Here is a 115,343-nt window from a genome sequence, read left to right as displayed (position 1 = left end):
TTTATAAGTTTTCCAGTTCTTCAAGCCACAGGCGGCTCACAGCATCGCTTGGCATGCGCAAATCTCCTCTGGGGGAAACTGCAACGGAACCCACCTTGGGCCCGTCCGGCATGCAGGAACGCTTAAACTGCTGGCTGAAAAATCTGCGGTAAAATACCTTTAACCATTTTAAAATGACTTCTTTCTCATAATGTCCTGAAAAAGCATAAACCGCCATGCGGTAAACCTTTTCCGGCCTGCAGCCAAACCTTAAAATCTGGTAAAGGAAGAAATCATGAAGCTCATATGGCCCTACAAGATCCTCTGTTTTCTGGGCAATCTCCCCTCCCTTTGGCGGAAGAAGCTCCGGACTTACAGGCGTATCCAGAACATCAAACAGCACACTGCTTAAGGCCTCTTCCCCGCAGGTGTCCGCATAATAGCGGACTAAATGGCGGACCAGTGTCTTTGGTACCGAAGCATTGACTCCGTACATGGACATATGGTCCCCGTTATAGGTGGCCCAGCCAAGAGCCAGCTCAGACATGTCCCCTGTTCCAATGACCATTCCGTTTAACCGGTTTGCCATATCCATCAGTACCTGGGTTCTCTCTCTTGCCTGGGAATTTTCATAGGTTATATCGTGAACATCGCTGTCCTGTCCGATATCCCGGAAATGAAGAGTTACGGCTTCCCTGATGTTCACCTCTGTAAGCTCTGCTCCAAGGGTCTTAGTCAGGGTGCAGGCGTTCTGATACGTCCGGTCTGTTGTTCCAAAGCAGGGCATGGTCACCCCATGGATCTGCTCCCTTGGGATCTCCAGCATATCAAAGGCACGGACCGTCACAAGAAGGGCCAGCGTGGAATCAAGCCCCCCGGAAATTCCCACAACCGCATGCTTACAGCCGGTATGGGCAAGCCTCTTTTTTAATCCCATGGCCTGGATGGAGAGGATCTCCTCACACCTTCGGTTTCTTTCCTCCTCATTGTCCGGGACAAACGGCCTTGGATCAATGAATCGTTTTAACTCCAGTTCTTCTTTCTTCATTTGGAAGGGAATCACCATATAATCTTTGTGGTTGGCCGCAGGAAAGGTGGTCATCCGGCGTCTTTCATGAACCAGCCGTTCTAAGTCCATGTCCCCGTATACGGTTTCATTTCCAAAGCGTTTGGATTCCGCAAGGAGGGAACCGTTTTCCGTGATCAGATTCTGGCCTCCGAACACTAAATCCTGAGTAGATTCTCCCTCTCCTGCATTGGCATAGATGTAGCCGCATACCAGACTGGCGGAATGGCCCGTAATAAGACTTCTCCGGTAAATATCCTTTCCCGTGGTCTCATCACTGGCAGAGCAGTTTGCGATCACCGTGGCTCCTGCAATGGCATGGCGGATGGACGGCGGATCGGGAACCCACGCATCCTCACACACCTCAGCTGCCACAATAAGCTGGGGAATGGTCTCACATGCAAAAAGAAGATTGGCTCCCATGGGAATTTGAGTCTCCTCCCATTTTACCATCACCGGAATTTCGTTCCCCGGCTGGAAATACCGCAGCTCGTAAAATTCCGAATAATTGGGCAGACATGTCTTTGGCACGATCCCAAGGATTTTTCCGTTCTGAAGGGCCACAGCAGTATTATAAAGCTTTCCGCCCTGTTCCCAGGGCATGCCGATAAAACAGAGAAGATCATGGCCCCTTGTTGCTTTTAAGATCTCTTTCAGCTCTTTTTTTGCCTTTTTTAACAGGGCATCCTGTCCGAATAAATCGCCGCAGGTATAGGCGGTCAGGCAAAGCTCCGGAAACACCATGAGCTTTACATGATTTTCAATTCCTTCTTTTATCTGTTCACAGATCCGTTCCCTGTTAAATTCCGGGTCTGCTACTTTTACATCAGGGGTTGCCGCGGCAACCCGGATATATCCGTGTTTCATCTCTTTTATCTCCTATCTATTGATCGGTGTCCTTTGGTATCCACCTGGCTTTTAAGCTGTAAATGCAGTCCATGAGCATGGTAGTGATCCATGTTATAGGATAACACCACATGACTGCTCCAAAACTGGGGAAAAATGGTACCAGCAGATTGATGTAGATCATGCGCAGAATACACATGTTTCCCACACCGATGAGCATGGAAACCATAGTCCGCCCGCTGCCCCGTATACTGCCCATTAAAATCTGATGAATGGCTAAAGTCCAGTAAAACGGAAGGAGTATGAGCATGGTGGAATACCCATAGGAAATGACATCCTGATCCGGTGAAAAGATCTTAAGGATATGCTTTGCATTTAAATACAAAATGATTGATATGATTGCCGTATAAGCCATACTAATGGCAATACCCTGAAACATTCCCTGTTTTACCCGCTTCGGCTTCCTTGCCCCGATGTTCTGCCCTGTAAAGGTGGTAGCAGCCATACAGAAGCTTTGGAGGGGGAGCATGGCAAATCCATCGACTTTACTGTAAGCGCCGAAACCTGCCATCGCAGCGGCGCCATAGCTGTTGACGTTCGCCTGAACAATAACATTGGACAGGGAAATAATGGATTGCTGGATTCCGCTGGGAATGCCAAGCTTTAAAATGCGGACCATCATCCTCTTGTCTATCCGGATCTTTTGCGGAACCAGCTGGTAAATATCATCTGTTTTAATTAAGGCCCGGACAATCAGCACGGAAGATACTGCCTGTGCAATGACCGTCGCATATCCCACACCTTCTGTTCCCATGCCAAAGGCAACCACAAAAACAAGATCCAGGACAATGTTTACCACAGAGGACACTATTAGATAATAAAGAGGACGTTTGGCATCTCCTACCGCCCTTAAGATACCGGCTCCCATATTGTAAACGAGATTAAACAGGGATCCGCAGAAAAATATTCTTAAATACGCCACGGAACTGGGCATGACCCCTTCCGGCGTTCCCATCCAGGTTAAGATCAGAGGCGACATGATCAGTCCCACAACGATCAGAAGCACACCTCCAACCAGGCTCAATGCCATACTGGTGTGAACCGCCCAGTGTAACTTTCTCCCATCCCTTGCCCCATAATACTGGGATATAATGACTCCCGCTCCTGTACCGATTCCCATAAACATGCCAATGATCAGATTGATCAGGGAATTGCTTGAGCCTACGGCAGCCAGGGCGTCGCTTCCGATAAAATTGCCCACCACCACGGAATCCACCGTATTATAAAGCTGCTGAAACAGGTTTCCGGCCAGAAGAGGCAGGGAAAAAGCCAGGAGCTGCTTCCAGATTACCCCTTCAGTCATGATGATCTGGTTTGTACCTCGATTCTTTTTCACAAATATCCTCCCTTCTTTTTCCAATTCCCCAATGAATATTAGTATACATCCATTTTCAGAAATTGGGAAGCCGGATAATTTAAGGTTTACTTTTTATGAGAATTCATGTACAATATTTTTATATCCTACTAAACAGATAAGAATAATTAGGAAGGAGAGTTGCAGCCATGAAATTTTCTACCAAGGGACGCTACGCTCTTCGTATGATGCTTGAATTTGCACTTCATCCGGGTGAATGCACAAAGATCAATCAGGTGGCAGAACGTCAGGAAATATCTGATAAATACTTAGAGCAGATTGTCACCATCTTAAGCAGAGCCGGGTATGTAAAAAGCAGAAGAGGCGCCCAGGGTGGTTATTATCTTACAAAGGATCCTTCGGACTATACCGTTGGCATGATCCTGCGGCTTGCAGAAGGAAGCCTGGTTCCAGTATCATGTCTGGAAGATGAAGTCAATCCCTGCAGCCGGTCCCAGATCTGTGCCACTCTCATGGTGTGGAAAAAGCTGGATCAGGCTATCTCCGATGTGGTAGACAGCATTACCCTGGCAGATCTGGTGGAAGAACAAAAAAGGCTGGATGGTCAGGCCAGCTATTACGAAATTTAAACTATGGCAGAAAAAAGTTCGTGTTTCTTCCCCGGCATGGGAGAACCCGAACTTTTTTAATCCTCTCAACAGGTCTGGGGACCGATCAGGTGTACTCCTCTTCTGTTTCCCTGATCACTCCCTGCATTTTGAATTCCGGTCAAATATTTCACAAAAAGCACAATGGTTTTCCAGAAAAAGATCCACCAGAAAAGGGTCAAAGTGGCTGCCCCTGCCCTGGGTAATGATCTCTGAACTCTTTTCATGGGAGTAACCTTCTTTATACACACGTTTTGACCGCAGGGCATCATACACATCCGCAAGGGCCATGATCCGCGCAGATAATGGAATTTCTTCCCCTTTCAGCCCTTTTGGGTATCCGCTTCCATCCCATTTTTCATGATGGCAGAGAGTAATCTCTTTTCCTGTCTCAATGAATTCGCTTTCCGTATCCTTTTCTCCCACGCTGGCTAAGGTCTGGTATCCAATGGTGGCATGGGTTTTCATGATTTCAAATTCCTTTGCCGTTAATTTTCCTGGTTTTAACAGGATAGAATCCGGAATTCCCACCTTTCCAATGTCATGCAAAGGACTGGCCTGGGTAATGTTGTCAATAAAGGCCTGGTCCGCTTCCTTTCGGTACACGCCCTTTTCCCAAAGCTTTTCTGCCAGAAGCCGGCAGTACTTTGCCGTCCTGACAATATGTTCCCCCGTGTCATCATCCCTTGACTCCGAAAGCTTTACCAGTGCATGGATGGTCGCCATCTGGGAAGCGGATACCTCCTCCACCTTTTTCTGGACCAAATCTTCCAGATGGTGGTTATATTCCTCTAACTTCTCCTCAACGGCCTTAGCACCGGTGATGTCCTGGATCGTTCCATGAACTTTGAAAGGCCTTCCATAAGATTCCTTTGACGCCACAAACCGGATATGTACCCACTTGATCCGGTTCGCCTCCATGAGCAGCCTGTACCGGTACTCGGCAGGCACCATGCCGTTTTGCATGTCACGGAAAATCCGGTTTACCAGCTCCTTGTCATCAGGATGGACCTTTTGAAAATACAGCGCCAGATCCGGCTCTGCTGACCGGTCTATTTCCAATATCCGGTTCATGGTATCTGACCACCACAGCTGCTTTGTGGAAAGGTTCAGCTCCCAGTTCCCTATTAATGCAATTTCCTGGGCTTCCCGGCGGGAGGCATCGCTTATCTCCAATTCCCTGCTCTTTATTTCCAGCTGCTTTGATACGTCCACATACCGCTCCATGATCTCCGATACCAGGGCAGTATGAATCTGGTTATCCACCTGTTTTGCAAAATGATCCAGCATGGCCTTCACATATTCATCAGTATCTGACTCTTCCAATACAATTTTTTCTCCCAGTAGGATTGCATCTGTGCCCATCAATTTCCTTCCTCCTCTAGAAAATAGTCGATCCCAACGTTGTTCAGTTCCTTCAGCCGCTTGATTACGATTTTCTGTGCGGCAGGGGTATCAAGGATGCTTCCATGCTGGGGAGCGATCATGGAAACATCAAGATTCTCGATTCGTTCCAGGGCGTACCGGAGTGCTTTTTTTGACGGCATGATCCGCTGATGAAAATTTACCATTCCCTTGATCTGGCACACTTTTTTAGTAATGGGACAGACCTGTTGGGGCGTGCAGTCCATGCAGCTGCTGCCGATCAATGCAAATAAATTCCAGTTGTGATCATAGCTTCCGAAAATATCGCTGCTGAACAATATTTTAGTCTTAACATCATAAGTAATGAAGCTGCCCGGCGAATGGGAATAAGGCGTCCTGATAAATTCCAGGCGCCTGCCGCTTGTAAATTCATAGTGAAAGCCTAATTCTTCTATACATTGTTTGGGCGTGTTCATAGAATAATAATTGATGAAAATATTATTTTCATGATGGGAGATGATTTTTAAATCTTTACTGTTAATGAGAGTTTCAATATGGGGAATGTTGCCGCACAAGTCAGGATCATAATGCTGGTATATGAGACGCCTGATCTTACCGGGGCTTATTCCCGTGCGCATGACCTTCAGCATGACCGTGCTGAAATCATCCCTGCTTCCGCTGTCAATGAGAACTGCCTCATCCCCGTCCACGATCAAATAAGGATTGCAGTGAAGCCCTGCTCCTTCGTCAAAAAATCCCACCCAGTAGACTCCCTCGGCTATTTCTACATACTCTTTATAATTCAAATCCTGTTTATCCATCTGCAATGTCCTCCAATATGTGATCGGCGTTCTTTTCCATTCCTTCTTTGATCCTGCACAGCAAACGGATCCTGCCATGAAAATATTACATTATATGACATAATATACCATATTTGTCCTTTCAAGTCCATTTCTTCCACCCTGCCCTTTTAAAATAAGCGGATTTCAGTTCTGTTCCATTCGACGGCAGTACTGCCAACGTTGAAAAGCAAATGAGAAAACAGGGCAAAAAAGAAAAAACAGCAGCACAGAGGCCCGCAGGTCAAAACCTGCGGGCCTCTGCTTTAATGGTGATCACACGTAAATCTATAAAAACAGCTATCCCTTCCGTCTAGAAAAATTTAGCCGCATAGCCCTGGATAAAAATTGCAAGAACAATGACCGGAAGAACGTACGTCACGTAAGCCCTTGCCCATCGGGGAAATTTTATCCCCTTTCCCGCATTGGCTTCCTTCATGAATTTCTCAAATCCCCAGCCATATCTGCTGGTGCAGAAAGCCAGATAGATCAGGCTTCCTAAGGGAAGCAGGTTATTGCTGATAATAAAATCTTCTAAGTCCAGCACATTGCTTCCTTCCCCAAAGGGCATAAAGCCGCTCCATACATTAAAGCCCAGCACACAGGGCAGGGATAACAGGATAATGGCAGCCGCATTCAGCCACACAGCCTTTTTAATGGTGCAGCCGGTCAAATCCGTGGCAAAAGAAACGATATTCTGGAAAACCGCAATTATCGTGGAAATTGCCGCAAATGACATAAAAAGAAAGAACAGGCTTCCTATCAGCCTTCCTCCTGCCATGTTATTGAACACGTTGGGCAGTGTCACAAAAACCAGCTTTGGCCCCTGGCCCGGCTCAATCTGGAACGCAAAGCAGGCAGGAAAAATAATAAGTCCTGCCATAAAAGCCACAAAAGTGTCTAAGAATGCCACACTGATGGCTTCGCCGGCCAGCCTGTGTTCCTTGCCAATGTAGCTTCCAAAGATTGCAAGAGCTCCGATCCCAATGCTTAAGGTAAAAAAGGCCTGTCCCATTGCAGCAAATATGACTTCCCCGATCCCAGCCTCCATGATCTTTCCGAAATCAGGCTTTAAGTAAAATTCCAGCCCTGCCCTGCTGTTTTCCATGAATATGGAATGAACGGCCAGTATTGCCATTAAGCCCAAAAGGCATACCATCATCCATTTAGTGATCTTTTCCACACCGCCCTGAAGCCCTTTTGCACAAATAGAAAAGCAGCCCACCACCATGAGGATCATAAATATTCCCATGACAACAGGATTTGCCAGCATATTCCCAAACTCCCCGGCTACTCCTTCCGCGTCAAGGCCAACAAAATCCCCCTTTGCCATCTTGAAGAAATACAAAACCATCCACCCGGAAACCGTGGTATAAAACATCATCAGAATGTAATTTCCCGCCATTCCCAGGTACTTGGCATAATGCCATTTGCTTCCTTCAGGCTCCAGCACATCATAGGACAAGGCAACGCTTTTCTGGCTGGCCCGTCCCACAGCAAATTCCATTACCACAATGGGCAGTCCCAAAATAAGCAGAAACACAGCATAAATCAAAACAAATGCTGCTCCTCCATATTGTCCCACAATATAAGGAAAACGCCATACATTTCCAAGTCCAATAGCACATCCAGCCGAAATCAGGATAAATCCCAGGCGGGATGAAAACTTTTCTCTTCCCATCTCTTTAAACTCCTCATCAGTCCATTTTATCTGTCATCTTTTCAAAAAAGAGCCGTCATTTTTTATTCCGCACCCCTCTTTTATATGAAAAGGCAAAAGATTCCATGCCATTATAGCATAGAATCTTTTTGACGACTACCATATCTTAATGACGGACCGGGTAAAAGAGAGTTCTTTCAGCTGACCGTGTTTTCCGCAAACTTTCTGATTTCAGAGGCATTGGTCATTTTCTGAATCTGGCCGTTCTTTATAACCACCAGGGTAGGGGCCTGCATAATTCCAAACCTTGTGGCAAGCTCTGCATTTTCTTCTGCATCTACCACCTCATAATCCATATTCTGTAAAAACTGCTTTGCCATCCGGCAATTGGGGCAGGTTTTTGTTGTAAAAAGATAGGTTCCTGCCGATATCTCTGCCTTTTTCACCGTCATCTTATCCCTGATTTCCCCAACAGCTCCTTTTTTCAGCACAGAGCGGCCGGGATCGTAGACGGTACGGTTTTTGTATTCCTGGGTCTTTCCTTCATTCCAGTTTTGTACCGGACGGTAATAACCGGTGATCCGGCTGTATACCTCAGCTTTTTTTCCGCAGACCGGGCAAACCTTGTGCTCACCGGAAAGGTATCCGTGTTCTGCACAAATGGAGTAAGTGGGGGACAATGTATAGTAAGGAAGTTTAAAATTCTCAGCGATAGTGTGAACCAGCTTTGCGGCTGCTTCCCAGTCAGGAAGCTTTTCGCCAAGAAATGCATGGAACACGGTTCCTGAAGTGTAAAGGGTCTGCAGCTCATCCTGGATATCAAGAGCGTCAAACACATCCGTCGTATAGTCCACAGGCAAATGAGAACTGTTGGTATAATAAGGGGTATCTCCCGGTTTGCCTGCTGTTATAATCTGGGGGTAATGCTTTTTATCATGCTTTGCCAAACGGTATGTGGTGGATTCTGCCGGAGTCGCCTCCAGATTATAAAGGTCGCCATAGGCCTCCTGATAATCTGACAGCCTTTCCCTCATGTGATTTAGCACATTCTTTGTAAACTGCTGGGTCCTTTCACTTGTTAAATCTTCTCCCAGCCATCTGGCATTTAAGCCCACCTCGTTCATTCCGATTAAGCCGATGGTGGAAAAATGATTTTCAAAGCTGCCCAGATACCGTTTCGTATAAGGATACAGCCCCTGATTCAAAAGCTTTGTTATGACTTCTCTCTTGGTTTTTAAGGACCGGGCCGAAATATCCATCATATGATCCAGGCGGGTGTAAAAATCCGCTTCGTTCTTGGAAAGGTAAGCGATCCTTGGCATATTGATGGTCACAACGCCCACGGAACCGGTGCTTTCACCGGAGCCGAAGAATCCTCCGGTCTTTCTCCTGAGCTCTCTTAAATCCAGCCTCAGACGGCAGCACATGCTCCTCACATCGCTTGGTTCCATATCGCTGTTAATATAGTTTGAAAAGTAAGGAGTTCCGTATTTGGAGGTCATTTCAAACAGCAGCCGGTTATTCTCTGTATCAGACCAGTCAAAATCCCTGGTTATAGAGTAGGTGGGAATGGGATACTGGAAGCCCCGCCCATTGGCGTCTCCCTCTATCATGGTTTCAATAAAGGCCTTATTGATCATATCCATCTCAGACTTACAGTCCTTATACTTAAAGTCAGCTTCTTTTCCTCCAACAATGGCATTCAGCTCTGCCATATCGGCTGGTACGGTCCAGTCCAGGGTGATGTTGGAAAATGGAGCCTGGGTTCCCCAGCGGCTGGGTGTATTCACTCCAAAGATAAAGGATTCAATGCATTTCTTCACTTCCCGGTAGGACAAATGATCGGCCTTTACAAATGGAGCCAGATAGGTGTCAAAGGAAGAAAATGCCTGGGCACCTGCCCATTCATTCTGCATGATCCCCAGAAAATTGACCATCTGGTTGCAAAGCACGGATAAATGTTTTGCAGGAGAGGAAGTGATCTTTCCCGGTATTCCCCCAAGTCCTTCTAAAAGAAGCTGTTTTAAAGACCAGCCTGCGCAGTACCCGGTCAGCATGGATAAATCGTGAATATGTACGTCTGCATTCCTGTGGGCATTGGCAATCTCCTGGTCATAAATTTCAGACAGCCAGTAATTTGCCGTAACAGCTCCGGAGTTGCTTAATATCAGCCCTCCCACGGAATAGGTGACAGTGGAGTTTTCCTTGACCCGCCAGTCTTCCACCTTTACATAGCTGTTCACCACAGCCTTGTAATCCAGGATGGTATCCTTCATATTCCGTATTTTTTCTCTTTGTTTTCTATATAAAATATAGGCCTTTGCCACATCCGTATATCCCGCCTGCTCAAGGACGTGCTCCACACTGTCCTGGATCTGCTCTACCGTGACTTCTCCCCCCGACATCTTATCCTGGAAATCAGCGGTTACACGAAGAGACAGCAGTTCCAGTATTTCATTGTTATACTCCTTCTGGGTGGCCTTAAATGCTTTTTTAATCGCTTCCGTGATTTTATTCAGACTGAATTCAGCATTTTCCCCATTTCTCTTTACTACCTGGATCATAAAGACTAAACTCCTTTCCACTTTCCTGCCCTGTTTTTTGGCATAGTGCCTTTTATCAGAAATCTGATAAGCGGTCTTTGATAAATATCATTATAGCAGAACAAAAACAAAAACACAATATGTAGTTTGGTTTTTTAACACCAATCCACATATTGTGTTTTATTATTCATCAAAAACATCGGCATTGTTTGCCAGAGAGGCAAACAGCTCCGATGGCACATAGGCGTTCACCAGAATCCCGTCTTCCTGATATTCTTCCTTTAACAGCTGGCCGTATTTGCGGATCAGCTGGATCTTTCCTGCATCCTTATAGGGGTAAACCTTTTCCAGATACACTTTCTGATTTCTAAGAATGGTCTCCAAAAGATTTAAAAGCTCGTCAAGGCCTTCTCCGGTTTTTGCGGATATCCTCACCTGATGATCCGAAGATATATCCCTGAATATCACACCGTCTTCTGCTGCATCGATCTTATTAAACACCGTGATCATGACCTTATCACAAACTCCAAGCTCCCTTAAGGTTTCGTATACAACATACATCTGCATGTCCATCTGCGGATTGGAACAGTCCACCACATGAAGGATGATATCACTGTATTTGGCCTCTTCCAAAGTGCTTTTAAATGCTTCGATCAAATGATGGGGAAGCTTTCTGATAAATCCTACGGTATCCGTCAAAAGAATCTGCTGTCCGCCCGGTAAGTTCAAATTCCTGGTAGTTGGATCCAGGGTGGCAAACAGTTTATCCTCAGCCAGGATTCCGGCATCCGTAAGCCTGTTTAACAAGGTGGATTTCCCGGCGTTGGTATACCCGACAATAGCGGCAGCAGGCACATGGTTTTTATCCCTCTGCTGCCTGACCACCTCCCTGTGCCGCTTCACATCCTCTAATTCAGACTTTAACATCCCGATCCGGTCATGGATCAGACGGCGGTCCATCTCCAGTTTTTTCTCTCCCGGTCCCCGGGTGCCGATCCCGCCTCCAAGACGGGATAAGGAGCTTCTAAGCCCCACCAGACGGGCTGCCCGGTATCTGAGCTGGGCCAGCTCCACCTGTATCTTTCCTTCTCTGGTAATGGCTCTGGAAGCAAAGATATCCAGAATCACCATGGTGCGGTCCATGACCTTTGTGTCCAGGGCTCCTTCCAGATTCCGCAGCTGGGCCGGAGAAAGTTCATCGTCACAGACGATTCCGGTTGCGTCCAGCTCCCAGATCCGGTCCTTTATTTCCTCGATCTTACCTTTTCCCAGATAAGTCCCCGGATGGATCCTCTCCCGGTTCTGGATCATCTTATCCACGGTGACGGCACCCGCTGTTTTTACCAGCTCCTCCAGTTCATCGAGAGATCCTTTTGCATCATCCCCATCCCCGGTACTGACTGCCACCAGGATCACCCGTTCCTCTATTTCTTTTAACTCAATCAGTTCTGCCATCAATCACTCCAACCTATCTTGTCTTTAAAAATGTGATCTCCCGCTCGGCTTCCTCATCAGGACCATGAGCGGAAATATACTGCTGCATCAAATCCAGGGCTGTTTTAAATTCGCCTTTATGTTCCTCGGCAACAGCCTGGTTAAACAAAAGCTCCGGAACCTGGGCGCTGTCCGGCGCAGAAAGACCTTTCTTAAAATATTCCGCAGCTCCATCCCAGTCCTCTTCGGCCAGCTTGCATAAGCCCATCCGGTTGTAAAGCTCCGCGCTCTGTTCCCCGTCCTGAAGGGCCTCTTCATAGAGGCTCATGGCATCGGAAACCGTTCCTTCCTTCTCCATGGCAGCCCCTGCAGCCAAAAGTGCTTTCAGCCTGCCCGGTGCCTTTTTTTCCGTATCCAGCCCGGCGCTTTTCTTATAATCCTCAATAGCGCCCTTTAGATCTCCGGCTCCTGCCTTGGAAACAGAACGCATATTCAAATATTCCGGCAGTTCCCCATCCACCTTGATGAGTATGTCATAGGTGTCTGCTGAGGAGGTATAATCGCCTGCCAGGTATTCGGCTTCTGCCCGGTACTTTAACACATCCACATCAAACTTCCCCACCAGTCCTTTGGAGGAATCAATGGCTTTGTCAAAGGCTTCCACGGCACCGTCATAGTTGCCCTGGTTAAGTGCCTCGATCCCGGCAGCCCGGTAAGAATATTTATCTTCCTTTTTCCCGCAGCCGCCTGCCCCGATAGTAACCGCCAGAGCCAGTCCAAGGATGGCAGCCATATATCCTGTCTTTCTTCTCATGCTATTATCTCCTTTTAAGGAAATTCGATTCGCCTTCTGCTCACAATAGAAATGTTATTGTTTTCCCGTGCTTCCATGGCCGCCCCGGTCTTCATGTCCCAGGGTCTTCACTTCCTCAAAGCACAAGGCCGGCTGATGCTCCATAATGCGGAACTGGCAGATTCGGTCATTTATATGAATCACTGTATCCCGGAGGGCATAAGCCGGGAAAAACCACTGGTCATTGTCACCGCAATAAGTTTCATCGATCACACCCATGCTGTTGGTCTGGATCACGCCGTAATTTTTAAATGTGCTGCTTCTTGGAACCACATGGGCTTCAAACCCTGCAGGCAGCTCCATGGCAATTCCCAATGGAATCAGCTTAAAGTCCCCTGCTTTCATCTCCACTTCTTCCGCCGCGCGCAAATCAATCCAGTCAGATTTGCCCTCAATATAGCGTAAGCGTTCGATTTTATCAGTAAAATATTTTATTCTTATGTCTTTTGTCACCTTGTTTCCTCCTGAATGTTATCTTCTTTTTTATGGTCTGCCGGCATTAAATCCCCGCTTTCGGAAAGCTCTTCTTCCACTTCCATGCGTATCTCAGCCGCAACTACCGGATCGGCCACCGGAAGACTCTGGGTGGAGCCGATGCCGAATCTTCTTAAAAATTCCTCTGTGGTGGCAAACAATGCCGGCCGGCCGGGTGCATCAAGACGGCCCACTTCATATACCAGGTTGTATTCCACCAGCTTATTGACTGCATGATCCGACTTAACACCCCGGATCTTCTCTATTTCGAGCTTTGTCACAGGCTGCTTATATGCTATGATGGACAGAGTTTCCAGAACCACCTCCGTAAGAACCTGCTTTTTGGGCGCAGCTGCAACGCGGATTAAGTTTTCATAATACTCAGACCGTGTGCACATCTGGTAACTGTTCTCCAGCTCCAGGATCTGCATCCCTCTTTTTCCTGTATCATAGCGCTTCATCAAACGAAGGACAGCTTCCTTTGCTGCAGCTTCATCCTGGCCGATGGCCGCGGCCAAAGCCTTTAGTTCAACGGAATTTCCCATGGTAAAAAGAACCGCCTCAATTACGGCTTCCCAGGTTTTTTCTTCTTTTGTGCTCTTTTTCGGTCCAATGGTCTCAAGAGTTTCCTTATCCATCAATTTCCTCTTTCCTGCCAGTCTTCTCCGGGCATAACGGTATCCCTGGAAGGAGTTTCTTCTCCCAGATCTGACAAATCCAGTTCCCCGTCTTCTCCTTCCGGCTCCAGGGTTTCGATGAACATATCATCAAACAAATGCTCCTGGGTCAGCCTGATCTTGCCGATCTTCATGAGCTCCAGAAGCGCTAAAAATGTCACAACAACAAGGGTCCGGTCCGGCTGCTGCTCAAGCAGCCTGCGGAAGGAAAATTTCCGGTGCTCTCTGGCATAATCCATGACCGATTTTATCTTATCTTCCAGGCTTATGGATTCCTTCTGAATGTTGCCGAACCGGCTTCGGATAGGATCCACCCGGTCAGACTTGCGTTTCGTAACAGCCCGGAAAATCTCCTGGAGCTTTGCCAGAGTAAGGCCGTCAAGAAGCTTGTCCAAATCCACCGGCGGTTCGTACCTTGCCACCTCAGGGGGAACTGAAGGGGTCTTGTACAGCAGGCGGTCTGCCCCCAATTCCCGGTCCCTAAGTTCCTGAGACATATATTTATAATATTTGTATTCCAGAAGGCGCGCCACAAGCTCTGCCCTTGGGTCCTCCTCCTCGCCTTCCTCATTGGTTTCCCTGGGAAGCAGCATTCGTGCCTTTATATCAATGAGGGTCGCAGCCATGACCAGAAACTCGCTGACAATGTTTAAATCCTCTGTTTCCATGTGATTGACATAGTCCAGATACTGCTCCGTAATCTCAGCAATGGGAATATCATAGATATTCACCTTATTCTTGTCGATCAAATGAAGCAGCAAATCCAGCGGACCCTCGAAATTATCCAGTTTATAAGAGATTCCCATAAAATCCTCCAAGGCAGACTAACGCATGCCTTTGACCAGTATATCAAATCCTTCCTCATCTGTAAATATATGGCAGGCGCAAAATCATGATTTCGTTTTTAAATCCACCACTACCAGTTGCGGTTTATTGTTTAAACGAATGTTGATGGAATGGGTTCCAAGCCCCCTGCTCACGATCATATGCCTTTCGCCTTCCGTAAACTCTCCGGCGCAGTATGGGAGGAAAAACTGGTATTGAGGTGTCATAACCCCTCCTAAGTAAGGAATCCTTATGGTACCTCCGTGGTAATGGCCGGACAGAGTCAAATCAGCTCCCCAGCCTCTGCACTCACTGAAATAAAGAGGAGAATGACAAAGCAGAATCTGAAACCGCTCCCTGGATGCCTTTCCCGCCTTTTGTTCAATCTCCTCCTCAGTCAAACGCTCCGGCCGGAATTTCCGGTAAACTCCCGGTTCCAAATCGATCCCGGTAACAGCCAGATCTTCTCCATACCGTTCCGTCCGGTTTTCCAGCATTTTGACACCAAACCTTTTTAAGCTGCTCACATAGTCTTCATAAGCGCTGCCGTACACTTTAGGCTCCCAAAGCAGCCGGTTCTCATGATTGCCGTTGCCGCAAAATACGGGATACTTACCGGCCAGTTTTTCCATAAGCTCCAGCGCCGCATCCGTGCTTGCCCTGCTCTTACTGAAGATCATATCGCCCCCTACCAGCACAAGATCAGGCGCCGTCTCATCCACAGCAGCCAAAAGTCTTTCATTGCCGTCGCCAAACCGGTGTTCGTGCAAATCGGAAAGGAACACAAGGGTACGGTCCTTTCTTATCTTTTGACTTTTCAAAACAGTTCTTTCCACGGAAAGCTGTTCTTTTTCATACTCAGAACGCAAATACAAGCCTGCACCTATGGCGCAAAGGGCTCCGGCAGCAAACCACATCCGATTTTTCCTCTTCTTCCCTCATTTTTTCCTTATTTTCTCATCATACAATGAAGAGCCTGTCTGCGTCAAGACTAAGAGGTCCAGTTGCCCACCAGATATTCGATGATAAGATTGGGCACGACCACCATAAGCCCGATGCCAATGCTCATGACAATTGTGCCGCAAAAATATTCCTCATAGCCTGGCGTTCCCGGAGTCGGGGGCACCGTAAAGGCAAGGCGGTAGATGGCGCTGCAGAGAACAGAGAAGCAGATAAGATAAAAAATCACGTTAAAAATATTTTTTTTCATTTATGTATTCCTCCTTTCCCATAATATAAACCACTTATGGATAATATGCAATACTGGATAATCACGGTTTAATTAAGACCAGAGGTGATAAATCATGATCGTTTATGACAGACTTTGGGAAACTATGAAAAAGAAAAGCATCAGCCAGTACCATCTGATAAAGTACTGCAAGGTCAGTGCCGGACAAATCGGACGTCTTAAGAAAAATAACTTCGTTTCCACTCACACCATTGATATGCTCTGCAAGATCTTAGACTGCAGCGTGGAAGAGATCATGGAGTACCGGGCCGATATAAGCGAAGCCACCCAAAAGACAGAATGCCCGCCTGAAACAGAAGAAAGCAATTCTGCCCCATCAGAGGATTTGGCATAGAAAAAGAGCCCAAAGGCTCTTTTTCTATGCCAAAATATCCATGTTCCTACCGGATCCAGGCGCCTGAAGAATCAAGCCGGTATCCATCGGGAGTAACGGTGTCCTTAAGCATGGCTCCATCTGCGCCCAGATAAAACCATTTCCCGCTGCTTTCTACCCAGAAATTTTCTGCCATTACAGAATCTGAACCAAACCAGTAATAGACTCCGTTTATTTTTTGCCACTCATTGCAGGCCTTGTTTCCATCCTGCTTTTGGTAATACCATTTGGTCCCCTCCTGGATCCATCCCGCGGACGAAACTGCTGTCCCTGTTCCTGCCGCCTTCAATGCAAATCCATAATCCAAAAGAGACTTTGTATCCCCATAATGAGTTGATTTACTCTTCATGATGACCGCAATCAGCCGTACTCCGTTCTTTTCCACACAGGTAACCAGGGTGTTGCCGGCCAGTGAAGTATAACCGGTCTTTCCGCCGATGACTCCCGGATAATATCTGGCATCACCAGGGCTCAGCATCTTATGGCCCATGGTCACGGTCCTGGCCGAAGCCTTTTTTGTGGCCGGTATCTGATAGCTTAAGGTGGATGACACCTTTCTCACGATGTCATTCTGGAAAGCAGCCCTGGCAATGAGCGCCATGTCATGAGCCGTGGTATAATGGCTGGAGCTGTTCAGTCCATTGGGATTGACAAAGTTGGTTCCTGTGCAGCCAAGTTCTTTTGCCCTGGCATTCATCAGGACAGAAAAGGCGCTGACACTTCCTGAAACGTGTTCTGCTAGGCCATTGGCCACCTCATTTGCAGACTTTAACATCAGGCCGTAAAGGGATTGTTCCACCGTCAGCTTGTCCCCCTCCGTCAGTCCTAAAGTCACCGCACCTGATTCTAAGTTTGTGGTGGCTGTCTTTGAGAAAGTCACGGTATCCGGCAAGCTGCATTTTTCCGCAACAAGAAGCGCAGTCATGAGTTTTGTAATGCTGGCAGGATAATATCTGGTCTCCCCGTTTTTTGAATAAAGAAGGGTTCCAGTCGCTGCATCCATAAGGACCGCCCCTTCTGACTGGATCTCCGGCTGTGTTATTGCAGAAGGCAGCGTCACATCTCCGCCGGAGGCCGCTCCTGTCTGAGGGCTGCCCGTAACGGTCCCTGTGCCGGTCCCCGGCCCTGTTTCACTGACGCCGCCGGAAGGGCCGCTTACATTCTCTGTCTTCCCTCCTGCCTCCGGGAACGGCTGTATCAGGGGCATATCCCCGTATGATGTAAAGGCTGCGAAAATGCTGATACTGATTACCAGGCTCCATAGCCTGCATGTTTTTTTTGCCATATCCTGTCATCTCCTGTGTGTTTCTGCGTGCAAGTATCGTTTCTCACAACAGTATAGCATAAAATCCATAATTTTCCGATTAAAATTTTCTTACAAACTTCTATTATTAAAGAAAAAAGCACCGCCTTATCCAGGCGGTGCGCATCTGTTAAAAAATTTGCTCTCTGTATTCCTTTTCCAGCTCTTCCAGCCTGTCCATTGCCACATTTAAGATTTCAGCATGATCAAATGCAAGCTTTTCCTGATCCAGCACATCAATAGCCGGTAAAAGATCAATCTCCGTTTCCTTTTTCCACATCAAGCCCTGACGTTCATAGGTTTCGGTGATCCGATAGCTCATAAAAATATGTTCCTCTTCATTTTCAATGGTAAGCGCATAGGTCGCTCCATTTTCCAGTTCCGAAAGCTTCTTTTTCCTTATCTGGAACCAGCAGGCCTCTGCGGCATCATCGCCAGCCGTTGGAATCAGTTGGTCTTTTGGCACTGCGGCCATATAGGATACTGAGATCACTCTTGTTCTGGGATCACGCTTTACATTCCCCCATGTGTAGAGCTGTTCCAGGCAAATGCCTTTTAACCCTGTCTCTTCCTCAAGCTCCCTGGCTGCCGCTTCCTCCAGAGATTCATCGGGATTTACAAAACCTCCCGGGATCGCCCACTGTCCGATGCAGGGATGATTTTTCCGCTTAATGAGCAGGACCTCTGTTTCCGGCTCCTCCTCGTCCACTGCAAAAATCAGCATATCCACCGTCACCGACGGGCGTTCGTAATTCCCCGGCCGATACTGCAAAAGAAACTCTTTTTCTGTTAATCCCTCTTCATTCCTTCGTTCCATTCTGCCCTTCTTCCTACCAGAATCTTAGAATATCACGGATTGAAGCGCCCCTAAAAGTCCTGCACTGGCAAGTCCCATAATCACCCCTGCCACCAGGACGCCTCCCATAACGGCTAAAATACTGGATTTAAAATCAATATCAAGCAGGCTGGCTGCCAAAGTGCCTGTCCAGGCACCGGTTCCCGGAAGGGGAACTCCCACAAATAACAAAAGCGCAATAAACAACCCCTGTCCAGCTTTCGCCTGCAGTTTTTCGCCGCCCCGTCTTCCCTTTTCCAGGCACCAGGAAAAAAATCCGCCGATCACCGGTTTATCCGCTCCCCATTCAAGAACCTTTCTCGCAAACAGATAGATAATGGGTACTGGAAGCATGTTTCCGAGGATGGCAACGATATAAGACTGAAAAAGCGGAAGTCCCATTACCGTTGAATACGGAATCGCTCCCCGAAGCTCTATAAGCGGAACCATGGAGATAAAGAAAACAGTCATATATTTTTCTAACATATTCCATTCCTTTCGTGTATAAGTCTGCCTTTATACTATACACAAAGATTGACTGTCTATCAACCATTTTATAAAAAGATTATATTTTCCAAATATGTCCGGGACAAGGGTATTAAGGCAGGTTCAGCCATATATACCATTTATTATAGAGGTAAGGAGGCCTTAAGCTTAATCTTCTCTGAAATATATATTAACATTTGTGAAATACTATTGTACTGTCAAAATGAGTGTGATATAATCCTCCAAAGTTGATAAACATAATACCAACCACCAAAATGGAGAAGGATGACTTTTATGAAAAATCTGCTTCACAGGTACAGGCATGTCTGGATTCTCACCTATGCCTTTATCTATATTCCATGGTTTATATACCTGGAAAAAACAGTGACAAACAATTACCATATCATGCATGTTGCCATAGACGACCTGATTCCTTTTAATGAATATTTTATTATTCCTTATCTTTTATGGTTTGTTTATATCGCCGGCGCAGTTTTATATTTTTTCTTTACAAACGTAAAGGACTATTACAGGCTGTGTACCATGCTGTTTACAGGGATGACCATCAGTCTGGTGGTCTGCACCGTGTTCCCCAACGGCACGGATTTCCGTCCTGTGATCGACTCCGGAAAAAATATCTGGTCAGCCATTGTGGGGATCCTTTATTCCACGGATACTTGTACCAATGTATTCCCAAGCATCCATGTTTATAACTCCATTTGTGTGCACATTGCGGTCATCCGCAGCGAACAGTTAAAGAAATACCGGTTTCTCAAGACCGGCTCTCTGCTGTTAATGATCTCCATCTGTCTAGCTACTGTTTTCTTAAAACAGCATTCGGCATTTGACGGTCTTGGCGCCCTGGTTATGGCTTATGTCATGTACCACTTTGTATACTCTGATTCTTATGTACCCAGCAGAGAAAAGGTTTCCGAAAAAGCAATCAGTTAATAACTAATCCCCTGACACCTCTAGACAGGTGCAGGGGATTTTTGTTTTACGGTCAGACCGTCCTCTAATTAAAACCGAAAAATTTCTGGGTCATCTTATAGATGGCAATAGGAAATTTCCTTCCGCTCTCTCCCGGGAGATTAACCCCCTGTCCCATAAAGCCCCATCTGAGCCTTAAGTACAGCGGTAAATTCTGCTTACGGAGATGCTGCCACAGTTCTTTTTTCTTCTCCATATTTTCATCACTTTCCGATTTGATGGCAAGGATGGAGGATATGGTCATCATGATCTCCAGATAACGCACCATGTAACGGCGGAGCTTTCGCTGCTTGATTTTTGTCACATCGTAATAACCCAGCATCAGCTTTGTCACCATGATCTGCTGGTCAATGCGGCCGATCATGATCGCTTCATTGACTGACTGGTCTTCTCTTCCGATAAAGTACCTGTAAAAATTCACATTTAAATAGTAGATATTCTTTACGTGAGGCAGTGGCTGGTATACAAAAATATTATCCACATAAAAGGTATGCTTGGGAAGTTCCAGGCCGCACTGCTTTAAAAGCTCTGTCCGGTAAATCACCGAATGCATGAGAATGTAATGCCCCAGCAGAAACACCTTCACATCCTTCCAGGTAAACAGCTCATTCTCCGGAAGGGCGGTACGGTAATTCATGACTTTTTTTCGATTTGCCCCCTGCTTTTCATAGACAAAATTGCTCACCAGCATATCCAGGGTCTCTTCCCCATATACAAAGTGCCGCAGGGTGTCCAGGATTTCCATATAAGCGGATTCATCCACCCAGTCATCGCTGTCCACCACTTTAAAATAAATTCCGGTAGCATTTCTTAATCCCGCATTGACCGCCTCTCCGTGGCCGCCATTTTCCTGATGGATTGCCCGGCAGATTTCCGGATAGTTTCTTTCATATTCATCCGCAATTTCTGCCGTACGGTCCTTTGTGGATCCGTCATCCACAATGAGAATCTCTACTTCCTCTCCTCCCGGCAGCAGGGAATCAATGCAATGCCTCATATAGGCTTCAGAATTATAGCATGGAATTGCTACAGATAAAAGTTTCACACAATATCCTCCTTTAAGTTGTTTTTCCGATAAATCCGGATCGCACAAATAACAGACACTGCCGCAGATGCGGCTGCCAAAACCGGCCTTCGGTCTGTATGAAACAAAGAATTCAAACGTCCTGTATTCATCACGAAGAGCGACAGTAAGTTGGCTGATACGTGAAATAGGTAAGGAGCCGGCAAGGTCCCTGAAACCTCATACAGCCAGGCAAGAGCCAGGCCGATGAAAAAAGCATAAACTCCCTGAGGAAGATTTCCATGGTAAAGCCCGAACAGAGCCGCTGACAGAACTGCTGACAGCCAGAAAGGGAGTTTTTCCCGCAGCGAGGCAAACCCCAGCCCACGGAAAATGACCTCTTCCGCAAAAGGAATCACAAGGCCGGAAGCCAGAACCTGAACGGGAAAGGGCGGTGAATAGAGATAGCTCTCTGCCTCCTTATAGGACACGGACATCTCAGTCAGCCCCAGCGCTTCCACCATATAATTCCCAAGCACGGACAAAGCCATGCCGAATATTAAAATATAGGCCAGACAGCCATGAAGGGAAAATCCTGCTGCTGGAATGTATCCCCGCCGCTTCTGGTCTAAATAATAGAAATAATAAAGCACGGGAGATGCTAAAAGCGCAGATAAAGCGGTGGCCACCAGAGCGCCCAGGTTTAAGTACAAAAACAGGGCGGTCGTCACTGCAGTATAAAAAAACATGGGAAGGATCAGATGCAGGATGATCGATATCATAAACACGGTGTCCTTTCATTTTCTGTATCTTCCTAAACATTATACCATTTGATTGCAGGATATCTACCAAAATATTTTTAATTCTTTCTAAAGATCATTCCTCTCCCATTTCTCTGATACCCAAACCATGAAACCTGTTGATTTTTTTATTGTCTGATAATATAATATCTTTATACTTTTTGATCAAACTATACGGAACTGAGAGGTAATGAGATGGCAAAAAAACGTATTGTCCTGGCTTTGGGACATCATGCTTTGGGAACAAATCTTCCGGAACAGAAAAAAGCGGTTGCTGAAACAGCCAAGGTCATCGCAGATTTTATTGAAGCCGGCTGGCAAGTGGCTGTCACCCACAGCAATGCCCCGCAGGTGGGCATGATTCATACAGCTATGAATGAATTCGGGAAACTCCATGACGGTTATACTTCTGCGCCCATGTCCGTATGTTCTGCCATGAGTCAGGGCTACATTGGATATGATTTACAAAACGGCATCCGGGCGGAGCTGGTAAAACGCGGCATCTATAAATCAGCTGCCACCATTTTGACTCAGATGATGGTAAATCCTTATGACGAGGCTTTCTACACTCCCATGAAGCCTATCGGTCGTTTTATGTCTGCAGAAGACGCAAAAGAGGAAGAGGAAAAAGGAAATTATGTGGAGGAAGTGCCTGGGATGGGCTTTCGCAGAGTAGTGGCTTCTCCAAAGCCCGTTTCTATTGTGGAAATCGACATCATCAAGGCAGTTATGGATGCGGACCAGATCGTCATTGCCTGCGGCGGCGGCGGCATACCGGTTATGGAACAGGGATACCGCTTAAAAGGCGCCAGCGCAGTCATTGAAAAGGACCGGGCAGCCGGACTTCTGGCAAAGGAAATTGACGCTGATGTGCTTTTGATCCTTACAAACGTGGACAATGTCACCTTAAATTACGGAACCCTTAAGGAACGCCCCATCAGCCAGATGAACTTAGAAGAAGCAGAAGCTTCTATTAAAGAAGGGCAGTTTGAAACCGGCTCCATGCTTCCCAAAATTGAAGCTTCCGTGGATTTTATCCGCCACGGCAGGAACCGGAAGGCTATCATTACCTCCCTTGAAAATGCTAAAGCCAGCCTGGAAGGAAAAGCGGGCACTATTATAAAAGAAATATAAAACAATTGGGCAGGAAACTGCGGCAACCTTTTTGAATATGGACAGAGGGCAGCTTCATATATTGAAACAAACGTAATATAACGGAGCTTTATATATGAAACTTTTGCAAAAATTAAAGATTGCAGAAAGAATCAGAAAGCTTTCGGTTTCTTCCGAAACAGGAAAAAAGGCGGTCATGGTATTCCTGCTCTTTCTCTGCGCTTTTTTGGCCGGCCATCTTGGAGCCATGCTGGTAGAACATCACAAAGCGGTGGAAACTGCGGCAGATGGAAACTGGGGGTTAAGCTTCCAGCAGGAAGGGCAGCCGCCGGTGGCCAATGCCACCATGGACTATTTAAAAAAGTTCGATGCCTATTATGCCGAAAAGACCCCGGATAAAATCCTTTATCTGACCTTTGATGCCGGATATGAAAATGGAAATACTGCAGCCATACTGGATGCATTAAAGAAACACAATGCTCCCGCTACCTTTTTTGTGGTAGGAAATTACATAGAAACGTCTCCGGAGCTTGTAAAGCGAATGGTGGAGGAAGGCCATACCGTAGGCAACCACACCTATCATCATCCGGACATGTCCAAGATTTCTTCAAAGGAAGCGTTTGAAAAAGAACTTAAAGATCTGGAAGGCCTTTTTGAAAAGACTACGGGACAGCCCATGAAAAAATACTACCGCCCTCCTCAGGGAAAATACAGTGAGTCCAATTTACAGATGGCAAAGGATATGGGTTACAAAACCTTTTTCTGGAGCCTTGCCTATGTTGACTGGTATCAGGATAAGCAGCCCACAAAGGAAGAAGCCTTTAAAAAGCTTTTGGGCAGGATTCATCCCGGCGCCATTGTACTCTTACACAGCACCTCCAGCACAAACGGCCAGATCCTTGATGAATTGCTGACCAAATGGGAGGAAATGGGCTATCAGTTTAAATCCTTGGATCAGCTGGTGGCTGAGTAGCGGGCTGCTTCTCGTCCCGTCAGAAAAGCAGGAGGTGATGCACAGCAAAATGCAACAACTGCCTGATATGGTAAAATAGTTTATGACATAAAAATGAGTCCTGACATGGTTTTAAACCGTTTCAAGACTCATTTTTATATTCTGTTTTACGGTAAAACGATTCTGCAACAGCCCTCCTCTGCCTTACAGTCATAAAAGGGGCTTTCTGTCACTCCAGGAAAATATCCTCCAGCTGTCTGATGACGGTGTCCTCCAGCCATAAGGCCTTTCTGGCATACTCTCTGACAGAGCCGTAATCCTCAAGAATTTTATTGATGGAAGCTTCGATATACTCCGGTTTTGTGTCAAAGAGGGAGAAGAGGTAATCGGCCACCCGTTTATCCTTAGCCAGCTCCAGATATTTTTGGTAATAGCGGACATTTTTTTCCGCTCTTGCCCTTTTGGTGAGCATATAATCATAGATCATAGTCTCTTTCGGGACACCCAGGATCCCTTCCAAAAGCATGGCCCCGAATCCGGTCCTGTCTTTTCCTCCCCTGCAATGCTGTACGCTGGGATTGTTTGACTTCTGTGCCAGAAGCCTTAAGCTGGTTCCAAAGGCCTTCCGGCTTTCATCGCATATGACAAAGTTCAGCTGCTGCTGTATCATCCTCAAATCCCCTGCATTGGGATTTTCCTCTACCGCCAGCCTGGCCTGCTTTATGACGGCTTCTTCCTTTGCAATGTTTTCGTTATTGTGAAGAAGGCCTGCCATCATGGCCGTATGAGCGTTGGGATCGCAGGAATAGGTGGTCACGCCCTCTCCTAAGTCCCGGTTAGGGCTTTTTATAATCTCCATGTCGTTTCTGTAATCAATAATGGTTTTAATTCCCAGGCTTTTTACATACTCCAGTCCGTCATCTTCCAGAAAGGCGAAATAATCGGAGCGGAATCCTACGCCCCATTTCATTCTTCTTCCTGATCCGGTCATATATCCTCCCATATCCCGCAGGTTATACATTCCATCCACTGGAAGAATCCTGTATCCAAACACCATGGGGGCCTGGTTTTTCCATTCAATGATAAAATAAATCTGTTTTCTTTTTTCAGGCGCGGCATGGAAAATCAACCTTTTTTCTCTGGATGAGAGGAGAAAACTACGGTTCTTGGTAAAGGGGTCCTTTTCATAGGTCCAGTACAGCTGATATTCTTCCAGAGCCTCTGCATCCGAAACAATGTTTAATTCTGTTTTGCCGTTATCCAGAGGAAAGGCCTCGACGTATTTTATCTCCATGGCACTACCTCTTAAGCTGTTCTATTTTCTTTTTCATATCCACAGGGGCGTCATAGGCAGCGACCTGATACTCGATTTTGACGCCCATTTCCAGAAGCTTATGAAAGTCTTCCTCTTCCTTTGGGGAAAAGCAGATAATGTGGTCATAGGATATGGTTCTCTCCGGAGTCGTCCTCATCCCTCCGAAGTTAATGTGGTCAATGGGCACGCCCCCTTCTTTCAGCCTTAAAGCGTCGCTGAAGCTTCCCATGATCATAAATGTGTTCTTCTTAATGGGATTATTTGCATATACCCTGATAAACTTATCCACGCCGAATACGTGGACCGTATAGGCAGGTGCCGCCATTTTCAGTACTTGAACCTGTACTGGATTTTCCACTGCAGCATCACTGATGCAGATCACCTGTTCCGCCCCGATGTGACTTAACCAGGAAGTTGCTACCTGACCGTGAATCAACCGGTCATCAATACGAATCCATTTGATCGCCATCTTGTTCCCCCTCTTCTTTCAGCTTGTCGTTAATGCAGACCAGACCCATTTTATAGGCCCTTTCAATGATCGTGCCGGCTTCCTCCAGTGTCTCGGGCCGGGCTATAAACAGCTCCATGAGCACCGGCATGCTAAACCCGGAGTACACCAGAATGTCAGGCTCCGTCAGGGCTAAATAGGTGGCCGCCTTGGCCGGAGTCCCTCCATAAATATCCGTTAAGATCAAAACTCCTGATCCCTTGTCTTCATAGGAGGCATGTAAATCCAACAGCTCCTTCAGACACTGGTCATAGCTTTTGTCCGCGGTCACGGAAATAATATCAACGTAGTTTGCAATATCCCCGATAATCAGTCCGGCCGTATTTAATGCCTCCCGGGCATATAAACCATGGCTTGCAAGAATCATGCGAATTCCCATATCTATCTTCTCTCCCCTGTTTTTTATTTCTGCAGGCAATTCTGACTAAACCAGAATACCGGCCATTGCCAGCAAGGTTCCCACGATCAATATGCCGAAAATAAGCAGGATTAAATATTTTCTCGGCATCCGGCCGTGAAGCTTGTAAAGCCCGATGGTGAACAAAAGCGGAAGCAGCTTCGGTAATATCCCGTCTAAAAGAGCCTGAATATTTACAACGGTCTCATTGATGACAATTTCCGTGCCCACGTTGATCTTCACGTAATTTCCTATGAGGGCGCCCAGCACGATCACGCCCACCATGGTGGAAATATTTATGATTTTCTGGATCACCTTTGCCTGCTCCCCGCTCTGTACAAATTCGATCCCTTTTTCATATCCCATCACAGTACCGAAATACTTGACCCCAATGTTGATGCCGTTATAAATCAGGAACATCAGGATGGGGCCGATCAAATTTCCCTGCAGGGCATAAGCCGCGCCGATACTGCCTGCAATGGCCTGGATGGTGATCTTAAATACGCTGTCACCGATTCCGGCCAAAGGCCCCATCATGCCCGCTTTTACCGCAACTACGGCATCTTTTTCGTCCAATTCCGTAGTTTCCTCAATGGCAGCGGTGATCCCAAGGATCATGCCGGTGGCCGTGTTTTGAGAAAGGAAATAGGTCAAATGCCTCTGCATGGCCTCTACCCGGGCAGCTTTTCCAGCATCCTTATAAACCTTTTTTAACACCGGCGCCAATGCGGTAATAAATCCGATGGCCTGGGCATTGCTTGAGGTCACAGTGATCCCAAGGCCGAAAATCTGCAGACGCCAGTAGACCGCATTTAAATCCTTGCGGGTTATTTTTATGTAACTCCCTTTTGCCTTTGTATTGGGATTATCCAATCCGGCCGCATTTTCTTTCCCAGCACTCATAAGTCATACCCTCCATCCTCGTCATCTCCGCGGTTTGAAACGATCACAGGCACCTCATTCTGACGGTCCTTAATCTCCATCATAACGGAATACAGCATTGCAAATGCCAGAGAAATCAGGGTCACCGGCAAAATTCCCAGTCCCAGGTAAGTGGACAGCACAAAACCGAAAATCAGGAAAGGCCACATAAAGCCCTTCATCATCATTGTCATCAGGATGGACAAACCAATTGCCGGCAATATTCCTGAGGCAGTGCTTAAGCCCTTTAAAATATTGCTGGGAATGACATTTAAAATCTTATCCACCACCCCGGTTGAAAAATAGACCACCAGGAAGGTAGGAACCGCACGGAGAAGAAACTGGAATGCGATGGCAACATAATTTACCAGTAATATGCTGTCAAAATCTCCGGTCAGCGCCAGCCTGTCTGCCCATACTGCGAAGAACTGACGGACAAAGTCAAAGATCAGAAGCAGCTGCTGGGATAAAACCGCCACCGTCGTAGCCGCTGCCACGCCTGCTGCGATCCCCTCTGCCGTAGCTCCTGTGCTGGTAATGGAAATGGTCGTTCCCACGATGGTTCCGATAATCATGTCCGGCGTTTTGTAACCGGCCATGTTTCCAAGCCCCATCCACATCAGCTCCAGGGTCGCGGAAATGACCAGTCCTGTCTTAACATCTCCCAATATGATTCCCACCAGCGGACCTACCAGCAAAGGCCTTCGGAGCATTTGCGGGCCCTGATCGTCAAATGAACAATACCCGGCCCATACCGCTATAAGTAGTGCCTGCCAAACTGCCATAATTGTATACCCCCTTTATTTGATACAAAAAAAATATCACAAATCCGCCATTGCCTCAACGTCTACTTTCATCACTGAACGCGCATAAATTTAGCAGGAAAAATTTGCGCCTTATTGCGCAAAAAAATAGGGAAAGGCTGACCTGTAACAGGATCAGCCATCAATATAGTGCCGAAGCTCAGAATCTCCGTTCTTGACCTCCACCAGCCCTTTCCTTAAGTCCAGCAGGATGAAATGAATCTCTTTTACGGCTGCACCGTTTAACAGGATCTCCTGTGGAAGACAGAAGATATAATACTGCTGCTGCGGCCCGGTTCCAGTAAAAATATTGATATATTTTTTCTTTTCCTCAGCCACATAATCCGTATGGTAAATGACACTGTGCATTAATTTGTAAAACCCCAGCTTTGTATAGCCGGGAGCGATGTTTTGACGCCAGAAAAATTCTGCAATGGTTTCCGCCAGGTTTTCCTGCCCGCAGTCTAACTGTATCAAATCAGGGGATCCCATGTAATTTAAGATGGCCCCCACCTTTCTCTTCTTTGCAATCACCTTGGCCCAAAGGTCATAGGAAACCTTGCTGAAAAAATCGTAATAATAAATGGGGATCGGGAAATAATCCGGCTTGAATTTCATGCCTCCCGGCAAAAAGACGTAATCATACTTTGAATAATCCAGTCCCCTGGCTTCGTAGAAATAATGGGAATGAAAATGAATATTCAATTCATCCACATTTAACCCCAGCCGTCTTATGACCGTTGGATCAGCCGACTTCCCGATTTCATTGATCAGGATGACATTGGTGGGCTCATACTGGTTCCTGATCCGGTAAACAAGATTATAGATCAGAATGATCAGCTCGTAATACATCATGTCCTGTATCTCATCGGTTCTGTATCCCGGAAGCTCATTGTAGATATAATTTGCCAGGGCCTGAGAGGAAATCATCCGGTTGGCCCTGCATTTTATGGAATAGGGATATTCCAGCTCCACAATGCCCACCTGATTCCTCAGCTGCCATTTATAAAAGAACAGGAGAAGGGAATCACTGACCTCTTCATAAGGGGTTAAGTCCAGGAATATATTTTCTTTTAAAACTTTCATGACCTTTTTATAAGTTTCCACCGCCTCCGGCACTGCTTTCTCAAAGCTTTCACCTGCCCCGTCTTCAAACAATTCCCGGTTGCCTAATAGAAAAACCGCCATGTAATAGTACTCCTCAAGCTCTCTTCCCTTTCCCAGGATTTTTTGCCCCACAGAAAATTCTTTCAGATCTTCAAGATCAGGGCGGAAGTCCTGGATCATCTTCTGTCCGCAGCCTGTTCTTAAGGGTAAAATTGACAGATAAAGGACCAGCCTGTGAAACCCTGTATCAGGAATCCGGTACCCGGTTTCATCTAAAACCTGTTTCAGCCTTGCAGCATTCTGTCTGATGTCCTCCATGGCAATTCCGTATTCCTTTAAACAGTGGAAAACAAAGATATTCTGTTCCGAGTTATTGCAAATATCACAAAAATCTATCAGGCAGGAACGGATGGCAAGCTCTTCTCCCACCACCTTCATCCCGTGATAAGGGATGGAAACGATCTGTATCTGATACAGAAGCAGGTACTTTCTTACGGCTCTCATATCCTTATTCAGAGTGGCAATGCTGATATTAAGCATGTCAGCCAGTTCTTCCGCCTTTATGCCGTTTATGGAGGCCGCAAGGCGGCGGATGATGTGCTGCACCCTTTCCTTTCGTCCCAGAAGCCGGTTTAAGGAAAGATTTAAATAGCCGTAACAGGAGCGTCTCAGCTCATCGACCCAGAGCCCAGCCTCAGGAGGATACTCCAGAAAATATCCCTTTCCTCTCTTGTTGCGTATTCTGACATTTGATCTGCCATTTTGTTTCAGCTTGTCATTCAGGGATGCAATTTCTATTTGTACCGTGCGCAGGGAAATGTCGAACATTTCCATGATCTTCTCATTTTCCACATAACTGTTTTCCAAAAGCATATTTAAAACACTGATTTCTTTGAAATTACAATCAAGCATAAACCCACCTTAGAGGATGACCTTTGTGTTTGCGTCAAAACCTTTCCTTCCTGTATTTCTTTTTTTGCCGGCACTTTCTATGTACTCTGACTGCCCCATAAAATAAACAGGGCAGTTTTTGAGTTTATCGTATATTGTTAAGCGATGAAACCCAAACAATTACTTTAACCAAAACCTGCCTGAATATAATTCTATCATCCATTCCGGGAACTAACAATTATTACTTATTTTTTTACTTAATGATCTCGTTTCCCGGCGAATGTTAAGAGCAAAAAAATAAGCCAGATTTCCTTTTTTAAGGTGAGTATCCGGCTCATTCTGCTTTATTCTATTTTTAATCTACCGGAATCACCAAATCCTTGTATTGGTCAATGGTATTTTCACCGGTCCATTTCTCCGCAATTTTCCCTAAGGTTCCATCAGCAAACATAGACTTTAACGCCTCGTCAAATTTTTCTATGAATTCATCAGACACCGACTGGTTAAATACCTGATATACATCCTCTACGATAACCGGTTCATCAGAAAGAGTAAGATTTTCCAGATTTAAGTCCTTTTGCACCGTATCGTAAGAGCTTTTATAGATCAAAAGTACATTTCTTTGATTGGTGGCAATCTGCTGCAGGCTGTCAGCCGTAGTGATGTCGCCCGATGTATCCACAATATTAATTTCCTTTCCTGGGTTGGCTGCATTGTATGTATTTATGATTTCTTTCTCGTAGGAGGTGGAAGCAAATTCCAGTGTCTCGCCGGCGATGTCTGCCAGTTTCTGTAGATTGTCCTCTTTTCTGCCCACCAAATACATGGGGCTTAAAGCGTAATACTGAGCAGGAAATTTATAGGTTTCTTTTCGGGTGGCACTTGCCACATATTGACCTGAGCCGAAGTCAATGCTTCCCGCCTGCAACGCTGCAAACAGAGCTGGGGATGCGTCAAATCCCACAATTTCCACTTCATAACCGTCAATGCGGTTAAATGCCTCTGTGACCACGTCTTCCTCCAATCCGATCAGATTCCCTTTATCGTCTGTGTAGGAAAAAGGAAGGTGAGCCTGTTTTACCCCGCAGCGAAGTACGATAGGTTCCGCGTTCCCTTCCGCTTCCGTTTTTACTTCTGCTGCTTCGCTTTTTGCTTCTGTTTGGGCTGCTGTATTTGTATCTGCCTGCTTTGCCGTACTGCAGCCGTTTACCCCAAGGACTGCAGCCAACACTGTAATAATTAATGCACTTTGTTTTCTTTTCATAATCTTTCTCCTTTTCATATTTTACTTTTTATAACACTTTGTCAATAATGATTGTACATATCCTCCATAAGAGAAATACACCCCCGGATACCGACATGGGATTTGTTTAAAATCTCTTTATCCAGGCAGGGGGCGGAAACAGTCACAAAGAACGAGTCCAGTTTCTTTGCAATATTCTTTTCATAGGTGCTCCCGAGAAGAAGTGTGGCCCGTCCCTGATACTTTTCCGTTATCTGCTCCACTAAGTACACGTCATTTTCAAAGTATACATCTGCCTTTCTGTCGCAAGCCAAAGCTTTGATATGGGCTTCAATTTCCGGTTGAACTTTATCGGGTACACTATCCGTACAGATCACCGCCAACGGAATGTGCCCATGATCGTTCGTCAAAAATCTGGAGATTCCAAGCACAAAATTGCTCTCACCCACCAAAATATATCTGTGGCGTTCAAAATTGCCCATAAGAGAATCAAAGTATTCATACACATACTGTTGTTCTACAAAAATCACTTGATCAGCCAAAGCTTTCTCAATATTCAATTGCTCCGCGATCTGACGGATCAAGTCTGCCACAGCAGTGGGGCCGATGGGCATCCCAGGATAATTCAGAGTGGGGATGCCAAAAGTTTTTTCATAATAGGCATCCAGGTTTTTATTAAGCCAGGTGGAAATATTAATATTTAAAGCCGCATTTCCTGAATCGGTTATCTGCTGTATCCCGTCTCTGGCAATAAAAAAAGTATTCACCTTTAATCCCAGTTTTTGAAAGATACGGGAAAGCTCCTCTAAATCACCACGGAAGGTCATATCTTCACTTGGAACCTGACCATAGAGATTGACCAGCTTCGGATCAGTCTCTGTTTTTCGGGCCAGCTTTTTCACTACTGCAAGAAGTGTACTTTGATATCCATAGTAAGTATCTCCTTTAAACCCAGCCACATCAACTGAAATGATGGGATAAGGGCTGTCCTCGAACTCTCGCACCACCGCCTCCACATCATCTCCGTTGATTCCCATGCTGCAGCCAGTAAGGACAGCATAAAGCTCACCGTCCATTACCTCTAAGCTTCCGGCTATGGTCTCTCTAAGCCTACCCGCACCACCGAATACCACTTCCTTTTCGTAGGCGTTAGAACTGGGCATCCCGTGATAGCCTCCTAAATAATATAGGTTTGTTTGAACTGCCGCCTGCATACTGCATCCAGGACTGGCGTGTAAAATAGGGATTCCTTTATATAAATTTCCCACTACGTCTATGGCACCGTTTAAAGAACAAAGAATCCTTGGACGCTCCGTGCACTTTTTCATCTGACCTATCCTCCATTTTTTCATTTACTGCCTTGAAGCATTTTTTCAGCTCATAGCTTTTATTGTGCCGGAAAATCAAAGTATTTAAAGGCATCCTCTTTATACCAACTGTCCCTAAAAGGAGGATTTGAAAAATCCTTTAACTTTTTATTGAAATTATTATTGTCCAAAGCATCCTCGATTTTCCGCCCCAGATACAAAACGCCCCTGTATCCAAAGGTCGGCCGTTTTCCATCTAAAATATGGGTAGTGGGAATCCCCAGTCTGGATACCCAGTTTGCCATGCCGATAAATACATCCGGTTTCAATTTTTTAATTAAATTGATCTGCTCATATGGCTGCATATCTGCTACATTAATGAGGAATTCACTTCCGTGGTATTCCTCCAGACGCTCAAAATCTTCCACATACGCTTTTTCATAATAAGGTGCATGGATACACAAAAGCTGCATCCCATATTCTCCCATTAAGGTGGCGGCAGCTAAACCGCGCCCGGTACCTGCCGTAATACAGACCTTAAGCCCCTTCGTCTTTTTCCTGATATGGCCGATTTCCTCTTCTACCTCGCCCCGTTCTCTCTCTATAAATTCCTCCGCCTCTTTTTCTTTTCCCACCAGTTTGGCAATGGCTCTTAACCACCGGTCTGTGCTGTCTGAACCGATAGGCATACAAGTGACGGTATAGGGAGTTCCATATTCCTTATGTAAAAAGTCCATATACTCATCCCCAAAGATCTGACACACAGAAATGTTATACTCTGCCGCCGGAATTCGCATGATGTCCTCATAGGCAGCATTGTAAGGCATAATATTGGCTTCCAGACCAATGGCCCTAAGCATGCGCTTCATCTCCAGCTGATCCGCCAGGCTTAAAGAATGGGTGGCAAATAAATTAATGAGGCCTTTCTCCTTTTGGGGTCTGGCATTCCTGATGACAAAATTTTGCAGGGCGCTTAAAGCCAGATCATATCCGGTCGCATGGTTTCTGGATTTAAAGCCTTCACAGTGAATGGGGGCAAAAATCACATCCGGATATTCTTCCTGCAATCGTTCTGAAACAGCATCGATATCGTCTCCGATAATCGCAGATGCACAAGAAGACAAAATAAAAATCATTTTGGGATGGTGCCTTAAAATTGCTTCTCTTGCCGTTTCCTCCAGACGGCCCTCACCGCCTAATATCACTTCCTTTTCCCCTAAAGCAGTGGATATGATCCTGCTGTTTTCTCCATTGGTATCGCCCATATGATGCTTGTATATATTGATTCTTTCGATGGCTGCCAGACTGCCGCAGGCGGAACACCCATAGGGGGAATGTATAATCATAACAGAATCCTGAATACTGGCCAGCGCATTCACGCTGTTTACCTGAACACATTGGATTCCCTGTTCAAATTTCCTGTGGGCATTTTTCAAACAATTTTTCTTAACTCTGTCACGCATATGTCCTGCACTTCCTGCCTGTGCGTCGGTAAATCCCTCCCGCGTATCACGGATCTTATCCCTGATGATTCTTTCCATTTTACCAGATCCCCTTTCCTGACTTTTAGATATAATAAATACTGTCCTGCGAATTAATGCGGGTTAAAAACTGTTTGGTTCTTTCATTTTTAGGCTTGCCGAAAATTTCCTTTGGCGTCCCCGTTTCTACTACCAATCCCTCATCCATAAAGATTACCTGACTGGCAACTTCCTGGGCAAATGACATTTCATGAGTTACCACGATCATGGTAATACCTGTCTGGGCCACCTTTTTTATGAGTTCTAAAGTCTCTCCCACTAATTCCGGATCTAAAGCCGAGGTAGGTTCATCAAATAAGATCACCTTCGGAGAGAGAGCCACTGCTCTGGCAATCCCCACCCGCTGCTGCTGTCCGCCGGATAAGTTGACAGGATAATAATCCATGCGGTCAGACAGGCCAACCCATTCCAAAGTCTCCACAGCGATTTTTTTCGCCTCTTCTTTTGACTTTTTCTGAACCGCCACCAGCCCCTCCATAACGTTTTCCAAAGCGGTTTTATTTAGAAATAAACCGTAATTTTGAAATACAAAGGCACATTTTCTTCGAATATTTAACGTTTCTTTTTTGCTGCTTTTTTTCATATTCACGGTCAGATCATCGATCGTCAGTTTTCCTTCATCCGCTTTTTCCAAAAAATTGATACAGCGTAAAAGTGTGGTTTTTCCCGAGCCGCTGGGTCCAATGATAACCGTTACATCACCTTTCTTCACCCGAATGGAAATTCCTTTTAAAATTTGGGAGTTTCCAAAGCTTTTCTTTACATTTTCCATTTCAATCATAATGTCACTCCCTTCTCCTATAGGACAATTCCCTTTTTATATTTGCTCATCTTCTGCTCAAACCTACGAAACAGTTTTGAAAAGACAAAGCTTAATGTTTCATAAATCACCGCAATCAGAAAAAATGCTTCCAGAAATTGATAACTGGGACTGGCCAGGGTATAAGCCATGCCCGTAATTTCCACCACGCCCGAATAATAAGCCAGTGTGGAGTTTTTTATAAGGCCGATAAATAATCCTCCCATATTAGGCAGGGCGATAACAAACGCCTGCGGAAAGATAATGCGGAAACAGGCCTGTAAGGTGGTCATTCCTATGCTTTTCGCTGACTCTAACTGATCGTGGGGAATCGCAAGCAGACTGGAACGAAAGGTTTCTGAGGCAAAAGCAGCCTCTGAAATGCTCATAGCTATGATAGGGTAAATGATGCTTTTATTTCCCGCCACAGAGGCTACGGAAAGCCCGTGCTCAAAACGATAATAAGCGATAAACGTGGGTATGGCATAATAAATAAAAAACATGATAATTACCAGGGGCACACTTCTCATAAAAGATACATAAACAGCAAACAGCCGGGACAGGCCTTTTATTTTATTTATCCGAATTAACGCGATTACAATACCAAAAATCCAGCCAAAGAAGGCGGAGAAAAAGGTGATAATAAGCGTATTTTTTACTGCAGGTATCATTGCAGGCAGCATTGATGCGATAAATTCAAAATCCATGAATCTCCTCCTCTTTAATTCATCTGTATTTTTTTGCCTTTGGTATACACTCGTTCCGCCCATTTTGTGATCTGTTCTAAAAAGACACTCACCACCCAGAATATAATGGATACCCCCAAATAAAGCTCGGCACGGTTCAATCCATATAAATTAGAACTGATCAGCTTTGCTCTGCCGAACATATCCACGGCTCCGATGGAAAAGGCCAGCGACGTAGACTTGAAAATATAAATAATGTTATTCCCTAAAACCGGTATGGCGACCCCAAAGGCCTGGGGGAAAATAACCCGGCGAAAGGCAGTCAAATTCCCCATTCCCACGCTATAGGCTGCCTCCCATTGATACTTATCAACCGACAGATAAGCAGATCGCATCATCTCTGCCATATTGGCCGCCGAAGTAAGAGACAGTGTTGCAATAATAAAAGAATCCTTGTTCCAGGATGCCGTATTGATTCCGATCTTTTTTAAATACAGGGGCATGACAAAATACAAAATAAAAATAAGCACCAGGATTGGCATCCCCCTCATAAAAGCAATATAACCCTTTGCCATGGCGTTTAATAATTTACTTTTTGCTAAAGCCATGCAGGCAAATACAAAGCCGATGAGCAGTCCAAAGAGCAAGGAAAACAAAACCAGCTTTATCGTGACCGGAAAAGCGGTCATCACCTTTGCCATGAGCCCCGGTATTTTCATAAAGTTAAAATATTGATTCATATTAACTCACATTCCTTTCGCCTTGGTTTTCTATCTGTGCCGTTTTTTTATTTTATAAAGACAGCCATATGAGGACCCCCACGGTTCCGCTGGCTGCTACCGCACCGCTTGAGAGCCTTCCCAGCCAGAACATGCCGGCAAAGTTATAGGTCATCTGGATGAGCTGCACGCCCATGGTAGGAAGGGAAAGGCGCAGAAGCCCGGGCATTATTTTGCCGGCGGTAAGATCATATTTTGAAGCTCTGTCAGACATGAATCCCTCCTTTGGCTCAATATTCCCAGTTGACGAATCTGTTTTTTAACAGATTCACCACCTCGTTTAATCCTGTGACCACGATCCCGATAAATATGATCCCTGCAATCGCCTTGGTATAATTTGCGTAATTTAACGACACCCGGACATAAAATCCCATTCCGCTGTCAGCGCCGATCATCTCCGCCGCCGTCAGAGTCATCAGGGCGGTTGACAGATGGATGGGCAGACCGTTGATGATCCGCGGCATATTGAACGGAATAATGATCTTAAAGAGTATGGTAAATGTAGATACGTTCAGTACCTTGGCGGAATTTATGATCCGGTTTTCCACAAAAGCGGTATTATTGATCATGCCCATAAAGGTTCCCCAGAAGATGCTCAAGAAGATCACAAACAATGAGGCCGCCTTAAAGGTGGGCATCAAAAGCACCACATAGGGCGTATAGATCAGGGCCGGCACGGTTGAAATCGCTTTAGTAATCGGATAGATGGCATTCCGCAGCCTGGGGACCCAGCCCACCAGGGTTCCCAGGATCACTGCCGAAACAATGGCAGAGAGCAGGCCGATGACCAGCAGATACATGGAGCTGGCGAAGCCTTCCAGCATTACCTTTGCATCATCCAAAAACACATAAAAAACATTTTCCGGCGCCGGTATGAACACATAGGGCAGAAGGTTCAGCCTGGAAACCAGCAGCTCCCACACCAGAAAAACAGCGTATACGAAGCCGGTAATATCCTTTGTCGCCTGCATTTTCGCCTTATTATTTATTTTTATAAGATAAATGATCTCTAAAAGCACAAGCACCGCACCGAATGCGTACCAGTCCCTTAATCCGATCTTCATTTCGGCAGCGTAACGGCTTGGCAGAAGGAAACACAGCCATATGAAAACATACAGAAGGTTGGGAAGGTTCAGGATTTTTTTTGCGGTCATAGGATTACCTCGCTTCCCCCGATTTCTTTTGATACATGCTCCATATAGAACAAACGCACCAGTTCCCCATGGAGTCTCCGGTATTCATCATTGTCGAACAGCACCTCTTTGCTGCGGGGGCGGGGAATGGAAACCTCCAGAACGCTATGTATCCCTTTGGGCACCATGAAAACAATCCGGTCCGCCAGAAGCAGTGCCTCATCCAGATCATGGGTCACAAAAACAATGGTTTTTTTACTTTCATCCTCCACCCACAGCTTCAGCAGCAGCAGCTGAAGGTTTTCCCGGGTCTTGGCATCGATTGCGCCGAAGGGTTCATCCATGAGCAGTATTTCCGGCTTACATGCCAGTGCCCTTGCTATGGCGACTCTCTGCTGCATCCCTCCGGAAAGAGCCCCCGGCAGTTTGTCTTCGAATCCATGTAAATCTACCTTGTGCAGGAATTCCTCTGCGATTGCCAAAGAATCTTTTTTGCTTATTTCATTTGTTTTCTTTCTGGATTCCCTTACGGCAAATGCCACATTCTGCCGTGCCGTCATCCAGGGAAACAGGGAATAATTCTGAAATACCACCGCCCGCTCCGGCCCGGTTCCATGAACTGCTTTTCCATTGATCAGAACTTCACCTGACGTTGCCTGATTCAAACCCTCCATAACACTTAACAGTGTGCTTTTACCACATCCGCTGGGACCGATCAGACATACAAATTCCCCTTTTTGGATCGATAAGTTTATATGTTCCAGAGCCTGAAATGTTGTTTTCTCCGTTTCATACGTTAGACTCAAATCGCGAACTTCAATTACCGCATCTGCCATATCCTTTTTCCCATACTCCCTTCTGCTCAGCTTAAACCGCTTGAAAGCCGGTCTTTTCCGGGGATCATCTCCCCTTTGTGTCACAGGTCATCACAGGTAATTACCGTAAACCTTATCAAAATCAGGATATTCACTGTTATTTTTTTCAAAATATTTCCACATATCCGTAAAGAACGTATCATCCGGGTATTCTTCTATCACAGCCTTTAAGGCATCTGCATATACGGACAGATCATAAAACTGGGAAAGTACGGTTCCCTTTTCCACATAATCCCATTCCAGAAGGGTGTCATAAACCGCCAGCGTTCCATTATAATTGGGGTCCGGGTTATAGGTACGGTTTCCGTTGGTTTCCTTGTTGTAAATATAATTTTTAATATAGTCTTCCGTTTCACCGGTCGCCTGTGCAAGGGATGCCACCGTCCCGGCTTCATCCTTTACGTAGTCTTTATATGCACGGATCTGTCCTTTTAAATAAGCCACATATGCCTCCCTGTTGTCTTTGAAGGATTTGCTGTATGCGGTCTGGCGGCAGCATACGTAATCCTCCAGCAGATTGGTCAGCGGAAAGAGGTAAACCAGGCCTTCCGAAACCGCGCCTTCCACATACTCCGCGGAAATAAAACCGATGTCCACCGTGCCTTTGTTGACTGCAAGGGAAATGTTGGGATATCCGTCAATCAGCGTATACGTTAAATCTTCTCCGGCTTTATAGCCATAGTCCTTGCCCAGTACATACTTGGTAACCATTTCGGATGTGGACAGCTGGATAACGCCTATGTTTTTGCCTTTCCAGTTTTTTAAATCCTTTAATTCTTCTTCGTTCTCAGGCCTTACAACGACGCACATTCCGCCTGAAATAGTGCCTGCAAACAACGTGACATCCGAGCCCTGGGACCCGTAGCTCAAGGGCGGGATCAACTGTCCGTAGGTCGTATCAACCTTTCCGATGCTGAGGGCTTCAAAGGTGCCCGAGGTTTCAAGGGTGGTGTTTTTGAGTTCCAAACGGTAGCCGTCAAAATAGCCCTTCTCCTCTGCCAGCTGGATCAGCGGATTCGTCAGCGCGGAAGAACTGGTCTTTGCCACGTTGAGCGTATAACTTTTTTCACCTGTCTTTGCCGGATCCCCTCCGGCCTCCTTTGATTTTGTGCATCCGGAAACGCTTCCCGTTACCAGTATTGCGGCCGTCAATGCCCAAAACAGCTTATGATTTCCTGATTTCATTTAACTCTCCTCCTGTCTTTTTCTTTCCTGTGTGAATGATTCCAGCACCCGGATCACTTTTTTGTTTTCTTCAAAGGTTCCGACGGATACCCGGATCCAGCCGTCAAGGCCGAATTCCGATGCATTTCTTATAATAATTTCATTTTGCAGAAAAGCCTTCTCCACGGCTTCTCCGTCTGCTCCGGTCCTGATCAGAATAAAATTTCCGTTTGACCTCACATAATCAAGTCCCAGCCGTTTTAATTCCGAATAATACAGATCCAGGCTCTTTCTGTTATTGTCAAGCACAAGTCTTTTAAAATCCTCATCCTCCAGACTCACTTCAGCCGCCTTTTGCGCCGGAAAGCTTACGCTGAGAGGGCTTCTTACCTTATTTATTTTTTCTATCAGCTCCGGGTCTCCGATTCCGTATCCGATCCGGAAGGAGGCCAGGCCGTAGAGCTTGGAAAACGTCCGCAGAAGGATCACATTCTTATGCTGTTTTATGAGTTCTGTGGTGTCAAAATAAGGTTCTTCCACAAAATCGATGTATGCTTCATCCAGAACCACCAGAATGTGATCCGGCACCTTTTTTATAAAATCCCTCAACTGTTCTTCCTTTAAGACCGTTCCGGTGGGGTTATTGGGATTGCAGATCCATATGATTTTTGTCTGCCCGCTGATCAGGCGCAGGATTTCATCCGTATCAATGGCAAACTCCTTTAAGGGAATCATAACAGGCTTCCCGTTCATCTGCAGCGTCACATTCCGGTACCAGCCAAAGGAAGGATCCGGAATGACTGCTTCTTCCCCTGTTTCCAGATACGCATGGGCAATCAATGCGATCAGTTCAAAGGACCCGTTGCCGAACACCAGATGATCCGGTTCCACGTTATGGATAGAACTCAGCCGTTCTCTTAAGACCGTGCAGTTAGAATCCGGATAAAAGGAGAACTGGCTTTTCTGTTCTTCCAGAATACCGGCTACCCGGGAAGAGCAGCCCAGACGGTTTTCATTTCCCGCGAGCTTGATGATCTGGTCCAGGCCAAATTCCCGTTTCACTGACTCTAAGGATCTGGCCGCCTGATAAGGCGCGATTTTCTGCACCCCGCTTCTTTCTTTAACCATTGACATATTCCAATTCCTTTCTATATCTTCTGACGTAGTGATCCGCCTGATATGCCGCGTTTATAATCGCCCTTTCCTCGGAGTTTCCCTCCAATATGGAAATCCCTCCGAATACCTCCCGGATCCGGTCTGAAATGACTTGAAGCTTCTCCTCGGTCTGTCCGTCTATCCCGATCTCCTCCAGGGTGAAGGCCACTTCAAGCTCACCGAACTTCTTTACCACGGCAAGGATTTCCTCCCCGCTCTTCTTTTCCAGAACCGCCTGCATGAGAAGCCCGAATGCCACCAGTTCGCCGTGAAGCGTCTTTCTGGTTTCCTTCACGATCCTGGAAGAATGGTAAAAGGGATGGGCAAATCCGGAAAATGCCTTGTCTCCCACATAGCTTCCCACATTTCCTGCCAGGTAAAGAATGGCATCCACCGTTTTAACGGTATTTTCATCAATCTTCTTTTCCCTTGCATTTTGTATCACCTTTGCCGCCTGTTTATCCAGAAAATCATATGCCAGACGTGCGGTATTGACAGAACTTATATGGGAAAAGTCGCTGTCCGAGAGGTCAAAACCCACGGAAGTTTCATACCATTTTGCCAGGGTATCCACGATTCCGGCCCTTAAGTACCGAACCGGCGCATTTGCCAGGATTTCCGTATCCGCTACCACCGCTTTTGGGGAATGCCCGTTGCGCCGGAAATGATCAAAGTTTCCTTCTTTCGTATACATCACGGACAATGCAGCCCAGGCCGCGCAGGTGGCGGCTATGGTTGGAACGGATATAACCGGTATTTTTAAAATGTCTCCGGCTGCCTTTGTTGTGTCAATGACCCTTCCGCCGCCGATCCCGATCAGGATTTCGATTCCCTTTTCTTCTGACAGCTCCGCTATTTCATTTGCCTTATCCTCCGTAGGATATCCCTCCAGCAGATATTCCATATAGATGATCCTCTGTACTCCCAGAGCCTCGGCCACGGCTTCTTCCGTGACCTTTCTTGCCGTTGCCGACCAGACGATCAGCCCGCGCTTTCCGTACTTTTCAGCAACGGTCCCAAGTGATTTTATGGCGCCTGGTTCACTTATATAAATTTCCGGGGTCTTTACCTGTAACATTTCATTCTCCTCTCCTGCTAAACAATGCTTTTCTTTTCATACTTCCAGCATGCGATTTCATAGGAACCGATCCGCAAGACGGGTGGTTCCCGGGTTTTGCACAGCTCCGTACATTCCGGGAATGGACTTCAGCAGTCCCACGGTATAGGGGTGCAGCGGATTCAGAAACAATTGAGGGCCTGAGGAGACAGACATGGCTATCATCACTCTTTGCCTCATTCCCCCGCTCAGCTGGTGGGGATAATCCTTCATTCTTTCCTTTGCCGCCGGAATCCCAACCAGGTCTAAAAGCTCCGCTTAAGCTTCCTTTATCTTTATTTTCCCAGGCCCCACCCTTATATGAAATAATTGGGTTCCAGAGAAATGATCCTGGACAGAAACTGTCTGGTTCTCTCTTCCCTGGGATTTGAAAAAATCTTTTCCGGCTTCCCTTCTTCCACCACAACTCCGTCGTCCATAAAAATCACCTTATCCGCCACATCCTGGGCAAAGGACATTTCATGGGTCACCACGATCATGGTAATTCCTCTGCCTGCCACTTTTTTTATGATATCCAGTGTTTCTCCCACCAGCTCCGGATCCAGGGCTGAGGTGGGTTCGTCAAACAGAATCACTTCCGGATTTAAGACAAAGGCTCTGGCAATGCCCACCCGCTGCTGCTGCCCGCCGGAAAGCTGGGAAGGGTAGAAATGATATTTCTCCCCTAATCCCACCCAGTCCAGGGCTTCCTTCCCCTGCTTCATGGCTTCCTCCCTGGGAATACGCCTTGCCGTAACAAGGCCCTCTATGACATTTTCCAATGCCGTTTTATTGGCAAAAAGATTGTAATTCTGAAACACAAAGGCCGTTTTCCTTCTGATCTCCAGGATCTGCTTTTTAGTGGCTTTTTTTAAGTCCACACAAGTATCCCCAATGGCAAGCTGTCCGCTGTCCGCATTTTCCAGGAAATTAATGCACCGCAGCAATGTGGTTTTTCCTGATCCGCTGGGGCCAAGGACAACCACTACCTGGCCATCCTCCACCTCCACAGAAACATCCTTTAGGACCTGCTGCTTTCCAAAGGCTTTTTTTACATTTTTCACTTCAATCATATGGATTCCTCCTAAATTTACTCATATGGCGTCTTAAAGCCCTTGCCAGGTATTCGATCACAATGGTAAATGCCCAGTATATGACTGCGGCAGCAACATATCCTTCAAAAAAAGAATAGGTCCGGGAGCTAGGAATGGTGGCTCCTGCCACAATTTCAATAATGCCGATGGCCATGACAACAGAGGAGGCCTTGATCAAACCAACCACGTGATTGATCAGGGTGGGGATGGCTGCCGGGATCATCTGGGGGATGATGATCCGCCTGATGGTCTGGACCTTTGTAAGTCCTACGGAATACCCGGCTTCATCCTGGCCCTTGTCAATGGATAACAGAGCTCCCCGGATGCCCTCTGAAATGGAACAGACCGCAGTAAGGCTCAGAGCAAAAATTCCTACCCAGATATTATCCACGTCAGCGGCTTTTGTTTTAATATGTAAAAATCTGGCCAGGTCATTGAATTTGAGCATGAAAACCAGGTTGTATATCATCAGTGCCACCACAATGGGAACGCCCTGATATACGGTAACAAAAATCCCAAGAAGCTTATGTAGGACAGGTACTTTGTAGACCCTGACCAGCGCGGTCACCGTTCCCAGGGTCAGGCCTATTGCCAGTGGAATGAACACAAGCCTCAGGGTGTTGGGAAAATACCTGATACCATAAATAAAGCTTTCATAAAAATGAGCGGTATTAAAATTCATTCTAATCCTTCTCTCCCATACTCCAGTTTTGTATTCAGGTAATAAAAAAGAAGCCGGATCGTTAAACTGATAACAATATAAATTATCACCACAAACACATAGGCTTCCAATACATGTTTTGTGGCCGCGCCAATGGATTTGGCCCTCCCCATGATATCGGTAACGCCAATGAGAAATACAAGGGAGGAGTTTTGGAACAGCCCCACCAGATCAGAACCAAAGGGCGGAAGGGCGATCCTTACCATCTGGGGCAAAAGGATCCTTCGAAAGGTCTGAAGCTCTGTAAGCCCCACGCTTAACCCCGCCTCTGTCTGCCCATAAGGGACAGAGGTGATCGCGCCGTAAAATATGGCTGAAAGAAATGCTCCCTGATTTAAGATAAATGTGATATAAGCAAAGGTCACCGCACTCCAGCCCCGGTTGATATTGGTACCTAAAACTGGATCAATCAGAGCCGGTATCCCGTAATAAATGAGCATCAGCTGCACCAGCATGGGCGTCCCTCTCATAAACGAGACATACACCTTAAAAAACGGATACAGGACCGGAATCCTTTTAAGCTCTGTCAGAACAATGAAAACCGCAAGAAGCACTCCGAATACAGTGGCATAGATCACGATCAGAAAGGTCACTGATAAATATGGAAGAATTTTAGGGATATTTTCAAAGAACCGCTCCCAGCCAAACAGTTTATCCATACCATTACTCGCTTTCCGTATAATCCCCGCCGATTACATCCTTTGATATCTGTGCAAGCTTTCTGCTTTCTTTTAACTGCTTCACCGCTTCATCCACTGCCTCCTGCAGCTGGGTATTGTCCTTTGCAAAAATGAAATACGTGGATGAGGACTGGATGGGCTCCCCCGTCACCTTTATGACTTCCTTGCCGTTTCCGTAGTTTTTATTCAGCTTTTCCGTATCCCGCTTTGTTAAGATGGTGGCATCCCATACTCCGTTTAAAAGACCGGTAACAGTCTCTTCATCGGTTGAATTGTTCACGTAGTCAATTTTTATGGGATTATCTTCATGATCCTTATTATAATTTTCCAGGATGTACACGGAATTTGACCCGGTAGAGCTTTTTACCTTCCGTCCCTTAAGATCATCAAGAGACTGGATATCTGTCCTGTCATTTGCTACGGCCAGATAGGTTACATAGGTGGTATAAGGTTCTTTTCCAAACAGATACTTTTCATCTCTTTCCTCATTCCATTCATACTGATGAGCTGCAATATCAATCTTACCTGCATCAAGAGAAATCAGCACATTGGCAAAATCAGAGGTCTGATAATCAAATTCATACTGAGGGAGCAGCTCATCCACTGCTTTTAAAACCTGGTATTCATACCCGGCAAGCTCTCCCTTTTCATCTAAGTAGCAATATGGTTCATAGGCGTTGCCGGTCCCAACCACCACTTTTGTGATGCCGCTGTCCGCTGCTGCCGCCTTTTTCCCGCAGCCGGACAGCACTGCCGCCCCCAATGCTGTCAATACTGCTGCCAGAGCAAACTTCTTTATCCCTCTTCTCATCACTTTTTTCCATCCTTTCTATTTGACGTTTCATTTGCCATCCCGCGAAGTGTCTGATGGTGGTCCACCCGGTGAAAATACCAGGTGATTTTCTCCAATGTGTCCTCGATTTTCCCTTCCACATCAAAGGCGCTGACCGCCTTTTTTTCAAGCTGCTTTTGAATGTGGAAGCCGATCTTTTTACAGATGACACAACGGCAGTCTGCTATGGAATCCACCCAGGGATGGCTCTCTTTAGAACTCTGGCAGCCCCCGCCTTTACACCCGTCATTACAGAAAGAAGGCTCCCCGGCTTCTTTTACGGCTTCCCTGATTTCCAAAAGAGCGTACTCACCGCTTTCCCCCACCTCATAGATGAGAAATTTATGGGCTGCCCCAAAATTCACATCAATGTTCACTCCGTCAGAAGATGCAACCGCAATTTTATATGGCATAATATTTCCTCCATGAAACGGATCTGTTAATTGAATCTTGTTCTGGCAACAGAATAAATGTCCTCGATCAGCTTTAAGCCCCCGTCATATCCTGCATAATAGCTGTTCATCACCAATCTTTCGTTCACCGGCCAGGATACATTAAGGAAATGGGCATCGGTCTGCTTTGCGATCTCTTTCTCCCAATGGCCTCCAAGAATCAGGGGATATCCATGATAGTCATGGGCTTTGATCTCGTTGTGGATCTTGTAGCCATCTGTCTCAAAACTCACCTCTGCTTCTATGCCAAAATTCAGTTCCTTAAAATAGGAAAAGACCTTTTCCCTGAATTCTCTTGGGGTGTCATCCGTCACGAACTGCTTTGCGGGAAATAAACCCAGATCATTGACCAGGAACTTCGTAATGCCAAGGGCATATTGGGCGTCGGATACAACCGTAAACTGTTTTGACATGACTCTGGTCTCCAGGAATAAATCCGCATAGCGTTCGATGTAGTAGTAATAATAAGCTTCTTTCTCTGCAATCAGGCTTTCAATCTTCTCCTCTGGCACTCTTGCAAACCCGCCCACTTCCCGAAGGAATTTACTGGTTTCAAAGGCCCCTATGGGGAGCGTCGGATAGTGGAGGTAAGGAATTCCAAGCTTCTTCTCCATGTTCTTCATATTATTAAGCCCGACCCAAGGAGACACCAGCAGGTTAAATTCGGCTTGCGGTATCCTCTTTATGTTACTTAATCCCCTTTGATAGCCAAATATCGTATTCGGCGTAAGACCAAGCTCCTCAACCAGTTTTTCAAGCTCTCTTAAATTTCCCAGCCAGAACTCATCCTGATAAGGCACATCTGCCCATATATTCACCAGATTTTTTACCCGGATATCTGACCGCTCCAAAAGCTGGTCAATGATTGCATCCACCACCTGCTCGTGGCCCTTGTAGTTGTTGCCCTTAAATCCTGCGGTGGAGGCATAGATCACCGGTTTTTTGGCATCCTGAAACCCTTCCACCACTTCTTCGGTGTTGTCACCCACGATCTCCGGGATACAGCCGGTTAATACCACATATAAATCTGCATCAATGACATCCAGGGAATGCTTGATGGTTGACTCAAGCTTTTTAACACCTCCGAATACAACATCCCTTTCGTTGATGCTGGTACAGGGATAGATGTTGGGTGAAAAATAGCCGGAGCTTCCCGAGGAATTGGAAAGCTTCTGGGCACAACCCGGACCGGAATGAAGGACAGGAATCGCCCGTTCGATTGCCTGAACGGTCTGCATGGCGCTCATCGCGCATTTATACCTCTGTTTATCTAAGATCTTCGCCATCAGCCAATCGCCTCCTCTAAGAAGCTTCCCACATCCTGCTTATACCACCAGTCCGTGTAAGGCAGCTTCACTCTTTTTGCCAGATTCTGTTCAAAGCTCCGGTTCCGTATGGTATCTAAAACCGTATGAGCGAACTCCAGGGTATGCTTATATCCGAATATCATGTATTCGTCCGCCACATAGACTGCCGGGGTTCCCTGTTTAATGGCCCATACCGTGGAGCCGGGATGGCGGGAAAGGTATAAATCAGGGCGGTACTTATTTAAGATGTTCATTACCTCAAAGTTCTGCTGGTCCGCCACACTGGCTTCAAAATTGATATTATTGTCAAGAAGATAACTCATGGCAGGGGGAACATCCCCGTTTTCATATTTCTTGTCATAATGCCATGCCAGCGCCCAAACCACTTCAATTCCCAGCTCGTTTAACACTCTCGTTACCTCAAAGGTGTAGCCCGGTCCCATTCCAAGAACCGCTTTTAATCCCTTTAATTCTTTCTTCACCGCTTCTATCTGGGGAATATAAATTTTTCTCTGTTCTTCTATGTAATGTTCCACTTGAAGCTGCTTGCCGGCAACTCTTCCGATTTCCCTAAGCCATGTCTCAAATCCGACGATCCCTAAGGGATTGACGGTCCGGATATAGGGAACGCCGTACAGCTCTTCTAAGCCGTTGCCCAGATAATTTCCAAGAACTCCGCAGATGCATGTCGTAGCAACGGACTCAGATAAATGTTCCAGTTCTTCCACCGTTGCATTGGCATATAAAAAAATGGGCTCTAAATCAAAATTCTTAAACATTTCAATGACTTCATTTCTTGCGCTTTCGAAAAAGTTTTTAAAATTAACGGTGTTTCTTTTCTGCTCTGGCGGCTTTACGATTCCGCTTAACACCGCATGATCGGATATATCAAACCCAGTCGCCCAAATCCGTGATTTAAAGCCCTCACAGTGAACAGCTATGACAGGCACCGGAATCTGGTCCTTCACATCATCCACCACGCTGTCAATATCCTCTCCGATGATCCCCGTGGCACAGGAGCTGCTGACAAAAATTGCCTTTGGCTGGTAACGCCGGTTGACCTCCACAATGATATCCGCCAGCGCTTCTGTGGAGCCGAAAATGGTATCATTCTCATTCATATCTGTACCAATATAGACGGATTTGTTTACGACACCTCTTTTAGCAGCCACCTGATTGGTAATGATGTACTGAGAACTTGCCGTGGCCGAGCACCCGGAAGGGCCGTGGTGAATGACCGCCACATCCCGGATCCCTCCAAGCTGGCTGAGGGCACAGCCGGATAAGCAGGTACTTGACTGGGAAAAACAGCGTCCGCAGCCCTTTAAGCTGCCGCATTTGCTCTGGCTGGCAAGATCATGCAAGTCTCCGACATATCCGGTTATGGAGCCTAGCCGGGTCTCCCTGGTGGCCAGATTTGAATTTGATAAATTAATTGCCATATTTAACCTCCAAACTTTCACTATGCTTCTTCAAAAAGTTTCGTGGACAGGTACCTAAGACCGGTATCCGCCAAAATAACCACAAGATTCTTTCCTTTGTTTTCCGTTCTTTTTGCCACCTTGGTTGCTGCGAAAATGGCGGCCCCGGATGAGGTTCCCACTAAAATCCCGTCCGTCCTTGCAACTTCCTTTGCAGCTTCATATGCCTGATAGGTTTCCACCTCATATTTTTCATCGTAAATGCTTCCACCAGAATATCCACCTTTCCCTCTGTATCCGCCCATATCTCGGGCCCTGTGGCCGCTTCATGAACGGAAGGATTTGCCAGATTTTCGATCTGATTGACAAAGAAGATGTTTTTTTCTTTTGACAGCACTTTCTTCTTTAATGTTCTGACAGCCGCTACAAAATCCCCGCCTGTTTCATCTAACACTGCCTGGACCTCGGGCACCTGGGAAAATCTGGTTGTTTCTCCGCCAAAAGCTTTGATGTTTTTAAACCGCTCCTCACTGACATTATCCTGGACATATACCCTGAAGGAATATCCCCTGGCTGCCGCAATTGCCGCCATGCCGATCCCCGTATTTCCACTGGTGGTCTCCACAATGGTATACCCCAGCTTTAAGAGTCCCTTTTTTTCTGCATCGTCGATCATTGCAAGTGCAATCCTGTCTTTTACGCTCTGGTTGGGATTGAAATACTCAGGCTTTGCTATGATCTTCGCTTCCAGACCGTGTTTTCTTTCATAATTCTCCAGCTCCAAAAGAGGCGTTCTTCCTATGAGTTCGGTGATTGATTTATGAATATTACTCATTGATTCCCTCCTTGATCCAGCACCTTTGTGCTTAGATCTTATAATCGTCATTGATATTCATGAGTCCGAATTCAAAAAGGATCTCCTCCAGCCGTTCCTGGTCCATGGGCGTGGGAATGGTGAAATCCTGATTGTCGATGATTGCCTGAGCAAGATTCCGGTATTCATTTGCCTGGCTGGAATCGGGTTTGTATTGAATGACTGTTTTGCGGTTGATCTCCGCATGCTGCACAATGTTATCTCTTGGAACGAAGTAGAGAAGCTTGGTCCCAAGCTCTTTTGAAAAGGCGCGGAGCAGATCCAGTTCCCGGTCTACGTTCCGGCTGTTGCAGATGATTCCCCCAAGCCTCACCCCTCCGGACTTTGCATACCGCTTAACGCCTTTTGCAATATTATTTGCCGCATACAGGGCCATCATCTCCCCGCTTGCCACAATGTAGATTTCTTTGGCCTTTCCTTCCCGGATCGGCATGGCAAATCCTCCGCAGACCACATCGCCCAATACGTCATAAAACACATAATCAAGATCATCGGTATAAGCACCCAGATTTTCAAGAAGTCCTATGGAAGTGATAATGCCTCTTCCCGCACAGCCTACCCCCGGCTCCGGGCCTCCTGATTCCACACACCTGGTCCCTTTATAACCTTCCTTCAGGATGCGTTCCAGTTTTACGCCGTCTCCCTCTTCCCGCAACGTATCAAGAACCGTTTTCTGTGCCAGGCCGCCTAAGAGCAGCCTGGTGGAATCCGCCTTTGGATCACACCCCACTACCATGACCTTTTTCCCAAGCTCCACCAGCCCCGCCGTAAGGTTTTGGGTTGTAGTGGATTTTCCGATTCCTCCCTTCCCATAAATGGCTATCTGTCTGATTTGTCCCATTGATAAAATCCTCTCTTTCTGATTCGCATTATAAATTGTCGTATAAGTCTTCAATCAAAGTCAGGCTTCCTCTATAGCCCGCGTAAGCCCTGTTGAAAATCAGCCGGTCCTTTATGGGAAATGCCGCTGCGATGCACTGCACCTCTTTAAGGGAACTGATTTCCTCCTCATTGCTGCTTCCTATGATAAGGGTAATATCCTCCTCATCCAAAAGAGCTATATTTATTTCATGCTGGTCCGGACTGAAAACCACCTTAGGCGGCCTTGCATATTCCAGATCAGTAAGCTCACTTAAGATCCTGTCTTTGTCTTCCTGCCGGAATACCGGTTCTGATATGACCACAAGCACAGGAGTAAAACTGTAATCGTTGGCAAGATACCGGGTGATTCCCACGGCAATTGACGCATCCCCGACCACGGCGAATTTTTTCCAGCTCAGGGCACCGATGGCCTGTGCCAGATAGTGGTACACATAATCCTCCTCTTCCTCTATCACCCTATTAACCAACCTGTCATCCAGCTTTAAGGCATGAGCCACTTCAAGGATAAACCGTCTGGTATCACTGGCACCGATGGGAAGACCGGGATAGCGGAGAAAGGGAACCCCGAATTTTTCTTCAAACCTTCCGGCCGGCCCTTTCAATATCCAGGGGTGAATGATAAGGTTTAAAACCGCTCCGGAAGATTTCCTGATGGTTTCAATTCCCTGGTGTTCCGTAAAAAAAGTATTAACCTTTAATCCAAGCTTTCTTAACAGCCTTGCGATCTCCTCTAAGTTCCCGCTCCAAAAGGGATCGTGGTAGGGAATGATCCCAAATACGTTTATAAGGCCTTCTTCCTTTGGGACTCCTTCTTCTATCACCTGATCGATCATGGCGTTCCAGACCACCTCATACCCTAAGTTGCTGTCTCCGGCAAATCCAGGAGTATCTATGGGGTAGACCGGGTATCCTTTTTCCTTAAACCCTTCCCCAATGCTTTTAATGTCATCCCCGATGATTCCTGCCGTACAGCCCGTAAGGACGAAATATGCATCCGCATCAATGATGTCCAAGGCTCCCTGAATGGTTGACTGCAGCTTTTTTGTTCCTCCGAATACCACTTCCCGCTCCAGCATGTTGGTGGAGGGGATGGAAACGCTGCTTACAAAGCTGGAATTCTTATTGCCTGACTGCCCCTGATCGGAAGCAGTTGACTGCATACAGCATCCAGGCCCTGCATGATAAATAGGGCATACCCGGTCTATAGCCCCAAGTACGGAATTTATTCCGGCCAGAACACAGCCTCCTCTGGGGTTTTCAATTATTTCCGACATTTCAATCACCTCCGATTATGTATTTAAATGCATCCTCTTCGTACCAGCTGTCCCTGTAAGGAAGCCTGATATGCTTTGACAGCTTCACATTAAAACCGGGATTTTCCAGCTGTTCGGCAATTTTATTTCCCAAAAATAAAAGTCCGTCATATCCCATGGTAGGCCGTTTCATATCCAGAACATGTGTGGTTGGGATTCCAAGCTTTGCCGCCCACTCGGGAACTCCGATGAACACATCCGGTTTCAGCCTTTTCACCAGATTCACCTGCTCAAAGGGCTGCATGTTGGCAATGTCAAGGACATAGTTGGGGTGAATGGCATTGAGATATTCAATGTCCGCCTGGGCGTCTTCATCATAAGTCGGCGTCTCAAGCCCCACCAGCTCCATTCCGAAATCATCGATCAGTGCGGCCGCTGCAAAGGAACGGCCGGTTCCGCCGCAGATAAATACCCGTTTTCCCTTCAGCCGGTCCTTAATGGATTCCACCAGAGGAAGGATCCGTTCATGCTCACTTTTTATGATCTCTTCTCCTTCCTTTTCCTTACCCACAATCCCTGCGATCCCACGGAACCAGATATCCGTATTACGGACCCCGATGGGCATAACCGTATGGGAATATGGGATGTCATAATCCTCTTTCAGGGTTTTCATGAATTCATCTGCAAATACTTTACAGATGGAAGTGGAAGCCTGGGCTGCGGGGATCTGCTTAATCTTATCTAAGGAGCTGTAAAAAGGAATATAGTTTACAGAAAGCCCAAGCAATGACAGCATCCGCTCCATTTCCTTCTGATCTGCGTAGCTTATGGAAACAGGAGCAAATAAGTTTATCAGGCCTTTTATCTTTTCTAGTTTCTGCTTTTTTAATATGTATTTGTTTATGGAAATAAAGGCCGCGTCAAAGCCGGAAGCACAGATTTTCGATTGAAAGCCCTCGCAGTGAATCGGAATGATGAGTTCCTGCCTATCCTTCTGCAGTTCTTTTACTATGGCATCAATATCGTCCCCAATAATGCCTGAGGCGCAGGAGGCAAATACAAAGATAAGTTTCGGATGATACCTTGATACTGCATCTTCAATGGCTTTTCTAAGCTTGCTTTCCCCTCCGAAGATCACATTATTCTGATCTAAGTTTGTCACAATGATCCTTGGATTTTTAATATGCTTCACTCCCCGGTGTGCCTGCCCCACCCGGTATTGATCCACTGCCAGGGAGGTACAGCCCACGCAGCCCTGGGGAGAATGGGCGATAAAAACGGAATCTTCCAGGGACATTAAGGCCGCCATGCTGTTGATCTGCTGGCACTGCAGGCCCTGGGCAAAGCTCCGGTCCGCTTTCTTTAAACAGCCGTTCTTAAAATCCTCCTCCGCCCGGCTGCCGGTAGAACCCAGATCATTGTACCTGTTTGGATGGCTTTCTCTGATTCCTGAATATATTTCACTCATGGTCATGCCTCCTTTCTAAATATCAATCAATAATTTCCGGACCTCTGTGTAAGAAAGAAGCCTTCGGACAGAATCCTCAATATATCCCGGCAGTTCAAAGACCTCTGTCTGATTCTGTTCCAGGGCGGCCCTTGCACCGGCTCCGATCCGGCTGACCAGGACATAATCACAATCTTCCACCATTGCTGCCAAAAGCTCCAGCTGACTGTCATCATGCTCCTGTCCCCTGCATATGGGAGCTGCTTTACGGCTTTCCACGTATGTGAATGTCATATCCCCGCTGTCAGCCTCCACGATATAAAAGACTTCGGCTCTTCCAAAATGCTGGTTGACTACCTTTCCGTCTGTTGATGCCACTGCAATCTTATACTTCACGGTGTTTCACCTCCCCTTTCTTCAACCGTGGGAAAAGGTATCGCTTCCTGCGATCCTTCTCTGGTATATCATGTCTCCGAAATCCTTTCCCCCAAGCATGCCCACTGCATCGGCACGGCAGTGCTGGCAATGGCGGAAGACATCAATGTGCTTTCCAGCCAAGGTTCTGGCCTCATCGATCTCCTGGCATACAGGTGCGGTTTCATGGGAAAGTTCTGATTGAGGGATCAGGGGGATAATGTTGTAGATGCATGCGCCTGCCTCTTTTACGGCCTTTGCAATAACCTCAATGTGTTCTCCGTTTATGCTGGGCACCAGCACGGTGTTCACCTTTACCGTGATTCCTGCATCCGCTATTTTTCTGATGCCCTTTAACTGGTTTTCTATGAGGATCTCGGCTGCCTGGACTCCCTCATAAATATGTCCATGGTACAGGATCCACCGGTTCAGCCTTGCTTCGATCTCAGGATCCACCGCATTTACCGTAACGGTCACGGATTCCACTCCGATTTCAATGATCTCCTCCGCCCGTTCATAGAGAAGAAGGCCGTTGGTGCTCATGCATTTGATCAGCTCCGGATGGTGTTCCTTTACCAGACGGAAGGTTTCCAGGGCATAATCCGTAGCCAGGGTATCACCCGGCCCTGCAATACCTGCCACCGTAATCTCCGGGCAAAGGGCAAGAGCTTTGTCAAGGACCTCCAAGGCCTGTGAAGGAGTGAGCACCTTAGAGGTCACTCCCGGCCTTTCCTCCTGGTCATTGATCCTTCTGTCGCAGAACTTACAGGAAATATTGCAGCCGGGGCTCACCGGAAGATGGATCCGGCCCACATTGTTTTTATTTCCTCCAAAGCATGGATGTGACTTTTGCAGGTTTTGATATGTATTTGCCATATTAATCTCTCTTTCTCAGCTTTCTTATATTTGGATACAAAAAAGACAACCTTCTCCTGATACGCATTTTGCTTATCAGAACCTCCGGTTGTCCAGTCAGTCCTTTAATCCGATATTTTCTTTTTTTATCTGCACTATTTTTCCATCCTGAATTATGATGGCAATGGAACCATACTTTACACGTCCGGCCATTTCATGGATCAGCCTATGGATTCTTTTTCAGACGGTTCCTCTTTATATGTACCTGACGTTCCCTTGGTATTTCCTGCATCGTTTTGTTCCTGTGAAATGGACCAACGGTATAGTTGATGAATTTTATCATCAATTTCTGCTTATAAAAAAACAGGTACTATTATAGTACCTGTCAAGCCTCTGCTGCGGATCCAGGTATTCTAATACATACAAAAATAAGCTGTATTCATATACATGCACACAGTTTTACAACAACAGCAATCCATCTTTTCAATATTTGAAAAATGATTCGTCCTGGCAGTAACCATTGTTTTTTTCATATGAATAGCATCCTTTCCCGATATATCCTATTATTCTCATAGGTTTTATATGCATTGATTATAATCTTATCTTTTTGGGATGTCAACATCTTTTTCACATTTTTATTTAATTAGTAAATCACTTTATAAAATGTCTTTATAGATTTTCCCATCCTTCATGATCAATTTCATATTGTTCCTGTCCGCCAGTATATCCAGATTCTCAACAGGATTCCCTTCCACAATGCACAAGTCTGCAAAGGCTCCTTTTTCCAATACTCCTATTTTTCCTTCCGGATAGGGATTTTGATAGGTCATAAGCTTTGTCAGCTGGTAAATATTCCCTGTTGCTGCCGCAAGGCCTTTGAAACTGCCAAATCTCTTTTTAAAAAAGGTAAAATCCTCTAATTGATATTTATCTACCCGCTCCGGGTCTCCAAAAGAATCTGTTCCAAATAGTATAGGAAGATCATATTTATGGATCAGTTCTGTAGTAAGCTCTTCTCCCTGCCTTACCATGGCTGATTTTCTCTTTATATATTCCGGTGTAGACTCATTATGCCAGTTTCTGCCGCACTGGGGGCCGGCTGTTACCCATATTCCATTGGCAGCTATGATCTTAGCCGTTTCTTCATCCATCATCGTCGCATGCTCAAAGCTTTTAACCCCGGCTCTTGCGGCCCTTTGCATGGACTGTGGCGTATAAAGATGTGCCATGACATAAGTTCCGTAGTCCGATGCCGCTGAAACTGCCGCCTTCATTTCCTCCAGGGTAAACTGTACGGTCTGAACCGGGTCATAAGCAGAAGAAATCCCGCCTCCTGCCATGATCTTTATTTGGGAAGCTCCAAGAAAAAGCTGTTCCCGCACGGCTCTCAGCACTTCTGCCACTCCGTCTGCCAATACGGTGCCCTTACTCTGCAAGGCAGCAGAGGTATAGATTCCGTCGGTCAGCCGGTATTCTGCCCGGCTTGCTCTTGTATCACCATGACCGCTTGTTTGGGAAATAAAAGCATTTGATGGGAATATCCTTGGCCCTTCCAGATATCCGTTATCAATATTTTTCTTTAACCCAAAAGTCACGCCTCCTGCATCACGAACCGTTGTAAACCCGCGAAGAAGCATATCCCGGGCAAACCGGACGGAACGGACTGCATTTTCATCCTGCCTCATAGCATCAGATATACCTGCTCCGTTGAAAAACAAGTGAACATGGGCATCTGTAAGCCCTGGTATCACGGTTTTATTTTTTGCGTCAATAATCCTGTCAAAGCATTCCTCTGAAAACTCTCCTTTCAAGATCTCTTTTACCAGGTTGTTTTCAATTACAACCGACGCATTTTCCTTTAATTCTATATGCCTTCCATCAAATACACCGGCATTTTTTATTAATATTTTCATATGCTTACAGTTCCTTTCTGTATCTTCCAAGACGCTGTTCCAGGGCATTGCCGCCCCATTGAATGATCAGGCTGAACAGCCAGTAGATCAAAGCTGCCGCCAGATAAGCTTCAAAGAAGCAGTAAGCCGCGTTGGCATATTTTAAAGCACCGTTTAATATGTCCATCACTCCGATCAAAATTACCAGGGAAGTGGCTTTGATAATAGAAATAATGCTTCCTGCCAGGACAGGAACCAGAACCAGTAAAAGCTGGGGAAAAACAATTCGGCAAAATGTCTGATTAGGGGTCAGGCCAACGGAATATCCCGCCTCATATTGTCCCTTTGGAATAGAAGCAAGGGCTCCCCTTATATTTTCAGAAAGCTGGGTGGTACAGGTGAAAGACAGTGCAAAAACTCCTACATACAGCATATGGATATCATTTACCCGGACTGCCAGACCAAGCGCCTTTGCAAAATCATTAAACTTCATGGCAAATACAAGTCCTGATGCAACGATTAAAAGATTAACGGGAACCGCCTTAAATATAACAACATAAAGATCAAGGAAAAAAGATAGTCCTTTGATCCGATATGTTCTTCCAAGGGCGATCAGCGTCCCGAATATAATCCCGATAATCAGGACCAGTGCTGCAATATACAGGGTGCCTGGGATATATCTGACCGCGTTCCAGAAACATTCCACAATATAATTTAATTTTATATTCATATTCCTTACGCCTCTTTTATTTTCTTTTCATAATTTAACTGTTCTGAAAGACAGACACAAAAGCGTTCAAGTATAAAGCTCGCCACTACAAAGATAACTGCCGCACAAAAGTATCCCTCTAACGTATGAAATGTAACGGTTCCAATTGCCTTGACCTTTCCCATCATATCCGTGACACCCAGCATATAGGCTAAGGAAGTGGCAGGAAGAAGTCCCACCAGCATGGTGCTGAAACCGGGAAGCAAAACGCGGAAGGCCTGAGGCATGACGATCCGATAAAAAGTCTGGGTTCCGCTTAATCCGACGGAGTATCCTGCTTCTGCCTGGCCAGCAGGCACTGATAATATCGCTGCCCGTATATGCTCTGACAAAAAACCGGCTTCATTTAATCCGTAGGCTATGTATACAAAAATCAGTTTATTCCATTCTGATGTGATATTGTTTCCCACAAGGGCCGTAATGAAAAGGGGCATTCCATAATACACCAGAAACATTTGTACCAGAATGGGGGTCCCTCTTACAAAGGATACATATACGGCTGACAATTGGTTTAATACAGGCAGTCTTTTGATACGGATCATTGCGATAGCAGTTGCCAGTACAATGGCAATTGCAATGGAAACCAATACAATGTTTAAGGTAACCGGTAATTTTGAGAGTACCTTTGGAAAATATTCCATTACCCGCTGAAAGGAAAAAAAATCACCTGCCATGATTATCTGCTCCTTTCTATTTATTTACTTAGATCTACGGTATAATCGGCGCCCAGAACTTTTTCGGAAAGTTCCTTTTGCCAGCCGGAATCCAGCAATTCCTGCTGTATTGCATCAATATCCTGCTTAAGCTGTTCATCGCCGTAATTATAGATAAAATAGCAGCCGTTCAGCTTATCAGGGCTATAAAACAGCTTGGAACCGGCAACATCAAAAATATCTCCATATGCCGCTTTATCCAGGGCATCTACAAATGGTATACTGAGGAGCCCGTCGTAAATACCGCTGTTTAAGCCTGCCAGATGCTGTTCCGTTGTTCCGTCATCATAAATAACGGTAATCGGGTTATCCGGATGCTCCGTGTTATATTTTTCTGCCAAGTAAGCCACATTGGAAGATGTCTGTACCGCAATTTTAAGTCCGCCTAAATCTTCTTCACTTTTCACTGATATTCCTGAGCCTTTTGCAACCCTGAAATTATATCCGGTATCAAAAAAATTCCCTACGGTTCCATATAAGTATTTTTTTGCCCGTTCTTCATTCCAGCCGTAATGATGCACAGCAATATCATAATTATCTGTATCAAGACCTACTAAAATATTTTTAAATTCCGTAGGCTCATACTTAAATTCATATTGGGGAAGCTGTTCATCTATCTTTTTTAATGTCTCATAATCATAGCCCTGCAAATCTCCATTCTCATCCACATAGCACATGGGATTAAAGCTGTTGCCAATCCCGATTTTAATGGTTTTTACAGACGCTGATGATTCTCCCTTTGCTGTGCTTTCTGCCGATCCGCCGCCAGCAGGCACATCACCTTTTAAACTGCATCCTCCTGCTGCAGCTGCCATAACGGCCATTAATAAAACTGCCAAAGCCTTCCTGCATCTTTTTACACATTTTTTCATTTTCCATTCCCCTTTCTTGTATTTCTTATTAAATAAACAGTCATATTTCTGTTCATCAGCGATGCCGGTTGGATTTGAACCAACAATCTAAGTTTTGCAGACTCTTGTCTTTTCCCCCTGACTACGGCACCTTATCCTCTGTTATCTAAGTCATGGAACGGACAGACTTCCCTATGGTCATACATTCACATACTTCCAGCATGATACTTCATGAGTCCCTTCTTCCACCGGCGGAGGTTCCTGCGTCTTGCACCGTTCCATGCAATCGGGGCACCTGCCGGAAAATCTGCATCCCTTTGGCATATCACCAAGAGGCGGAACCGTTCCTTCAATGGAATAAAGGTCCTTTATTTCTCCGTCCAGCCTTGGTATGGATCTTAGCAGTCCTCTCGTATATGGATGAAGAGGATTGGTAAACAGTTCCTTTACTGGGGCATATTCAATGATCCTTCCAGCGTACATGACAGCCACATGATCGGCAATCTCCCATATGACTCCCATATCATGGGTGATCAGGAGAATGGACGTTTTCAAATTCTGATTTAATTCTTTCATCAGCTCCAGTATTTGTGCCTGTATGGTCACATCAAGAGCCGTCGTCGGTTCATCGGCGATCAAAATCCTGGGGCCGGAAGAAACAGCCATGGCTATCATCACCCTCTGTCTCATCCCACCGCTCAGCTGATGAGGAAATGCCTTCATCCGCTCTGCTGCTGCCGGGATCCCTACCATGCCAAGGAGCTCCAGCCCTTTCTCATAAGCTTGTTTTCTGGTGATCCTGCTATGGGCCCTCAGCATCTCGGTCAGCTGTTTTTCTATGGTATATACGGGATTTAAAGAGGTCATGGGTTCCTGAAAGATCATTGAAATGTGCTTTCCCCTGATTTCTCTCATCTGCCTGCTGCCAAGTCCTGCCAGATCCACCCCGTCATATAGGATCTGTCCCCCGCTTATTCTTCCTGTTCCCTGGGGCAGAAGGCCCAGTATAGAAGAAACCGTCAAACTTTTTCCGCAGCCGGATTCTCCAACTATTCCAAGTGTCTGACCTGCGTTCAGGGTAAAGCTCACCCGATCCACAGCTTTCACCGTTCCTTTGTTTGATATTTTAAGTTGGATCTCCAAATTTTTTACTTCCAGTAATGGCCTGCTCATAGGAAGACCTCCTTATCAGGACAATTTCATCTTAGGATCCAGGGCATCCCGTACCCCTTCACCTATAAAATTAAAGCTTATTACAGTAAATATGATCAGGAAGCCGGGCGGTATCCACATCCATGGCCTGAGCATAAGATTGCTTAAATTCTGAGCGGCATTAATTAAGTTCCCCCAAGAAGCTTTGGGCGCCTGAACTCCTACTCCAAGGAAGCTGAGTCCTGATTCCGTTAAGATCGCGCCTCCCACCCGAAAGGAAAGGATCACCCATACAGGTCCTGCAGCATTAGGAAGTATTTCAGTAAAAATAAGGGACCAATTATTTTTCCCTGCCGCTCTGCCTGCCTCTATGTACTCTTTCTTACTGATGGATAACACATTTCCGTAAATCAGCTTTGCAATTGCGGTCCAGCCCATCACACCTATTATTAGAATCACGGTAAGAAGAGAGGGTCCTGCTACGGAAACAAGAACCAGTATGAGGATCATACTGGGAAAGGACATAAACACATCCGCAGTCCGCATGACTCCTGTTTCCCATATTCCTCTATAATATCCGGCGAGAAGCCCCAGCGGCAGACCGATGGACACACTGATGAGAGTGGATATAATGCCAACCAGCAGCGATACCCTGCCCCCATATATGGTGCGGGCAAACAAATCTCTGCCAGCAGCATCCGTGCCCAGCCAATGCTTTAGAGTAGGGCCTGACAAAAAGCCAGCCTCCCCGTCGCTGATGTACGGATCCATGCGAAAGATCAGAGGAAAAAGTACAACCACCCCAATCTCTGCCAGAATATAGCACAGCCCGAGCATCGCCCTTTTATTTTTTTTAAAGCTTTGAAAAAGAGCCGTCTGCCTGCCATTTTTTCTAAATGCCATAATTAACACCCTTTCCTGTTTAACCATAAGTAATCCTGGGGTCCAGTAAACCGTACAAAATATCCAGAATTATGTTGGTTATTAAAACAGCCGTTGCAATCAGAACGGCGATCCCCATAACGACCGGATAATCTCTGTTGCTGATGGAGGCAATCATCAGGCTCCCGATCCCCGGCCAGCCAAAGATCTGTTCCGTTATGGTTGAGCCTCCTATGATATGTGGGATCTCAAGAAGCACGGCAGTCACCACAGGAATCAGTGCGTTGCGCAGCCCATGCCTTATAATTACGTTCCATTCACTGATTCCTTTTGACCTGGCTGTTTTCATATATTCCTCATTGAATACTTCCAGGCAGGCCCCTCTTGTCTGCTTGATCAGGCCTCCTATTGAACCAAGGCAGATCACGGAAGCAGGCATTATCAAATGAATCGCATAATCAGGAATACTTCTATCGGAAACCTGATACATGCCTTTTGAAGGAAGCATTCCAAGCTTCATGCTGAAAATATAAATTCCTAAAATACTGATAAAAAAACCAGGCAGCGTAGCTCCTGCCAGCGCCAGAAAAGAAGAAACAGAATCCCACTTGGTATAAGGTTTATATGCGGCCATGATCCCAATGGGAATCCCCAGCAGGACCGCGAAAAAAACTCCTGTCCCCGTAAGCAGCAGGGAGGGAAATATTCTTTGGGATATGATCAGGGATACTTCCTGATTGCTCCGGTAAGACACACCCAGATCTCCTTTCAGAAAATCTCCCAGCCAGATAAGGTATCGTACAGCCACCGGCTTATCAAGCCCTAAGGAAGCCTTTAAATCATTATACTGTTCTGCACTCAGCTTGGTATCACTGTCTGTCAGAATGTCCAGCGCACTTCCCGGAGCCAGGCTCATCAGTATGTAAACAACTGCTGTAATTCCAATAAATATGGGAATGCCAGTTAATATCCTTTTGACAATGTACCTCCACATGGTCTGCTCCTTACTATTTTTTCACCCATTCCCATACATTATCATTGCACATGCCGGCAGCTTCGTAATCCACATTCTCAATGGTCTGGGACTGGACAAAAATGGTTCCGGAGTGCCAGAGAGGGATAAATGGTGCATTTTCAAATACAAAAACCTGATAATCGTTTAACAGCTGCTTTCTTTTTGCGTTGTCGGTCTCATCGTATATCTTCTGCCGCCACTCATCATAAGCAGGATCTGTAATGGAAAAATCGTTTTTCACACTGCTGCTGAAATTATTGGCAAACCACAGCGGATAGGAAGTTCCCTGATGACCGGAAATACCGATATCATATTTTCCTTCTTTTAAGCCGGTAAACATGGTTGCCACATCGACCGTAATAATTTCCACCTGTATCCCCGCTTCTGCCCACTGCTGCTGCATTAAGGCAGCAAGACTGGAACGTGATTCCCCGATTGCCATTTTGTATACCTTCCCCGGATCATAACCTGCTTCCGCAAGCAGCCCCTTTGCCTTATCCAAGTCTCTGCCTGTACTCAAGTCTTTATTATAATAATCGCTGCCTGGAAGGACATAAGTAGCAGAAGCTGATCCCAGCCCCTGAGTACTCGCCTTAGCCAGCACTTCTTTGTCCAGAGCCTCATTCATGGCAAGCCTTATCCTAAAATCGGAGATACTGTCATTGTTTAAGATCACTTCCACAAAATTAGATTTGGCCTTGGATTCTGTAATTTGAAAACCAGAGGTCTCTGCTACTTTTCTGTCGTCCTGGTTATTGATCCCGTTTCCAAAGGCAAAATAATCCAGCTCCCCGGATATCAGGGAAGATAATGTGTTAGAAGAAGCTATGACATTAACGACAAGCCTTCCAAATCCGGGTGCGCCCAGATAATAATCCCCATTAGACCGGAACACAAGCTGACTCCCCACGATTTCCGACTCATAAATGCAGGGACCTGAGCCCACCGGAGCTTTCCAGTAATCGGCAGCCTTAATTTCGTCAATGCTGTAATTTTCCAGAAGATGCTTAGGAAGAACATAGAAGTTCCGGTTATACAATACCAGAAAGTCTTCCGGAGAAAGCGGGTTCTTTAATGTCAGCTTCAAGGTATAATCATCAGGCGCCTCTGCTTTTACAGATCCTTCCCCAGTAGCTTTTCCCGAACTGTCCGTGCCTTCCAGAAAACTGAAATAGCCGCTGTTGCTTAAAACCAGATCCGGGCTGGTAATCAGATTTATGGTATAAACCCAGTCAGAAGCTGTCAATTTTTCTCCATCCTGCCATTTTGCGTTCTGGTTTAAATGAAAAATAATGGTTTTTCCATCACCCCCGCTTTCCCATGAGCCGGCATTCCTGGGTTTGATCACCTGGCCTGCCTGGCTGACAAATGCCAGTCTGTCATATATCTTATCCCAGATCAGCTGGGAATACATGGAACCTGATGGGGAGTCATAAGGATTTAACGTATCCCAGGCAGTAGACATAGCATAGTTGACAGTAGAGCCCTCAACGTCCTTGGGATCTTCAGACGTTGTCTGTGTACTGCTCTCCTTTATCTGAGGCTCATCCGTATTGGTGCTTTTAGAGGCCGGAGAGCTGCATCCGGTCAGAAGAACGCCTGCAACGTATACCCCCAGCAGGAATGATTTAAAATGTCTGTTATTTTTCATAATCTCCTCCATTCTGCCGTTCAAGCGGCATTTATAAACGATTTTATTTCAACTGTGTATGTTAAAACAAGCAGCTTTATGGTTTGCCCCGGCCGGTAAAAGCCCGGGTTCTGATTTCTGGCATCGGGAATCCGCGTAAGGGCACCGGTTTCTGAAACGGCAGCCGGCTAAAAGCTCCAAGGGATTTGGAGCCTCTCCCTTTAATATGATCCGGCTCATTTTTACATTGACATCAGGAACGGGTATGGCCGACATCAGAGCCATTGTATAAGGGTGAGCCGGATGTTCAAAAACTTCCTTTTTTGATCCAATCTCCACAATTGTCCCAAGATACATTACTGCAACTGTATCACACAGATACCTTACCACACTTAAATCATGGGAGATAAAAAGATAAGACAGATCCAATTCTTCCTGCAGCTGCTTCATCAGTTTCATCACCTGGGCTCTCACAGAGACATCCAGGGCGGATACCGGCTCATCGCAAACAACAAACTCCGGCTTCATCACAATGGCTCTGGCAATCACCGCCCTTTGCCGCTGGCCTCCTGACATCTCGTGGGGATATTTATGAACCTGGTTTTCCTGCAACCCAACATGCATCAGGATTTCCCGTACCATATCCCTTCGTGCTTTCTCCTGCTCTATTTTATAAACATCCAAGGGTGTAATCACGGATTCAAAAATCGTTTTCCGGGGATTTAAAGATGCATAAGGATCCTGGAAAATAATCTGCATATTTTTTCTTAAAGGCCTCATCTTTTGAAAATCATAGGATTCTATTCGTTGTCCCTGAAACAAAAGCTTTCCGCTTGTAGGTTCCTGCAGCTTAATCATAGTCCTTCCAAGGGTTGATTTGCCGCAGCCGCTCTCGCCTACCAATCCCAAGGTCTCTCCTTTATGTACAGTTAAATCGATTCCGTCAACAGCCTTTAAAACCTTTTTCTTCCCCCTGGATAAGCCTTTATTTACAATAAAATGCCGGGACAGCTCATCTGCCTCGATGATTATCTGGCGTTTATCCATAAGATCCCCTTTCCTCCCCGCCCGCCTTCATTTGAAGCTTTCTGCTGCCGCATATCTTTACAAATGCTTCGAACATAGGGCTCATGTCAATTCCTTCCGGAGGATCTATAATATCTCCCCGCATTCTTTCCGGATGCCATTCCACACCGTAAACAGGCAGTGTATCATGTTCGATGGCTTCGATTACACGGTCATTGGAATAAGCGGCTGCCTTTAAGGACTTGCCAAGGATTCCGATTTTATTATTGTGACGGCTGTTTACATAGAATTCTTCTCCAAACAGCTCATGCAAAAGAGAACCTTTTTCCGTTTTTACAGAATGCTGGATGAGCATGTGCTCGATTCCTTCCGTATATTTAAAATTCCGTATTATTGTGCCCCCCTGCTGCTCATTGATTACCTGGTGACCCAGGCAAATTCCCAAAACCGGTTTTTTTGCTTTTACAAATGCCTGATAGATGGAAGCATCAAAAATACTCCTTTTAGGTTCCTCCTTCTGGACCGCCTCTGAAAGCTCCGGTTTTGGTGAAAAGGAAACAGAGCCCGTTAAGATCAGGCCGTCAGCCTTATCACAATAATCCTCCGTCAGTTCAAGCTCTATGGGAAGCAGCGGAACTCCCCCGGCCGCCGCCACCGCTGTGGTATAGGTTTTATTGACCATTACGGCAGGTTCTAAAAACTGCCTGTCATAAGCAGGACCTCCGCAGATCAGAATGACTGGTTTCATGCTTACTCCGCTCCTTTACATATTTGAATAAAATAATGAAACAGTGAGTGGTTTTGTGCCCCGGTATTTTCATTAAGAGGGTTCCATCCGATTCCCAGTATCGGGAGATCATCGTGTTCCAAAGCTTCTATGCATTCCTTTTCCGAAAATGCTGTGGGCCGCATATTGATCCCCAATTTACTGATTCCAGGAATTTTAAACAGCTCCGCCGGAAAGCTGCTTCCTGACAAAGCAAAGAGTCTGCTCTTTGGCTCCGGATACACAAATTTCAGTTCCCCTGACAGATCCTGGTCCAATTCTTTTTTCTTTTTACTGTCGGGTAAATAAAGAGTGCCTCCCAATGCCGTATTGATGACCTGCATGCCTCTCCCGATCCCCAAAACAGGCTTTCCTGCTTCAGCAAACAGGGTAAATAGAGTAAATTCAAAATCATCTCTGGTAGAACAAATGTCCCGCATTTCCTTAAAATCCGTATAATACTGGCCGTAACGGCCTCTGTGTATGTCGGGACCATGGGAAAGGATGAGCCCATCAGATAATTCTACATATTCTTTTGCCATCCGTATATCTTCCGGCATAAACGGCAGGCCTCCGTTTTTTGCAGCATAGCCGGTATATTTTCTGTTCATGATAAAATTTGCCGTGCCAAAAGAAGGATCAAATCCTTCTTCCCCGGTAATTAATATAACCGGTTTCCAGTCCTTATCTTCTTTTTTCAAAATAACACCTCTGTCATGGAATAATCAGGTTCAGGCTAAAGAATCCGCCCAGCTGCCACTTTAATCGCGTTTTCTCAGCTTTCTTTCTCAAATCAGGATACAAAAAAAGACAACCTTCTCCTGATAAGCATTCTGCTTATCAGAACCTCCGGTTGTCCAGTCAGTCCTTTAATCTGATTTTTTCAATTTTTTCGATCTGCACTATTTTTCCATCCTGAATTGTAATGGTAATAGAACCATACTTTACATGGCTGGCCATTTCATTGATCAGCCTGATGTATTCTTTCTCAGGATCAGGAGCATTTGAATAGGATATGGGAATCACCTTCTCTCACTTATGGATCGCTGCCGGGCCTGTATCTTTTCCAAGGCCCTGGTTCTTTTTCTCAGGTGGTTCATTTTTATATGTATCTGACGCTCTCTTTGTATTTCCTTCATCTTCCCGGCCGCGCAGATTGATCCAATGGTGTAATTGCATTTGCAACTATATTTCCTGAACGCGGAGTGCGCAGTCCCGGAAGGTTTTTATATCAGAGGATGTACTTTCCCATGATATAAAAAAAACAGGTACTATTATAGTACCTGCCAAACTCCTGCTGCCACGGACCAGGTATTCTAATACATACAAAAACAAGCTGTATTCATACATATGCACACAGTTTTACAGCAACAGCAATCCATCTTTTCAAAGCTTGCGGAATGATTATTCCTGGTAGAAACCATTGTGTTTTTCATATGAATGACATCCTTTCTTAGAATACCCTATTATTTTTATAGGTTTTATATGTATTGATTATAATATCATCTTTTTAAGATGTCAACATTTTTTTCATAATTTTACGATATTTTTTTAACAACTTGTCCGTTTTATCTCTATTTACTCACTGTTTCAGACTTCCGTCCCATATAAAATAAGACGTGATGAAAGATTAGCACTCTGCATGGAAAAATGCGACAGGATCATTAAAAAGTGAATAAAACCGTTGTCCTTGCCGGTATTTTTATAAAGCGGAGGCACGTATCAATGCCTCATCAATGCATCCCGCAATATTTTCTCTTCCCATATCCTCTAAGAAACCCGCTTTTTCCATTACCCACATCGGCTGTTCATTTACATGGGACAATACCAGTATGACATTTTTTCTTTTTAAATTGTGGTAAAGCTTCTTTAGGCTCTTTAAAGCGGTGGCATCCATAGCCGGAACGCTTCTCATCCGCAGGATGAGCACCCGCTTTCCATCCTCCAAAACTACCTTGGATATCTTGTCGGCAGCTCCAAAGAACATGGGACCATTGATCTCAAATACGGCCACATGCCTTGGGACAGGCTTTAAATCAACAGAATCTCCGTCACAATCCTCTTCTCCATCCTCCAGATATCTCCAGCCGTTTACCTCTGCCACATCTGCCATCCGCTTCATGAACAGCAGGGAGGCGAATACCAGGCCAACGCCAATGGCCATGACAAGGTCAAATACCACAGTCAGAACAAAGGTAACCAAAAGCACCGACCAATCGCTTTTAGGTGAAGTCTTTACAATGGAAAGAAACTCTCTCCACTCGCTCATATTATAGGCAACCATAAACAGGATCGCCGCAATGGCCGGCATGGGGATGAGCGCCGCATAAGGCATGAGGAATATGAGGATCAGCAAAAGAAGAACTGCATGAATCATTCCTGCCACTGGGGTCCGTCCCCCGTTTTTCACGTTGGCGGCGGTTCTCGCAATAGCGCCTGTAGCCGGAATTCCTCCAAACAGGGCGGAACAGGTATTTCCCACTCCCTGGGCAATCAGTTCCATATTGGAATTATGCCTGCTGCCTATCATGCCGTCAGCCACCACGCAGGAAAGCAGGGATTCAATGGCAGCCAGTAAGGCGATGGTCACTGCATCCGGCATGACCCTCTGCATCATGGAAAGGGACAGTTTGGGAATGTGGAAAGCCGGCAGACTGGGCGAAATGGTATACAAATCACCGATGGTGTGAACCGGAATATCCAGCGCCTTTACCAGAACGGCAGTGAGAATGACAGCGACCAAAGAAGGCGGCACCTTCTTAAAATACCTTGGCCAGATGATGAGTACGGCAAGGGCAGTCATTCCCACTGCCAGTGCCATGGGATTAAAGGTTCCCAGGCAGCTGATCACCTGCTCCAGCTTTTCCATGGTCTCCACCGGCGCTTTTTCAAAGGTGAGTCCAAGGAAATCCTTTATCTGGCCGATAAAAATCGTCACTGCAATTCCGGTAGTAAAACCTGTAGTAATGGTATATGGGATAAAACGGATCAGGCTTCCAAGGCGGAAAAAACCCATAATCACCATGATGATCCCGGCCATAATGGTTGCGGCAGCCAGACCGTCAAGCCCGTTCTTTAAGACAATACCGGCCACAATAGAGGCAAATGCAGCCGTAGGCCCTGCGATCTGCACCTTGCTTCCGCCTAAAAGGGAGATCACAAAGCCTGCAACAATGGCTGTATAAAGCCCCTGCTCCGGTGTCACGCCGGAAGCAAGGGCAAGAGCGATGGATAGGGGCAGAGCAATGATCGCCACGATGATCCCTGAAACGGCATCCTTTACAAACTGCTCCCTTGTGTAATGCTTCATTGATAAAAAAAACTGGGGGATAATATCCTTCATCTTTTCTGTTCCTCTGTATAGTATAAATTTTTTATAAACTTTTTATAATATAACTGTGAAAAGAAAAGAATGCAAGGGAATTTCCCATGTTCTTTAAATAATACAACAATTCTTACCTCAGACTGTCGGCAGCCAGCAGCTCCAGCCCCTTTTCATCAAGCAATTCTACGCTTCCTCTGGTGATTTTTACCAGGTGATCCGTCTGAAACAGCCGCAAGAGTCTGGTCACCACTTCTCTTGCTGTTCCTAAGTGATGGGCGATCTGCTCGTGAGTGATGGAAAGTTCTCTGGAGCCGGTAAGCCTTCCCTCTTCTAAAAGAAAGGCAGCCAGGCGGCCATCCATTTTTTTGTTTAAGACCTGATCCATCAGCCACATGACATCGGAGAAACGGGAAGCCATCAGCTCATTGGTAAAATTAGAGACAACTGCCGACTGCTCCATCAGCTTCTTGTAAACCTCCGGCAATACCACGGTTACCACAGAGTCCTGCTCCGCTTCCACCGTCACATCAAACTGAATGTTTTTTACCATACAGGGGCCGGAAAAAAGGCAGATATCCCTCTCAAGCAAACGGTAAAGGGTCAGCTCCCGCCCCTCATCGGATATCATAAAAACTCTCAGCTGCCCTGCCGTTACAAGCAAAAGCCCGCTGCAGCCGTCAGCCCCGCCATGGACCAGCATGCCCTTTTCAAACCGGACTTCCCTGGCATTTTCTTTTAAGAGCATTCTCTGACTCTCCGTCAGCTTATTCCAGAAAGGAAGGTATTCTCCCAACACCATATCATCAAACCTCCATGCGCCTAAGAACTTTGAAACGTAATTTCATCATTGCAGTCAAAGAGTGCAAAACACTCCTCATAGCCCAGTCTTCCGGATTTCAGTTCTTCCGCCATCAGAAGCAGATTCATGGAATTGATCGCTGCCCCGCAGATTCCCGAACGCATCCGGATGTTATCAAGCCTTTCCTTAAAACCTCCGGTAAAGGCCCCGGAAACAAAAGCAAAGTGATACCGCACCACACCTTTGTCAAAAATTTCCCACCATTTATTCGGATTAAGCTTCTCGTCCCGTTTCTTATTTTCCTCTATGTAGCGGTATATCTCGTCAGCCTGTTTAATGGGAAGGGAATACCCCTTTCCATAAGCCTTATTATCAATAATCAGCCCGTCTTCTCCGTAATACACGCACACATCCGGTTTTCTGGTATCACCCAGCCTGGCCCCCTTAAAATCCAGCTCAGCCGTCAGCAGCTGGGCCGTCTGTATCTCATAATCCCTGTCCGAAGTGCCGTCAAATCCCAGATCCAGGAGGATTAAATACTTATGATCCACATGGGTCAAATAAGACCTTAAATAATCCTTGCAAAGGGATACCTCTGATTTCACCGGCACCGGTCCAAGGCTTGCGGCAGGCAGGTCCAGGCCGGTTATTTCCTCCATGATCCGGTAGGTATTTCCGGTCCTTTTTACTTGAAGGCCGATATTTTCAAGGCTTCGGATGTCATCAAGGATCGTCTCTTCCTCTTCTTCCATGCCAACGCCCTTTAAATACTCCTTTACCTGCAAAGGAGAGCGGTAAGCCCCTTCCAGATACTTTATAATATGGGTCCTCCTGCTGCGCAGATATTCCCGGTCAGCCACCTTGGTAGCCAGCATGTCCCACATCACCCGCTTGGGAATTCTGGGAAATTTTGAAACTCCGGTAACATGCTTTAAAATGGTCCTGCCCTTTAACGTCAGCTGGTAAGACTGGGGGATGGTTCCTGTATAAGTCCGCCCTCCTATGGAAAGGGATACCTCCTTTGCCACCTTGCTGATCCAGCCCATCTGTAAAAGCCAGCTGCAAATGGTCCTGACGTATTTGTCACTGGTGCCTTCCGTATCCTGAAGAAGCTTTGTCTTCTCTTCTTTTGTCTCCGCTTCCGTCAGCCCCTGGAGGATCATATACTGGGGAATGGAAGTAAAGCCTGCCTCTCCGATGAAACCAAGCCTTGCTCCGATCTCAAATTTTGTCAGATGCCCTTCTTCTCCCAGCAAAGACAGAACCCTGCATACGGGAGGGTAAGAAAGAAATGCGGTTTTTAACGCGGAAGCCTCCTCTTCGCTGCCGGCAGGTGCATCCGCATACAGCCGTCCCAAGGGAGAAAGGGAACAGACATCCTCTTTCCGGATGTAATGAAGAAAACCAATGCTGACTGCCCATCTTAGAAAGGAATCCGCAGGCCAGTCGCTTTGGTATTCTTTCCGCTGTCCCGGCAGCACTGCCTGGATGATCCCGGAACAGGGGGCATTGCTTCTTGTATAGCCCACAGGTGTCCCCTTTCCCTTTAAATGGGTATAGGGGATGGAAATTTCCTCTCCGCCTAATTCCCGTATAAACTCATCTCTCCCGTCTTTTTCCGATATGAGCCTGGGGATCTTATCCATGCGCAGGATCCGGTTGATCTCTGAATCAGGCACAAACGCGGATACCACATTTTTTAAATTATCCAGGGTATAGGCCTCCTGTACCCAGCCAAATGTACGATCTGCCACTGTTAATTCCTCTCTGCTTTTCCTTTTTTCTGCCGCTGTTATCCGTGCAAAGCTCACCCTGCTTCACCGGGTGTAAAGGGATACCCATAGGGTGTTTTCTTTAGTATACCATAGCCTCCCGGGATTGACCATGTCATTTTCCATGTAAGGAGCAATGGGTTTGATTTGTTATGACCCTTTTCTTGTGATATAATGGTGGAAATCTTAAAAGACAGGATGGGAAAGGAACAGAGATTATGGGAAAATTACAGATGACAATACTGGCTTTTATGGCAATTTCCGGCTGCAGCCATATCAGGCGGCAGCTCCGGGACAGAGATTACATAAGGCAGCTGTTTTTAGGAAATGCCGCCGGAAAAAGCAGGATCCTCTATCTGGATTATGTGCGCCTGACTGCTGCCGTTTTTGTCATTTTGGTCCACTGCCTGGATTTTTCCACGGCTGAACTCCCGGAAGGAACAGCGGCCTGGGTGGCAGCACAGTCTCTTTCCTCCGTCCTTTTGGTCTGCAACACCCTGTTTATCATGAACAGCGGCGCTTTGATCCTAAGAGGGCAAAAGGAGGGGTTCATGACCTTTTATTATAAAAGATTTCTTCAGGTGGCTCTTCCCTTTTTCTGCTACTACTGTATCTATATCCTGCTTTCCTGCCAGTATTTCAATTCCGGATTTATAAGCGGGGCCGCAAAAGCCTTAAAGGATATGGCGGCAGGCCCCATCGACTGGGCGCCCCATTTATGGGTGATCTATGTCATTTTATCCCTCTATATCCTGGCCCCGTTTTTTGCCATACTTTTAAAGCAGCTGACCGATTCCATGCTGCATGGGCTGTCGGTCCTGATTCTGCTCTTTGGCTGCCTGGCAGTTTATCTGCCTGCCATGGGCCTGCCCCTAAATCTTGAGCTGATGATCAGTCCATGGGAAGGAGTATTTTTGCTTGGATACTACTTCTCCCAGCCTATTTCTTTAAAATACAGGAAAGCCTGGTGGGGGCTTGGCATTGCCTCCTGCCTCTTTACCATCCTGTGCGTTTCCCTCCGGCCTGATTACAAGGCCATTCTATTGGCAAAGGGCGCTCCGGCCATGACGATTACAGGAGGAGCAGTTTTTCTTCTGCTCCGTTCCCTGGAAAACCGGCTTCCAAAACCAGGGCTTCTCATGGGCTTTCTGATCCGGTACAGTTATTCCATCCTGCTGGTCCACTGGGCGATTCTCTATTTTGTCAGGGAACGGCTTCCCATACCCTGGCCTGCCTTTGGAATGGCCGGCAGCACCATCCTGTCCTTTGTCCTGGTGCTGGTTTTATCAGCCGGAGCTGCTTTTCTCTTTGACCAGACCGTGGTCCTTTGCGTTCAAAGCCTTTTTAAAGGTCTGGCCCGGCCATTTAAGAACCAATGAGTTTTATTCTTCCAGTTCTGGTGTCCGCTCTGCTCCAATGGGTCTTACGGTGATTCCGTTGATTTCCACATGCTCGCTGATGCCGATCACGATGCAAGGACGGCCGTCGATCATCCGGTTTTCCACCAAATGAGTCTTATCAGGCGCTACCTTGATGCTTACATCCGCAGTTTTGATCTCAAAGCTTCTGGTATTGACCACATTGGTGGCAAGGAAGGGGGGTACTGACTGTTCTTCGTTCTCCCCATAGCGCTGTTCAAATTCTTCCAGCTTTTCCTGGCTGGCTCCGTTGTTCTCCAAAAGCCGTTTCATCTGGTACTTGTCCAGGGTAAAGGGGGCCGGTTCATCCTTTGTTTCCTCTAAGATCTCATTTAAGTTTTCATGAAGGCTTTTGACTGTCTCAAAATCGCAGTTATCTCCCAGGGTTTCTTCCACAATGGCCTGGAACGTCTCCTTCTGGCTTTTGGCTGACATGGGTATGATACAGCCAAGCAGCTCGTCGATCAGGCGCTCCGGCATTTGCTCCGGGTTTTTGGCATAGTATAAAAGGCTGTGGATATCTGTATTTCTGTCCGTAAAGGCCGGAAATAAAAATCCGGTATCAGGAGCCTCTACGATCCAGTCCCTGCTGCGGTTTTCGATCACATTTGCCTCAGTATTGTAGCAAAGGCCTGCCTTTGACAGCTTTACCGGACAAATGGTGCACTGGAGGAATTCATAAACAAAATCCGAGGCATCATACATTTCCAGGCCATCTGAGGACCTTGCGGGAATGTCGTAGGCACAATGGATGAGGATGATGTAAAAATTTTCGCCAAAATCGTAGCTTGCAATGACCTTATCATAGAATTCCTCAATCAGCACATCATCCTTTAACTGGCTGTCCCGGAGCTTTAAAAGGAAATTCTGGGTTCCGCCCTCTTCCTCCGTATGTAAGGGAAATTCCATATTGACCATATTTTTGCCCATGGTTCCTGACAGGGCGCTTCTGAAAATGGTGAAGTACTTAAACGCCTCTTCCTCCGGGAGGGATAAAAATGCCTCCTTAATCTCCGTCCGTTTGTTCTTTTCCGCGTCCACATAGCAGCCGCAGATACGGCTGATGGCGCAGTTGGCCGGAGTAAAAAGTTTCTTTATTTCATTGGCTTCTTTCTTATTCATTCTACGGTCTTCTCCTATTCTAAAGTAAAGCTGCAAAATAATACTAGAGCAAATCAGGGCAGAAGTCAAGAATTGGTATCATTAAAAAAACTCACAGACCGTCAGGCCCGTGAGCTTTTTCACTTCTTCTTATTTATCTGCTTTCCATAATCCGTGAAGGTTACAGTACTCGTATGCAGAAACCACTTCATCTCCGTCGCAAAGCATGAATTCAGCAACCGGTTTCTCTCCCGGGCTTAATACCTTTCTCTGATTGCCCTGCTTGGTCTCTAATGCGATCCAGCCTATGTAATGCTCAGGAAGCATTGGATGCTCAACGGAACCAACCGTAACCGTTACATGCTGTCCGTCAATCTCAATTACAGGAACGTGTTTCTCTGTTGCAGCATCTGTTGTATTAGCTACCAACTCGTGCATATTTTCTCCGCAACATGTAATCGTACCGCCTTTTTCCTCTACAACCGCCACAATATTGCCACAACGGTTACACTTTAAAAACTTCATAGCAATTACCTCCTTCGTCTTTTGAATCTTTATTGAATTATATTCTCATTATACTATAAAATTCAATAATTTTCAATAGATTCAAAGACCTTCTCACTTACCGCATCGTTCTTGGTATTCTGAGGGCGATACCCCCAAAAGCTTTTTAAACTGCACGCTGAAATAGGCTGTGTCCGAATACCCCACCTGGTCCGCCACCTCATAAACCTTGACCCGGCAGTCCTTTAGCAGGGACATGGCTACCTGCATCCGGTAAAGGGTGAGATAGCTGGTAAAGGTATAATCCGTTTCTTTTTTCAGCACACGGCTTAAATACCCTTCGCTGATTTCTAAGTATTCCGCCACCGTACTGATGGTGATGTTCTCCTGATAATGCATCCGGATGTACTTTGTGGCTTCATCCACATATTTGTTTTTTGATTTCTTGTCCGCATTAAAACGGAGCACCGGTGCCGCCTCCTCACCTGCCGCCTTTTCCATACCCTGCTCCATCTGGCTCCTGATATGAAGGATGGCCTGCTCTAAATCTCCATCCTTTAAGGGTTTTAAGAGGTAATCACTGACCCCCAGACGCAGTGCGCTTTGAGCGTATTTAAAATCCCCGTAAGCAGTCAGGATAATGAACCTGGCTTTACACCCTTCTGCCCGCAGCTTGGTGATCATCTCTACCCCGTCCATGCGGGGCATCTTCACATCCGTTACGATAATGTCCGGGGAAAGCCGTTCTGCCAAATGAGCGCCTTCCTCCCCGTTGGCAGCCTCGCCGGCTATGACACAGTCCAGAGCCGCCCAGTTAATGGTCAAAATGATTCCCCGGCGGACCATTGTTTCATCTTCCACAACTATGACCTTATACATCCGTAACCTCCCTCTGGACCGGCAGCCTTAAGGCAATGGTGGTTCCCTCCTTTGTTACCTCCGCCCTGATCCCGTATTCCTGGCCGTAATAGATTTTCAGTATGCGGATCACATTGTAAAGACCCAGGTGCCCATCCCTTTTAAGGGGATTGTCACTGTTGATCCAGTCCACCATTTCCTGATCCATCCCACACCCGTCATCTGTGATGGAAATGCTTAACACTCCGTCTTTCTGGTCTGCAAAAATGCAGATGTATCCGTTTTCGCACCCATCCAGCCCATGGATGATGGCATTCTCCACCAATGGCTGCAAAAGCATTCTGGGCACCATACAATCCTCCAGCTGGTCCGGTATCTCGGTTTCATAGAGGAACCGCCCCGTAAAACGGATTTTTTGGATCTGTATATAGCTTTCAATGGTTTCCAGCTCCTCCTTCAAGGTGATGAAGGGGCGGCTGGAAATGCTCTTCCGCAGGATTACCGCTAAATTCTCCGCCAAAATGGCGATTTCCGGGATCTGATTGATCCTGGCATTCCATTTAATGGTGTCCAGGGTATTATAGAGAAAATGGGGGTTTAACTGGGTCTGATACAGTTTGATGGTGGTCTTATTTAAATCCTTTTGCTTTTGAACTGTGTCTTCTAAATATTTCTGCAGATCCCCTGTCATCTGGTTAAAGCTTTCCGTCAGCCTTCCCAGCTCATCCTGTCTGTTTGTATGAATGCGGATGGATAAATCACCTTTTTTTACCTTTGCCATAGCCTTATCCAGCTGGCTCACCGGCTGGGCAATGCCTCTGGAGAGAGCACCGGAAATCATCAGGCAGAGGATCAGCCCCAAAGCAGATAACAGAATGCTTACTGTGCCCATGGTGCGGATGGCCCCGGCACTGACTGGTGCGGAACGCCTTAAGATGACATAGATTCCATGGGAGGGTTCCATGGTCCAAAAATATCTGGTATACACTCCCCTTCCCTTTTCTCCCTCCTGTCCGGCCACTCCATGAAGGATGATGTCGTTGATCTCCTCATCCCCATACTCCGGTCTTGAGCAGTAAATGGGCCTCTGGTGGGAATCCAGCAGCAGGAACGTATCCCCTGAGGAATAAAAGCCATTTAGCAAATTGTCAAAATTCTCCCGGGAAAAATCCAGAACCACATATCCGGTTCTGGCTCCATGGGAATTTTCCAGAGAATAGGCTCCCTGCATCAGGGTGTTTTTATCCGTTTCCGGAAGATAGGGATCAGTCCTGTAATAGGTAATTCCCTTCTCCCCCTGAGCCTTCCTTAAAAGCCCCCAACGAACAGGGAGGGAGCTGTTTTTAGAAGCAGTATCCGTTGTAAAACGAAGCTTTCCCCCTGAATCATAAATGCTGAACTGGGCGCTGCTGTATATTTCCTGAACCGCCTGATATAAAGATAAGTACAAATCCTTCTGCATCTCAATGGCATCCTTATCGATCATCACCCTGGCTGCTGTTCCGTCTGCTGTAAACGCTTCACAGGCTTTTTCGCAGTTTTCAAATAACTGGGTGAGCTTTGTGCTGACCTCCTCCAGCTGCCGGTTTCCTTCCGCCGCCATCTGTCTGTTAATGGATGCAGTAAAAAGCCTGGTCACTACCACGCTCGAAAAGGTAAGAGGCACCAGAGCTACCAGCAGACAGCCAAAAAACACCCGTGTTTTAAAAGAAAACCCTCGGTACCACTTCATCCTCCGGCCCTCCTTTTATGCAAAGACAGGACCCCATTCCATTGTTTTAAAATCTCCTTTTTCCCCCGGGACAGCTCCTTTAAATCCATATTAATAACAGGAAGCCTGTTCACTGGGGAAAGTCCGGGAAGAGGAGGCACATCCATGCGCACAGAGCGCCTGTTTAAATCCGAAACAAGGATCCTCTGGACATCCTTACTGACGGTGAAATCCACAAAACGCCTGGCTGCCTCCGGGCGGGGGCAGCCGTTTACAATGGCCGTTCCCTCCGGAAGCACCGTTGTCCCCTCTTTTGGGTAAATGTAGTCCACATCCGCTCCTGAGGAGCGCAGGGCATGGGCTGCTCCCTCTATGGTTACCCCAAGGGAATACCTGCCGTCCAGAATGCCGGAATTCACCTCAGATAAGCTGAAAAGGCTTCCGTATTCCAGGTTATCCGCCAGATGCTCCATATAGTCTCCCTCTCCCCGGTATGTATAAACAGCTGCCGCCAGAGCCGAGGAATAGATATCAGACCGTCCGGGATCCATAAAAGCCACCCGGCCTTTCCATCTTGGCTCCAACAGGCTGATCCAGCCTTCCGGCACCTCCCGGTATGTCACCACATTGGTGTTGTACATGATGACCAAAGGACAGGCGGAAAAGCTGGTCCACTTATGGTCCTGACAACGGAACGCCCCGGCTATGGTTGAAATTTCAGGACTTTCATAAGCCTGCCAGTATTCCTTTTTCTCTTCCAGGGTCTCAATTCCCACACCAAATACCACATCCCAAATTTCTCCGCCATCGCCGTATGGGCCGCTGCTGTCCTCCAGAGTTTTTAAAAGCTCCTCTGAGGACCCGGTTACCACCTTGACGTTCAAGCCGGTGCGCTCCTCAAACTCCTTGACAACAGGCTCACAGATCCCTTTCTCCTGAACCGTATAAACCACCAGATCAGAATGGGAAAGCATGGGCGGCTCTCCCGTTTCCGGCTGGCAGGAAGACAGCAGGAAACAGCAAATAAGAGACAATGCCCAGACCGCCGGCCATTTTCCTTTGATACCCTTAAAAAGTTTCATGGATACCATCTCCTCTCCCGTCCCTGATACAGATTTCTTTTATCCATTATATCAAAAAAATGCTCATTTTGCCATGGGCATAGGACCGCATTTATGGTAAACTTTACCTAATAGACAAATGGAGGTGCCTGCCATGGCAATACATATTATTGAACAATCCATTATCTCAAAACACACCGGAAGCAGCCTGTGTGAAGATGGACTGTTTGTAAATGAAAATTTTATTGCCGTCATCGACGGAGTTACAGGCAAGGGCGTGCTCACCTGGCCTGGCGGTCTGAAGCCTGGTTCGGAAAGCATGACCAGCGGCCGCTATGCAAAAGAGGTGCTTGTGAAGGCTTTATCGTCCATGACTCCTGATATAGACGGAGCCGGTGCCATGGACTATTTAAATGAAGCTCTGGCCCGGGCCTGCCGTACACGCCGTGACATCCTTAAGGAAACACCCGAAGAACGCCTGCAGGCAGTGATCATCCTGTACAGCCACCGCCGCAGAGAGGTGTGGGCCTTTGGTGACTGCCAGTGTATCATTAACGGCATCCCTCACCACCATGGCAAGGCCATTGACAGCCTGCTTTCTGAGGTAAGGAGTCTTTATATTCAGACGGAGCTGCTTTCAGGACGGTCCGAAACGTCTCTTTCCTGCCACGACACCGGACGGGAATACATCCTTCCCCTCCTGCGCCGCCAGCTTCTTTTCGCCAATGAAGACTCTGCCTACGGATATGATGTATTGAACGGTTTCTCCATACAACCGGATCATGTCATCATCTATCCCGTACCTCCCTGCTCCCGGCTGGTCCTGGCAAGCGACGGCTATCCCGTCCTTAAAGAAACTCTGGCAGAAAGTGAGGCTGTACTCAGGGAGCTTATGGAAAAGGATCCTCTCTGCTTTCGGGAAAACAAAGGCACAAAAGGGCTGGTTAAGGGAAATGACAGCTTTGATGACCGCACCTATATCCGCTTTGATACTTTATGAAAAAAGCACAGACGGGCTGCTGCAAAATAATGATTCCTTTTGCAGCAGCCTTTTTATTTTTCTATCCCGCCTGCAGACCCAAATACTCCTCAAACAAGCTGCACACGCTTACAGAATCCGCCTCTGCCTCCATCTCGCAGAAGATCCGCAGCAGCGGTTCTGTACCGGAGAATCTTGCGATCACCCAGCCGCCGTTTTTAAAGTAAATTTTACAGCCATCCATATAAGAGATTTTGTCAATTTCAAAAGGCAGCAGGGGAAGCTCCCGGTCAATCATAAGGATCCGGCTGATTCTCTCCTTTTCTTCGGCTGTAAAACGGTAATCCCGTTCCGTCATATGAATTGCTCCATACTCCCGGCGGATGTCTGCTGCAATCTCAGACAGCTTTTTCCCGGATACTGCCATCATTTCTATGAGAAGGGAGGCGGCATAGATTCCATCCTTGCCATGAATATGACCCTTAACCGTAAGGCCGCCGGAGGACTCCCCGCCGATGATGGCATCTGTCTCCTGCATCTTTGCGGATACAAACTTAAATCCAACGGGAACCTCATAGCATGTTTGTCCGAAGCTTTCCGCCACACGGTCCAGCACATGGGTGGTGGAAAGGCTTCGGACCACAGGCCCGCGCCAGCCCTTATATTTCAGAAGATAGTAATAAAGCATCACCAGAATGTTGTTGGCATGAAGGTAGCGGCCCTGGTCATCAATGACACCCAGTCTGTCCGCATCTCCATCCGTGGCGATTCCAATATCGCAGTAACGGTCCAGCACATAATTCTGAAGGCTCCGCAGGGTCTGCTCCGTAGGCGCAGGCATTTTTCCGCCAAACAACGTGTCATGCTGGTCGTTGATGGTTTCAATGGTACACCTGGCAACGGAAAGGATGGTGCTTAAGGCCGTTAAGCTCACTCCGTACATGGGGTCAATAGCAACCCGGAAATCCCGGGAGCGTATGGCCTCCATGTCAATAACGGATATGATATTGTCAAGATATTCGTTTAGTGGATTGATTTCCTCTACTACTCCTTTTTTCACAAGCTGCAGATAAGAGGCCGGGGGCATTTGTCCTGCCTCCTGGCGGTTTGGCCGGTATATTTTCTCCGCTTCTGAGAGATACGTTTCAATATCCCGGGTCTGCGTCTCATCTGCATCACGCCCTCCATAGGTAAACACCTTGATCCCGTTATAAATGGCTGGGTTATGGCTGGCCGTTACCATCATGCCGTAGCTTAACCGGTGCTTCATCACATAAAACATGATGAGAGGTGTGGGGGAACTGCGGTTAATGAAAAATACCCTGATTCCCTGACTTCCGAATATTTCACAGGCCCATATGACCGCCTCCTTGGACAGAAAACGTCTGTCATATCCTATGACGATACCTTCTTCCTCTTTTTTTTCTGTTTTCATTTTAAGGCTGACGGCAAGAGCCAGCTTTTGGATGTTTTCTTTTGTAAAATCTTCTCCGATAATGGCTCTCCAGCCACCTGTGCCAAATGTTACCATCCTTTGTATTCCTCCTTTTCTGAAAATGCCCAAAGCCTTCAAAAGAAAACTTTGGGCAGATTGTTGTGGCATGGATCCGCAGCGCAGCTGGTAAAACCGTAGGTTTTACCAGCTCACGGGCATTCGCCCTATGAAAAAAGGCAGAAACAGATTTTTTTATGTGCGAGCACAACGAAAATCTGTTTCTGCCTTTTTTCGCACTGCTCATTGCTTTCGTGAATGTTATACAACCGAAACCCTCCCCTTGCTCACCTTCAGGAAAATGAGAAGGGATATGACGGTGCTGACGGTCAGTATGGAGGCCAGTGCCGCCGCTGTGCCATAGCTGTTTCGGACAACCTCCGTATAGATGGCTACGGATATGGTACTTGTTTTGCCGCCGTAAAGCATAACGCTGGAGGACAGCTCATTGATGCAGGTGATCCAGCTTAAGATAGCTCCTGACAGGATGCCGGGGGCCATGAGCCTTGCTGTCACCTTGACAAAGGTCCTCATGGGTGACACGCCCAGGCTGATGGAGGCCTCCTCCACACTTGGGTCCATCTGCTGCAGGAAAGCACTTCCTGACCGCACCGTATAGGGCAGCTTCCTGACTACAAAGGCTATAATCATAATAACAGCAGTACCTGTAAGGATCATGGGCTGCTTATTAAAGGCTACGATCAGGCTGATGCCAAGTACGGCGCCAGGAATGACAAAGGGGAACATAATAAGAAGATCCATCAGCTGCCCTGCTATCCCTTTCTGACGTATCACAATGTAGGATATCAGCATGCCAAGCACGATAATGAATACAATGGCTGTGGCAGAGAATACGAACGTATTACGGATATTAGTCCACAGCCTGTTAAAAATCGTCACATAGCTTTCTATGCTGAAGCCTTTTTTAAAGCCTGTAAAATCGCTTTTTACAAAACTGCTGACAACCACCACGATCTGGGGAAGAATGCCGATAAAGGTCACCAGCATAACCGGCAAGGTTACCAGAAAGCGTTTTAAGCCGTGAAGCTGTTCTTCCTTAGGCGGTCTCATGGCTGTCATGACATAGTTTTTTCTGGTTACGAAATATTTCTGCAGCAAAAGCACCGTTGTGGAACAGAGGACCACAATTACGGACAGGGCGCTGGCTAAATGGGCATTTCCGCCGATTTCACTCATATATTCGTTATATACCAGCACAGGAAGAACCATATAGCCTTCACCGATGAGCATGGGTGTACCAAAGTCCGCAAGGCTGGTCATAAATACCATGATGGCTCCGGCAGCGATGGAGGGAAGAATGACCGGTATGGTAATGGTCAAAAGCCTGCGCAGCTTGTTGCTTCCCAGATTCTCCGCCGCTTCCTCAAGGCTTGAGTCAATGCTTCCCATTGCCCCTGACGTATATAAATACACATAGGGAAACAGCTTGAACGTGAAGACAAGAATAATGCCCAGTTTTCCATAAATACTGGGAAGGTGGATCCCAATGCCTTCAAAAAACTGTGTGACAAAGCCCGCACGCCCGAACAGCATGATCCAGCTGTAAGCGCCGATAAAGGGCGGGCTCATAAGGCTCATAATGATGAATATATGGATAAAACGTTTTCCAAAAACATTGTATCTGGACATGAGATAGGCCATGGGAACCCCTACGGCCAGCGTCGTAGCCGTGGTGACAATGGAGACAAACAGGCTTCTCCCAAGGGAGGAATAATAATACTTTTTCGTGAAAAACCGGATGTAGTTCTCAAGGGTGAAGCCTTCCACCTTGCCGGAGAAGAAGCTACGTGTAATCAGGGTGCAGAACGGATAGATCAGAAACAGCAGCATAAACCCCACTACCGCCACTTTCACCCAAAACCAGAAGTCCAGCTTCTTTCCTTTCTTTACCATGATATCACCTCCTGGGTCTGGGCATCGTATACACCTACCGCACTGATATCAAAGTTCACCCGCACCTCCTGACCGTCAGGCCGTAAGTCGCCGGCATCCTTTGTGTATTCGTTTAATTGAATGGTCTTGCCATTGTTTAACTGGATCTCATACTCAATGAAATCCCCAAGGAAGGTGGAAATGACGATCCGGCCGGGAAGCCCTTCCTTTTCATCGAAGAACATCTGCTCCGGCCTTGCGGAAATGATCCCCTTTCCTTTGTAGGCGGATTTCAGCCTGCAGGTTAAACTGCATTCGTCCTTGATGTTTAAAACGGCGCTGTCCGGATCGCTTCCCTCCACCTCACAGTCAATGAAGTTTGATACTCCGATGAATCCTGCCACAAAGGTATTTTCCGGCTTTTTGTAAATCTCTTCCGGCGATCCCACCTGCATGATATTGCCTTCCTTCATAACTGCGATCCGGTCGGATATAGCCAGAGCCTCCTCCTGGTCGTGGGTGACGTAAATAGTGGTGATCCCAAGGCGTCTTTGCAGTTTCTTGATAACCGTTCTCATCTGCACTCTCAGCTTTGCGTCTAAGTTGGATAAGGGCTCATCCATGAGAAGCACCCCCGGCTCAATGACAAATGCCCTTGCCAGAGCCACCCGCTGCTGCTGGCCGCCGGACAGCTCATTGGGTTTTCTGTCCTTTAAGTTTTTAATCTGCACCAGGTCTAAGGCCTCCTCCACCTTGCGGCCGATCTGGTCCTTTGGATATTTTTTAGCTTTCAGGCCGTAGGCCACATTCTCAGCCACGGTTAAATGAGGAAAGATGGCGTAGTTCTGGAACACCATGCCAATATCCCTCTTGTGGGCCTCCATATTGTTGATTACCTTATCATCAAAACAGATCTCCCCGCCATCCACAGAATTGAATCCTGCGATCATGCGAAGCAGGGTCGTCTTGCCGCATCCGGAGGGGCCAAGCAGTGTGAAAAATTCCCCCGGCTTCATCTCTAAATCCACCCCATTTAGCGCTGTAAAATCACCGTACTTCTTCACGGCCTGTTTAATAATAACTGCATGGCTCATACTTTTCGCTCCTCCTTAACCCTTTGGCTGTCTTCCTGCCTCTTACAGCAAAAGACTGTCCTGTCCCCGAAGGGCTGGGACAGTCTTTTTTGTCAAAATGTATTCCTATCCTTTTTTAATTGACCATAATGTCATTGAATCTCTCAATAATGGTTTCTTTCTCATTTGCCGCCCAGTCAAAATCATAATCCACCAGTACGATATCCTGCAGCTTCGCCAATCCTTCGCCTACTTCCATGTCGCTTCTTACCGGACGGCGGCCCCAGTTCTTGCTCTGCTCCGTCTGGCATTCCTTTGACGTAACGAAATCGATAAACAGCTTTGCGTTCTCCTCGTTGGGGCCGCCCTTTACAAGAGCCACACCATCCGGCACTGCACTGGTTCCGTCTTTGGGATATACGAATCCAACCGAAGGATCCTCCTTATACTGAACTGCGGATTTCTCCAAAGTCAGACCTACGTAGAATTCCCCGTCTGCAACCATCTTGTGGCATTTTCCGGAAGAGTCTACGATCTTGCCGTCCAGGTTGTCATATAATTTCTTAATAAAATCCCATCCTGCTTCTTTGCCGCCATGGCCCAGGATCATGGTGCACAGCTGGGTGTAGGCAGAGCCGGACTTGGAAGGCAGGCAGTATGCGATCTTGCCTTTCCATTCAGGCTTTGTTAAATCCTCCCATGTCTCAGGAATGGTAAGGCCAGCCTTCTCAATCAAATCTTTGTTGTAAAAGATGACCATGGGCAGAGGGCTTTCCCCGATCCACATGTCATCAGCATCCTTATAAGCTTCACCTATAAATTCGTCGTTGGCACATACATAGGGAGCGAAATAATCCTTAAACGCTGCCAGTGAATCAGCACCGCCGCCCCATAATACGTCTGCAATGGGATTTGCGGACTCGGCTGCAATACGGTTGCACAGCTCTCCTGTACCGGCTGCCACTACTTCCACCTTAACATTTGGGTACTTCTCCATGAATAAGTTCACGCCTGCATTTAGGGGGTCCGCATCATGGGGAGAATAGACCACAACTGTTCCTTTGTAATCCTCCGGAGCCTTTGCTGCCGCTTCCCCTCCGGCCTTTGATTCCTCTGCCTTTGTTTCAGCAGGAGCTGCGGTCTCCGCAGAAGTCTGGGGAGCTGCCGTGGTTTCCGCAGGCTTTCCGCCGCCGCTGCAGGCGGATAAGCTTAATGCTGCCAGTGCTGCCAGTGAAGCTGTTAATAATCTTTTTTTCATATATAACCTCTCCTTTATAAAATTATTTGTGTTCACCAATATATAGGAATGTTTTAATTCCGATGGTCTAATTATATGATTCTGATGTGCATTTTTCCATTTAATATTCTTACATTTCTTTTGTCATTCTGAACTTTTGCACTATTTTTCATTTATTTCCCCGTCATACATGTACATAATTCATAATTTCCAATAAATAAGTGCCTTCGGCACCTCAACTCCCCTAGCCCCTCATTCATGAGGGGAATTAGGGGATTCCTTTTTACAACTTTTCCTTTATAATAGTATTATGAATGTCCTACAAAAGATTTTTACTGACCATTATGAAGAAATGCTATATATTCTTCATCCTCGTGACATTGTCACAGAGAATGTTGAAAAAATGATTCACTGTGGGGATCCTTCTTTCGGCGGCGCCTTGTATGGATGCCCTTTTTGTGGTGAGCTTAAGTTTCTTCCTTTCCGTTGCCATTCCAAGTTTTGCCCTACCTGCAGCAACAGATATTGTATTGAACGCTCAACAAAAATGGCCTTTAAGCTCATCCGCTGCACCCACCGACACTGTGTTTTTACCATTGATGAAGATCTACGCCCCTTCTTCCTCGAAGACCGTACTCTACTGGATTGTCTTTTCCACGCAGTTCGCAGTGTCATTCTCAGAATGTTTCTCTCAATAAATAAAAGTAGAAACTTTGTTCCTGGTTTCATCTGTGTTCTCCACACCTTCGGCCGACCTCTTGAGTGGAACCCCCATATCCACTGCCTTCTTTCAGAGGGCGGGTTCTCTGACGATGGCTTTTGGCGCATTGTGAAGCATTTCAACTACACCTATTTAAGAATGGCTTTCCAAACCGCTCTTCTAAATGAAATGGAAAAACGCATCGGTCCCTCTTTCAAAAAAACAAAAGCTGCCATTTATTATAAAGACAAAAATGGATTCTACGTTTATGCAAAGCCTAATCTATGCGATTCTGATACCGTAGTGAAATATATCAGCCGTTATCTCGGACGCCCTGTCATTGCCACTTCCAGGATTGATTCCTACGATGGCACAAATGTGGCCTTTCATTACAATAAGCACGAGGATAACTCTTTTGTTATGAAAACAATGCCCGTGCTGGATTTCATGAAGCTTCTTATCCAGCACATACCAGAAAAGCATTTTAAAATGATCCGATACTATGGCCTTTATGCAAGGCACCGTGAGGTAGATAAGTTACTTTTTAGAGCTGTGCCAAAATCAAAGCACAAGACCCTCTTAGACTTCAATCGGTGGCGCACTCTTTTTCTCTTATCTTTCGGATATGACCCCTTGCAATGCCCAAAATGTAAGCATGACATGGCTTTTTTAGAACTCTACCATAACCACAAACGGGTCCCTCTAATTGAACTTTATGAAAGGACAATGGCAAAACATCGTTGCCGCTCCAGTGGTAATTCTGCTTGATTTTCTATCCCATCTGTTTCATACTAGAAGTATCCAAAGATGGGAGGTGCTTCAATGGATCCAAATCAATTAGAGGAACTCAGGCAAAAATATATCAAAAATCCTCCGGAAGGCATGACTGCAAAGCTAGTAAAAGGTATGACCGATTCTGACCTGCTTGACATGCATTATTTCCTTATTGAGGATGATGACCTTGATGATGACGAATTTGAAGAAGGTTTTTATATCTTCTAACTCAGCATCGTCTGTTACCTATGCCCTGCTCTCGCAGGGCTATTTGTTTACATAAATAAGAATTTGAGAGGAATTTCCTATTATATAAGAAAGAATCCCGCAAGCGGGATTCTCCGCCTGCGGCGGGTCGCCCAGGCGACATCCAACCCTGCCGCCGCAGTGCGATCCTCCCGGAGGGTTTTTATCGTATAGGAGGAACTTCCCTATACGATAAAAAAGCCGCCAAAAATGGCGGCCTGTCTTTATATTTCTTTAACTGAATATTCAAATTCCAGATCTTTGATCCCGTTCCCTGTAAACAGAGTCAATACCGGATCGTCACATAGTTCCTTAATAATCGGTATCAACTCTTCCCTCGTTCCAAAGGATATGTTCTTGATCCCGTTTATACCGTTGGGGTGTATAAAGTTCTCAGGTTTCGGATCAATGTTAAAATAGGTCATAAGAAAAGGAAGCTGCATCTCATGAGGAAACAGGCACGTAAACCGTAATTTTCTTCCCTTGGTATCATTCCTCCGTGAGGGCATTTCAAAATATCCCTGATTGTATTTTTCCAGAATACCCTTCTCTTCCCTTAAATCGGTCTTATAGTTCTCAAGTGCGACTCCGCAGGGGCCTCCTTTATGGTTATCCCAATAATCCAGGCGGTCGGCCAATCTGCTTTTTCCAAACATGCGCAAAATTCTCTTCATGAATTTCGGCATTCCAGTTGAAGCAAGCAGTTCCAGATAAGGCCCTTGGGAAAAATAAATAATTGCATTGTATGGGTTTTTCTCTGTCCCATATTCCACTTCAAATCCCTTTTCTTTAAATTCTTCTACTGCCTGGTACAAGTCATCTACTTTATAAATAATATGGCTGGTTTTCACCTGGATTCACTCCTCCTATCTGTTTTGGAGCAATTGTTAACCTGATTGTTTATTCCGAAAAACGCAGATGGATGAATTTCATCATATTGATCTGGTCCGATATTTTCATCATAAAGCGGATACCAAAGCTCCACTGCCTGTTAACCGGTATGCCCTTAAAGTATTTTTCACAGGCAATGGCCTGGATATCCGGGGACCAGTTTTCCAGATCTTTTAAACCATTGATGTAAAAATGCATCATGGCGCCTTTATTCCCGGTCTTTTCCACCATACGGTTTGACTTCTTAACCGCCTGCCTTGATCCCGCATCAAAATAAATTTCCCCTCCGGGAAAACGGTGAGCCATAGCTTCAAAGACCGCTTTCAGCTGCTCTTCCTTGAAATAATAAAAAACTCCGGCCGAAACAAATAATATGCCATCCCCATGATTAAAAATAACATCATCAAACCAGGAAGTGTCAAACAGGGATTTTGCAATGCTTGTGTTACGGGGGGAATCGGGAAGGAACTTCTGACGGAAGGCAATCGCATCAGGCAGATCAAGATTATACCAGTTGATCGTTCCATTATCCACCCTGGAAAAGGTGGTATCCAGCCCTGCCCCGATATTTACGATGGAAGCACGGGGATGTTTTCGGATGAATTTGCGGATGGCATCATCAATTTTCCGGGCACGGACAATATAACAGATTCCGCCGAACTCACCGAAGGTTTTGGCAATGGAGCTGAAGTCATAATCGCAGCTTTTGATGATTTCAATGGCTTCCTTATCATTTAGTATTTCCAGATTTTTCGCACTGGCCGTGGCGCGGCCCCACAGCGGTAAAAGCATGGTGTTTTGCACTGTTTGGGAATTTAATTCCGATTTCATTTTGTATGCTTCCTCCTTTTTCCCTTAAACGCTCCAGCCCATGCTTTCCTGCTGGATCCGGTACAGTCTTTCATAAAGCCCCTTGTTGTTCATCAATTCCTCATGAGTTCCCTCTTCGGACAGTCTGCCCTCCTCAAGCACAATGATTTTATCCGCTCCGGACACGGTTCTTAAGCGGTGAGCAATGACAATGACTGTCTTGCCTTCAATCAGCCTGGAAATTGCCTGCTGAATCAGAGCTTCATTCTCGGGGTCAAGGGATGCGGTGGCCTCATCTAAAAGAACGATGGGTGCATTTTTCAATAGCGCCCGGGCAATGGAGATCCGCTGCCGTTCGCCTCCGGAAAGAGTGCTTCCGTTTTCCCCAAGCATGGTCTGATATCCGTCGGGCAAAACATTTATAAACCCATCACAGCAGGCGGCCCTTGCTGCTTCCATGACTTCTTCCTCCGTTGCTTCCATGTTTCCAATGCGGATATTGTTGTAGACTGTGTCATTAAACAGCACCACATCCTGAAATACAAAGGACATATAGCTCATTAAGTGTTCCGGGTCAAGGGTTCTTACATCAATTCCGCCGATCTTTACGCTGCCCTGATTTACATCCCAGAACCGGGCAATCAGTCTTGAGATGGTGCTCTTCCCGCAGCCCGAAGGTCCTACCAGCGCCGTAATGCCATCGGATGGAATGGATACCGTAAGATTTTTGATCACCATGTCTTTTTTGGGATTTTCCCCATGGTAGCCGAAAGAAACGTTTTCAAAGTCAATATTCCAGTGCGTCAGGGGTTTCTCCGATCCTCCCTCCATGACAGGAACAGTCATGAGCGTGCGCATCCGTTTCGTAGCGATACGGTGGTAAAACAGCTCCGGCAAAAGAGTGAACTCCACAAGGACCGGTCCGTAAATCCTGACAACAATGACAAAAAACATCAGCATGGGGATCAGCTGGATGCTGCCGCCCGTCAGTAAATAAGTCCCGGTGAAAACAGTAAGACCCACACCTGCCTGTAAGATCATCTGGGCGCCGGTGACAAAAATCCCGGTGCCGAATTCCATTTTGATCGCCATTTTCATCATTAGATGCAGGGCATTATCCAGCGCCGCAAACTTTGAGCCATCCAACCCGCAGGCCTTGATGACCTTGATTCCTTCCAGATATTCCTGCACATGATCGGAGGCTTTCAGCTTTGCCTCCACCTGCTTCTCACTTAAACGGGCCTGGATCTTTTTGCTGCCAAGGATGACCAGAAGCGCAGCAGGCACAGTAATAAATACGGAGAGAGCCATCCTCCAGTCAAAAGCAGCCATCATAATGCAGATAATGGTAATGGAAATGGCATTGGCGCTTATCTGGGGAAGGATGTGGCTTAGCACATGCTCTGTTGTGGAACAGTCAGCCATAATGTTTGTGGTCAGTTCAGAAAGATCCTTTGAGTTGAAAAAGCTCATGGGCAGCTTCCTGATCCGCTCGGCAATGCTGATCCTTGAATTCTCCGCTTCCAGATAAGAAGTGACGTAAGTCTTTTTATAATCGTTTTTGCTGGCAAGAAACACCAGGATTGCCGAAACAATACCGCAGCCAAACAAAAACCACATCCTGGTCCAGGAAATCTCCTGTGCCATCAACGGCTTTAAAAGCTCTGCAAAAACCTGAATAGTAACTGCAAAGGGCAGCATGAGCGCCAGATTGGTGATCGTGCAGGCGGCAACGGCTTTCTTTAAATCCGTATAGCCTTTATCGGTAAGCATCAATACTTCCTTCCAATTAAACATGTTCTCTTATCCCCTTTCTGTCCATCTTCCAGTCAAGAGCCTTCGTATACACGTTCCACATATCAAAATATTTCCCCTGTTTCTCCAGCAATTCTTCATGACGGCCCTGCTCAATAAGCCGCCCCTTGTCTATCACTATAATTTTATTGGCACTGCGGATGGTTGATAAGCGGTGGGCGATCATGATTACCGTCTTCCCATGCATGAGCTTTTGAAATGCCTGCTGAATTAAATGTTCATTCTCCGGATCTGAAAATGCAGTTGCCTCATCCAGAAGTACAATGGGTGCGTCTTTTACAATAGCTCTGGCTATTGCAATCCGCTGCTGCTCACCTCCTGAAAGATGGATACCTTTTGTGCCTATGACTGTATGGTATTTTTCCGGCAGTTTTTCAATGAATTCATGGCACTGCGCAGCCCTGGCTGCAGCGATCACCTGCTCGTCGGTTGCGTTCTGGTTTCCCAGCCTGATATTATCCATAATGCTTTGCTTAAAGAGGAACACATCCTGGAATACAAAGCTGACCTTTTCCATTAAGTATTCGCTTCGCATCTGGCGCACATCAACGCCTCCGATGAGGATCCTGCCCTCCGTCACATCGAAAAACCGGGGAATGAGATGGGCAATGGTGCTTTTGCCCCCTCCCGACGGGCCCACAATGGCAGTAATCTGGTTTTCCTCAGCCCGGAAGGAAATGCCGGAAAGCGCCTGTGCCTCCTGACCGGCGTAAGAGAAGGATACGTTTTCAAATACGATTTCATGGCTGGAGATTTTCCTGGGATTCTGTGGCTGAGACAGCTGCGGGGTCTGCAGGATCTCATCCATTCGTTCCACTCCTCCTATGATCTGCATTCCGCTGGTGGAAACGTACATGATTTTCATCAGAACCGCTGCAATGGATGGAACAAAAATAAGATAAAAAATAAATGTGGCAGCAAAGTCAGAATAATCAGAGGTATTTAATCCGATCAGGATGCCCACGGGAATCAGGAATAAGTAAATGTTATTGATAATCGTGTGAAAGGACGACATGTAGTTTTCCCAGCTAAGGGTATAGGGAATGACCATGCGGGTGTATTCCTTGATGGCGCTGTGCATCCGGCGGAAGGAATAGACCGTTTGCTTAAAGGCCTTGACAACGGTGATTCCCCTGATATATTCCACGGAAGCATTGTTCATATCCTCCAGGGCGGTCTGGTACTTTTCCATCATGGTTTTCGCCCCGTCATTGCCATAGGCTTTCATCTGGATCACAAGGGCAATGACTATTCCCGCCGCAGCGGCAAGGCCAAAACGCCAGTCAACGGCCAGGAGAATAATAAACATGACCACAGGAGCCACAAAGGAGGCCACCAGGTCAGGCAGCTGGTGGGCGATAAAGCCTTCGATCTTCTCAATGTTTTCATCCATGATCTTTCGCAGCTTCCCGCTGCCCACCAGCATATGAAACCCCAGAGGCAGTCCGGCCAGATGGGAGGCAAAATTCACCTTCAGCTCATACAAGGTGCCGAAAGCCGCCAGATGAGAACACATCAAAGCCGCAAAGTACAGCAATATATTGAGGATGATTCCCCCAAAAGCCAGCCAGCCAAATCCAATGGTCTTTTGCAGATCAAGATTCCCAAAATCAGGGAATACCCCCATGACTTCCCGAACCACAAAGTATATGGCGATATAAGGGATAAACGAGGCGACAGATGCCAAAGCCGACAGGATCACCGAAGAGACCATGAGAGGCTTTTTAGTTGCCGCAAGCTCCATCAGCCTGGCCATACCTGTTTTAGGCTTAGCTGCTGCAGAATTAGTTTGTTTCATAACGAACCACCTTTCTTTTAAAATGTACTGTTTTTCATACCGGCTCCCAATGGTCTGTAACAGGCAAAAGAAATGCCATTCCAGATAACCGCCCCGGCCATTCCACGGCGGCCTGGATTTTCAGGGATTTCTCCCTGCCGCAGAAACGATTCATGCTTATGTAGTTAGTTTAGGCTAACCCTCATATAAAACTTCTTTGCTCAAAGCCCCATGATCTTCTTCCAGCCAGCATGCTGGAACCTCCCAAGCACAAGGGAATAGGAAAGAGCCTTTTCCCTGGGAACATCATGGGCCACAAATTCCAGGATCTGCTGGAAAAATGAACGGGACAAAATATGGATCAGAGTGCTGTCAATATCCATGACCTCATGACCTAATTCCTTCATGGCCTCGATAAAATCCCAGCTGGACTTCTCTTCGATCTGAGCGAGCTGGGCAAAATAACTGTCACAGCTTCCCGCAGTCCCTTTACAAAATAACAGCTTAAAGACGTCAAGCCTGTCATAAATGTAACTGATCATCCATGGAATCGTATCATCGGTAATATTCTCCAGGGAAGCTGCCTGATCAATGGGAGGAAGGCTTGCAAATTCTTCATGAACCTGTCTGTACCTTTCCAAAAGTCCATCGGCCGCATCACCTGTCAAGGCGTCAAACAGCGCTTCCTTACTGGGAAAATACCCGTAAATGGCTCCTGTTGTCACAGAAGCCTCCCTTGCAATCCTTCTTAGAGACGCCCCTTCATAGCCATATTCCATAAACTCTTTCTTTCCCGCCTCCAAAATAGCCAGACGCGTATCGTTTATCTGAGCGCTCATTCTATCTCCTTTTTATAACACTGTTATATAACAATGCTATTATGGAATGAAAAAGGCAGGACGTCAAGACGCCCTGCCGGTTATTTTTCTCATTAAGCCGTTTGAAAATGACTGTTGATAATTTTTCTCATAGTCTGTTTCCTAAACCTGGCCGCCTTCCACAACCAGATTTTCCGGATCAATTTCATCTCCGTACACAGGCTTTAAAGTTTCCTCAAAATCCTTGTGGAAGAACTCTTCCTTGCCAAGAGTTTCGATCTCACTGTTGATCCAGTCTAAAAGCTCTTTGTTTCCTTTCTGAACAGCCGGTGCAATGGTATCCAGATTTCCGATGGATTCGATTCCTACGGTAAATCCCTTGTTCTGAATGGCCCAGGCAAGAACCTCTGTGTTATCGGTGGAGAAAGCTTCTCCTCTTCCGTCCAGAAGTGCGTCATAGGCTTCCTGATACTCATCAAACTTTAACAGCTTGACTTCCGGATGGTTTTCAGAGAAATAGGTTTCCGCCGTAGTTCCCTTTACCACAATCAGGGTCTTATCCTTTAATTGTGCCACATCACTGATCAAAGCGGCATCAGGAGATACCACGCCAAGAGCCACCTTCATGTAAGGAAGGGCAAAATCTACCTGCTCTTTTCTCTCATCTGTCACGGTAAAATTAGCCAGGATCACATCCACCTTGGCGGACTTTAAATATTCCACCCGGCTGGCAGCCTCTACGTATACGAATTCTACCTTATCTTCACTTCCCAATAAGTCCTTTGCCATGCGCTTTGCAAAATACACATCATAGCCCTGGATTTTTCCGTTGGAATCCACATATCCAAATGGATTCTTATCGCTGAATACGCCGATTTTAATGGTTCCGGCTTCCTTGATCTCAGACAGGGTTCTCGCCTTTGCAGAGGCCCCGCCAGCTGCTCCTCCGTTATCCTTTGCCTGACCGCAGCCAGCCAGAAGACCTGCTGCCATGGTAATGCCCAATAACGCTCCCAGTAATTTCTTGTTCATAATTGTATCCTCCATATAATTTTTTATTTTATAACGCTTCATAATGAAACGTATTTAAAAACTGCTTTGCCCGGTCCGTACTTGGAGAGGTAAAAAACTCTTCCGGCCGGCTCTCTTCCACCACCACACCATGGTCCATGAACAGGACACGGTCAGCCACCGCCCTGGCAAACTCCATTTCATGGGTGACGATGACCATGGTCATTCCGTCCTTTGCCAGTTCCAGCACCACCTGTAAAACCTCCCGTACCATCTCCGGATCCAGGGCCGCTGTAATCTCATCTAAAAGCAGAATCTCCGGATGCATGATAAGCGCCCGTACAATGGCAACCCTCTGCTTCTGTCCTCCGGACAGCTGCCTGGGGTATGAATCCTTTTTATCTAAAAGTCCTACCCTGGCCAGAAGCTGTTGCGCTTCCTCCGTCACTTCTTTTTTATCCCTCTTCTGCACTTTTAACGGAGCCAGAAGGATATTCCCTAAAATAGTCTTATGAGGGAACAGATCATAGCTTTGGAATACCATGCCGATCTTCTGCCTTATTTCATAAACATCCCGCTTGGTTCTGTCAATGACCTGGTCCTTAAACCGGATCGTGCCGGAGTCAATGGGTTCCAGCATGTTGAGACATCGTAAAAAAGTGCTTTTTCCGCAGCCCGAAGGCCCAACCACCACCACGACCTCTCCTTTTTGCAAGGTAAAGGAAATATCCTTTAAAACCGGCTGCCCGCTTTCATAGGACTTCCTGAGGTTCTCTGTCTTTAAAATCTTTTCCTGATTCATTTTTCTCAATCCTTTATTTTTTTATCTAGCAGGGCAGCGGCCCTGGAAAACGGGTAACAGATGGCAAAGTACAGGATAAAGATCACCCCGTATACCCAGAGCGCTGCATCAGGAACCGTGTACCTGGAAGCGTCAATGACCTGTTTTCCCACCTTCACCACCTCGATCACGCCGATCAATACAACAAGGGATGTGGTTTTGATCATTCTGGTCAGAAGATTCATGACCGACGGCAGCAGCCTTCTTATGGTTTGGGGAATCACAATATACCGGTATACTGCAAGCTCTGTCAGGCCTAAACCTAAGCCGCTTTGATACTGATGAACCGGTATGGATTCCAGAGCACTTCGCACCAGATCCCCCATTTCAGCCGTCCCCCAAAAGGTGAATACAATGACCGCAGCCATTTGCCCGGAGAAATTCACGTTCAAATGCTTTGCAGCCCCAAAATAAACGAGAAACAAAAGAACCAGCTGAGGCATGATCCGGACCGTTTCCAGATAAAGCCTTGTGAAAAGCTTAACCGGCTTTTTTTTGCTGGTCATCACCATTCCAAGGACTATTCCAAATCCCACGGACAAAACCATAGACATTGCTGCAATCCTGAGAGATACCCAAAGTCCGCCAAGCAGCCGTAAAAAATTATTTCCCTCAAACAGTATCCTAATTCCCAAATTCTGCATAGCGGACTCTCCTTTCTATCCAGGAACAGAGTAAGGATATGGGCAGCAAAATAATTAAGTATGCTGCCACCAGCATTAGGAGGGCCTCATCTGTTTTATAATAAATTCCTATCAGATCCTTTGCCACAAACATTAAGTCAGCCAGTGCCACTGCACTGAAGACCGATGTTTCTTTTATGAGAAATATGATGTTGGCACAAAATACGGGGACTGAGGTGGTGACCGCCTGAGGAAGGATAATATGCAGGAATACCTGCCCCTTTGTAAGTCCCAGGCTGAGACCCGATTCTGACTGGATGACCGGTACCTGTTCAATTCCCGTGCGAAAGGCTTCCGCCATGTAGCTTCCTCCTAAAAATGCCAGCCCTGTCACGGCACAGCTTTCAGAGCTTAAAACAACACCGATTTTAGGAAGTCCGAAGTATAAAAAGAACAGCTGGATCAAAAGAGGCGTATTTCTGGACACCTCAATATAGCCATTCACAATACTCTTTAACACCGGTATGTTAAAAATCTTCACCAGGCTGCACAAAAGACCAATGGCTGCAGACAGCAGGATTCCCAGAAAAGATATTCGAAGTGTCATACCTGCCGCCTCTATATACAGCGGCGTATAAGCACGGATAAACTCAAAATCCATGATTCTTCTTTTCCCCCTCCTTTTTTCTTATATGATCCATCAATTATTTTCCTCCCTTTTTGTTAATCAATACAAAAGAAGCAGGTATACGCATATACCTGCTTCCTTCCATTTCTTTTCTCTTTGTCACAAGATAAAAAAAATTGGAAATCAGAAACCAAGACACGCATGCAAATAAACTGTATCTCTTCTCATGAAGCATCTACAGCAATAACACTTCATCATATGATTCACGTTCCACTTGCAGCTCGTTGTCATTTTCCGGATCTCCTTATTCATACTAAACCTATATGTTTAATATACTGTTATTTTGCCCATTTGTCAACCTTTTTTTGGGCTTAAACTTCTACGATAAAAATTTATGCCCAGTCCCTGCTAAAAAAAATCACAAGAAAAGGCTAACCTGATTCAGATTAGCCTTAATACCTGGGATCAAACCCAGCTCTTAGAAAACTGTATTATAATGAAACTGACATATCTTCGTCCACAGGCCTATTATACAAACTCACATCAAGCTCTGATGTCATCCTAGCTGTTACAAGGCCAGCCAGCATGGCATCATTCACATTCAAAGCGGTCCGTCCCATATCAATTAAAGGCTCCACTGATATTAACAGTCCGGCCAGACCTACAGGTAAATTCATTGCGGATAAAACCATCAAAGCGGCAAATGTCGCGCCGCCGCCCACACCGGCAATGCCAAAGGAGCTGATTGTAACGATAATAGCCAGTTTTGCAATAAAATCAATACTCATAGGGTTAATCCCTACAACAGGGGCGATCATGACAGCCAGCATGGCGGGATAAACACCTGCACAGCCATTCTGGCCGATTGTTGTTCCGAATGATGCGGCAAAGTTGGCAATTCCATCAGGAATACCAAGTTTTTTTGTCTGTGTCTCAATTGTTAAAGGCAGCGTACCTGCACTGGATCTGGATGTAAACGCAATGGTAAGGGTCGGGAATGCCTTTTTAATATATGTTATCGGATTCAATTTCATCAGCAGGATAATCAAAAGATGTATGGCAAACATGACAATCAAAGCGGCATAGTTTGCAATTACAAACTTAGACAGAGCAATAATGCCTGCGGTGTTCGTTGTCGCGATTGTCTTTGTCATAAGAGCCAGAATGCCATACGGCGTCAATCTCAGGATAAGAGTTACCATCCGCATAATTACAGCATAGAGGGAATTAATGATTTTTAAGAAAGTTTCCGCTTCTTCCGGCTTTTTCTTTTGTATTCCCAATGCGGATATGCCTAAAAACGCGGAAAAGATGACCACGGCTATGGTAGAGGTAGCCCTGCTGCCGGTCATATCCTGGAAAGGATTCTGGGGGATAAAGCTTAAAATCTGCTGTGGAATCGTCTGCTCCTGTACGGTTGTAACTTTTCCTTCCAGATACTCAGCCCTGTCTGATTCTGCCTGACCCACAGTTATTTCTTCTGCCGACAGATGAAAAATATTGGCGGTCGCAGTGCCGACCAAAGCAGAAATGAACACAGTCAGCAGCAATGTTGCCAGCACATAGGTACTGATTTTTCCCAGGCTGGTATGGGATTTTAAATTAACCGTGGCCGATATAATGGAGACCATTATAAGGGGAATAACGATCATTTTCAAAAGATTCACATAGCCCGTACCGATAACGGATATCCAATCCAGTGAAGTTGCAAGTATGGGGCTGTCAGATGCAAAAGCAAGCTGCAGTATACTGCCCGCTGCAATTCCCATAAGCAGGGCAGAAAATACTCTCTTTGAAAATGATATGTGTTTCTTCTGCATATGGTATAGAATACCGACAAGCATGAGTATAACGGCTATTGTGACCAAAGTCCATACTAAATCCATAAATATCCTCCTTGATAACCATACATATTGAGCGCTGCAATATGAGAAATTTGTTAACGGGGAATGACTGTGAATCTGCTGAAACCTTCCATGGTGCATTGATTCTGATCCGGCTTTGGAAAAAGTATATTCACAAAGAACAACCTTAATGATACTGTTTTTAAAAGAGCTGTTAAGCAGATCAATAAAACCCTCAGAATACTTCTGTCTGATTCCAACTGATGCCGATCTATATAACATATATGTTTAGTATGTTAACATTATGTGGTAAATTTGTCAATTTTTTCACCTGAGGATGTTTATCAGCTTTGCAGTACTACAATACATTTGCTGCAGCCGAATAATGAAAAAGAGGGAAACACCTTTTCTGTGTTATATTTTAATCTCCAGACCAAAATATAAACAAAAATCAGGTATTTCCCTCTTTGTCATCCCAACCAGCATAATGATGCCGCTGGCCACCTTAAGACGGATTCTGTTTTTCTTCCTTCATGATGCGTACAAACAACTGGGCAATTGCCGGATCATACTTTTTCCCGGAGCCCCTTAAAATAGCCTGCAGCGCTTTTTCCGCTCCAACTTTCGGATCCTTTTCCCGGTTAAAGTTCCTCTCATAAGCTTCCGCAACAGATAATATCCGTGAAATAAGGGGGATCTCCTCTCCCTTTAAGCCCTTGGGATATCCGGAACCATCCCAGCATTCATGATGGCCGTACACTCCGTTGGCAAGATCCAGGGTTTCCTGGGACAGATTCAGTATACGGTATCCGATGGCAGGATGCTGCCTTATCATTTCATGTTCAACTTCTGTCAGCTGATCAGGAGTTTTCTCAAGAATCGATTCGCTTAGGGTGATCTTGCCGATGTCGTGAAGATACGCCCCATCCCTCAGCTTCTTAAGCTCTGTTTCAGGAAGCCCCATGGCAATACCGATCTTCTCGCACAGCTTGCTGACCTCTTCCGAGTGGATTTTCTCCCACGGGCTTTTCATATGAAGAGAGGTGATGATGCCGTTGATGGCATGAATGCCAAAGTTTATGGAAGAAATGCTCTTTTCCTTATACATTTCATTTTCTGCTGTCTCCAGTATCCGTTCGATCTTCTGCCAGTGCTTGAACTTTGTTGCAGTTCCCACTGCAACGCTGCATGACACCATATTCACCTTTTCCACGGCAACCTGATTTTTTATCCCTGCAGCAATGGTCTCCGCCTCTTCCCTGGAAGTGCGGGGCAGCAAAACCGTAAATTCATCGCCGCCGATGCGGGCAGCAACATCCCCTTCCCGGCAGATCTGTTTTAAGACCCCGGCGACTTTAATAATAAATTCATCCCCGGCCGTATGTCCAAAGGCATCATTGATGAGCTTTAAGCCGTTTAAATCAAGAAAAATCAGAGAGACCGGATGGTTCTGCTGCGTATCCACCTGTTTCATCTCCTGTTCAAAGCACCTTCTGTTTACCAATCCGGTAAGGGGATCGTGATAGCTTAAAAAGCGGATCTTTTCCTCCCCTTTTTTCCGTTCCGTGATATCGGCAACTGTTATGACGTACCCGACGTGCTGCCCCTCCTTTAACTGGGGCAGGGCCCGATACTCCGCCTCAAAATACGTACCGTCCGCCCGTTTAAGCGCACCGGCCCAATCTTCCTGCCCGCCGCAGCCCAGAGCAGCCCCCATATCCCTCCCCAGCAGCTCCTCGGGCTTTGAATATCCCAGGAGGTTAAGACAGCTTTTGTTGCAGAACGTGCATCTTCCATTTAAGTCCGTACCAAATATGGCTTCCGCCGCAGTATCCAGTATGAGGTGAAGCTGGGACTGATTCTCTTTTAATATTTCATTTGCCTTATTAAGCTCCTGGGTCCGCATTTCAACAATACATTCTAAATGCTTGACCATGTCAAGGAGACTGTCTGCCAGCCGGTTGAATACGTTGGATATTCTTCCGATCTCATCGTTCCTTACAATCTCCACTCTTTGCTCTAAATTTCCCGCGGAAATGCCTTCCGCAACAGTAAGCAGACCGTTGATGGGCTTATAAAGCCTTCGGATGATCAGGGAAAAGATCCCTATGGAAAGAATGCCGGCAGCAACAGCCAGCTCTGCCGATACCCTGATATTCCGGTTCAGTTCCGCAGCCAGGAGGCTTTCCGGGATCGCGGAAACAATAATCCAGTTTAGTCCGGCCTTGCGGTACTCCTGTATGTCCGCATACCAGTTGTCCTTTCCTGTCTTTAAGGGAAATTCTGCCTCATGGGATTTAAGATATTTCTCATAGCTGTCTTTTATAACGGGAAGAGAAAGGCCGTCAATGGTATTTCTTTTCAGTGACCCATCGGCGGCTATGGCATAATTATCTTCCCCCATGGAATTAGCGATTAAATACCGGGTATCTTCCTCCAGCACAGACACACAGCCCTTGGAACCGGCCGCCTGATTTTTTAAATAATTCCCAATGTCAGAGAGCCGCATGTGAGCTCCCAAAACACCTTTCAGTCTTCCTTCCTCATCATACACCGGACATGAAACGGATACTGCCAGGTCATCCACCAGAAAATCTCTGTATACAGGGGAAAAGACAGGCCCTTTCTCTCTTTCAGCCGCCTGATACCATTCCAGCAGCCGCGGATCAAAGGCTCCTAAATTCAGCATAAACTCCCCTGCTGTAAAATTCTCATTAACGGAGTAACGCCAGCATTCTTTCCCTGTTTCATCATTGTTCTTTACGAGTTCAAATTCCCCCTTTTTATTTCTGAGGGCACCATAATACTCCCCATCAACCCCTGCATAAGCAAAACTGTAAATCTCATTCTCATAGGATTTTAAAATTCCAAGAAAAAAAGAGTTGCGGCTCTTTTCATAAAAAAAATCAATGGTTTTATTTTCAATCAGTTTTTTCCCTATTTCATTTGCCGTAACCGGAACCCGGAAAAATGAATTTACCTTTTCCATCATATCCTGGTTCATCTTTTCAGACATTCCGGCGGTTTCTCTGGTTATTGAGGATTGCCAATTGTTTAACACGAGTTTTTCTATACCCACAAGGGATAAAAGGAACAGACAGATAAATGTGACTATGGTCACAGTTTGAATCGACATGCTTTTTCGTGGTCTTCGTAATCTCATCTTCCTGATCGCTTTGGTTAAACATACCCTTTCCTGCATGGCTCATTCCCTTTATTCCAGGCTGGCCCCGCATGAACTAAGTATAACTATTTCTTTTATAAAGTTCAACCAGAAAATATCCGCAAATAAAAGAATCCAAATCCGCTGTAATTTCTTACAACAGGATTTGGATTTTTCCCACGCAATTTATTAATATGTAAACAGCTGTACCCAGTACTGAGTTCCGGAACCGTCCTGAGTATTGCCTACTCCGATATGTGTATAGCTCTTATTCATGATGTTTGCACGGTGTCCCGCACTGTTCATCCAGGCATTTACCACTTCCTGAGGAGTTTTCTGTCCCCATGCAATGTTCTCTCCTGCACCGCGGTAATTTACACCCTGCTCTTTTAAAGCAGTTGAGAATGAGCTTCCGTTTGGACGTGTATGATCAAAATTTGACTGTATTTCTTTGGCTCTTACTGATGCAGCCTTCTCTACATTAGGATCAATGGTCAGAGGGGAAAGTCCTTCTTTTGCTCTCTCCGCATTTACAAGGTCAACTACCTGCTGGGTATAAGACTTATTGGAGGTGGAATCATCCGGCGTGGTTGTGTCATTGCCGGTGCTGCCATCGTTTCCGGTATTTCCATTATTTCCATTATTTCCGGTATTGCCGTTGTTACCGTTATTTCCAGTATTGCCGCTGTTTCCATTATTTCCGGTATTGCCGTTATTTCCATTATTGCAGTTACTGCCATTATTGCTGCCATTGATAAGCTTAGACCAGTCCACATTGTTTCCGTCAACTCCGTATTGCTGCAGCTTAGACTTTAAATCATCTAAATTACAATTCCTGCTCACTGTCACAATGTTTCTTCCGGTGTTGCACTGACTATAGGGTCTTGCCACTGCTGCATTTGCTGTCAATGGTATCATACTCGTTAAAGTTAGTGTAATCATTCCAAGTGCCGTTAGTTTTCTCAATTCATTTGCCTCCTTTGAAATTGTTACATTTATGTTACATTTATGTTACAAACATATGATAACACTCTTGCTTCCATTTTTCCAGTGGAAATAATTGGGAATCTTTTGGATGGAAATGAAAAAGCGGCGGAGGATGTCCTCCGCCCTTTTGCCAGTGCAGTTTTACCAATTTTCATTTTATATGATGTAATCATCCGAATAGCCGCTTTTAGACATTAAATCAGCTATGGTTATTCCGTCAAAATAATCATTGATCAGCTTATTTAAACCTTCCCACATGGCAAGAGTCTGACAACGGGAGGCTCTTTTGCAGTCATTGGTTTCCCCTTCCAGACAGGAAACGGGAGCAAGAGGCCCTTCCGTGAGCCTTAATATGGTGCCGACAGTATAATCCTCCGGTTTCCTCGCCAGCTTGTAACCGCCGCCCTTTCCCCTCAGGGAAATGAGCAGGCCGCTCTTACTCAGAACCGAAACAATGGATTCCAGATATTTTTCCGATATTTCCTGCCTCTTTGCAATATCCATAAGAGAAACATATTCCCCATGATTATGTTCCGCTAAGTCTATCATGAGCCTGAGCGCATAGCGGCCTTTTGTTGAAATCTTCATAAAATACAGCCTCCAGATCTGTTATTATGTGTCCATATCATAACCGTCAAGGAAGTGGTGTACCTTTCCGTTTTCCTTATAGGCGATTATGGTATTTAAATTTACATTTTCCACGCTCTTAAAAATATTGCTTTCAATATATGGGTTGATCTCCTTTAACTGTCTGATCAGGTTCTTGATCTCCACCCGCTTTGAGCCTGTGCTGCCGTCTGTTCTGCAGGTAGTACAGGTATCGGTAAACCGGCAGGCACACTGGATAAAGTGCAGGCCGTTGTAGTCCCTCCAGCCTTTAATATCATCTTCCCGTATAAGATACATGGGGCGGATCAGCTCCATGCCTTCAAAGTTGGTGCTGTGCAGCTTGGGCATCATGGTCTGGATCTGCGCTCCGTACATCATCCCCATTAAAATGGTCTCAATGACGTCGTCATAATGATGTCCCAGGGCGATCTTATTGCACCCCAGCTCCTTTGCCTTATTGTACAAATATCCCCGCCTCATCCTGGCGCATAAGTAGCATGGGGACTTTTCCACATCATAAACCGCGTCAAAGATCTGGGTCTCAAATACGGTGATGGGAATATTCAGAAGCCTTGCATTGTTTTCGATCACCTGCCGGTTGGTTTCATTATAACCCGGGTCCATGACAAGAAAAACCAGCTCAAAAGGAAATTTGTTGTGACGTCTTAGCTCCTGAAACAGTTTAGCCATGAGCATGGAATCCTTGCCCCCTGAAATACAGACAGCAATCCTGTCGTTTTCCTTTACCAGCTCATACTCATTGATGGCCTTTGCAAACCTGCTGAACAGCTCCTTGTGGAATTTTTTCCTGATGCTCTTTTCTATGTTTTCAAGGCGGTCGTCTGACTTATCCTCTTTTTCCATGGCACGAAGCAGCCATTCCCCATAACCGCCCCGGAGATTATACGCTTCATAACCCTTTTCCCTTAAGTCTCTTGCCGCATCTTCACTGATAATCCCTTTTAAGCAGTACAGGATGATCTTCTTATCCCTGGGAAGAGGGCTGTCCCCGTTTAATAATGCCTCTTTTTCAATATTTATGGCTCCCGGTATAAAACCATGGTTGTATGACGTCTGATCCCTCACATCTATAAGTACATACTCCTCCGGGCTCATTTGCTTCATTTGTTCCAATGACAGATCCTGTTCCTGAGACATACCGCCATCAAACATATGATCACCTCTTACTCCATTCATTTCCGTCTAATCCTTCCGTGCCAGGTCCTTGATCACTTCTCCGGCTATGATAAGCCCTGCCACTGAAGGCACAAAAGCAACGCTTCCCGGAATATCTCTTCGTTCCGTACACTTATGCTTGGCTCCGGGCGGGCAGATACAGTTTGTCCTGCAGCTGATGGACATGTCTTCCAAAGGTCTCGTGGGCTTTTCCGTGGAGTAAACCACCTTAAGCTTTTTTACGCCCCTCTTCTTTAACTCTCTCCGCATTACCTTTGCAAGGGGACACATGGTGGTCTTATAAATGTCAGCCACTAAAAACTTCGTAGGATCCAGTTTATTGCCTGCGCCCATGCAGCTGATGACCGGCACCCCTGCTTCTTTTGCGCGCATGATCAGCTCCAGCTTTGCGGTTACGGTATCCACCGCATCCACCACATAATCATACTCCTTAAAATCAAAATCATCCGCATTTTCCGGCAAATAGAAACATTGATGGATTTCCACCTGTGCGTCGGGATTGATCTCCAATATCCTGTCCTTCATTACTTCCACTTTATATTTGCCTACCGTTTTTCTGGTGGCAATGAGCTGCCTGTTTAAATTAGTAAGGCAAACTTTGTCATCATCAACAAGGACAAAGGAACGGACCCCGCTTCTCACCAAAGCCTCTACCACATATCCGCCGACGCCGCCGATACCAAAAACAGCAACCTTTGCACCCATTATTTTTTCCATGGCATCTTCACCCAATAAGAGCTGGGTTCTTGAAAACTGGTTTAACAATCGATTCTACCTCTTTCTTTATTTTTCTATCTATTCAGTAGGAATAAAATACACTTCAAATTATTATACTTCGAAATGTTTATTTGGGCAATTAATTTTTACTCTTAAAAGAAGAAAAGCCCCAGGATCAGGGACTTTTCTTCCTTACTTTACCAGCCGGTACAAACCGCTTTCTTCTTTTTCCATTCTTGCTACAATGCTTCTCATGATTTTTTCAACTTCCCCGAAAAAACTATCCCTTTCTGAAAGGATTTTAATTTTCGTATTATATTTATCCTTAAATTCTGTAAACAGGGCAAGCAGATTCCCCATTTCCCTTTGATATTCTTCCGCCTGGTTCACCAGCTTTGAATCAGCGGATCTTAATAAGGCCGGGTAAAGATACTGATCCTCTGAGGATAAATGTATTTTCAGTTTTCCGGCAAGACTGCTTATATGTAAGGCGATTTCCGATGCCGTTTGTTCTAAGTCCCTGTTTTTGCACAGCGTTTTCAAGATCTCTAATTCTTCCCGGATCCGGTCATGCTGCTCCATATAATTTTTCAATTCCATTCCTGTACACGCCTTTCTTTTGTATCGTCCAAACAGCAGCCGGGACGGCCTGTTTCCCCTTCAGGCCGTCCCGTCCTTGTTACCTTGTTTTTTCGCGGATCCAGGATTCGTACTTGTCCTGTACGCCCTGATCCTTTGCTTGAATTTCAAATGATTCCGTCTCATCATCCACAGCTTTTAACTTATCCTGCGCCAGCGCACGTACTGCAAACGCATAAGCGGCCTCATCTTCTTTTTCAATATGGCGCTTTAATAATGCGCCGTAGCCCACCGCATTGGAGATAATATCCAACTTCGGCTCTGTTCCCGGATTTCTCTCGTATTCATCAATGGCCGCTTCCAGTTCAGAAAGGTACAGTCTTCCCAAGTCATGTTCCACAAGCATGCCGTTTCTTATAAGCTTTTCCGCAACAGGTCCCATGTTCTCCATCATGATCCGGAACAGGATCTTTTCTTCCTTTCCGTGATGATGCTTGTCTGCGTAATTCCTTGCAAAATCAAGGCATTCCCGCAGCAGAGGCGCATCCACCGGCTTCCCTTCCAGGATGTCGGCGCTGATGCTTCTTAAAAATCCGGTAAAAGCCAGAATATTTTCATGCTCTTTCATTAAAATGTCTATTCCATACATAAGCGTCTCCTCAATTCGTATACCTGATCCTCGATCTGGTGGAATTCTATCCCGGTTTCTTCAAACATCCCTTCTATCAGAGCTTCTCTTAAGGCATAATAATGTGCTACGTCTCCATGGATCATCGCCCAATAAGCGCCATGGATATCCTGTGTCTGTTTCCATACCAGCTTGTCTTCTGTTTCCTGAACCAGCTCATTTACCCTGTCGCAGGGCATTCCGTTTAACAGAGTGCTTTCCAGATAATCATAGGCTTTCCGTACTGTCATATTTCTATCCGCAGAATTTCTCTTTCCAAATTCCCGGACAGCAAAAACCAATTCAGACAGTCTCTCCTGATCCTCATTTAAAAGCTCAGTGACCGCATAAGCCATCCGGTTTTCCACCAGGCTCACCTTTTCCTGCAGCCAGCCATGGATATTGCCCGTGTCAATCATATCTTCTAAGTTTCCCTTTTCAAGGACACCATATCTGCTTCCGGTCTTGCTTCTAAGCTCTTTACCGTATCCCTTTTCTTCCGCCAGATCCAGGATCCCATCAACCATTGCATCCTGGAATTTTATTTTATTGTATAACCATGTGTGGATTGGTCCTAAAAAAGCGCTCATCCTGTACCTCTTTCCTTCTTTATTGATTCAGCTTGTCCAGAACTGCGTCTGCATCAAGCCCGTGAACCATACACGCATCCTCCAGGGATTCCATCTGGGATGAAGGACAGCCCAGACAGTGCATGCCGCAGCCCATTAAAATCTCCGCTGCTTCTGGGTTGCTTCTTAAAATTTCGCCAATATACATTTCTTTCGTTATCATATAATTTTCCTCCTGATTTATGATTCATTATTTATATTATCCAAGAATTTTCTTTAAATCCTCTTCCGGTGTGCTGATGGATGATATTCCATAGTTTTCAACAAGGAATGTTAATACATTCGGTGATAAGAACGCAGGTAAGGATGGTCCCAGGTAAATATTCTTGATTCCAAGATGCAGCAAGGTAAGAAGAATACAAACAGCCTTCTGCTCATACCAGGACAATACCATGGACAAGGGAAGCTCATTGACACCGCATTCAAAGGCTTCTGCCAATGCCACCGCCACCTTAATAGCGCTGAATGCATCGTTGCACTGGCCCATATCCATGATTCTTGGAAGCCCTTCGATGGTTCCAAGGTCAAGATCATTAAAACGGAATTTTCCGCAGGCCAGGGTAAGGATAATGGAATCCTTTGGTGTCTGCTTTACAAATTCGGTATAATAATTTCTTCCTGTCCTGGCGCCGTCACAGCCGCCCACTAAGAAAAAGTGGCTGATGGCTCCCTGCTTCACTGCGTCAATGACCTGATCCGCAACTCCCAGTACGGTCCCATGGGAAAATCCTGTCATGACTTCCTTGCCGCCGTTGATTCCCGTCATTTCGTGATCTTCCCCGTATCCGCCAAGCTCCAGGGCCTTTTCAATGACAGGGGCAAAGTCTTTGTCCTCTCCAATGTGGACCATCTCCGGATAGGAAACCACTTCTGTTGTAAATACCCGGTCTGCATAGCTTTTCTTTACAGGCATCAGACAGTTTGTGGTAAAGAGGATTGGGGCAGGAAGTTCATCAAACTCTTTTTGCTGATTCTGCCAGGCGGTTCCGAAATTCCCCTTTAAATGAGAGTACTTCTTTAATTCCGGATATCCATGGGCTGGGAGCATCTCTCCGTGAGTGTAGATATTAATCCCTTTCTCCTTTGTCTGCTCAAGGAGCTGCTTTAAATCATATAAATCATGTCCTGTAATGACAATAAAGGGGCCTTTTTCAATGGTAAGGGGTACGGTGGTTGGCTTCGGCGTTCCAAAAGCTGTGGTGTTTGCCTTATCCAGCAGTTCCATGCACTTTAAATTGATCTCTCCCACTTCAAGGGCCACCGGAAGCAGCTGCTCCATGGACAGGTCATAGCTGATAATGGACAGGGCCTTATAAAAGAATTCATTGACAGCCTCATCCTCGTATCCCAGAACCATGGCATGATAAGCATAAGCCGCAACGCCCCGCAGTCCGAATAAAATCAGGGACTTTAAGGAACGGATATCTTCGTCTGTATCCCAGATTTCCTTCATATCATACTCTGAAGTGTTTCCGCAGACAGAGGTGCATTTGCTGCAGTCCGGCACGATCTTTTCCCTTTCTTCCCGTACCCTTTCGATCATCTTTATTAAAACTTCATCATTAAAATTTACGTTTGTAATGGTGGTAAACAGCCCTTCCACAAGGATTCTTGTGGTAGTCTCCAAACGGGGATTATGACCGCAGGCCTTTGCAAGACCAATAAGAGCGCCTGTCAGTTCATCCTGTAAATTTGCGGTACTTGCCGACTTGCCGCATACTCCTGCGCTGCCCGTGCAGCCGCTGCATCCTGCTGTCTGTTCACACTGAAAGCAAAACATCTTACTGTCCATGTTGTTATTCAACCTTTCTATTCTTCCGTTTTCTTTTTGCCGGGTTAAAATACCACCACAAGTGCCATCTTAAACCGTTCTTCCCCATAAACTGCATGAGGCTTTTTAGCCGGCATGATAAGGGTCTCTCCTGCATTTAAGAGATATTCCTTTCCATCTACCGTGAATTTTCCGGTCCCTTCCAAAACAGTCACCATGGCATCTCCGTTGGATTCGTGGGTGCTGATCTCCTCCCCTTTATCAAAGGCAAACAGCGTAATGCTGAGAGCTTCATTCTGTGCAAGGGTTTTGCTGACGATCTGGCCTTCTTCTGCGTGAACCAGATCAGCCAATACTACGATCTCTTCATGATTTATATTTTTAATGAGTTTTTCTGACATTTGACTTCCTCCTTGTTTTTCTCTTGCTTTTATAAGCAGATTATAATATAATAATTACATCATTTCTGTTGTAATTACAACAAAACAAAAATAAATTAAAAGGAGAGAGGAAATGGAGGAATTTCTGCCCGTATTAAAAAAATCCAACCTGTTTTCCGGAGTCAGCTCAGAGGAAATAAACGCCATGTTAAAATGTCTGTCGGCACGGCTCAAGCATTATAAAAAAGAAGAGTTCATCATAAGAAGCGGAGACTATATCCGTTCTGTTGGAATGATGCTCTCTGGGACCGCACTCATTATACAGGAAGATTTCTGGGGGAAACGGACCATTATTTCCGAGGTTCTGCCCGGCACCATATTTGCGGAAACCTATGCCTGCATCCCCACTCTCCCCATTGAAATGAGCGTCATCTCAGATTCCGAATGTGATGTGCTGTTTCTGGACTTTAACAAGATCCTGCACGTGTGCACCTCTTCCTGTACCTTCCACACACGGCTGATACAAAACTTTTTATCCTCCATTGCAAGAAGGAACATGGTTCTCACAAAAAAAATGCAGCACATGTCCAAAAAGACCATCCGGGAAAAGCTCCTCTCCTACCTTTCCGCCGAATCCTTAAAAAGCAATTCCTCCACCTTTGATATCCCCTTTAACAGGCAGCAGCTGGCGGATTACCTGTCCATTGACCGCAGCGCCCTGTCCAATGAGCTGAGCAAATTACAGGAGGAAGGCATCTTAACTTATAAAAAGAACCGGTTCACATTAAAAGAAAACTTCCACCAAGGATAATCATTTATAAATGTTTTCCGAATTACAGGATGTGATTTTCCATAATAAAACAGCGGAATCCGGCATGATCATCTGCCGGATTCCGTTGTTTTATTCATAAAATGTTCCCATCCACAGAGATAGTAACAACCTCACATGGAATTTCTTTTCCGCTGTCCTCAAGGGCTCTTAAAGCCGCATGTTCCAATCCGCCGCAGCACGGTACCTCCATCCGGACTACCGTAATGCTTTGTATGGCGTTGCTCTTAATGATTTCCGTCAGCTTTTCACTGTAGTCTACCTGATCCAGCTTTGGACATCCTACTAGAACGATCTTTCCCTGCAGGAATTTCCCATGGAAATCTCCGTAAGCATAGGCGCTGCAGTCCGCTGCGATGAGTAAATCTGCCTGGTCAAAATAAGGTGCCTTCACAGGAACCAGCTTGATCTGTACCGGCCACTGTCTTAACTGGGACTTAACAGGCGCTTCAGCTGTCTTTTTTGTTTCGGCCATACGTTCAATTTCCATGACCCGGCTTCCCGGACAGCCGCCAAGGGCAACGTGTCCTTTTGCTCTGGCCTTCTTCTTATTCTGTTCCACTGCCTCTTCATCATAAGCGTCAGCCTCACGCTCTACGAATGTGATGGCTCCAGTCGGACATGTGGGAAGACAATCCCCTAATCCATCGCAGTAGTCGTCTCTGAGAAGCTCTGCTTTTCCATTGACCATTCCGATTGCCCCCTCATGGCATGCTGCTGCACAAAGACCGCATCCATTACAAGTTTCTTTATCTATCTGAATAATTCTACGAATCATTTTTAATACCCTCCTCCAATTTGCTTTCTGGAGCCATCATACTATGACCGTGGGATTCTGTCTGTTGTAATTACAACAAAATTTTTTAAAAATGTTTACCTCATGGTTTTTCACATATACTACCCTTCATAGGAGGTATTCCATGTTTCCAGATAAAATTTATTACGAACCTGAATCCCTTGAATATGAGCTGGGCCGCTATTTAAAAGAAAAATACAGCGATCTTCCATGGATTCCCATTGAAAGCCACAACAAAATAGACGAACTGCGCACCCGCCCCAACAAAGATTTTTCCGCCATGAAGCGGCATCTCATTATCGGCATCCGCAAAACACACAACTATGTCCCCAATCACAAGGTATCGGATTTTCTCGTTCCTTATACCTCATCCGGGTGCACCGCCATGTGCCACTACTGCTATCTGGTATGCAACTATAATAAATGCGCCTATTTAAGGCTGTTTGTAAACCGGGAAAAGATGCTGAAAAAAATCATGGATCACGGAGCCCGTTTTGAAAAGGATTATACCTACGAGATCGGAAGCAACAGTGATCTTGTTCTTGAAAATACCATAACCGGGAACCTGGCATGGACCATTGAGAATTTCAGCAGGAGCAAATATGGATTTCTCACATTTCCCACGAAATTCAATCAAGTTGAGCCTCTTCTGGGAATCAATCACGGCGGCCGGGTCATCATGCGGATGAGTGTCAACCCCCAGTCCATCATCACCCGTTTTGAACCGGGCACTTCCAACTTAAATGCCAGAATTACTGCCTTAAACAGTATGTGTGATGCCGGATACCGGGTGGGACTTTTAATCGCTCCCATCATCATCACCGAAGACTGGAAAGACCTTTATTCCCAGCTGATCACCACCCTTTCAGACAGGCTTTCCCAAAAGGTGAAAAAACAGGCTCTCATTGAAATCATCTTCATGACCTACAGCTTCGTTCAAAACGCCATCAATACGGAGGCATTCCCTCAGGCCGACCTCCTTTACAACAAAGAGCTAATGACCGGACGGGGAAAAGGAAAATACTGTTACAGGGATGATATAAGAAAAGACGGAGAACTGTTTTTAAGGCAGCAGATCGAAGAAAAGCTGAAAGAAATGACGATTTTATATGTAGTATAGGAAACGCCGCACCAATCCCTCCATGCTTTCATAACTTGTTTCACGTTCCGGGTATATCCTGCCGGGAATACCGGGAAGCTTAGATCCGGCATAGGGAGACCCAGGGACTGGTGCCGGCCGCTTCTTTGGCAGGATTTTTCTCTTGCCTGATTTTCATAATTGCTGCAATTCTTTAAAAAATAATAAGAGTATCCTATTATTTTTTGTCAATTCATGTCGAAGATATAAACGTTATACAGGGGCAGAAAAATGACTCAAACCAGTCTTAAAAAAGAAAGGAGGTTTCTCACTCTTACCGGCATAAAACCTTACTGCATACCATGCAGTATATTTTTTGACCCGCACGCTGGTAAAATTTTCCAACTTCTGCGCCGGGGGTTCATATTTTACTGATTATAAAATCAAAGGGAGTATAATGCAATATGAAGAACATGAAAAAGCTGAAGTTCAGCAATTTAAAACTTGCTGCAAAAACTTCCATTACTACGGGAATGATACTGGCAGCAAGCCTGACATTGCTGATTGCAATCTCCGCGGTACAGGCGGGCATAGCAGTTTCAAAAGCAATTAACGGGGAATTTTCCGGGATATCCGCACAGAACGGCCTTATGGTACAGGCCGTAATCAATGATGCTTCCGGAACTGCCAGGAATTTACAGGATTACTTAAACCGTGCATATAACGACAGGGAGGCCATGGGCGATTGGAAAAGCACGGACCGGAAGAGCAAGTTATACAATGCACAACTAAAGGAAATCAATTATGCAATCGAAAACTATATCTTAAATTCCGCCTGGTCTACCGTGGGCAATAATCCCGATATCTACGGGATCGGTGCATTTTTTGAACCTGGCAAATTCGATCCTGCTGTAAAGGATTATTCCCTCTATGTGGACAAGACGGCTGCCGAAAATAAAACGGCTGTATCTCTTGGTGCATACAGCGAGTATTCCTCACAGGATTATTACCGTGTTGCCAGGGAAACAAAGGCTTCCTATATTACCGATCCATATACCTACGAAGGCGTTATGATGAGTACCATTACCTACCCTATTATGAAGGGGGATGAGGTGATCGGAGTGATTCTGGCGGATATTAATGTATCAAACTTTTCCAAGATAAAAACTTCAGACGCCAAATATCCTACCATGTACGTTAATATTTACACGGAAGGAAACACCGTCGCCTTTGACAGCAAATCCAGCGACAACATCGGGAAAAATCTGGCAGAGATGATCCCTGCTTCAGAGTATGAAAAAATCAAGGCCTTACAGCAGGAAAAAACAGATTTCCATATAGATACAAAAAGATCCGACGGCACCATAGAAACCAGACATTATTACCCCATTACCTGCGGCTCACAAACCTGGTGGGCTTCCAGCAGTCTGGAAAGGAAGGATCTCACCAAGGATGTGACGGAAATCATCGCATTGATGATCCTTCTTGCAGTCCTTGCCCTGATCTTTATTAATGTGGTTGTCATGACTTTCTTAAAAAAGACCCTCCGTCCTATTGACGGCGTTGTTTCCTCTGCTGCCAGCATTGCATCCGGTGATCTGGATATCCAGATGGAAGTTAAATCCGGAGATGAAATCGGGATTTTGTCAAAAACCTTTATGGACATGGCAGAAAACTTAAATTTTATCATTCAGGATATCAGTGATGTTCTGGGAGAAATGAGCAGAGGCAACTTTAAAGCAATGACCAAAAGCGACGAACGGTACACAGGCGCATACCGGTATATCCTGGATGCCATGAGGAATATCCGCCTTACCTTAAGCGGAACCCTTTCAGACATCGACCAGGCCTCGGGCCAGGTTTCCATCGGCGCTTCCCAGGTATCCGATGCTTCCCAGTCTCTCAGTCAGGGAGCAGCCGAGCAGGCCTCTTCCATTGAAGAGCTGTCCTCAGCTATTACTGAAGTTACGGAGAGGGTGAAGGAAAACGCAGCCAATGCTTTGGAAGCAAATACCTTGTCCATGGAAGCGTGCGAAGGCATGCTGACAAGTGACCAGAAGATGAAAGACATGATTCTGGCAATGAATGAGATCGCAGACACCTCCGGGGAAATCAGCAAGATCATAAAAACCATAGACGACATTGCATTCCAGACCAATATCCTGGCCCTGAATGCGGCAGTAGAAGCTGCAAGAGCCGGTTCCGCCGGAAAGGGCTTTGCAGTCGTAGCTGATGAAGTCCGCAATCTGGCTGGCAAATCTGCGGAAGCTGCCCAGAACACCACCGTTCTCATTGAAAATGCCATCTCAGCCATTGGAAAGGGAACAAAAATCGCAGGCGAAACAGCAGAGGCGCTGCGGCTCGTGGTGGAAAAATCAAATATTTCTTCCGTGAGAGTTGCAGAAATCGCGGAAGCCTCGGCCGCCCAGTCTGATGCCCTGACCCAGATCACCACCGGCATTGACCAGATATCAGCCGTTGTACAGACCACCTCCGCAACATCGGAGGAAAGTGCGGCAACCTCGGAGGAGCTGTCCGCCCAGGCCTTTCATTTAAAGGCCCTTGTAGGAAAATTTCAGCTGATGGATATGCCTTCCGCCGCCAGCCAGCCGCCGGCTGCATATGAGGCTCCTGTTCAGGAAGAAGCTGATCATAAGTATTGATGCTCCAGGAGTCTCATCTCCTGCAAAACAGCTAAAAGGCTGCGGGGTTTTAAACTCCCGCAGCCTTTTCCTGTATTGCCATTCCTGTTTTAATAAAACGGAACATCCGAAGGGCCCCGCCATAATACAAATCTTCTGCATTTTCCAGGGCATTTTCCAGCTCCATGACCCCGTTGACCGTTGTCATAATGGAGCAGATCCCAAAGTCACAGATCTTCTCCGCTCCTTCTCCCATTGCTCCTACCAGAGCAACAGCCGGAATGTTCTTTCTTTTGCATCTCATTCCAATACCCTGCATCACCTTTCCAAAACAGGACTGCCAGTCTGTCCGGCCCTCTCCTGTCACAACCAGGGATACATCTTCTAAACGGGAATCAAAATCGATCAGATCAAGGACCGTTTCTATCCCTGATTTTAACTCTGCATGGAGAAACACCAGAAGAGCTGCTCCCAGACCCCCTGCTGCCCCGGAACCAGGCATCTGATCCGGATCAATTCCAAATTCCCGCAGGATCACATTCCGGTAATTTTCCATTCCCCTCTCCAGCTCATCGAGAACCTGGGGAGAACCTCCCTTCTGCTTTCCAAAGGTATAGGTGGCCCCGTCCTTTCCGCATAAGGGATTATTGACGTCACACATGGTGGTCAGCTTCACCTGATGAGCCCTGGGATGGAGGCCGGAAATATCGATATGAGCCACATGCTCTAAGTCCTTTCCCGTTCCTTCCAGTTCTCTTCCTTCTAAATCCAGGAATTTTACTCCCAAAGCCCTCATGCAGCCCATTCCGCCGTCATTGGTGGCGGAACCGCCGATTGCAATGGAAATGTCCGTAAATCCCCGGTCCAAAGCATCTTTTATCAGTTCTCCGGTCCCATAGGTTGTGGTGTTCCTTGGGTCCCTTAAATTTCTCGGGAGCAAAGGAAGCCCGGAAGCCGCCGCCATTTCAAGGACTGCCCGTTTCTCATCCAGCTTTCCATAATAAGCGTTTACAGGCTCTAAAAGCGGTCCGCAGACGGTGACCGGGATCTTTTCTCCCTGAATGGCTGCAATCACCGCATCCGTGGTTCCTTCTCCCCCGTCGGCTACAGGGATTCCGGTGCATTCCACCTTGCCGAACACTTCCGCTGCAGCCTTTTTAAGCAGTTCTATGGTCTGTTCACTGGAGAGAGTCCCCTTAAACGAGTCGGATGCAAACAGTAATTTCATATTCAAAGTCCCCCTTTTACCAGTGAATTTTCATTCTCTTTTCTCATTAATGCAGGATCAAAGACAGGATAAAGATTTCCAGAATTCCTGCAATCCCTAAAATCAACGTTGCCATTGTTTGGGTTTTATACCCTTTTTCCGGAGTCATGGCTCCAAAATTCGTTACCACCCAGAAATACGAATCATTTGCATGGGAGACTGTCATAGCGCCGGCGCCGATAGCCATACAGGCCAGAGTCACCCTGACAGGGCTTTCTAAACCCAGCATTGGAAGCAGAGGAGCCACTATGCCTGCTGTCGTGGTCAAAGCCACGGTAGAGGAACCCTGGGCACTCTTTAAGATCGCTGCCAAAAAGAATGGGAAGAAAATTCCCATGGTGCTTAATACAGAAGCATGATCCTTAATATAATTCACCATATCAGTGGAGGAAATCACCTTGCCCAGCACGCCGCCGGCAGCCGTTACAAACAAGATCGGCCCAACTGTCTTTAGCGTATCATTGGTAATTTCATAAAATTCCTCCATCTTACCAGCTCCTTTCAGCTGAAGAATACCGCATAAGGTACCTACTGCCAGAGCTATAATAGGAGTTCCTAAAAATTTAATGACATCAGCTCCAAAACCTCCCATGTTCGCCATGGCTGCAACAGATGAAAGAGCCATAAGAAGGATTGGGACAATGATTGGAGCAAGGGCGTTTAAGCCGCTGGGAAGTTTGCCGAATTCGGCTACAAGCTCCTCATAGGTTTTTTCGACCTCACCCATATCCGCTTCATCGTCAGACCGTACCTTTCCTCCGATGTATTTTGCGTAGAAAAATCCGGCAATCAGAGGGAAGATGGAACATAAGGCGCCCATTCCCATAACAAGAAGAAGGTTTTCCCCAATGCCAAGGGTAGAAGCTGCTGCAATGGGACCTGGTGTGGGCGGAATAAACACGTGGGAAATGTAGAGTCCTGAAGAAAGTCCCACTGTCATGGCTACGGATGACGCGGCAGTCCTGTTTACCAGGGCTTTACGGATGGGATTTAAAATTACGAACCCGGAATCGCAGAATACCGGGATGGATACTACCCAGCCCATCATCTCCATTGCAAGGACCGGATTGTTTTTCCCAACAAGGCGGATCACCATATCGGCCAGCTTAAGGGCTGCGCCTGTTTTCTCCAATATGGTTCCGATCAGTGCACCAAGGATGATAACGATACCGATGCTGGAGAATGTGCCGGAAAAGCCGGCTCCGATTACATTTGCAAGGCCGCTTACCTTAGTTCCGTCCTCTAATGTCTTATCAACCAGCGGTATCCCTGCAATGAGCCCCAGAAGCAGGGAAATACTCATGATGGCAATGAACGGGTGGATCTTAAACTTGGAAATGGCAACGATCATCAGGATGATTGCCAGCACAAAAACAAAAATTAATGGTAAACCTGTCATAAAATGACCCCCTTTTTAACATTTGCAATAGTTTCTGCTGTTTCATAGGTGTATCATAACACCATTGATTCAATACTTCTACAACCGTGAGTATCAATATGACCATTGATTTTTGTATCGCCGATACAAAACTAATGTTCTTTTCTTAAAAAAGTATAAAAAGCTTCCATGAAAAAACGGTCTGCCGAAGACTCCAGGGGATTGATGTTAAAAATATCTTTCACCTTATTATAACGGTACAAAAGCGTGTTCTTATGCACAAAAAGTTCCTTTGACGCTGTCACCAGATTATAATTT

The 115,343-nt window shown here is 46.1% G+C and carries 114 protein-coding genes and 1 tRNA gene (1 of these 115 running past the window's edge); 12 read left to right on the top strand and 103 right to left on the bottom strand.

Annotation, left to right across the window (positions count from 1 at the left end; translation table 11 throughout):
* Position 1 precedes the first annotated feature (1 nt).
* Positions 2 to 1,912, bottom strand: coding sequence for an NAD(+) synthase (locus tag K401_RS0120625; protein WP_024294739.1), 1,911 nt, complete (start codon positions 1,910 to 1,912; stop codon positions 2 to 4).
* A 16-nt stretch (positions 1,913 to 1,928) separates the two neighbouring features.
* Positions 1,929 to 3,287 carry an MATE family efflux transporter gene (locus K401_RS0120620; protein WP_024294738.1) on the bottom strand — a complete coding sequence of 453 codons (1,359 nt, stop codon included), beginning with the start codon at positions 3,285 to 3,287 and terminating at the stop codon, positions 1,929 to 1,931.
* Between the two features lie 167 nt (positions 3,288 to 3,454).
* Between K401_RS0120620 and K401_RS0120615 the strand changes: the two genes are divergently transcribed.
* Positions 3,455 to 3,895 (top strand): RrF2 family transcriptional regulator, encoded by a 441-nt coding sequence (locus tag K401_RS0120615; RefSeq protein ID WP_024294737.1) that lies wholly within the window; start codon positions 3,455 to 3,457, stop codon positions 3,893 to 3,895.
* A 114-nt stretch (positions 3,896 to 4,009) separates the two neighbouring features.
* Here the strand turns inward: K401_RS0120615 and K401_RS31985 are convergent, their stop codons facing one another.
* The 11 genes from K401_RS31985 to K401_RS0120560 all read right to left on the bottom strand — a co-directional run bounded on the left by K401_RS31985 (position 4,010) and on the right by K401_RS0120560 (position 15,793).
* On the bottom strand, positions 4,010 to 5,278 hold the full coding sequence (locus K401_RS31985) for an HD-GYP domain-containing protein (RefSeq protein WP_024294736.1): 1,269 nt from the start codon (positions 5,276 to 5,278) through the stop codon (positions 4,010 to 4,012).
* The gene (locus K401_RS0120605) at positions 5,278 to 6,099 is read right to left on the bottom strand and encodes an oxygen-binding di-iron domain-containing protein (protein ID WP_024294735.1); all 822 of its coding nucleotides are present in this window, start codon (positions 6,097 to 6,099) and stop codon (positions 5,278 to 5,280) included. The genes K401_RS31985 and K401_RS0120605 overlap by 1 nt, the downstream gene beginning before the upstream one ends.
* Before the next feature lie 331 nt (positions 6,100 to 6,430).
* Positions 6,431 to 7,798 carry a sodium-dependent transporter gene (locus K401_RS0120600; RefSeq protein WP_024294734.1) on the bottom strand — a complete coding sequence of 456 codons (1,368 nt, stop codon included), beginning with the start codon at positions 7,796 to 7,798 and terminating at the stop codon, positions 6,431 to 6,433.
* Positions 7,799 to 7,974: 176 nt separating this feature from the next.
* Positions 7,975 to 10,341, bottom strand: coding sequence for a ribonucleoside triphosphate reductase (locus K401_RS0120595; RefSeq protein ID WP_024294733.1), 2,367 nt, complete (start codon positions 10,339 to 10,341; stop codon positions 7,975 to 7,977).
* 162 nt (positions 10,342 to 10,503) lie between these two features.
* Positions 10,504 to 11,775 carry a GTPase HflX gene (gene hflX, locus K401_RS0120590; RefSeq protein ID WP_024294732.1) on the bottom strand — a complete coding sequence of 424 codons (1,272 nt, stop codon included), beginning with the start codon at positions 11,773 to 11,775 and terminating at the stop codon, positions 10,504 to 10,506.
* A gap of 13 nt (positions 11,776 to 11,788) precedes the next feature.
* Complete coding sequence (locus tag K401_RS0120585; protein ID WP_024294731.1) at positions 11,789 to 12,568, bottom strand: tetratricopeptide repeat protein; 780 nt, start codon at positions 12,566 to 12,568, stop codon at positions 11,789 to 11,791.
* Between the two features lie 54 nt (positions 12,569 to 12,622).
* Positions 12,623 to 13,060: a dUTP diphosphatase gene (locus tag K401_RS0120580; protein ID WP_024294730.1), complete on the bottom strand. Its 438-nt coding sequence runs from the start codon at positions 13,058 to 13,060 to the stop codon at positions 12,623 to 12,625.
* Positions 13,057 to 13,719 (bottom strand): SMC-Scp complex subunit ScpB, encoded by a 663-nt coding sequence (scpB, locus tag K401_RS0120575; RefSeq protein ID WP_024294729.1) that lies wholly within the window; start codon positions 13,717 to 13,719, stop codon positions 13,057 to 13,059. The genes K401_RS0120580 and scpB overlap by 4 nt, the downstream gene beginning before the upstream one ends.
* Positions 13,719 to 14,564, bottom strand: a complete 846-nt coding sequence (locus tag K401_RS0120570; protein WP_024294728.1) for a segregation and condensation protein A — start codon at positions 14,562 to 14,564, stop codon at positions 13,719 to 13,721. Before K401_RS0120570 ends, scpB begins: the two co-directional genes overlap by 1 nt.
* 84 nt (positions 14,565 to 14,648) lie before the next feature.
* A complete protein-coding gene (locus tag K401_RS0120565; protein ID WP_024294727.1) occupies positions 14,649 to 15,500 on the bottom strand; it encodes a metallophosphoesterase in 852 nt (283 codons plus the stop codon).
* Between the two features lie 74 nt (positions 15,501 to 15,574).
* Positions 15,575 to 15,793 carry a hypothetical protein gene (locus tag K401_RS0120560; RefSeq protein WP_024294726.1) on the bottom strand — a complete coding sequence of 73 codons (219 nt, stop codon included), beginning with the start codon at positions 15,791 to 15,793 and terminating at the stop codon, positions 15,575 to 15,577.
* A gap of 94 nt (positions 15,794 to 15,887) precedes the next feature.
* Here K401_RS0120560 and K401_RS0120555 point away from each other — a divergent pair, with 94 nt between their 5' ends.
* The gene (locus tag K401_RS0120555; protein ID WP_024294725.1) at positions 15,888 to 16,166 is read left to right on the top strand and encodes a helix-turn-helix domain-containing protein; all 279 of its coding nucleotides are present in this window, start codon (positions 15,888 to 15,890) and stop codon (positions 16,164 to 16,166) included.
* A gap of 46 nt (positions 16,167 to 16,212) precedes the next feature.
* Here K401_RS0120555 and K401_RS0120550 read toward each other — a convergent pair whose 3' ends face one another.
* The 3 genes from K401_RS0120550 to K401_RS0120540 all read right to left on the bottom strand — a co-directional run bounded on the left by K401_RS0120550 (position 16,213) and on the right by K401_RS0120540 (position 18,829).
* Positions 16,213 to 17,490: a serine hydrolase gene (locus K401_RS0120550; protein WP_024294724.1), complete on the bottom strand. Its 1,278-nt coding sequence runs from the start codon at positions 17,488 to 17,490 to the stop codon at positions 16,213 to 16,215.
* Positions 17,491 to 17,638: 148 nt separating this feature from the next.
* Complete coding sequence (locus tag K401_RS0120545; RefSeq protein WP_024294723.1) at positions 17,639 to 18,325, bottom strand: NUDIX domain-containing protein; 687 nt, start codon at positions 18,323 to 18,325, stop codon at positions 17,639 to 17,641.
* Positions 18,326 to 18,349: 24 nt separating this feature from the next.
* Positions 18,350 to 18,829 carry a COG2426 family protein gene (locus K401_RS0120540; protein WP_024294722.1) on the bottom strand — a complete coding sequence of 160 codons (480 nt, stop codon included), beginning with the start codon at positions 18,827 to 18,829 and terminating at the stop codon, positions 18,350 to 18,352.
* Positions 18,830 to 19,123: 294 nt separating this feature from the next.
* Between K401_RS0120540 and K401_RS0120535 the strand changes: the two genes are divergently transcribed.
* Positions 19,124 to 19,780: a phosphatase PAP2 family protein gene (locus K401_RS0120535; RefSeq protein WP_024294721.1), complete on the top strand. Its 657-nt coding sequence runs from the start codon at positions 19,124 to 19,126 to the stop codon at positions 19,778 to 19,780.
* Positions 19,781 to 19,844: 64 nt separating this feature from the next.
* On the opposite strand, the gene K401_RS0120530 is transcribed toward K401_RS0120535, so the two are convergent.
* Both K401_RS0120530 and K401_RS0120525 read right to left on the bottom strand, forming a co-directional pair.
* Complete coding sequence (locus tag K401_RS0120530; RefSeq protein WP_024294720.1) at positions 19,845 to 20,864, bottom strand: glycosyltransferase family 2 protein; 1,020 nt, start codon at positions 20,862 to 20,864, stop codon at positions 19,845 to 19,847.
* Complete coding sequence (locus K401_RS0120525; RefSeq protein WP_024294719.1) at positions 20,861 to 21,604, bottom strand: CPBP family intramembrane glutamic endopeptidase; 744 nt, start codon at positions 21,602 to 21,604, stop codon at positions 20,861 to 20,863. Before K401_RS0120525 ends, K401_RS0120530 begins: the two co-directional genes overlap by 4 nt.
* 213 nt (positions 21,605 to 21,817) lie before the next feature.
* Between K401_RS0120525 and arcC the strand changes: the two genes are divergently transcribed.
* On the top strand, positions 21,818 to 22,756 hold the full coding sequence (gene arcC / locus K401_RS0120520) for a carbamate kinase (RefSeq protein WP_024294718.1): 939 nt from the start codon (positions 21,818 to 21,820) through the stop codon (positions 22,754 to 22,756).
* Between the two features lie 175 nt (positions 22,757 to 22,931).
* Positions 22,932 to 23,708 (top strand): delta-lactam-biosynthetic de-N-acetylase, encoded by a 777-nt coding sequence (pdaA, locus tag K401_RS0120515; RefSeq protein ID WP_156882313.1) that lies wholly within the window; start codon positions 22,932 to 22,934, stop codon positions 23,706 to 23,708.
* 208 nt (positions 23,709 to 23,916) lie between these two features.
* Here the strand turns inward: pdaA and K401_RS0120510 are convergent, their stop codons facing one another.
* The 51 genes from K401_RS0120510 to K401_RS0120265 all read right to left on the bottom strand — a co-directional run bounded on the left by K401_RS0120510 (position 23,917) and on the right by K401_RS0120265 (position 70,213).
* Positions 23,917 to 24,981 carry a tyrosine-protein phosphatase gene (locus K401_RS0120510; RefSeq protein ID WP_024294716.1) on the bottom strand — a complete coding sequence of 355 codons (1,065 nt, stop codon included), beginning with the start codon at positions 24,979 to 24,981 and terminating at the stop codon, positions 23,917 to 23,919.
* 4 nt (positions 24,982 to 24,985) lie between these two features.
* The gene (locus tag K401_RS0120505) at positions 24,986 to 25,471 is read right to left on the bottom strand and encodes a PTS sugar transporter subunit IIB (protein WP_024294715.1); all 486 of its coding nucleotides are present in this window, start codon (positions 25,469 to 25,471) and stop codon (positions 24,986 to 24,988) included.
* The gene (locus K401_RS0120500; RefSeq protein ID WP_024294714.1) at positions 25,446 to 25,889 is read right to left on the bottom strand and encodes a PTS sugar transporter subunit IIA; all 444 of its coding nucleotides are present in this window, start codon (positions 25,887 to 25,889) and stop codon (positions 25,446 to 25,448) included. Before K401_RS0120500 ends, K401_RS0120505 begins: the two co-directional genes overlap by 26 nt.
* Positions 25,890 to 25,934: 45 nt before the next feature.
* Positions 25,935 to 26,810 (bottom strand): PTS system mannose/fructose/sorbose family transporter subunit IID, encoded by an 876-nt coding sequence (locus K401_RS0120495; protein WP_051153005.1) that lies wholly within the window; start codon positions 26,808 to 26,810, stop codon positions 25,935 to 25,937.
* The gene (locus tag K401_RS0120490) at positions 26,807 to 27,613 is read right to left on the bottom strand and encodes a PTS mannose/fructose/sorbose/N-acetylgalactosamine transporter subunit IIC (protein WP_024294712.1); all 807 of its coding nucleotides are present in this window, start codon (positions 27,611 to 27,613) and stop codon (positions 26,807 to 26,809) included. Before K401_RS0120490 ends, K401_RS0120495 begins: the two co-directional genes overlap by 4 nt.
* 153 nt (positions 27,614 to 27,766) lie before the next feature.
* Positions 27,767 to 29,650 (bottom strand): BglG family transcription antiterminator, encoded by a 1,884-nt coding sequence (locus K401_RS0120485; protein ID WP_024294711.1) that lies wholly within the window; start codon positions 29,648 to 29,650, stop codon positions 27,767 to 27,769.
* Positions 29,651 to 29,984: 334 nt separating this feature from the next.
* Positions 29,985 to 30,893 carry a transporter substrate-binding domain-containing protein gene (locus K401_RS0120480; RefSeq protein ID WP_024294710.1) on the bottom strand — a complete coding sequence of 303 codons (909 nt, stop codon included), beginning with the start codon at positions 30,891 to 30,893 and terminating at the stop codon, positions 29,985 to 29,987.
* Between the two features lie 41 nt (positions 30,894 to 30,934).
* The gene (locus tag K401_RS0120475) at positions 30,935 to 32,200 is read right to left on the bottom strand and encodes a nitrogenase component 1 (protein WP_024294709.1); all 1,266 of its coding nucleotides are present in this window, start codon (positions 32,198 to 32,200) and stop codon (positions 30,935 to 30,937) included.
* A 59-nt stretch (positions 32,201 to 32,259) separates the two neighbouring features.
* Positions 32,260 to 33,720 (bottom strand): nitrogenase component 1, encoded by a 1,461-nt coding sequence (locus tag K401_RS0120470; protein ID WP_024294708.1) that lies wholly within the window; start codon positions 33,718 to 33,720, stop codon positions 32,260 to 32,262.
* Between the two features lie 25 nt (positions 33,721 to 33,745).
* Positions 33,746 to 34,501, bottom strand: coding sequence for an amino acid ABC transporter ATP-binding protein (locus K401_RS0120465; protein ID WP_024294707.1), 756 nt, complete (start codon positions 34,499 to 34,501; stop codon positions 33,746 to 33,748).
* 17 nt (positions 34,502 to 34,518) lie between these two features.
* A complete protein-coding gene (locus tag K401_RS0120460) occupies positions 34,519 to 35,226 on the bottom strand; it encodes an amino acid ABC transporter permease (RefSeq protein WP_024294706.1) in 708 nt (235 codons plus the stop codon).
* Between the two features lie 14 nt (positions 35,227 to 35,240).
* Complete coding sequence (locus tag K401_RS0120455) at positions 35,241 to 35,945, bottom strand: amino acid ABC transporter permease (protein WP_024294705.1); 705 nt, start codon at positions 35,943 to 35,945, stop codon at positions 35,241 to 35,243.
* Between the two features lie 52 nt (positions 35,946 to 35,997).
* The gene (locus tag K401_RS0120450) at positions 35,998 to 36,198 is read right to left on the bottom strand and encodes a hypothetical protein (RefSeq protein ID WP_024294704.1); all 201 of its coding nucleotides are present in this window, start codon (positions 36,196 to 36,198) and stop codon (positions 35,998 to 36,000) included.
* 16 nt (positions 36,199 to 36,214) lie between these two features.
* The gene (locus tag K401_RS0120445) at positions 36,215 to 37,138 is read right to left on the bottom strand and encodes an ABC transporter permease (protein ID WP_024294703.1); all 924 of its coding nucleotides are present in this window, start codon (positions 37,136 to 37,138) and stop codon (positions 36,215 to 36,217) included.
* Entirely contained in the window at positions 37,135 to 37,953 is an 819-nt protein-coding gene (locus K401_RS0120440; RefSeq protein ID WP_024294702.1) for an ABC transporter ATP-binding protein, read from the bottom strand. The genes K401_RS0120445 and K401_RS0120440 overlap by 4 nt, the downstream gene beginning before the upstream one ends.
* A 90-nt stretch (positions 37,954 to 38,043) precedes the next feature.
* Complete coding sequence (locus K401_RS0120435; RefSeq protein WP_024294701.1) at positions 38,044 to 39,177, bottom strand: ABC transporter substrate-binding protein; 1,134 nt, start codon at positions 39,175 to 39,177, stop codon at positions 38,044 to 38,046.
* Positions 39,178 to 40,290 (bottom strand): histidinol-phosphate transaminase, encoded by a 1,113-nt coding sequence (hisC, locus tag K401_RS0120430; protein ID WP_024294700.1) that lies wholly within the window; start codon positions 40,288 to 40,290, stop codon positions 39,178 to 39,180.
* Complete coding sequence (locus K401_RS0120425; RefSeq protein ID WP_024294699.1) at positions 40,277 to 41,389, bottom strand: iron-containing alcohol dehydrogenase; 1,113 nt, start codon at positions 41,387 to 41,389, stop codon at positions 40,277 to 40,279. The genes hisC and K401_RS0120425 overlap by 14 nt, the downstream gene beginning before the upstream one ends.
* Before the next feature lie 57 nt (positions 41,390 to 41,446).
* A complete protein-coding gene (locus K401_RS33870) occupies positions 41,447 to 41,671 on the bottom strand; it encodes an ATP-binding cassette domain-containing protein (RefSeq protein WP_330363208.1) in 225 nt (74 codons plus the stop codon).
* A gap of 53 nt (positions 41,672 to 41,724) precedes the next feature.
* Positions 41,725 to 42,480, bottom strand: a complete 756-nt coding sequence (locus K401_RS0120415) for an amino acid ABC transporter ATP-binding protein (protein WP_024294697.1) — start codon at positions 42,478 to 42,480, stop codon at positions 41,725 to 41,727.
* Positions 42,473 to 43,183 carry an amino acid ABC transporter permease gene (locus tag K401_RS0120410; RefSeq protein WP_024294696.1) on the bottom strand — a complete coding sequence of 237 codons (711 nt, stop codon included), beginning with the start codon at positions 43,181 to 43,183 and terminating at the stop codon, positions 42,473 to 42,475. Before K401_RS0120410 ends, K401_RS0120415 begins: the two co-directional genes overlap by 8 nt.
* On the bottom strand, positions 43,180 to 43,881 hold the full coding sequence (locus K401_RS0120405; RefSeq protein WP_024294695.1) for an amino acid ABC transporter permease: 702 nt from the start codon (positions 43,879 to 43,881) through the stop codon (positions 43,180 to 43,182). The genes K401_RS0120410 and K401_RS0120405 overlap by 4 nt, the downstream gene beginning before the upstream one ends.
* A gap of 4 nt (positions 43,882 to 43,885) precedes the next feature.
* Complete coding sequence (locus K401_RS0120400; RefSeq protein WP_029700924.1) at positions 43,886 to 44,713, bottom strand: transporter substrate-binding domain-containing protein; 828 nt, start codon at positions 44,711 to 44,713, stop codon at positions 43,886 to 43,888.
* Positions 44,713 to 45,147, bottom strand: coding sequence for a NifB/NifX family molybdenum-iron cluster-binding protein (locus tag K401_RS0120395; RefSeq protein WP_024294693.1), 435 nt, complete (start codon positions 45,145 to 45,147; stop codon positions 44,713 to 44,715). Before K401_RS0120395 ends, K401_RS0120400 begins: the two co-directional genes overlap by 1 nt.
* A 26-nt stretch (positions 45,148 to 45,173) precedes the next feature.
* Entirely contained in the window at positions 45,174 to 46,472 is a 1,299-nt protein-coding gene (locus K401_RS0120390) for a nitrogenase component 1 (protein ID WP_024294692.1), read from the bottom strand.
* Positions 46,472 to 47,935, bottom strand: a complete 1,464-nt coding sequence (locus tag K401_RS0120385) for a nitrogenase component 1 (protein ID WP_024294691.1) — start codon at positions 47,933 to 47,935, stop codon at positions 46,472 to 46,474. Before K401_RS0120385 ends, K401_RS0120390 begins: the two co-directional genes overlap by 1 nt.
* A 20-nt stretch (positions 47,936 to 47,955) precedes the next feature.
* Complete coding sequence (locus K401_RS34340; RefSeq protein ID WP_438830318.1) at positions 47,956 to 48,156, bottom strand: cysteine transferase; 201 nt, start codon at positions 48,154 to 48,156, stop codon at positions 47,956 to 47,958.
* Entirely contained in the window at positions 48,096 to 48,749 is a 654-nt protein-coding gene (locus tag K401_RS31390; RefSeq protein WP_330363163.1) for a PLP-dependent cysteine synthase family protein, read from the bottom strand. Before K401_RS31390 ends, K401_RS34340 begins: the two co-directional genes overlap by 61 nt.
* A 31-nt stretch (positions 48,750 to 48,780) precedes the next feature.
* Positions 48,781 to 49,620 (bottom strand): nitrogenase iron protein, encoded by an 840-nt coding sequence (gene nifH, locus K401_RS0120375; protein ID WP_334291474.1) that lies wholly within the window; start codon positions 49,618 to 49,620, stop codon positions 48,781 to 48,783.
* Positions 49,621 to 49,657: 37 nt separating this feature from the next.
* Positions 49,658 to 50,944 (bottom strand): nitrogenase component 1, encoded by a 1,287-nt coding sequence (locus tag K401_RS0120370; protein ID WP_024294689.1) that lies wholly within the window; start codon positions 50,942 to 50,944, stop codon positions 49,658 to 49,660.
* Position 50,945: 1 nt separating this feature from the next.
* Positions 50,946 to 52,391 carry a nitrogenase component 1 gene (locus tag K401_RS0120365; RefSeq protein WP_024294688.1) on the bottom strand — a complete coding sequence of 482 codons (1,446 nt, stop codon included), beginning with the start codon at positions 52,389 to 52,391 and terminating at the stop codon, positions 50,946 to 50,948.
* A 15-nt stretch (positions 52,392 to 52,406) separates the two neighbouring features.
* Entirely contained in the window at positions 52,407 to 52,766 is a 360-nt protein-coding gene (locus K401_RS0120360; protein ID WP_024294687.1) for a NifB/NifX family molybdenum-iron cluster-binding protein, read from the bottom strand.
* A 21-nt stretch (positions 52,767 to 52,787) separates the two neighbouring features.
* The gene (locus K401_RS0120355; protein WP_024294686.1) at positions 52,788 to 53,660 is read right to left on the bottom strand and encodes a radical SAM protein; all 873 of its coding nucleotides are present in this window, start codon (positions 53,658 to 53,660) and stop codon (positions 52,788 to 52,790) included.
* A 96-nt stretch (positions 53,661 to 53,756) separates the two neighbouring features.
* Entirely contained in the window at positions 53,757 to 53,852 is a 96-nt protein-coding gene (locus tag K401_RS34090) for a DUF2292 domain-containing protein (protein WP_084492942.1), read from the bottom strand.
* Between the two features lie 443 nt (positions 53,853 to 54,295).
* Complete coding sequence (locus tag K401_RS0120345) at positions 54,296 to 55,552, bottom strand: metal-dependent hydrolase family protein (protein ID WP_024294685.1); 1,257 nt, start codon at positions 55,550 to 55,552, stop codon at positions 54,296 to 54,298.
* A 4-nt stretch (positions 55,553 to 55,556) separates the two neighbouring features.
* Positions 55,557 to 56,261, bottom strand: coding sequence for an amino acid ABC transporter permease (locus K401_RS0120340; protein WP_024294684.1), 705 nt, complete (start codon positions 56,259 to 56,261; stop codon positions 55,557 to 55,559).
* Positions 56,262 to 56,266: 5 nt separating this feature from the next.
* Complete coding sequence (locus K401_RS0120335; RefSeq protein ID WP_024294683.1) at positions 56,267 to 56,974, bottom strand: amino acid ABC transporter permease; 708 nt, start codon at positions 56,972 to 56,974, stop codon at positions 56,267 to 56,269.
* Positions 56,975 to 56,994: 20 nt separating this feature from the next.
* Positions 56,995 to 57,885 carry a transporter substrate-binding domain-containing protein gene (locus K401_RS0120330; protein ID WP_024294682.1) on the bottom strand — a complete coding sequence of 297 codons (891 nt, stop codon included), beginning with the start codon at positions 57,883 to 57,885 and terminating at the stop codon, positions 56,995 to 56,997.
* Between the two features lie 59 nt (positions 57,886 to 57,944).
* Positions 57,945 to 58,016, bottom strand: a tRNA-Cys gene (locus tag K401_RS0120325).
* Positions 58,017 to 58,062: 46 nt separating this feature from the next.
* A complete protein-coding gene (locus K401_RS0120320) occupies positions 58,063 to 59,037 on the bottom strand; it encodes an ABC transporter ATP-binding protein (RefSeq protein WP_024294681.1) in 975 nt (324 codons plus the stop codon).
* A 15-nt stretch (positions 59,038 to 59,052) separates the two neighbouring features.
* The gene (locus K401_RS0120315) at positions 59,053 to 59,919 is read right to left on the bottom strand and encodes an ABC transporter permease (protein WP_029700920.1); all 867 of its coding nucleotides are present in this window, start codon (positions 59,917 to 59,919) and stop codon (positions 59,053 to 59,055) included.
* A 19-nt stretch (positions 59,920 to 59,938) separates the two neighbouring features.
* Positions 59,939 to 60,892 (bottom strand): ABC transporter permease, encoded by a 954-nt coding sequence (locus K401_RS0120310; protein WP_024294679.1) that lies wholly within the window; start codon positions 60,890 to 60,892, stop codon positions 59,939 to 59,941.
* 13 nt (positions 60,893 to 60,905) lie between these two features.
* Positions 60,906 to 62,564, bottom strand: a complete 1,659-nt coding sequence (locus K401_RS0120305; RefSeq protein ID WP_024294678.1) for an ABC transporter substrate-binding protein — start codon at positions 62,562 to 62,564, stop codon at positions 60,906 to 60,908.
* A gap of 48 nt (positions 62,565 to 62,612) precedes the next feature.
* Positions 62,613 to 63,590: an ABC transporter ATP-binding protein gene (locus K401_RS0120300; protein WP_024294677.1), complete on the bottom strand. Its 978-nt coding sequence runs from the start codon at positions 63,588 to 63,590 to the stop codon at positions 62,613 to 62,615.
* Complete coding sequence (locus tag K401_RS0120295) at positions 63,583 to 64,317, bottom strand: gamma-glutamyl-gamma-aminobutyrate hydrolase family protein (protein ID WP_024294676.1); 735 nt, start codon at positions 64,315 to 64,317, stop codon at positions 63,583 to 63,585. The genes K401_RS0120300 and K401_RS0120295 overlap by 8 nt, the downstream gene beginning before the upstream one ends.
* A gap of 2 nt (positions 64,318 to 64,319) precedes the next feature.
* Entirely contained in the window at positions 64,320 to 65,036 is a 717-nt protein-coding gene (locus K401_RS31980) for a gamma-glutamyl-gamma-aminobutyrate hydrolase family protein (RefSeq protein ID WP_024294675.1), read from the bottom strand.
* A 160-nt stretch (positions 65,037 to 65,196) separates the two neighbouring features.
* Complete coding sequence (locus tag K401_RS33660; protein WP_084492937.1) at positions 65,197 to 65,361, bottom strand: YezD family protein; 165 nt, start codon at positions 65,359 to 65,361, stop codon at positions 65,197 to 65,199.
* A 6-nt stretch (positions 65,362 to 65,367) separates the two neighbouring features.
* Complete coding sequence (locus tag K401_RS32975; RefSeq protein WP_156945295.1) at positions 65,368 to 65,514, bottom strand: hypothetical protein; 147 nt, start codon at positions 65,512 to 65,514, stop codon at positions 65,368 to 65,370.
* A 523-nt stretch (positions 65,515 to 66,037) separates the two neighbouring features.
* On the bottom strand, positions 66,038 to 67,678 hold the full coding sequence (locus tag K401_RS0120275; RefSeq protein WP_024294674.1) for a SulP family inorganic anion transporter: 1,641 nt from the start codon (positions 67,676 to 67,678) through the stop codon (positions 66,038 to 66,040).
* A gap of 112 nt (positions 67,679 to 67,790) precedes the next feature.
* A complete protein-coding gene (locus K401_RS0120270) occupies positions 67,791 to 68,459 on the bottom strand; it encodes a Crp/Fnr family transcriptional regulator (protein WP_024294673.1) in 669 nt (222 codons plus the stop codon).
* 20 nt (positions 68,460 to 68,479) lie between these two features.
* A complete protein-coding gene (locus tag K401_RS0120265; protein ID WP_024294672.1) occupies positions 68,480 to 70,213 on the bottom strand; it encodes a restriction endonuclease FokI C-terminal domain-containing protein in 1,734 nt (577 codons plus the stop codon).
* A 236-nt stretch (positions 70,214 to 70,449) separates the two neighbouring features.
* Between K401_RS0120265 and K401_RS0120260 the strand changes: the two genes are divergently transcribed.
* The gene (locus tag K401_RS0120260; protein ID WP_024294671.1) at positions 70,450 to 71,610 is read left to right on the top strand and encodes an acyltransferase; all 1,161 of its coding nucleotides are present in this window, start codon (positions 70,450 to 70,452) and stop codon (positions 71,608 to 71,610) included.
* A 3-nt stretch (positions 71,611 to 71,613) separates the two neighbouring features.
* Here the strand turns inward: K401_RS0120260 and K401_RS0120255 are convergent, their stop codons facing one another.
* From K401_RS0120255 to K401_RS0120235, 5 genes are all read right to left on the bottom strand, one after another.
* Positions 71,614 to 72,771 (bottom strand): DUF4317 domain-containing protein, encoded by a 1,158-nt coding sequence (locus K401_RS0120255; protein WP_024294670.1) that lies wholly within the window; start codon positions 72,769 to 72,771, stop codon positions 71,614 to 71,616.
* A gap of 129 nt (positions 72,772 to 72,900) precedes the next feature.
* Positions 72,901 to 73,275 carry a desulfoferrodoxin family protein gene (locus K401_RS0120250; protein ID WP_024294669.1) on the bottom strand — a complete coding sequence of 125 codons (375 nt, stop codon included), beginning with the start codon at positions 73,273 to 73,275 and terminating at the stop codon, positions 72,901 to 72,903.
* Between the two features lie 93 nt (positions 73,276 to 73,368).
* The gene (locus tag K401_RS0120245; RefSeq protein WP_024294668.1) at positions 73,369 to 74,133 is read right to left on the bottom strand and encodes a response regulator transcription factor; all 765 of its coding nucleotides are present in this window, start codon (positions 74,131 to 74,133) and stop codon (positions 73,369 to 73,371) included.
* A complete protein-coding gene (locus tag K401_RS0120240; protein ID WP_024294667.1) occupies positions 74,126 to 75,844 on the bottom strand; it encodes a histidine kinase in 1,719 nt (572 codons plus the stop codon). Before K401_RS0120240 ends, K401_RS0120245 begins: the two co-directional genes overlap by 8 nt.
* Positions 75,841 to 76,905: an extracellular solute-binding protein gene (locus K401_RS0120235; protein ID WP_024294666.1), complete on the bottom strand. Its 1,065-nt coding sequence runs from the start codon at positions 76,903 to 76,905 to the stop codon at positions 75,841 to 75,843. Before K401_RS0120235 ends, K401_RS0120240 begins: the two co-directional genes overlap by 4 nt.
* Positions 76,906 to 77,038: 133 nt before the next feature.
* On the opposite strand from K401_RS0120235, the gene K401_RS0120230 reads away from it, so the two are divergent.
* Positions 77,039 to 77,884, top strand: coding sequence for a hypothetical protein (locus K401_RS0120230; protein ID WP_024294665.1), 846 nt, complete (start codon positions 77,039 to 77,041; stop codon positions 77,882 to 77,884).
* A 61-nt stretch (positions 77,885 to 77,945) separates the two neighbouring features.
* On the opposite strand, the gene K401_RS0120225 is transcribed toward K401_RS0120230, so the two are convergent.
* The 4 genes from K401_RS0120225 to K401_RS0120205 all read right to left on the bottom strand — a co-directional run bounded on the left by K401_RS0120225 (position 77,946) and on the right by K401_RS0120205 (position 83,579).
* A complete protein-coding gene (locus K401_RS0120225) occupies positions 77,946 to 79,394 on the bottom strand; it encodes a phosphoglucomutase/phosphomannomutase family protein (RefSeq protein WP_024294664.1) in 1,449 nt (482 codons plus the stop codon).
* A 222-nt stretch (positions 79,395 to 79,616) separates the two neighbouring features.
* A complete protein-coding gene (locus tag K401_RS0120215; RefSeq protein WP_024294663.1) occupies positions 79,617 to 81,269 on the bottom strand; it encodes an ABC transporter permease in 1,653 nt (550 codons plus the stop codon).
* Positions 81,263 to 82,342, bottom strand: coding sequence for an ABC transporter ATP-binding protein (locus K401_RS0120210; protein WP_024294662.1), 1,080 nt, complete (start codon positions 82,340 to 82,342; stop codon positions 81,263 to 81,265). Before K401_RS0120210 ends, K401_RS0120215 begins: the two co-directional genes overlap by 7 nt.
* A 115-nt stretch (positions 82,343 to 82,457) precedes the next feature.
* Positions 82,458 to 83,579: an ABC transporter substrate-binding protein gene (locus tag K401_RS0120205; protein ID WP_024294661.1), complete on the bottom strand. Its 1,122-nt coding sequence runs from the start codon at positions 83,577 to 83,579 to the stop codon at positions 82,458 to 82,460.
* Between the two features lie 289 nt (positions 83,580 to 83,868).
* Between K401_RS0120205 and K401_RS31380 the strand changes: the two genes are divergently transcribed.
* Together K401_RS31380 and K401_RS33655 are read left to right on the top strand one after the other, a co-directional pair.
* Positions 83,869 to 85,026, top strand: a complete 1,158-nt coding sequence (locus K401_RS31380; protein ID WP_024294660.1) for an IS91 family transposase — start codon at positions 83,869 to 83,871, stop codon at positions 85,024 to 85,026.
* Between the two features lie 54 nt (positions 85,027 to 85,080).
* The gene (locus K401_RS33655; protein WP_024294659.1) at positions 85,081 to 85,260 is read left to right on the top strand and encodes a hypothetical protein; all 180 of its coding nucleotides are present in this window, start codon (positions 85,081 to 85,083) and stop codon (positions 85,258 to 85,260) included.
* Positions 85,261 to 85,502: 242 nt separating this feature from the next.
* Here the strand turns inward: K401_RS33655 and K401_RS0120190 are convergent, their stop codons facing one another.
* The 21 genes from K401_RS0120190 to K401_RS0120080 all read right to left on the bottom strand — a co-directional run bounded on the left by K401_RS0120190 (position 85,503) and on the right by K401_RS0120080 (position 107,056).
* Entirely contained in the window at positions 85,503 to 86,129 is a 627-nt protein-coding gene (locus K401_RS0120190) for a VOC family protein (RefSeq protein WP_024294658.1), read from the bottom strand.
* A gap of 49 nt (positions 86,130 to 86,178) precedes the next feature.
* Complete coding sequence (locus K401_RS0120185; RefSeq protein WP_024294657.1) at positions 86,179 to 87,000, bottom strand: class I SAM-dependent methyltransferase; 822 nt, start codon at positions 86,998 to 87,000, stop codon at positions 86,179 to 86,181.
* Positions 87,001 to 87,024: 24 nt separating this feature from the next.
* A complete protein-coding gene (locus tag K401_RS0120180; protein WP_024294656.1) occupies positions 87,025 to 88,776 on the bottom strand; it encodes an ABC transporter ATP-binding protein in 1,752 nt (583 codons plus the stop codon).
* Entirely contained in the window at positions 88,769 to 90,592 is a 1,824-nt protein-coding gene (locus tag K401_RS0120175) for an ABC transporter ATP-binding protein (RefSeq protein WP_024294655.1), read from the bottom strand. The genes K401_RS0120180 and K401_RS0120175 overlap by 8 nt, the downstream gene beginning before the upstream one ends.
* Positions 90,593 to 90,792: 200 nt before the next feature.
* Positions 90,793 to 91,410: a TetR/AcrR family transcriptional regulator gene (locus tag K401_RS0120165; RefSeq protein WP_024294654.1), complete on the bottom strand. Its 618-nt coding sequence runs from the start codon at positions 91,408 to 91,410 to the stop codon at positions 90,793 to 90,795.
* A gap of 141 nt (positions 91,411 to 91,551) precedes the next feature.
* Positions 91,552 to 92,421, bottom strand: coding sequence for a cysteine ABC transporter substrate-binding protein (locus tag K401_RS0120160; protein WP_024294653.1), 870 nt, complete (start codon positions 92,419 to 92,421; stop codon positions 91,552 to 91,554).
* 28 nt (positions 92,422 to 92,449) lie between these two features.
* Positions 92,450 to 93,202: an amino acid ABC transporter ATP-binding protein gene (locus K401_RS0120155; RefSeq protein ID WP_024294652.1), complete on the bottom strand. Its 753-nt coding sequence runs from the start codon at positions 93,200 to 93,202 to the stop codon at positions 92,450 to 92,452.
* Between the two features lie 5 nt (positions 93,203 to 93,207).
* Positions 93,208 to 93,885: an amino acid ABC transporter permease gene (locus K401_RS0120150; RefSeq protein ID WP_024294651.1), complete on the bottom strand. Its 678-nt coding sequence runs from the start codon at positions 93,883 to 93,885 to the stop codon at positions 93,208 to 93,210.
* Positions 93,866 to 94,525 (bottom strand): amino acid ABC transporter permease, encoded by a 660-nt coding sequence (locus K401_RS0120145; protein WP_024294650.1) that lies wholly within the window; start codon positions 94,523 to 94,525, stop codon positions 93,866 to 93,868. Before K401_RS0120145 ends, K401_RS0120150 begins: the two co-directional genes overlap by 20 nt.
* Positions 94,526 to 94,983: 458 nt before the next feature.
* Positions 94,984 to 96,378: an L-cystine transporter gene (locus K401_RS0120135; protein ID WP_024294649.1), complete on the bottom strand. Its 1,395-nt coding sequence runs from the start codon at positions 96,376 to 96,378 to the stop codon at positions 94,984 to 94,986.
* 463 nt (positions 96,379 to 96,841) lie between these two features.
* Positions 96,842 to 99,352 (bottom strand): diguanylate cyclase domain-containing protein, encoded by a 2,511-nt coding sequence (locus K401_RS0120130; RefSeq protein WP_166435287.1) that lies wholly within the window; start codon positions 99,350 to 99,352, stop codon positions 96,842 to 96,844.
* Between the two features lie 336 nt (positions 99,353 to 99,688).
* Positions 99,689 to 100,465 carry a CAP domain-containing protein gene (locus tag K401_RS33260; RefSeq protein ID WP_166435286.1) on the bottom strand — a complete coding sequence of 259 codons (777 nt, stop codon included), beginning with the start codon at positions 100,463 to 100,465 and terminating at the stop codon, positions 99,689 to 99,691.
* A gap of 177 nt (positions 100,466 to 100,642) precedes the next feature.
* Positions 100,643 to 101,074, bottom strand: a complete 432-nt coding sequence (locus K401_RS0120120) for an RrF2 family transcriptional regulator (protein WP_024294646.1) — start codon at positions 101,072 to 101,074, stop codon at positions 100,643 to 100,645.
* A 24-nt stretch (positions 101,075 to 101,098) separates the two neighbouring features.
* A complete protein-coding gene (locus K401_RS0120115) occupies positions 101,099 to 102,268 on the bottom strand; it encodes a rhodanese-like domain-containing protein (protein ID WP_437123453.1) in 1,170 nt (389 codons plus the stop codon).
* 30 nt (positions 102,269 to 102,298) lie between these two features.
* Positions 102,299 to 103,057 (bottom strand): tRNA threonylcarbamoyladenosine dehydratase, encoded by a 759-nt coding sequence (locus tag K401_RS0120110; RefSeq protein ID WP_024294644.1) that lies wholly within the window; start codon positions 103,055 to 103,057, stop codon positions 102,299 to 102,301.
* Positions 103,058 to 103,201: 144 nt separating this feature from the next.
* Positions 103,202 to 103,609 carry a hemerythrin domain-containing protein gene (locus tag K401_RS0120105; protein WP_024294643.1) on the bottom strand — a complete coding sequence of 136 codons (408 nt, stop codon included), beginning with the start codon at positions 103,607 to 103,609 and terminating at the stop codon, positions 103,202 to 103,204.
* A gap of 79 nt (positions 103,610 to 103,688) precedes the next feature.
* Positions 103,689 to 104,237, bottom strand: coding sequence for a hemerythrin domain-containing protein (locus K401_RS0120100; protein ID WP_024294642.1), 549 nt, complete (start codon positions 104,235 to 104,237; stop codon positions 103,689 to 103,691).
* Entirely contained in the window at positions 104,225 to 104,845 is a 621-nt protein-coding gene (locus tag K401_RS0120095) for a hypothetical protein (protein ID WP_024294641.1), read from the bottom strand. The genes K401_RS0120100 and K401_RS0120095 overlap by 13 nt, the downstream gene beginning before the upstream one ends.
* Positions 104,846 to 104,864: 19 nt before the next feature.
* Positions 104,865 to 105,047, bottom strand: coding sequence for a DUF1858 domain-containing protein (locus K401_RS0120090; RefSeq protein WP_024294640.1), 183 nt, complete (start codon positions 105,045 to 105,047; stop codon positions 104,865 to 104,867).
* A gap of 36 nt (positions 105,048 to 105,083) precedes the next feature.
* Positions 105,084 to 106,676 carry a hydroxylamine reductase gene (gene hcp, locus K401_RS0120085; protein WP_024294639.1) on the bottom strand — a complete coding sequence of 531 codons (1,593 nt, stop codon included), beginning with the start codon at positions 106,674 to 106,676 and terminating at the stop codon, positions 105,084 to 105,086.
* A 44-nt stretch (positions 106,677 to 106,720) separates the two neighbouring features.
* On the bottom strand, positions 106,721 to 107,056 hold the full coding sequence (locus tag K401_RS0120080) for a cupin domain-containing protein (RefSeq protein WP_024294638.1): 336 nt from the start codon (positions 107,054 to 107,056) through the stop codon (positions 106,721 to 106,723).
* A gap of 112 nt (positions 107,057 to 107,168) precedes the next feature.
* On the opposite strand from K401_RS0120080, the gene K401_RS0120075 reads away from it, so the two are divergent.
* A complete protein-coding gene (locus K401_RS0120075) occupies positions 107,169 to 107,846 on the top strand; it encodes a Crp/Fnr family transcriptional regulator (protein WP_024294637.1) in 678 nt (225 codons plus the stop codon).
* 94 nt (positions 107,847 to 107,940) lie between these two features.
* Here K401_RS0120075 and K401_RS0120065 read toward each other — a convergent pair whose 3' ends face one another.
* A complete protein-coding gene (locus K401_RS0120065; protein WP_024294636.1) occupies positions 107,941 to 108,642 on the bottom strand; it encodes an ATP-binding protein in 702 nt (233 codons plus the stop codon).
* Positions 108,643 to 108,784: 142 nt separating this feature from the next.
* On the opposite strand from K401_RS0120065, the gene K401_RS0120060 reads away from it, so the two are divergent.
* Positions 108,785 to 109,780 (top strand): SPL family radical SAM protein, encoded by a 996-nt coding sequence (locus tag K401_RS0120060; RefSeq protein ID WP_024294635.1) that lies wholly within the window; start codon positions 108,785 to 108,787, stop codon positions 109,778 to 109,780.
* Between the two features lie 422 nt (positions 109,781 to 110,202).
* Positions 110,203 to 112,401, top strand: coding sequence for a methyl-accepting chemotaxis protein (locus K401_RS0120055; RefSeq protein WP_024294634.1), 2,199 nt, complete (start codon positions 110,203 to 110,205; stop codon positions 112,399 to 112,401).
* Positions 112,402 to 112,450: 49 nt separating this feature from the next.
* Here K401_RS0120055 and K401_RS0120050 read toward each other — a convergent pair whose 3' ends face one another.
* From K401_RS0120050 to K401_RS0120040, 3 genes are all read right to left on the bottom strand, one after another.
* The gene (locus tag K401_RS0120050) at positions 112,451 to 113,608 is read right to left on the bottom strand and encodes a glycerate kinase family protein (RefSeq protein ID WP_024294633.1); all 1,158 of its coding nucleotides are present in this window, start codon (positions 113,606 to 113,608) and stop codon (positions 112,451 to 112,453) included.
* Positions 113,609 to 113,654: 46 nt separating this feature from the next.
* Positions 113,655 to 115,046: a GntP family permease gene (locus tag K401_RS0120045; RefSeq protein ID WP_024294632.1), complete on the bottom strand. Its 1,392-nt coding sequence runs from the start codon at positions 115,044 to 115,046 to the stop codon at positions 113,655 to 113,657.
* A 131-nt stretch (positions 115,047 to 115,177) separates the two neighbouring features.
* Positions 115,178 to 115,343: the end of a CdaR family transcriptional regulator gene (locus K401_RS0120040; RefSeq protein ID WP_024294631.1), read on the bottom strand. The gene runs 959 nt beyond the window's last position; the window shows 166 of its 1,125 coding nt (coding positions 960-1,125); its start codon lies off the right edge, out of view; it ends in the stop codon at positions 115,178 to 115,180.

This window comes from Lacrimispora indolis DSM 755 (assembly GCF_000526995.1).
Taxonomy (GTDB): Bacteria; Bacillota; Clostridia; order Lachnospirales; family Lachnospiraceae; genus Lacrimispora; species Lacrimispora indolis.
The sequence above is the reverse complement of the archived record's forward strand: the minus strand, read 5'-3'. Positions and strand labels throughout refer to the sequence as shown.

What these genes read in the sequence shown, in the direction of transcription:
- K401_RS0120625 (WP_024294739.1), bottom strand. Translation starts at nt 1,912, where the DNA reads ATGAAACACGGATATATCCGGGTTGCCGCGGCAACCCCTGATGTAAAA.
- K401_RS0120615 (WP_024294737.1), top strand. Translation starts at nt 3,455, where the DNA reads ATGAAATTTTCTACCAAGGGACGCTACGCTCTTCGTATGATGCTTGAA.
- K401_RS31985 (WP_024294736.1), bottom strand. Translation starts at nt 5,278, where the DNA reads ATGGGCACAGATGCAATCCTACTGGGAGAAAAAATTGTATTGGAAGAG.
- K401_RS0120605 (WP_024294735.1), bottom strand. Translation starts at nt 6,099, where the DNA reads ATGGATAAACAGGATTTGAATTATAAAGAGTATGTAGAAATAGCCGAG.
- K401_RS0120600 (WP_024294734.1), bottom strand. Translation starts at nt 7,798, where the DNA reads ATGGGAAGAGAAAAGTTTTCATCCCGCCTGGGATTTATCCTGATTTCG.
- K401_RS0120595 (WP_024294733.1), bottom strand. Translation starts at nt 10,341, where the DNA reads ATGATCCAGGTAGTAAAGAGAAATGGGGAAAATGCTGAATTCAGTCTG.
- hflX (WP_024294732.1), bottom strand. Translation starts at nt 11,775, where the DNA reads ATGGCAGAACTGATTGAGTTAAAAGAAATAGAGGAACGGGTGATCCTG.
- K401_RS0120585 (WP_024294731.1), bottom strand. Translation starts at nt 12,568, where the DNA reads ATGAGAAGAAAGACAGGATATATGGCTGCCATCCTTGGACTGGCTCTG.
- scpB (WP_024294729.1), bottom strand. Translation starts at nt 13,719, where the DNA reads ATGGATAAGGAAACTCTTGAGACCATTGGACCGAAAAAGAGCACAAAA.
- K401_RS0120570 (WP_024294728.1), bottom strand. Translation starts at nt 14,564, where the DNA reads ATGGGAATCTCTTATAAACTGGATAATTTCGAGGGTCCGCTGGATTTG.
- K401_RS0120565 (WP_024294727.1), bottom strand. Translation starts at nt 15,500, where the DNA reads ATGTGGTTTGCTGCCGGAGCCCTTTGCGCCATAGGTGCAGGCTTGTAT.
- K401_RS0120560 (WP_024294726.1), bottom strand. Translation starts at nt 15,793, where the DNA reads ATGAAAAAAAATATTTTTAACGTGATTTTTTATCTTATCTGCTTCTCT.
- K401_RS0120555 (WP_024294725.1), top strand. Translation starts at nt 15,888, where the DNA reads ATGATCGTTTATGACAGACTTTGGGAAACTATGAAAAAGAAAAGCATC.
- K401_RS0120550 (WP_024294724.1), bottom strand. Translation starts at nt 17,490, where the DNA reads ATGGCAAAAAAAACATGCAGGCTATGGAGCCTGGTAATCAGTATCAGC.
- K401_RS0120545 (WP_024294723.1), bottom strand. Translation starts at nt 18,325, where the DNA reads ATGGAACGAAGGAATGAAGAGGGATTAACAGAAAAAGAGTTTCTTTTG.
- K401_RS0120540 (WP_024294722.1), bottom strand. Translation starts at nt 18,829, where the DNA reads ATGTTAGAAAAATATATGACTGTTTTCTTTATCTCCATGGTTCCGCTT.
- K401_RS0120535 (WP_024294721.1), top strand. Translation starts at nt 19,124, where the DNA reads ATGAAAAATCTGCTTCACAGGTACAGGCATGTCTGGATTCTCACCTAT.
- K401_RS0120525 (WP_024294719.1), bottom strand. Translation starts at nt 21,604, where the DNA reads ATGATATCGATCATCCTGCATCTGATCCTTCCCATGTTTTTTTATACT.
- arcC (WP_024294718.1), top strand. Translation starts at nt 21,818, where the DNA reads ATGGCAAAAAAACGTATTGTCCTGGCTTTGGGACATCATGCTTTGGGA.
- pdaA (WP_156882313.1), top strand. Translation starts at nt 22,932, where the DNA reads ATGGTATTCCTGCTCTTTCTCTGCGCTTTTTTGGCCGGCCATCTTGGA.
- K401_RS0120510 (WP_024294716.1), bottom strand. Translation starts at nt 24,981, where the DNA reads ATGGAGATAAAATACGTCGAGGCCTTTCCTCTGGATAACGGCAAAACA.
- K401_RS0120505 (WP_024294715.1), bottom strand. Translation starts at nt 25,471, where the DNA reads ATGGCGATCAAATGGATTCGTATTGATGACCGGTTGATTCACGGTCAG.
- K401_RS0120500 (WP_024294714.1), bottom strand. Translation starts at nt 25,889, where the DNA reads ATGGGAATTCGCATGATTCTTGCAAGCCATGGTTTATATGCCCGGGAG.
- K401_RS0120495 (WP_051153005.1), bottom strand. Translation starts at nt 26,810, where the DNA reads ATGAGTGCTGGGAAAGAAAATGCGGCCGGATTGGATAATCCCAATACA.
- K401_RS0120490 (WP_024294712.1), bottom strand. Translation starts at nt 27,613, where the DNA reads ATGGCAGTTTGGCAGGCACTACTTATAGCGGTATGGGCCGGGTATTGT.
- K401_RS0120485 (WP_024294711.1), bottom strand. Translation starts at nt 29,650, where the DNA reads ATGCTTGATTGTAATTTCAAAGAAATCAGTGTTTTAAATATGCTTTTG.
- K401_RS0120480 (WP_024294710.1), bottom strand. Translation starts at nt 30,893, where the DNA reads ATGAAAAGAAAACAAAGTGCATTAATTATTACAGTGTTGGCTGCAGTC.
- K401_RS0120475 (WP_024294709.1), bottom strand. Translation starts at nt 32,200, where the DNA reads ATGAAAAAGTGCACGGAGCGTCCAAGGATTCTTTGTTCTTTAAACGGT.
- K401_RS0120470 (WP_024294708.1), bottom strand. Translation starts at nt 33,720, where the DNA reads ATGGAAAGAATCATCAGGGATAAGATCCGTGATACGCGGGAGGGATTT.
- K401_RS0120465 (WP_024294707.1), bottom strand. Translation starts at nt 34,501, where the DNA reads ATGATTGAAATGGAAAATGTAAAGAAAAGCTTTGGAAACTCCCAAATT.
- K401_RS0120460 (WP_024294706.1), bottom strand. Translation starts at nt 35,226, where the DNA reads ATGGATTTTGAATTTATCGCATCAATGCTGCCTGCAATGATACCTGCA.
- K401_RS0120455 (WP_024294705.1), bottom strand. Translation starts at nt 35,945, where the DNA reads ATGAATCAATATTTTAACTTTATGAAAATACCGGGGCTCATGGCAAAG.
- K401_RS0120450 (WP_024294704.1), bottom strand. Translation starts at nt 36,198, where the DNA reads ATGTCTGACAGAGCTTCAAAATATGATCTTACCGCCGGCAAAATAATG.
- K401_RS0120445 (WP_024294703.1), bottom strand. Translation starts at nt 37,138, where the DNA reads ATGACCGCAAAAAAAATCCTGAACCTTCCCAACCTTCTGTATGTTTTC.
- K401_RS0120440 (WP_024294702.1), bottom strand. Translation starts at nt 37,953, where the DNA reads ATGGCAGATGCGGTAATTGAAGTTCGCGATTTGAGTCTAACGTATGAA.
- K401_RS0120435 (WP_024294701.1), bottom strand. Translation starts at nt 39,177, where the DNA reads ATGAAATCAGGAAATCATAAGCTGTTTTGGGCATTGACGGCCGCAATA.
- hisC (WP_024294700.1), bottom strand. Translation starts at nt 40,290, where the DNA reads ATGTCAATGGTTAAAGAAAGAAGCGGGGTGCAGAAAATCGCGCCTTAT.
- K401_RS0120425 (WP_024294699.1), bottom strand. Translation starts at nt 41,389, where the DNA reads ATGTTACAGGTAAAGACCCCGGAAATTTATATAAGTGAACCAGGCGCC.
- K401_RS0120415 (WP_024294697.1), bottom strand. Translation starts at nt 42,480, where the DNA reads ATGATTGAAGTGAAAAATGTAAAAAAAGCCTTTGGAAAGCAGCAGGTC.
- K401_RS0120410 (WP_024294696.1), bottom strand. Translation starts at nt 43,183, where the DNA reads ATGAATTTTAATACCGCTCATTTTTATGAAAGCTTTATTTATGGTATC.
- K401_RS0120405 (WP_024294695.1), bottom strand. Translation starts at nt 43,881, where the DNA reads ATGGATAAACTGTTTGGCTGGGAGCGGTTCTTTGAAAATATCCCTAAA.
- K401_RS0120400 (WP_029700924.1), bottom strand. Translation starts at nt 44,713, where the DNA reads ATGAGAAGAGGGATAAAGAAGTTTGCTCTGGCAGCAGTATTGACAGCA.
- K401_RS0120395 (WP_024294693.1), bottom strand. Translation starts at nt 45,147, where the DNA reads ATGCCATATAAAATTGCGGTTGCATCTTCTGACGGAGTGAACATTGAT.
- K401_RS0120390 (WP_024294692.1), bottom strand. Translation starts at nt 46,472, where the DNA reads ATGGCGAAGATCTTAGATAAACAGAGGTATAAATGCGCGATGAGCGCC.
- K401_RS0120385 (WP_024294691.1), bottom strand. Translation starts at nt 47,935, where the DNA reads ATGGCAATTAATTTATCAAATTCAAATCTGGCCACCAGGGAGACCCGG.
- K401_RS31390 (WP_330363163.1), bottom strand. Translation starts at nt 48,749, where the DNA reads ATGAGTAATATTCATAAATCAATCACCGAACTCATAGGAAGAACGCCT.
- K401_RS0120370 (WP_024294689.1), bottom strand. Translation starts at nt 50,944, where the DNA reads ATGTCGGAAATAATTGAAAACCCCAGAGGAGGCTGTGTTCTGGCCGGA.
- K401_RS0120365 (WP_024294688.1), bottom strand. Translation starts at nt 52,391, where the DNA reads ATGAGTGAAATATATTCAGGAATCAGAGAAAGCCATCCAAACAGGTAC.
- K401_RS0120355 (WP_024294686.1), bottom strand. Translation starts at nt 53,660, where the DNA reads ATGGCAAATACATATCAAAACCTGCAAAAGTCACATCCATGCTTTGGA.
- K401_RS34090 (WP_084492942.1), bottom strand. Translation starts at nt 53,852, where the DNA reads ATGGCCGGACGTGTAAAGTATGGTTCCATTGCCATCATAATTCAGGAT.
- K401_RS0120345 (WP_024294685.1), bottom strand. Translation starts at nt 55,552, where the DNA reads ATGAAAATATTAATAAAAAATGCCGGTGTATTTGATGGAAGGCATATA.
- K401_RS0120340 (WP_024294684.1), bottom strand. Translation starts at nt 56,261, where the DNA reads ATGAATATAAAATTAAATTATATTGTGGAATGTTTCTGGAACGCGGTC.
- K401_RS0120335 (WP_024294683.1), bottom strand. Translation starts at nt 56,974, where the DNA reads ATGGCAGGTGATTTTTTTTCCTTTCAGCGGGTAATGGAATATTTTCCA.
- K401_RS0120330 (WP_024294682.1), bottom strand. Translation starts at nt 57,885, where the DNA reads ATGAAAAAATGTGTAAAAAGATGCAGGAAGGCTTTGGCAGTTTTATTA.
- K401_RS0120320 (WP_024294681.1), bottom strand. Translation starts at nt 59,037, where the DNA reads ATGAGCAGGCCATTACTGGAAGTAAAAAATTTGGAGATCCAACTTAAA.
- K401_RS0120315 (WP_029700920.1), bottom strand. Translation starts at nt 59,919, where the DNA reads ATGGCATTTAGAAAAAATGGCAGGCAGACGGCTCTTTTTCAAAGCTTT.
- K401_RS0120310 (WP_024294679.1), bottom strand. Translation starts at nt 60,892, where the DNA reads ATGTGGAGGTACATTGTCAAAAGGATATTAACTGGCATTCCCATATTT.
- K401_RS0120305 (WP_024294678.1), bottom strand. Translation starts at nt 62,564, where the DNA reads ATGAAAAATAACAGACATTTTAAATCATTCCTGCTGGGGGTATACGTT.
- K401_RS0120300 (WP_024294677.1), bottom strand. Translation starts at nt 63,590, where the DNA reads ATGGATAAACGCCAGATAATCATCGAGGCAGATGAGCTGTCCCGGCAT.
- K401_RS0120295 (WP_024294676.1), bottom strand. Translation starts at nt 64,317, where the DNA reads ATGAAACCAGTCATTCTGATCTGCGGAGGTCCTGCTTATGACAGGCAG.
- K401_RS32975 (WP_156945295.1), bottom strand. Translation starts at nt 65,514, where the DNA reads ATGCAATTACACCATTGGATCAATCTGCGCGGCCGGGAAGATGAAGGA.
- K401_RS0120275 (WP_024294674.1), bottom strand. Translation starts at nt 67,678, where the DNA reads ATGAAGGATATTATCCCCCAGTTTTTTTTATCAATGAAGCATTACACA.
- K401_RS0120270 (WP_024294673.1), bottom strand. Translation starts at nt 68,459, where the DNA reads ATGGTGTTGGGAGAATACCTTCCTTTCTGGAATAAGCTGACGGAGAGT.
- K401_RS0120260 (WP_024294671.1), top strand. Translation starts at nt 70,450, where the DNA reads ATGGGAAAATTACAGATGACAATACTGGCTTTTATGGCAATTTCCGGC.
- K401_RS0120255 (WP_024294670.1), bottom strand. Translation starts at nt 72,771, where the DNA reads ATGAATAAGAAAGAAGCCAATGAAATAAAGAAACTTTTTACTCCGGCC.
- K401_RS0120250 (WP_024294669.1), bottom strand. Translation starts at nt 73,275, where the DNA reads ATGAAGTTTTTAAAGTGTAACCGTTGTGGCAATATTGTGGCGGTTGTA.
- K401_RS0120245 (WP_024294668.1), bottom strand. Translation starts at nt 74,133, where the DNA reads ATGTATAAGGTCATAGTTGTGGAAGATGAAACAATGGTCCGCCGGGGA.
- K401_RS0120240 (WP_024294667.1), bottom strand. Translation starts at nt 75,844, where the DNA reads ATGAAGTGGTACCGAGGGTTTTCTTTTAAAACACGGGTGTTTTTTGGC.
- K401_RS0120235 (WP_024294666.1), bottom strand. Translation starts at nt 76,905, where the DNA reads ATGAAACTTTTTAAGGGTATCAAAGGAAAATGGCCGGCGGTCTGGGCA.
- K401_RS0120230 (WP_024294665.1), top strand. Translation starts at nt 77,039, where the DNA reads ATGGCAATACATATTATTGAACAATCCATTATCTCAAAACACACCGGA.
- K401_RS0120225 (WP_024294664.1), bottom strand. Translation starts at nt 79,394, where the DNA reads ATGGTAACATTTGGCACAGGTGGCTGGAGAGCCATTATCGGAGAAGAT.
- K401_RS0120215 (WP_024294663.1), bottom strand. Translation starts at nt 81,269, where the DNA reads ATGGTAAAGAAAGGAAAGAAGCTGGACTTCTGGTTTTGGGTGAAAGTG.
- K401_RS0120210 (WP_024294662.1), bottom strand. Translation starts at nt 82,342, where the DNA reads ATGAGCCATGCAGTTATTATTAAACAGGCCGTGAAGAAGTACGGTGAT.
- K401_RS0120205 (WP_024294661.1), bottom strand. Translation starts at nt 83,579, where the DNA reads ATGAAAAAAAGATTATTAACAGCTTCACTGGCAGCACTGGCAGCATTA.
- K401_RS31380 (WP_024294660.1), top strand. Translation starts at nt 83,869, where the DNA reads ATGAATGTCCTACAAAAGATTTTTACTGACCATTATGAAGAAATGCTA.
- K401_RS33655 (WP_024294659.1), top strand. Translation starts at nt 85,081, where the DNA reads ATGGATCCAAATCAATTAGAGGAACTCAGGCAAAAATATATCAAAAAT.
- K401_RS0120185 (WP_024294657.1), bottom strand. Translation starts at nt 87,000, where the DNA reads ATGAAATCGGAATTAAATTCCCAAACAGTGCAAAACACCATGCTTTTA.
- K401_RS0120180 (WP_024294656.1), bottom strand. Translation starts at nt 88,776, where the DNA reads ATGTTTAATTGGAAGGAAGTATTGATGCTTACCGATAAAGGCTATACG.
- K401_RS0120175 (WP_024294655.1), bottom strand. Translation starts at nt 90,592, where the DNA reads ATGAAACAAACTAATTCTGCAGCAGCTAAGCCTAAAACAGGTATGGCC.
- K401_RS0120165 (WP_024294654.1), bottom strand. Translation starts at nt 91,410, where the DNA reads ATGAGCGCTCAGATAAACGATACGCGTCTGGCTATTTTGGAGGCGGGA.
- K401_RS0120160 (WP_024294653.1), bottom strand. Translation starts at nt 92,421, where the DNA reads ATGAACAAGAAATTACTGGGAGCGTTATTGGGCATTACCATGGCAGCA.
- K401_RS0120155 (WP_024294652.1), bottom strand. Translation starts at nt 93,202, where the DNA reads ATGAATCAGGAAAAGATTTTAAAGACAGAGAACCTCAGGAAGTCCTAT.
- K401_RS0120150 (WP_024294651.1), bottom strand. Translation starts at nt 93,885, where the DNA reads ATGCAGAATTTGGGAATTAGGATACTGTTTGAGGGAAATAATTTTTTA.
- K401_RS0120145 (WP_024294650.1), bottom strand. Translation starts at nt 94,525, where the DNA reads ATGGATTTTGAGTTTATCCGTGCTTATACGCCGCTGTATATAGAGGCG.
- K401_RS0120135 (WP_024294649.1), bottom strand. Translation starts at nt 96,378, where the DNA reads ATGGATTTAGTATGGACTTTGGTCACAATAGCCGTTATACTCATGCTT.
- K401_RS0120130 (WP_166435287.1), bottom strand. Translation starts at nt 99,352, where the DNA reads ATGTCTGAAAAGATGAACCAGGATATGATGGAAAAGGTAAATTCATTT.
- K401_RS0120120 (WP_024294646.1), bottom strand. Translation starts at nt 101,074, where the DNA reads ATGAAGATTTCAACAAAAGGCCGCTATGCGCTCAGGCTCATGATAGAC.
- K401_RS0120115 (WP_437123453.1), bottom strand. Translation starts at nt 102,268, where the DNA reads ATGTTTGATGGCGGTATGTCTCAGGAACAGGATCTGTCATTGGAACAA.
- K401_RS0120105 (WP_024294643.1), bottom strand. Translation starts at nt 103,609, where the DNA reads ATGGAATTGAAAAATTATATGGAGCAGCATGACCGGATCCGGGAAGAA.
- K401_RS0120100 (WP_024294642.1), bottom strand. Translation starts at nt 104,237, where the DNA reads ATGTATGGAATAGACATTTTAATGAAAGAGCATGAAAATATTCTGGCT.
- K401_RS0120095 (WP_024294641.1), bottom strand. Translation starts at nt 104,845, where the DNA reads ATGAGCGCTTTTTTAGGACCAATCCACACATGGTTATACAATAAAATA.
- K401_RS0120090 (WP_024294640.1), bottom strand. Translation starts at nt 105,047, where the DNA reads ATGATAACGAAAGAAATGTATATTGGCGAAATTTTAAGAAGCAACCCA.
- hcp (WP_024294639.1), bottom strand. Translation starts at nt 106,676, where the DNA reads ATGGACAGTAAGATGTTTTGCTTTCAGTGTGAACAGACAGCAGGATGC.
- K401_RS0120080 (WP_024294638.1), bottom strand. Translation starts at nt 107,056, where the DNA reads ATGTCAGAAAAACTCATTAAAAATATAAATCATGAAGAGATCGTAGTA.
- K401_RS0120075 (WP_024294637.1), top strand. Translation starts at nt 107,169, where the DNA reads ATGGAGGAATTTCTGCCCGTATTAAAAAAATCCAACCTGTTTTCCGGA.
- K401_RS0120065 (WP_024294636.1), bottom strand. Translation starts at nt 108,642, where the DNA reads ATGATTCGTAGAATTATTCAGATAGATAAAGAAACTTGTAATGGATGC.
- K401_RS0120060 (WP_024294635.1), top strand. Translation starts at nt 108,785, where the DNA reads ATGTTTCCAGATAAAATTTATTACGAACCTGAATCCCTTGAATATGAG.
- K401_RS0120055 (WP_024294634.1), top strand. Translation starts at nt 110,203, where the DNA reads ATGAAGAACATGAAAAAGCTGAAGTTCAGCAATTTAAAACTTGCTGCA.
- K401_RS0120050 (WP_024294633.1), bottom strand. Translation starts at nt 113,608, where the DNA reads ATGAAATTACTGTTTGCATCCGACTCGTTTAAGGGGACTCTCTCCAGT.
- K401_RS0120045 (WP_024294632.1), bottom strand. Translation starts at nt 115,046, where the DNA reads ATGACAGGTTTACCATTAATTTTTGTTTTTGTGCTGGCAATCATCCTG.